The 104,779-nt window shown below is 66.0% G+C and carries 97 protein-coding genes and 1 pseudogene (1 of these 98 running past the window's edge); 40 read left to right on the top strand and 58 right to left on the bottom strand.

Going from position 1 to position 104,779, the window contains the following annotated elements:
• The 3 genes in view from ASD68_RS00290 to ASD68_RS00300 are tightly spaced (each overlapping or abutting the next) and all read left to right on the top strand, a layout consistent with a single transcriptional unit that may run on beyond the window.
• Window positions 1–1,094, top strand: the final stretch of a protein-coding gene (locus tag ASD68_RS00290) for an Hpt domain-containing protein (protein ID WP_056602417.1). The gene continues 4,984 nt to the left of window position 1, outside the view; only the last 1,094 of its 6,078 coding nucleotides appear in the window; its start codon lies beyond the left edge, outside the window; it ends in the stop codon at window positions 1,092–1,094.
• The gene (locus tag ASD68_RS00295; RefSeq protein ID WP_056602420.1) at window positions 1,087–2,772 is read left to right on the top strand and encodes a chemotaxis protein CheB; all 1,686 of its coding nucleotides are present in this window, start codon (window positions 1,087–1,089) and stop codon (window positions 2,770–2,772) included. Before ASD68_RS00290 ends, ASD68_RS00295 begins: the two co-directional genes overlap by 8 nt.
• Window positions 2,769–3,335, top strand: a complete 567-nt coding sequence (locus tag ASD68_RS00300) for a chemotaxis protein CheW (protein WP_056077400.1) — start codon at window positions 2,769–2,771, stop codon at window positions 3,333–3,335. Before ASD68_RS00295 ends, ASD68_RS00300 begins: the two co-directional genes overlap by 4 nt.
• 4 nt (window positions 3,336–3,339) lie before the next feature.
• Here the strand turns inward: ASD68_RS00300 and ASD68_RS00305 are convergent, their stop codons facing one another.
• Both ASD68_RS00305 and ASD68_RS00310 read right to left on the bottom strand, forming a co-directional pair.
• A complete protein-coding gene (locus ASD68_RS00305) occupies window positions 3,340–4,074 on the bottom strand; it encodes a 16S rRNA (uracil(1498)-N(3))-methyltransferase (RefSeq protein ID WP_056602421.1) in 735 nt (244 codons plus the stop codon).
• Window positions 4,075–4,098: 24 nt separating this feature from the next.
• Window positions 4,099–5,463: an adenosylmethionine--8-amino-7-oxononanoate transaminase gene (locus ASD68_RS00310; RefSeq protein ID WP_056602424.1), complete on the bottom strand. Its 1,365-nt coding sequence runs from the start codon at window positions 5,461–5,463 to the stop codon at window positions 4,099–4,101.
• Between the two features lie 63 nt (window positions 5,464–5,526).
• Between ASD68_RS00310 and ASD68_RS00315 the strand changes: the two genes are divergently transcribed.
• The 5 genes and pseudogenes from ASD68_RS00315 to ASD68_RS00335 form a co-directional block, all read left to right on the top strand.
• Window positions 5,527–6,288 (top strand): type II secretion system protein N, encoded by a 762-nt coding sequence (locus ASD68_RS00315; protein ID WP_056602426.1) that lies wholly within the window; start codon window positions 5,527–5,529, stop codon window positions 6,286–6,288.
• 27 nt (window positions 6,289–6,315) lie between these two features.
• Window positions 6,316–7,092, top strand: a complete 777-nt coding sequence (locus ASD68_RS00320) for an inositol monophosphatase family protein (protein WP_056602428.1) — start codon at window positions 6,316–6,318, stop codon at window positions 7,090–7,092.
• A 62-nt stretch (window positions 7,093–7,154) separates the two neighbouring features.
• The gene (gene nudE / locus ASD68_RS00325) at window positions 7,155–7,709 is read left to right on the top strand and encodes an ADP compounds hydrolase NudE (RefSeq protein ID WP_056077415.1); all 555 of its coding nucleotides are present in this window, start codon (window positions 7,155–7,157) and stop codon (window positions 7,707–7,709) included.
• Entirely contained in the window at window positions 7,706–8,518 is an 813-nt protein-coding gene (gene cysQ, locus ASD68_RS00330; RefSeq protein WP_056602429.1) for a 3'(2'),5'-bisphosphate nucleotidase CysQ, read from the top strand. Before nudE ends, cysQ begins: the two co-directional genes overlap by 4 nt.
• A gap of 22 nt (window positions 8,519–8,540) precedes the next feature.
• Window positions 8,541–8,948 (top strand): annotated as a pseudogene (locus ASD68_RS00335) (MazG nucleotide pyrophosphohydrolase domain-containing protein); the annotation flags it as partial.
• Between the two features lie 57 nt (window positions 8,949–9,005).
• Here ASD68_RS00335 and ASD68_RS00340 read toward each other — a convergent pair.
• The 4 genes from ASD68_RS00340 to ASD68_RS00355 form a co-directional block, all read right to left on the bottom strand.
• Window positions 9,006–9,527: a hypothetical protein gene (locus tag ASD68_RS00340; RefSeq protein WP_056602431.1), complete on the bottom strand. Its 522-nt coding sequence runs from the start codon at window positions 9,525–9,527 to the stop codon at window positions 9,006–9,008.
• Window positions 9,528–9,619: 92 nt separating this feature from the next.
• Window positions 9,620–10,753, bottom strand: a complete 1,134-nt coding sequence (locus ASD68_RS00345; protein ID WP_056602433.1) for an SLC13 family permease — start codon at window positions 10,751–10,753, stop codon at window positions 9,620–9,622.
• A gap of 46 nt (window positions 10,754–10,799) precedes the next feature.
• Window positions 10,800–13,283, bottom strand: a complete 2,484-nt coding sequence (locus ASD68_RS00350; RefSeq protein ID WP_056602435.1) for an FtsX-like permease family protein — start codon at window positions 13,281–13,283, stop codon at window positions 10,800–10,802.
• Window positions 13,280–13,975: an ATP-binding cassette domain-containing protein gene (locus ASD68_RS00355; RefSeq protein WP_056602437.1), complete on the bottom strand. Its 696-nt coding sequence runs from the start codon at window positions 13,973–13,975 to the stop codon at window positions 13,280–13,282. The genes ASD68_RS00350 and ASD68_RS00355 overlap by 4 nt, the downstream gene beginning before the upstream one ends.
• Between ASD68_RS00355 and ASD68_RS00360 the strand changes: the two genes are divergently transcribed.
• The 3 genes from ASD68_RS00360 (at window position 13,974) to ASD68_RS00370 (ending at window position 16,473) form a co-directional block, all read left to right on the top strand.
• Window positions 13,974–14,627: an arylesterase gene (locus ASD68_RS00360; RefSeq protein WP_056602439.1), complete on the top strand. Its 654-nt coding sequence runs from the start codon at window positions 13,974–13,976 to the stop codon at window positions 14,625–14,627. The two genes, ASD68_RS00355 and ASD68_RS00360, sit on opposite strands and share 2 nt — an antisense overlap.
• A 99-nt stretch (window positions 14,628–14,726) precedes the next feature.
• The gene (locus ASD68_RS00365; protein WP_007079979.1) at window positions 14,727–15,458 is read left to right on the top strand and encodes a response regulator transcription factor; all 732 of its coding nucleotides are present in this window, start codon (window positions 14,727–14,729) and stop codon (window positions 15,456–15,458) included.
• A gap of 19 nt (window positions 15,459–15,477) precedes the next feature.
• On the top strand, window positions 15,478–16,473 hold the full coding sequence (locus tag ASD68_RS00370) for a HAMP domain-containing sensor histidine kinase (protein WP_056077436.1): 996 nt from the start codon (window positions 15,478–15,480) through the stop codon (window positions 16,471–16,473).
• 24 nt (window positions 16,474–16,497) lie between these two features.
• On the opposite strand, the gene ASD68_RS17445 is transcribed toward ASD68_RS00370, so the two are convergent.
• The 7 genes from ASD68_RS17445 to ASD68_RS00405 all read right to left on the bottom strand — a co-directional run bounded on the left by ASD68_RS17445 (window position 16,498) and on the right by ASD68_RS00405 (window position 25,802).
• On the bottom strand, window positions 16,498–17,856 hold the full coding sequence (locus ASD68_RS17445; protein ID WP_056602441.1) for a 3-oxoacid CoA-transferase: 1,359 nt from the start codon (window positions 17,854–17,856) through the stop codon (window positions 16,498–16,500).
• Between the two features lie 185 nt (window positions 17,857–18,041).
• A complete protein-coding gene (locus ASD68_RS00380) occupies window positions 18,042–18,503 on the bottom strand; it encodes a hypothetical protein (protein WP_056602443.1) in 462 nt (153 codons plus the stop codon).
• Complete coding sequence (locus ASD68_RS00385; RefSeq protein WP_056602445.1) at window positions 18,500–19,666, bottom strand: sialidase family protein; 1,167 nt, start codon at window positions 19,664–19,666, stop codon at window positions 18,500–18,502. The genes ASD68_RS00380 and ASD68_RS00385 overlap by 4 nt, the downstream gene beginning before the upstream one ends.
• 142 nt (window positions 19,667–19,808) lie before the next feature.
• The gene (locus ASD68_RS00390; RefSeq protein WP_056602447.1) at window positions 19,809–22,052 is read right to left on the bottom strand and encodes a TonB-dependent receptor; all 2,244 of its coding nucleotides are present in this window, start codon (window positions 22,050–22,052) and stop codon (window positions 19,809–19,811) included.
• 214 nt (window positions 22,053–22,266) lie between these two features.
• Entirely contained in the window at window positions 22,267–22,851 is a 585-nt protein-coding gene (locus ASD68_RS00395) for a response regulator transcription factor (RefSeq protein WP_056080690.1), read from the bottom strand.
• Between the two features lie 99 nt (window positions 22,852–22,950).
• The gene (locus ASD68_RS00400) at window positions 22,951–24,225 is read right to left on the bottom strand and encodes an ATP-binding protein (RefSeq protein WP_056602449.1); all 1,275 of its coding nucleotides are present in this window, start codon (window positions 24,223–24,225) and stop codon (window positions 22,951–22,953) included.
• 23 nt (window positions 24,226–24,248) lie between these two features.
• Window positions 24,249–25,802 (bottom strand): oligopeptide:H+ symporter, encoded by a 1,554-nt coding sequence (locus ASD68_RS00405; RefSeq protein ID WP_056602451.1) that lies wholly within the window; start codon window positions 25,800–25,802, stop codon window positions 24,249–24,251.
• A gap of 316 nt (window positions 25,803–26,118) precedes the next feature.
• Between ASD68_RS00405 and ASD68_RS00410 the strand changes: the two genes are divergently transcribed.
• From ASD68_RS00410 to ASD68_RS00430, 5 genes are all read left to right on the top strand, one after another.
• Window positions 26,119–26,493 carry a diacylglycerol kinase gene (locus ASD68_RS00410; protein WP_056080693.1) on the top strand — a complete coding sequence of 125 codons (375 nt, stop codon included), beginning with the start codon at window positions 26,119–26,121 and terminating at the stop codon, window positions 26,491–26,493.
• Between the two features lie 58 nt (window positions 26,494–26,551).
• A complete protein-coding gene (locus ASD68_RS00415) occupies window positions 26,552–27,628 on the top strand; it encodes a glycoside hydrolase family 5 protein (protein ID WP_082545900.1) in 1,077 nt (358 codons plus the stop codon).
• 93 nt (window positions 27,629–27,721) lie between these two features.
• Window positions 27,722–28,339: a LemA family protein gene (locus ASD68_RS00420; RefSeq protein WP_056602454.1), complete on the top strand. Its 618-nt coding sequence runs from the start codon at window positions 27,722–27,724 to the stop codon at window positions 28,337–28,339.
• Entirely contained in the window at window positions 28,339–29,217 is an 879-nt protein-coding gene (locus ASD68_RS00425) for a TPM domain-containing protein (RefSeq protein ID WP_056604929.1), read from the top strand. Before ASD68_RS00420 ends, ASD68_RS00425 begins: the two co-directional genes overlap by 1 nt.
• Window positions 29,217–29,720 carry a TPM domain-containing protein gene (locus ASD68_RS00430; protein ID WP_056077461.1) on the top strand — a complete coding sequence of 168 codons (504 nt, stop codon included), beginning with the start codon at window positions 29,217–29,219 and terminating at the stop codon, window positions 29,718–29,720. The genes ASD68_RS00425 and ASD68_RS00430 overlap by 1 nt, the downstream gene beginning before the upstream one ends.
• 61 nt (window positions 29,721–29,781) lie before the next feature.
• On the opposite strand, the gene ASD68_RS00435 is transcribed toward ASD68_RS00430, so the two are convergent.
• Window positions 29,782–31,737: a S9 family peptidase gene (locus ASD68_RS00435; RefSeq protein WP_235578591.1), complete on the bottom strand. Its 1,956-nt coding sequence runs from the start codon at window positions 31,735–31,737 to the stop codon at window positions 29,782–29,784.
• A 215-nt stretch (window positions 31,738–31,952) separates the two neighbouring features.
• Between ASD68_RS00435 and lgt the strand changes: the two genes are divergently transcribed.
• Complete coding sequence (lgt, locus tag ASD68_RS00440) at window positions 31,953–32,834, top strand: prolipoprotein diacylglyceryl transferase (RefSeq protein WP_056080704.1); 882 nt, start codon at window positions 31,953–31,955, stop codon at window positions 32,832–32,834.
• Window positions 32,835–32,946: 112 nt separating this feature from the next.
• Here the strand turns inward: lgt and ASD68_RS00445 are convergent, their stop codons facing one another.
• A complete protein-coding gene (locus ASD68_RS00445; RefSeq protein WP_056077468.1) occupies window positions 32,947–33,963 on the bottom strand; it encodes a TIGR00266 family protein in 1,017 nt (338 codons plus the stop codon).
• Between the two features lie 115 nt (window positions 33,964–34,078).
• On the opposite strand from ASD68_RS00445, the gene ASD68_RS00450 reads away from it, so the two are divergent.
• The 3 genes from ASD68_RS00450 (at window position 34,079) to ASD68_RS00460 (ending at window position 36,434) form a co-directional block, all read left to right on the top strand.
• Complete coding sequence (locus ASD68_RS00450) at window positions 34,079–34,873, top strand: thymidylate synthase (protein WP_056602458.1); 795 nt, start codon at window positions 34,079–34,081, stop codon at window positions 34,871–34,873.
• A gap of 122 nt (window positions 34,874–34,995) precedes the next feature.
• Window positions 34,996–35,481, top strand: a complete 486-nt coding sequence (locus ASD68_RS00455; protein ID WP_056077476.1) for a dihydrofolate reductase — start codon at window positions 34,996–34,998, stop codon at window positions 35,479–35,481.
• 14 nt (window positions 35,482–35,495) lie between these two features.
• Entirely contained in the window at window positions 35,496–36,434 is a 939-nt protein-coding gene (locus ASD68_RS00460) for a Nudix family hydrolase (protein WP_056602460.1), read from the top strand.
• A 63-nt stretch (window positions 36,435–36,497) separates the two neighbouring features.
• Here ASD68_RS00460 and yjgA read toward each other — a convergent pair whose 3' ends face one another.
• Together yjgA and ASD68_RS00470 are read right to left on the bottom strand one after the other, a co-directional pair.
• Window positions 36,498–37,064 carry a ribosome biogenesis factor YjgA gene (gene yjgA / locus ASD68_RS00465; RefSeq protein WP_056602462.1) on the bottom strand — a complete coding sequence of 189 codons (567 nt, stop codon included), beginning with the start codon at window positions 37,062–37,064 and terminating at the stop codon, window positions 36,498–36,500.
• Between the two features lie 19 nt (window positions 37,065–37,083).
• Window positions 37,084–37,302, bottom strand: a complete 219-nt coding sequence (locus ASD68_RS00470) for a DUF1653 domain-containing protein (RefSeq protein ID WP_056080707.1) — start codon at window positions 37,300–37,302, stop codon at window positions 37,084–37,086.
• 116 nt (window positions 37,303–37,418) lie between these two features.
• On the opposite strand from ASD68_RS00470, the gene pmbA reads away from it, so the two are divergent.
• Window positions 37,419–38,798 carry a metalloprotease PmbA gene (gene pmbA, locus ASD68_RS00475; protein ID WP_056604932.1) on the top strand — a complete coding sequence of 460 codons (1,380 nt, stop codon included), beginning with the start codon at window positions 37,419–37,421 and terminating at the stop codon, window positions 38,796–38,798.
• Window positions 38,799–38,978: 180 nt separating this feature from the next.
• A complete protein-coding gene (locus ASD68_RS00480) occupies window positions 38,979–39,332 on the top strand; it encodes a DUF4870 domain-containing protein (RefSeq protein WP_255357409.1) in 354 nt (117 codons plus the stop codon).
• Between the two features lie 102 nt (window positions 39,333–39,434).
• On the opposite strand, the gene ASD68_RS00485 is transcribed toward ASD68_RS00480, so the two are convergent.
• The 5 genes from ASD68_RS00485 to ASD68_RS00505 form a co-directional block, all read right to left on the bottom strand.
• A complete protein-coding gene (locus tag ASD68_RS00485; protein WP_056602464.1) occupies window positions 39,435–40,340 on the bottom strand; it encodes a farnesyl diphosphate synthase in 906 nt (301 codons plus the stop codon).
• Complete coding sequence (locus tag ASD68_RS00490; RefSeq protein ID WP_056077494.1) at window positions 40,300–40,554, bottom strand: exodeoxyribonuclease VII small subunit; 255 nt, start codon at window positions 40,552–40,554, stop codon at window positions 40,300–40,302. Before ASD68_RS00490 ends, ASD68_RS00485 begins: the two co-directional genes overlap by 41 nt.
• Before the next feature lie 73 nt (window positions 40,555–40,627).
• Window positions 40,628–41,929: a tRNA lysidine(34) synthetase TilS gene (gene tilS / locus ASD68_RS00495; protein ID WP_056602466.1), complete on the bottom strand. Its 1,302-nt coding sequence runs from the start codon at window positions 41,927–41,929 to the stop codon at window positions 40,628–40,630.
• A complete protein-coding gene (locus ASD68_RS00500) occupies window positions 41,926–42,666 on the bottom strand; it encodes an NYN domain-containing protein (RefSeq protein WP_056077500.1) in 741 nt (246 codons plus the stop codon). The genes tilS and ASD68_RS00500 overlap by 4 nt, the downstream gene beginning before the upstream one ends.
• A 97-nt stretch (window positions 42,667–42,763) precedes the next feature.
• A complete protein-coding gene (locus ASD68_RS00505) occupies window positions 42,764–43,720 on the bottom strand; it encodes an acetyl-CoA carboxylase carboxyltransferase subunit alpha (protein WP_056077504.1) in 957 nt (318 codons plus the stop codon).
• 163 nt (window positions 43,721–43,883) lie between these two features.
• Here ASD68_RS00505 and ASD68_RS00510 point away from each other — a divergent pair, with 163 nt between their 5' ends.
• The gene (locus ASD68_RS00510) at window positions 43,884–44,249 is read left to right on the top strand and encodes a YajD family HNH nuclease (RefSeq protein WP_056077507.1); all 366 of its coding nucleotides are present in this window, start codon (window positions 43,884–43,886) and stop codon (window positions 44,247–44,249) included.
• A gap of 142 nt (window positions 44,250–44,391) precedes the next feature.
• Here the strand turns inward: ASD68_RS00510 and dnaE are convergent, their stop codons facing one another.
• The 15 genes from dnaE to rpsB form a co-directional block, all read right to left on the bottom strand.
• Entirely contained in the window at window positions 44,392–47,931 is a 3,540-nt protein-coding gene (dnaE, locus tag ASD68_RS00515) for a DNA polymerase III subunit alpha (RefSeq protein ID WP_056602468.1), read from the bottom strand.
• A gap of 106 nt (window positions 47,932–48,037) precedes the next feature.
• Window positions 48,038–48,697 carry a ribonuclease HII gene (gene rnhB / locus ASD68_RS00520; RefSeq protein WP_156458301.1) on the bottom strand — a complete coding sequence of 220 codons (660 nt, stop codon included), beginning with the start codon at window positions 48,695–48,697 and terminating at the stop codon, window positions 48,038–48,040.
• The gene (lpxB, locus tag ASD68_RS00525) at window positions 48,684–49,892 is read right to left on the bottom strand and encodes a lipid-A-disaccharide synthase (protein ID WP_056602470.1); all 1,209 of its coding nucleotides are present in this window, start codon (window positions 49,890–49,892) and stop codon (window positions 48,684–48,686) included. The genes rnhB and lpxB overlap by 14 nt, the downstream gene beginning before the upstream one ends.
• Before the next feature lie 60 nt (window positions 49,893–49,952).
• The gene (lpxA, locus tag ASD68_RS00530; RefSeq protein ID WP_056077516.1) at window positions 49,953–50,741 is read right to left on the bottom strand and encodes an acyl-ACP--UDP-N-acetylglucosamine O-acyltransferase; all 789 of its coding nucleotides are present in this window, start codon (window positions 50,739–50,741) and stop codon (window positions 49,953–49,955) included.
• On the bottom strand, window positions 50,738–51,211 hold the full coding sequence (gene fabZ, locus ASD68_RS00535; protein ID WP_056077519.1) for a 3-hydroxyacyl-ACP dehydratase FabZ: 474 nt from the start codon (window positions 51,209–51,211) through the stop codon (window positions 50,738–50,740). Before fabZ ends, lpxA begins: the two co-directional genes overlap by 4 nt.
• The gene (gene lpxD / locus ASD68_RS00540) at window positions 51,204–52,256 is read right to left on the bottom strand and encodes a UDP-3-O-(3-hydroxymyristoyl)glucosamine N-acyltransferase (protein ID WP_056602472.1); all 1,053 of its coding nucleotides are present in this window, start codon (window positions 52,254–52,256) and stop codon (window positions 51,204–51,206) included. The genes fabZ and lpxD overlap by 8 nt, the downstream gene beginning before the upstream one ends.
• Window positions 52,257–52,335: 79 nt before the next feature.
• Entirely contained in the window at window positions 52,336–54,759 is a 2,424-nt protein-coding gene (bamA, locus tag ASD68_RS00545) for an outer membrane protein assembly factor BamA (RefSeq protein ID WP_056602474.1), read from the bottom strand.
• A gap of 186 nt (window positions 54,760–54,945) precedes the next feature.
• Window positions 54,946–56,292: an RIP metalloprotease RseP gene (gene rseP, locus ASD68_RS00550; RefSeq protein ID WP_056602476.1), complete on the bottom strand. Its 1,347-nt coding sequence runs from the start codon at window positions 56,290–56,292 to the stop codon at window positions 54,946–54,948.
• Window positions 56,293–56,331: 39 nt separating this feature from the next.
• Window positions 56,332–57,507, bottom strand: a complete 1,176-nt coding sequence (locus ASD68_RS00555; protein ID WP_056602478.1) for a 1-deoxy-D-xylulose-5-phosphate reductoisomerase — start codon at window positions 57,505–57,507, stop codon at window positions 56,332–56,334.
• An 18-nt stretch (window positions 57,508–57,525) separates the two neighbouring features.
• Complete coding sequence (locus tag ASD68_RS00560) at window positions 57,526–58,341, bottom strand: phosphatidate cytidylyltransferase (protein ID WP_056602480.1); 816 nt, start codon at window positions 58,339–58,341, stop codon at window positions 57,526–57,528.
• A complete protein-coding gene (uppS, locus tag ASD68_RS00565; protein ID WP_056602481.1) occupies window positions 58,341–59,093 on the bottom strand; it encodes a polyprenyl diphosphate synthase in 753 nt (250 codons plus the stop codon). Before uppS ends, ASD68_RS00560 begins: the two co-directional genes overlap by 1 nt.
• 52 nt (window positions 59,094–59,145) lie before the next feature.
• Window positions 59,146–59,703: a ribosome recycling factor gene (frr, locus tag ASD68_RS00570; protein ID WP_056077540.1), complete on the bottom strand. Its 558-nt coding sequence runs from the start codon at window positions 59,701–59,703 to the stop codon at window positions 59,146–59,148.
• Between the two features lie 76 nt (window positions 59,704–59,779).
• Window positions 59,780–60,502 carry a UMP kinase gene (gene pyrH, locus ASD68_RS00575; protein WP_056602483.1) on the bottom strand — a complete coding sequence of 241 codons (723 nt, stop codon included), beginning with the start codon at window positions 60,500–60,502 and terminating at the stop codon, window positions 59,780–59,782.
• Window positions 60,503–60,727: 225 nt separating this feature from the next.
• On the bottom strand, window positions 60,728–61,609 hold the full coding sequence (gene tsf / locus ASD68_RS00580; protein ID WP_056077543.1) for a translation elongation factor Ts: 882 nt from the start codon (window positions 61,607–61,609) through the stop codon (window positions 60,728–60,730).
• Window positions 61,610–61,709: 100 nt separating this feature from the next.
• Window positions 61,710–62,558, bottom strand: coding sequence for a 30S ribosomal protein S2 (gene rpsB / locus ASD68_RS00585; RefSeq protein ID WP_056077545.1), 849 nt, complete (start codon window positions 62,556–62,558; stop codon window positions 61,710–61,712).
• Window positions 62,559–62,872: 314 nt separating this feature from the next.
• Here rpsB and map point away from each other — a divergent pair, with 314 nt between their 5' ends.
• From map to dapE, 6 genes are all read left to right on the top strand, one after another.
• Complete coding sequence (gene map, locus ASD68_RS00590; protein WP_056080717.1) at window positions 62,873–63,637, top strand: type I methionyl aminopeptidase; 765 nt, start codon at window positions 62,873–62,875, stop codon at window positions 63,635–63,637.
• Window positions 63,638–63,713: 76 nt separating this feature from the next.
• Window positions 63,714–66,362, top strand: coding sequence for a [protein-PII] uridylyltransferase (gene glnD / locus ASD68_RS00595; RefSeq protein ID WP_056602485.1), 2,649 nt, complete (start codon window positions 63,714–63,716; stop codon window positions 66,360–66,362).
• A gap of 85 nt (window positions 66,363–66,447) precedes the next feature.
• The gene (gene dapD, locus ASD68_RS00600) at window positions 66,448–67,275 is read left to right on the top strand and encodes a 2,3,4,5-tetrahydropyridine-2,6-dicarboxylate N-succinyltransferase (RefSeq protein WP_056602487.1); all 828 of its coding nucleotides are present in this window, start codon (window positions 66,448–66,450) and stop codon (window positions 67,273–67,275) included.
• A gap of 73 nt (window positions 67,276–67,348) precedes the next feature.
• Window positions 67,349–67,708, top strand: coding sequence for an arsenate reductase (locus ASD68_RS00605; RefSeq protein ID WP_056602490.1), 360 nt, complete (start codon window positions 67,349–67,351; stop codon window positions 67,706–67,708).
• Window positions 67,709–67,870: 162 nt separating this feature from the next.
• Window positions 67,871–68,935 carry a VIT1/CCC1 transporter family protein gene (locus ASD68_RS00610; RefSeq protein WP_056077556.1) on the top strand — a complete coding sequence of 355 codons (1,065 nt, stop codon included), beginning with the start codon at window positions 67,871–67,873 and terminating at the stop codon, window positions 68,933–68,935.
• A 66-nt stretch (window positions 68,936–69,001) separates the two neighbouring features.
• A complete protein-coding gene (dapE, locus tag ASD68_RS00615) occupies window positions 69,002–70,132 on the top strand; it encodes a succinyl-diaminopimelate desuccinylase (protein WP_056602492.1) in 1,131 nt (376 codons plus the stop codon).
• 20 nt (window positions 70,133–70,152) lie between these two features.
• On the opposite strand, the gene tatA is transcribed toward dapE, so the two are convergent.
• The 11 genes from tatA to ASD68_RS00670 all read right to left on the bottom strand — a co-directional run bounded on the left by tatA (window position 70,153) and on the right by ASD68_RS00670 (window position 83,788).
• Window positions 70,153–70,344 (bottom strand): twin-arginine translocase TatA/TatE family subunit, encoded by a 192-nt coding sequence (tatA, locus tag ASD68_RS00620; RefSeq protein ID WP_056602494.1) that lies wholly within the window; start codon window positions 70,342–70,344, stop codon window positions 70,153–70,155.
• A gap of 15 nt (window positions 70,345–70,359) precedes the next feature.
• Window positions 70,360–71,001: a nitrous oxide reductase accessory protein NosL gene (locus ASD68_RS00625; RefSeq protein ID WP_056602496.1), complete on the bottom strand. Its 642-nt coding sequence runs from the start codon at window positions 70,999–71,001 to the stop codon at window positions 70,360–70,362.
• 12 nt (window positions 71,002–71,013) lie between these two features.
• Window positions 71,014–71,847, bottom strand: coding sequence for an ABC transporter permease subunit (locus tag ASD68_RS00630; RefSeq protein WP_056602498.1), 834 nt, complete (start codon window positions 71,845–71,847; stop codon window positions 71,014–71,016).
• Window positions 71,844–72,773 carry an ABC transporter ATP-binding protein gene (locus ASD68_RS00635; RefSeq protein ID WP_056602501.1) on the bottom strand — a complete coding sequence of 310 codons (930 nt, stop codon included), beginning with the start codon at window positions 72,771–72,773 and terminating at the stop codon, window positions 71,844–71,846. Before ASD68_RS00635 ends, ASD68_RS00630 begins: the two co-directional genes overlap by 4 nt.
• Window positions 72,770–74,032 carry a nitrous oxide reductase family maturation protein NosD gene (locus ASD68_RS00640; RefSeq protein ID WP_056602502.1) on the bottom strand — a complete coding sequence of 421 codons (1,263 nt, stop codon included), beginning with the start codon at window positions 74,030–74,032 and terminating at the stop codon, window positions 72,770–72,772. The genes ASD68_RS00635 and ASD68_RS00640 overlap by 4 nt, the downstream gene beginning before the upstream one ends.
• 53 nt (window positions 74,033–74,085) lie before the next feature.
• On the bottom strand, window positions 74,086–76,029 hold the full coding sequence (gene nosZ, locus ASD68_RS00645) for a TAT-dependent nitrous-oxide reductase (RefSeq protein ID WP_056602504.1): 1,944 nt from the start codon (window positions 76,027–76,029) through the stop codon (window positions 74,086–74,088).
• 34 nt (window positions 76,030–76,063) lie between these two features.
• Window positions 76,064–78,253, bottom strand: coding sequence for a NosR/NirI family protein (locus ASD68_RS00650; RefSeq protein ID WP_056602505.1), 2,190 nt, complete (start codon window positions 78,251–78,253; stop codon window positions 76,064–76,066).
• Complete coding sequence (locus ASD68_RS00655; RefSeq protein WP_056602507.1) at window positions 78,253–79,320, bottom strand: FAD:protein FMN transferase; 1,068 nt, start codon at window positions 79,318–79,320, stop codon at window positions 78,253–78,255. The genes ASD68_RS00650 and ASD68_RS00655 overlap by 1 nt, the downstream gene beginning before the upstream one ends.
• Window positions 79,321–79,366: 46 nt before the next feature.
• Entirely contained in the window at window positions 79,367–80,443 is a 1,077-nt protein-coding gene (locus tag ASD68_RS00660; protein WP_056080719.1) for an NAD(P)/FAD-dependent oxidoreductase, read from the bottom strand.
• A gap of 151 nt (window positions 80,444–80,594) precedes the next feature.
• Window positions 80,595–83,000, bottom strand: a complete 2,406-nt coding sequence (locus tag ASD68_RS00665; RefSeq protein ID WP_056602509.1) for a penicillin acylase family protein — start codon at window positions 82,998–83,000, stop codon at window positions 80,595–80,597.
• A complete protein-coding gene (locus ASD68_RS00670) occupies window positions 83,000–83,788 on the bottom strand; it encodes a phosphodiester glycosidase family protein (RefSeq protein WP_056602511.1) in 789 nt (262 codons plus the stop codon). The genes ASD68_RS00665 and ASD68_RS00670 overlap by 1 nt, the downstream gene beginning before the upstream one ends.
• Before the next feature lie 155 nt (window positions 83,789–83,943).
• On the opposite strand from ASD68_RS00670, the gene ASD68_RS00675 reads away from it, so the two are divergent.
• Window positions 83,944–84,444, top strand: a complete 501-nt coding sequence (locus ASD68_RS00675; protein WP_056077590.1) for an 8-oxo-dGTP diphosphatase — start codon at window positions 83,944–83,946, stop codon at window positions 84,442–84,444.
• Window positions 84,441–84,833 (top strand): NUDIX domain-containing protein, encoded by a 393-nt coding sequence (locus ASD68_RS00680; RefSeq protein ID WP_056077592.1) that lies wholly within the window; start codon window positions 84,441–84,443, stop codon window positions 84,831–84,833. Before ASD68_RS00675 ends, ASD68_RS00680 begins: the two co-directional genes overlap by 4 nt.
• Before the next feature lie 83 nt (window positions 84,834–84,916).
• Here ASD68_RS00680 and ASD68_RS00685 read toward each other — a convergent pair whose 3' ends face one another.
• From ASD68_RS00685 to ASD68_RS00700, 4 genes are all read right to left on the bottom strand, one after another.
• Entirely contained in the window at window positions 84,917–85,693 is a 777-nt protein-coding gene (locus ASD68_RS00685; RefSeq protein ID WP_056077596.1) for a biotin/lipoate A/B protein ligase family protein, read from the bottom strand.
• Window positions 85,690–85,962 carry a biotin--protein ligase gene (locus tag ASD68_RS00690; RefSeq protein ID WP_235578592.1) on the bottom strand — a complete coding sequence of 91 codons (273 nt, stop codon included), beginning with the start codon at window positions 85,960–85,962 and terminating at the stop codon, window positions 85,690–85,692. Before ASD68_RS00690 ends, ASD68_RS00685 begins: the two co-directional genes overlap by 4 nt.
• A 277-nt stretch (window positions 85,963–86,239) precedes the next feature.
• Window positions 86,240–87,127, bottom strand: coding sequence for an NAD(P)/FAD-dependent oxidoreductase (locus ASD68_RS00695; protein WP_056604936.1), 888 nt, complete (start codon window positions 87,125–87,127; stop codon window positions 86,240–86,242).
• 4 nt (window positions 87,128–87,131) lie between these two features.
• Window positions 87,132–87,584, bottom strand: coding sequence for an Rrf2 family transcriptional regulator (locus tag ASD68_RS00700; RefSeq protein ID WP_056077602.1), 453 nt, complete (start codon window positions 87,582–87,584; stop codon window positions 87,132–87,134).
• 50 nt (window positions 87,585–87,634) lie between these two features.
• Between ASD68_RS00700 and ASD68_RS00705 the strand changes: the two genes are divergently transcribed.
• On the top strand, window positions 87,635–88,312 hold the full coding sequence (locus ASD68_RS00705) for a class I SAM-dependent methyltransferase (RefSeq protein WP_056602515.1): 678 nt from the start codon (window positions 87,635–87,637) through the stop codon (window positions 88,310–88,312).
• 18 nt (window positions 88,313–88,330) lie between these two features.
• On the opposite strand, the gene ASD68_RS00710 is transcribed toward ASD68_RS00705, so the two are convergent.
• Together ASD68_RS00710 and ASD68_RS00715 are read right to left on the bottom strand one after the other, a co-directional pair.
• Window positions 88,331–89,494, bottom strand: coding sequence for an epoxide hydrolase family protein (locus tag ASD68_RS00710; protein WP_056604939.1), 1,164 nt, complete (start codon window positions 89,492–89,494; stop codon window positions 88,331–88,333).
• 391 nt (window positions 89,495–89,885) lie between these two features.
• Entirely contained in the window at window positions 89,886–90,626 is a 741-nt protein-coding gene (locus ASD68_RS00715; RefSeq protein ID WP_056602518.1) for an SDR family oxidoreductase, read from the bottom strand.
• A gap of 111 nt (window positions 90,627–90,737) precedes the next feature.
• Between ASD68_RS00715 and ASD68_RS00720 the strand changes: the two genes are divergently transcribed.
• The gene (locus ASD68_RS00720) at window positions 90,738–91,637 is read left to right on the top strand and encodes a LysR family transcriptional regulator (RefSeq protein WP_056602520.1); all 900 of its coding nucleotides are present in this window, start codon (window positions 90,738–90,740) and stop codon (window positions 91,635–91,637) included.
• A gap of 213 nt (window positions 91,638–91,850) precedes the next feature.
• Here the strand turns inward: ASD68_RS00720 and ASD68_RS00725 are convergent, their stop codons facing one another.
• Entirely contained in the window at window positions 91,851–92,585 is a 735-nt protein-coding gene (locus tag ASD68_RS00725; protein WP_056077611.1) for an SDR family oxidoreductase, read from the bottom strand.
• 270 nt (window positions 92,586–92,855) lie between these two features.
• On the opposite strand from ASD68_RS00725, the gene ASD68_RS00730 reads away from it, so the two are divergent.
• The gene (locus ASD68_RS00730) at window positions 92,856–93,833 is read left to right on the top strand and encodes a LysR family transcriptional regulator (RefSeq protein WP_056602522.1); all 978 of its coding nucleotides are present in this window, start codon (window positions 92,856–92,858) and stop codon (window positions 93,831–93,833) included.
• Between the two features lie 244 nt (window positions 93,834–94,077).
• On the opposite strand, the gene ASD68_RS00735 is transcribed toward ASD68_RS00730, so the two are convergent.
• Window positions 94,078–94,794: an NAD(P)-binding domain-containing protein gene (locus tag ASD68_RS00735; RefSeq protein WP_235578593.1), complete on the bottom strand. Its 717-nt coding sequence runs from the start codon at window positions 94,792–94,794 to the stop codon at window positions 94,078–94,080.
• Window positions 94,795–94,812: 18 nt separating this feature from the next.
• On the opposite strand from ASD68_RS00735, the gene ASD68_RS00740 reads away from it, so the two are divergent.
• The 5 genes from ASD68_RS00740 (at window position 94,813) to ASD68_RS00760 (ending at window position 102,675) form a co-directional block, all read left to right on the top strand.
• A complete protein-coding gene (locus tag ASD68_RS00740; RefSeq protein ID WP_056602526.1) occupies window positions 94,813–95,703 on the top strand; it encodes a LysR family transcriptional regulator in 891 nt (296 codons plus the stop codon).
• A 111-nt stretch (window positions 95,704–95,814) separates the two neighbouring features.
• Window positions 95,815–98,346: a DEAD/DEAH box helicase family protein gene (locus ASD68_RS00745; protein ID WP_056602529.1), complete on the top strand. Its 2,532-nt coding sequence runs from the start codon at window positions 95,815–95,817 to the stop codon at window positions 98,344–98,346.
• A gap of 18 nt (window positions 98,347–98,364) precedes the next feature.
• Complete coding sequence (locus tag ASD68_RS00750; RefSeq protein WP_056602531.1) at window positions 98,365–99,195, top strand: KilA-N domain-containing protein; 831 nt, start codon at window positions 98,365–98,367, stop codon at window positions 99,193–99,195.
• 9 nt (window positions 99,196–99,204) lie between these two features.
• Window positions 99,205–101,703 (top strand): N-6 DNA methylase, encoded by a 2,499-nt coding sequence (locus ASD68_RS00755; protein WP_056602532.1) that lies wholly within the window; start codon window positions 99,205–99,207, stop codon window positions 101,701–101,703.
• Between the two features lie 33 nt (window positions 101,704–101,736).
• Complete coding sequence (locus ASD68_RS00760; protein ID WP_056604942.1) at window positions 101,737–102,675, top strand: toll/interleukin-1 receptor domain-containing protein; 939 nt, start codon at window positions 101,737–101,739, stop codon at window positions 102,673–102,675.
• Window positions 102,676–102,924: 249 nt separating this feature from the next.
• Here the strand turns inward: ASD68_RS00760 and ASD68_RS00765 are convergent, their stop codons facing one another.
• Window positions 102,925–103,197 (bottom strand): hypothetical protein, encoded by a 273-nt coding sequence (locus ASD68_RS00765; protein ID WP_056602534.1) that lies wholly within the window; start codon window positions 103,195–103,197, stop codon window positions 102,925–102,927.
• A 191-nt stretch (window positions 103,198–103,388) separates the two neighbouring features.
• On the opposite strand from ASD68_RS00765, the gene ASD68_RS00770 reads away from it, so the two are divergent.
• Complete coding sequence (locus ASD68_RS00770; RefSeq protein ID WP_082545901.1) at window positions 103,389–104,372, top strand: alpha/beta hydrolase; 984 nt, start codon at window positions 103,389–103,391, stop codon at window positions 104,370–104,372.
• A gap of 149 nt (window positions 104,373–104,521) precedes the next feature.
• Here the strand turns inward: ASD68_RS00770 and ASD68_RS17180 are convergent.
• Window positions 104,522–104,779 (bottom strand): helix-turn-helix transcriptional regulator (locus ASD68_RS17180; RefSeq protein ID WP_235578594.1); only part of this gene is annotated, 258 nt, incomplete at its 5' end.

Below are 104,779 nucleotides of genomic sequence, written 5' to 3' on the forward strand. Positions count from 1 at the left end.
GGCTGCTTCGTGCCGACGCCAACCCCAGCGACGATCAACTGCTGGGTCTGATCACCCAGGCCGGCTTCTCCACCGCCGGCAAGATCACCCAGCTGGCCGGCCGCGGCGTCGGCATGGACGTGGTGGCCAACGAGATCAAGCAACTGGGCGGCTCGTTGTCGATCGAATCGACCGCGGGCAAGGGCACCACGTTCGTACTGCGCCTGCCGTTCACCCTGGCGGTGACGCAGGCGATCCTGGTACGCATCGGCGAGGCCACGTTCGCCATCCCGATGACGTCGGTCCAGGGTGTCGCACGGATTGACGCCGATGAGATGACGGCGCTGCTGGAGCAGGGCGAGCCCACGTTCTCCCATGGCAATGAGTCCTACGCCATCCACGATCTGGCCGAACTGCTCGGGCTGCCGCCCGGGTTGCCGCCCGAGGGCGAGCAGCAGCCCCTGCTGCTTACCCGTGCCGGTGACTTGCGTGCGGCCATCCGGATCGACGCGGTGCTGGGCTCCCACGAAATCGTGGTCAAGTCAGTGGGCCCGCAGATCAGTTCTGTGCCCGGGCTGCTCGGCGCCACCATCATGGGCGATGGCTCGGTGCTGATCATTCTGGATCTGGCGCCGCTGGTCCGCCACGGCATCACCCGTCGCGAGCAGCGTCTGGCAGAGGGGCTCAGTGCCCTGCAGGCGCCGGTCATCGAGGAAGTCCGGGTGCGGCCGCTGGTCATGGTGGTGGACGATTCCATCACCATGCGCAAGGTCACCAGCCGCGTGCTCGAACGTCATGAGTACGAGGTCAGCACCGCCAAGGACGGTGTCGATGCGGTCGAGAAACTGCACGAGCGCGTCCCTGATCTGATGCTGCTGGATATCGAGATGCCACGCATGGACGGCTACGAGCTGGCGACCCTGATGAAGGCCGATCCGCGCCTCAGCGGCGTGCCGATCATCATGATCACCTCGCGCAGCGGCGACAAACACCGCCAGCGGGCACTCGACATCGGTGTAGAGCGTTATCTCGGCAAGCCGTACCAGGAGGCCGACCTGCTGACGCAGATCGGCGAGGTGCTGGAGCTGCATGCGTCGGAGCCGGCCCATGACTGAATCCGGCCCGGGGATCGCATTGCTTTTCGGCGATGGCGAACTGGGCGGCCAGTTGCGCCTGGCACTGCAGGAGCATGGCGCGCGGATCGTGCACGAAGGCAGCATGGCCAGCCTCAACCGCGACCTGCTGATGGAAAGCGGGGCCGAGGTCGTGGTGGTGAATCTCGACGACGAGAACGACGACGCGCTTGATCGCCTCTATGACGTGATCGACGGCGATACGCCGCGCGTGGTTTTCAATGACGGCCAGGCCAGCCGCGCGCTTGAAGGGTGGGATCGCGCCCGCTGGGCGCGCCATCTGGCGGCCAAGGTCATGGCCTCCGCCGATGTCGACCCGCCACGGCCGCTCACCGCCGCCAGCCTGGTCGTGCCCGCTGCGACCCCGTCGGTGGCCGAAAGCGCCGAGCTCACGGTCGACACGGTTCCTGCCGCTGAAGACGCCGTCACGACGGCCGTATCCAGCGCGACGGAGACCGACGGTGACCTGGCTTTCGACGAGCCCGCATCGATCGATCAGGGCATCGATGGGCCCGAGAGCGCCGATTCCAACAGCCTCGAAGCCGAGCTCGAGGCCATGCTGGCCTCCGATGCCTTGTCGACGGGCGAGGACGAATTCGGCTCAGGCCTGCGTTATTTCGAAAACGCACCGGCATTGCACGATGGTGAGTTCGGTGATGTGGCTGGCGAAGCGGCCGAGGCCTCCGACGCCGTGAATGAACCCGCCGCCGAGGACAGCGTCGGTACCGAACCGGTTGCCGCAGCGGCCACGAGTTTCGATTTCGATCACCTGCCGACGGACCTGTCCCTGGCTGGTGACGCTGCACCTGTCTCCGAAAAAGCCCCGGCACCCACCGTGGTGAGTGCGCCCGACAGCTGGGCCCTGCTGGATGATGACGCTCCCGTCGCACCCGCGCCGGCGCCCGCCACGGTATCCGCCACGGATTTTGGCGTGGTGAAACAGACTGCAGCCGAATTCCTTTCACCCGAGGTCGAGCACGCGGCACCGGCCACCGAGCCGGTGATGAGCCTGCAGTTGCTGACGATGGAAGAGGCGGTGGCGCCGCAGCCCTACTCGCAGGACAGCGAGATGCACCTGGACGACAACACTCGCCGTCTGCATCGGGTCGTGTTGCTGGGGGCGGCGGCCGACGGGCTGGATTCGGTGTGCGAATTCCTTTCGGCGTTGCCGGCACCCACGCGATCGACGTTTCTGCTCACCCAGCACCTGGGTGCGCAATCGATATCGGGGCTGATGGAAGTGCTGTCGGTCGGCGGTGGGCCATTGCCCGTCCGGCTGGCAACCGACGGTGACCATGCCGTGCCCGGCGAGTTGTTGGTGGTGCCGGCGGCGTCCCAGGTGTCGTTGCGCCGCGACGGCGCGATAACCGTGCAGGCCAACGAGCCCGATGCCGGCAACGAGTCCTCGATCGATGCCAATTTCAGCACGGTCGCCACTATTTTCGGGCGCGACGTGGTGTCGATCGTGTTCGCCGGAAGCTCCACCGACGCGGTTGCCGGCGCCCAGGCCGTACACGATCTGGGTGGCGAGGTCTGGGTCGAAGCCGCGTCCGACGTGCAGTATTCCGATATGGTCGGCAGCATTTTTGCCGAGCGACTGGTCAGTTTTTCCGGTGCCCCGCATGAGTTGGCGGCGCACCTGATCGAGGTGTATCCATGAGTGATCCGCTGCCGCGCGAAATCCGCTGCATCCTGGTGCCGGTTGGCCATATGCGCTTGTTGTTGCCCAACGCCACCGTGGCCGAGGTCATCACCCTGCCCGAGGCGGAGTCGGTAGCCGGTGCGCCGGCGTGGTTGCTCGGGCGCATTGCCTGGCGTGGCTGGCGGGTACCGCTGGTGTCGTTCACCCGGCTTTGTGGCGCGGAAGAGGGCGACGCCGAACTCAGTTCCCGCGTTGCCGTGCTGAAGACTCTGGGTGGCAATGCGCAGATGCCGTTCATGGCGCTGGTCACGCAGGGTTTCCCGCGCCTTACCACGCTCAACGCCGAGCTGATCATCCCGACCCACGACGGCACCCAATTGCCGCCGGGTATCCGTGCCCGGGTGCTGGTGCGTGACGATGTCGCGGTGATCCCGGACATGGAAGGCATCGAGGCGGAACTGCTGGCCTTGCTGCAGCAGGTTGATGCCGTGGGGTCGGACGAGACGACCGAAGACCACGTCGACTTCGAACGCATGGACTCCGCGTCCGCGCCGTCGTCATGGGCTGATTCCGACGATTGAGGCGTCAGGCGTCGCCGTGCAGTGCCTGCAACGCCGCAAGTGCCGCCATTCCCGCCGTTTCCGTGCGCAGGATGCGCGGGCCGAGGCGCAGGCCGGCAAAACCGTGCGCCGTGAGGGCCTGTATATCGCGCTCACCAAGGCCGCCTTCGGGACCGATCACCAGCGAGCCACCAGCCGGCCCGAAACGGAGATCGCGCGCGTTTTGCGTGCCTTCGGGTAACAGCGCCAGGCGCAGCGCGCCGTCGTCGGTCAGCTGATCCAGCCAGGCCTGCAGCGGTTGTGCGCCGAGGACCTCCGGCAGTCGCGCCCGTCCGCTCTGTTCACAGGCGCTGGCAACCACCGAACGCCAATGGGCCAGGCGCTTTTCCGCACGGGCGGCATCGAGTTTCACCTCCGAACGCTCCGTCAGCAGCGGCACGATCCGCGCCACGCCCAGTTCCGTGGCTTTCTGCATGATCAGGTCCATCTTCTCGCCACGCGCCACCGCCTGCGCCAGTGTCAGCCGCAGCGGTGATTCCGTCCCCGCCGGTTGGCCGGCGGCCACGCGCACCACGACCCCGCGCTTTCCGGTGCGCTCGATGGTGGATGGGTAGTCGTTGCCGTCGCCGTTGAACAAAGTCAACGGATCGCCGGCAACCAGACGCAGTACGCGCGCGACGTGTTCACCGGCCTGCGCCGGCAAGGCCAGCTCGGCGCCGGCCATCAGCGGTACATCAACGTGGATACGAATGGTGCGCATGGGAGCGATCCGCGATCGAGAGAGTCAGCCTGCCACGGCACGTTCGATACCGGCGATCGCGGTATCGACCAGCAAATCGATTTCCTGTTCCGTCACGACGTAGGGGGGCATGAAATACACCACGTTGCCCAGCGGCCGCAGCAACACACCCTGCTGCAAACCATGCAGGTAGACGCGCATGCCGCGCCGCTCCTTGCTGTCGAACGGCCGACGGGTGGCTTTGTCGGCCACCAGTTCCACCGCGGCGATCATGCCAGTCTGGCGCACATCAGCCACATGCGGATGGTCGCGCAGCGGGGCCAGTCGTTGTGCCAGATGGGCGGCCAGCACCCGGTTGCGATCAAGGACGGGCTCGTCGCGGAAGATCGCCAGGGTTTCCAGCGCCACGCGACAGGCCAGCGGGTTGCCGGTGTAGCTGTGCGAATGCAAAAACGCCTTGCCGGCGTTGTATTCGGCATAGAACGCGTCGTAGACGTCGTTGGTGGTGAGTGTCACCGAGAGCGGCAGGAAGCCGGCGGTGAGCCCCTTCGACAGGCACATGAAATCCGGGGACACGCCCGCCTGCTCGCAGGCGAACAGGCTGCCGGTGCGGCCAAAGCCCACGGCGATCTCGTCGGCGATGAAGTGCACCGAGAACTCATCGCACAGCGCGCGCAGGCCGACCAGATAATCCGGGTGATACATGCGCATGCTGCCGGCACACTGCACCAGCGGCTCGACGATCACCGCGCAGGTTTCGTGCGCGTGGTTTTCCAGCAGCGTGCGCAACTCGCGCAAGCGGCGGGCGGCCGTCTGCTGCGGGCTTTCGCCTGGTTCGCCTTCATAGGTATCCGGCGAAGGTGTCAGGAATGGTGTCAGCAGCAACGGTGCATAAGTCTTCCGATATAGCGCCACATCGCTTACCGACAACGCACCCAGTGTTTCGCCGTGGTAGCTGCCGCTGAGCGCGATGAAACGCGTTTTCTCGCCGTGGCCCTGGTTGAGCCAATAGTGGAAGCTCATCTTCAGCGCGACTTCCACCGCCGAGGAACCGTTGTCCGCGAAGAACACCTTGTCCAGCCCGGCCGGCGTAATGGCGACCAGCTTCTCGGCCAGCTCAATCGCCGGTTCGTGGGTGAAGCCGGCGAAGATGACGTGCTCCAGCGTGCTTGCCTGATCAGCCAGCGCGGCGGCGATGCGGGGATTGGCGTGGCCAAAGATGTTGGTCCACCACGAGCTGATGCCATCGAGATATCGGCGGCCTTCGGCGTCGATCAGCCAGGCACCTTCGCCGCGCACGATCGGTACCAGCGGTACGCTTTCGTGGTCTTGCATCTGGGTGCAGGGGTGCCACACATGTTTCAGGTCGCGCGTGGCCAGCGCGGCGTTGCCGCTTGCGGGGTGAGTCATCCGGTTATCATCGGCCCTGCGCCGTGATCACTCAAGTGTTGCGGCTTTTCATCTGGAAGCGCCTTGACGTATCTGCGGAAAATCCTGCTTGGCTTCGGCGTCGTGCTGCTGGCCGTGGCGGTGCTGCTGTGGTTTTTCCCGGCGCGCTGGGCGGTGGCGCTGATCGCGCCGCAGTTGCATGGCATGCAATTGCAGCAGGTTACCGGTTCGGTGTGGCAGGGCAACGCAGGGCAGTGGCGCGATCGCGAAGGCCACGATCTGGGGCGTGTGCAATGGCAACTGTCGCGCCGCGCGCTGTGGGGCGATGTGCGTCTGCAGATCGACATCGCCGGGCCGCAGCTGGATTTCAGTGGCAATGTGCGCAGGATTTCATCGGACACCTACGATTGGCGGAACGTACGGGCACGTGTGGCATTGGGCGCGCCTTGGCAAAGCTGGCTGACCAGCATCGGCACACCGCGCGGCGAAGTACAATTGTCAGTCGACCGTGCGCTGCTGCAAAACGGCTGGCCCATGGATTTGCAGGGCACGGCACATTGGCGCAATGCCACGATCCAAGGTGCTAACGACGAGGTGGCGTTGGGCGACTGGCAGCTGCAGGCACAGGCGCGCGACGGGTGGATCAAGGCACAATTCCGCAGCTACGGCGACGGGCCGCTGCGCGGGCACGGCCATCTGCAGGGCAATCTGCTCGGCTGGCGATTGCAGGCGACATTGCAGCCGCATGGTCCTGATCGCGCATTGCGCCAGTTGCTGCATCGATGGGGCACCGTCGGTGCCGACAGTACCGTACATGTCGACCGCCGTGGCGGCCTGGCCATCTGAATAGATTTTCCACGAACAGGAAACAACATGGATTCCGCAACACTCGCTCAGGCGCTTGCCGCCGCCAAGGAAGCTGCTGTCGCCGCCGGTGAGGTCATTCGCCACTACTGGCAACAGGGCGTGGCGGTGGAACTGAAAGAAGATGCCACCCCCGTCACCATCGCCGACCGCGAGGCGGAGCAGGCGATCCGCAAGATCCTGCAGGCGGCGTTGCCGCAGGCGTCCATCTACGGCGAGGAATACGGCCTGGATGGCGAGCGCGGCGGCCTGATGTGGCTGGTCGATCCGCTGGACGGCACCAAGAGCTTCGTGCGGCGCACGCCGTTCTTCTCGACCCAGATCGCGTTGATGGAAGGCAATGAGCTGATCCTCGGCGTGTCCAGCGCACCGATCTATGGTGAGGTGATGTGGGCCAGTGCCGGCGGCGGCGCGTGGATGGATGGCGTGCGGGTGCAGGTGGCGGGCACGTCAGCGATGGCGCAGGCATCAGTCTCCACCGGCAACGTCAAGACGCTGACAAGCGACGCGCGCTGGGATGCGCTGGGCGCGTTGATCCGCGACAGCAACCGCATTCGCGGCTACGGTGATTTCTGCCACTACCACCTGCTGGCGCGCGGCGGGCTGGATCTGGTGATCGAGTCGGACGTGAATATCCTGGATATCGCGGCGCTGGCGGTGATCGTGCGCGAGGCCGGCGGTGTGTTCACCGAACTGGACGGCGCCCCGTTGACGCTCGATACGCGCAGCGTGCTGGCGGGCACGCCGGCCATCCACGCACAGGCGCTGCAGCGGCTGCGCCTCTGAATCGCGTCGGCTGACGTCGCGCGGCGTTCGATTTCTGCGGTGCGGGCTTCTAGAATGGGCGGATGCCGAAACTGCCGATCATCCACGCCACGCGCGATGTCACCCACGGCCGTTTTCAGGTCGAACAAGTCGACCTGGAATTTTCCAACGGCGTGCGGCGCACCTACGAGCGCCTGAAAGGGGGCGGCCTGGGCGCGGTGATCATCGTGCCGATGCTGGACGACGACACCGTGCTGCTGATCCGCGAATACGGCGGCGGCGTGGGCCGTTACGAACTGGGTCTGCCGAAAGGCCGCCTCGACCAGGACGAGACCGCCGAGCAGGGCGCCAACCGCGAGCTGAAGGAAGAGGTCGGTTACGGCGCGCGCAAGCTGAAAATACTGCACAACCTGTCGTTGTCCCCCTCGTACATGACGCACATGGCGCATGTGGTGCTGGCGCAGGATCTTTACCCCGAGCGGCTGCCTGGCGACGAGCCCGAGCCGCCTGAAGTGGTGCCCTGGAAAATGTCTGAATTGCACACCCTGCTCGGTCGCGACGACGTCACCGAGGGGCGTTCGATCGCCGCGCTCTACATGGCGCACGAGTACCTGGCTGGCCGGTTCAAGCGGTCATGATCGCGCTTTCGTTGGCGCAGAAAGTCGGTGCCATCACGCGCGCTGCCGGCGACGCCATCATGGCGATTTACAGCGGCGATTTCGCGGTGCAGACCAAGGCCGATGCGTCGCCGCTCACCGCCGCCGACCTGGCCGCCCAGCAGGTGATTGCCACGGCGCTGGCCGAGCTCGATCCGCCGCTTCCCATCGTGTCCGAAGAAGCCCGTGCGGCGGATTGGTCGCAGCGCCGGCAATGGTCGCGTTACTGGCTGGTCGATCCGCTCGATGGCACGCGCGAGTTCGTCAAGCGCAACGGCGAGTTCACCGTCAACATCGCCCTGATCGACAACCACCAGAGCGTGCTGGGCGCGGTGCTGGCGCCGGTCACCGGTGATCTCTACGTGGCCGCGCGGGGCGCCGGTGCCTGGCTGCAGCAGAAGGCCGACGGACCGTGGCAACCGATCCACGCCCGCTCCTTGGCACAGCCGGCCACCGCTGCCGGCAGCCGTTCGCACGGTGGCCCCGAGCACGCCTTGCTGAGCCAGTTGGTGGGCGACGATTACGAACGCCTGCCGATGGGCTCTTCGCTGAAGTTCTGCCTGATGGCGCGGGGTGCTGCGGACGTCTATCTGCGGCTTGGACTCACCAGCGAGTGGGACACCGCCGCCGCGCAATGCGTACTGGAGGAGGCGGGTGGTGCGGTGCTTGATCTGGCCGGTGCGCCGTTCCGCTACAACCGCGGCGAATCACTGCTGAATCCGGAATTCCTGGCGGTCGGCGATGGTTCGGTCGACTGGTCAGCGCGCCTGCAAGCCGCCACACGGGATTGATGGGGTGACCCGGCGCGCCTCCGATCCGAGTGCGCTGGCCGGCATACCGCACGGCTTGCCCGCGTGGAAACGCGCAGAGCGGCTGCAGCAGCGTGCGGCCGCCACCGGCTTCGAATGGACCAATCCGCAACCGGTGCTGGACAAGCTGCGCGAAGAGATCGAGGAAGTGCGCGCCGAGTTCATCGCTGGCGCCGACCCGGCGCGACTGGAAGACGAGATTGGCGATGTGCTGTTCGTGATGGTGAACCTGGCGCGCCACGCCGGTGTGGATTTTCCGCGCGCGTTGCGCCACGCCAATGCCAAGTTCGAGCGACGCTTCCGGCAGATGGAACAACTCGCGGCCGACGATGGCGTCGAGTTTGCGAAGTGCAGTCTGGCCGAGCAGGAGCGGCTGTGGCAACGCGCGAAATCGGCGGAACGGCAATCATGAAAAACGCGCGAAGGTTGCCCTTCGCGCGTTGCGTTTCACGACAGGTGTCGTCTTGGGTTACTTGGCGGTTGCCGGAGCCGTGACACCCTGGGCGCGACGCGACTGCCACTCGGCGCGCATTTTTTCCTTCGTCGCCTGCATCTTCGCCTCGTTGGCGAGGCTCTCGTCCAGCCCCTTGCGCAAGGTAGTGATCGCCTGATCCGCGTTGGCGGGACGCGCCTGCAAGCGGGCCAGGTGGTGATAGACGTAATTGCGCACGCGCGGGTTCTGCGACCTGGCCAGCACGTCGTTGTACACCGCGGTCAGCTCCTTGCTGCGCCCGGACTCCATGTACAAACGCTCCAATTGGCGCAGGTCGCCGATCACGCCGCCGCGATCCTTGTTGAAGCCATGGCGCTGCATGCCGTGGCGATACTTGCCATGGTCGCGCATGCCCTGGACGCCATGCCCGTGACCGGTGGTGCCCTGCGTCGTCGCAGCGGGAGGCGTCGTGGCGGGGGCATTTTGCGCGATGGCGAACGACGCGGAACCGGCCATCAGCAGGGTCAGCGCGGAAGCGAGCAGTGTCTTGCGATGCATGGTGGATCTCCGTCGGTAGGTGGGGAGAAAAAACGTGCGGTCGCCATGCGCGTTGACAGGTGCATTCAAGCGCCGCTCAGTTTCGCCACCGACTAGCCCAGCCAGTGCCACACCAGATACACCAGTGGCGCTGCCACCAGCAGAAACGGAATCGACACCGCATGCAGCAGTCGCAGACCGCGCGGCTGTCGCGCCAGGCGCAGCGCAATCAGGTTGGCCAGCGAGCCCGTCACCAGGCCGAAGCCGCCCACGTTGACTGCCACCGCCAAGGCCACGGCATCCGGCGCGCGATCGAGCAACAGGACCGTGGCCGGCACGTTGCTGATCGCCTGGGATGCCACGATGGCGCCGAGGTAAACCGTCAATGGCTGGTTGAAATCCATGGTTTGCAGGGCACCGCGCACCCACGGCAACTCGGCGAAATGCCCCAGTCCCAGGAAAATGGCCGCGAACGTCAGCAGCAGCAACCAGTCCATCCGCCGCAGGCTTGCGCGCGCGCCCAGCACAAACAACAGCAGCAGAATGGCGGCGCCCAGCGGCGCGTGGCCGTGCTCCATCAGCACCACCATGCCGACCAGCGCCAGCGCGGAGCACACGCCGAGGCGGACGGAAATCGGGGTGCGGTCGAGTCGGTCGGTGGTCAGCGCCACCCGGCCGCGTGGCAACCAGAACACGGTGAGCAATGCCACCATCGCCAGCATCACGGCGGCGGCCGGCAACATCGCCGCGATGAACTGCGCGAAGCCCAGCGCCGAGTGCTGCCACAGCAGCAGGTTTTGCGGGTTGCCGATCGGGCTCAGCGCGGAGCCCGCATTCACCGCCAGCGCCTCCAGCACCACCATGCGCAGCACGGGCAGGTTCGACATCGTGCCGATCGCCAGCGTCAGCGGCACCACCAGGAACAGGCTCACGTCGTTGGTCAGCACCATCGACAACACGGCGGTAGCGGCCACCAACCCCAGGCCAAGCCCGCGCAGCGAGTGCGCCCGCGCCATCACCGCTGCGGCGGCATGCTGCACCAGACCGCTGTCGCGAACGCCCTGGATCGCCAGCAGCAATCCCGCGAGCCCGGTCAGCGTGGGCCACTGCAGCCAGCGCTGATAGTCGGCGGTAGGCCGAGGGTCGAGCAGTGCCAGGACGCCAGCGAAAACGGCGAACAGCAGCAACAGCCATTCGTCGCGCAACCAGGCGCGCCACGATTGTCGTGGCGAAGCGTCAGGCGTCATGGCGAACGGCGACCGTGGATGGGTGTGTCATTGGCGGGAGGAAACCTCACCCCTCCCGCAACAAGCGCATCGGTGGCGTGCGACTGACCTTGCGCGTGCCAACCAGCCCCAGCGCCATCACGACTACGGCCGCGACGATGGCGGCCAGTGCCAGCGGTGCCAGCGGCGGCGTGAAGTGCTCGATATGAAACACCGCGCGGCCCAGCCACCAACCCGCACCGGCGGCGCCCAGCGCGGCGGTGAGGCCGGCGATCAGCCCGAGCAGCGCGAACTCGCAGGCTGCCGCCACCCGCAACTGCGCGCGGCGGGCACCCAGCGTGCGCAACAGCGCGGCTTCGTGCTGGCGCTCCGCCGCGCTGGCGGCGAGTGCGGCGGCCAGCACCAGGGCGCCGGCCAGCAGGCTGAAACCGAGAATCCAGCGCACCGCATTGCCCACCCGGTCGACGATCTCGCGCACCCGGTCGAGCAACGAATCCACGTCGATCAGGCTGAGGTTGCCGTAGTCGCGCGACAGTTGCGCCAGTCCGTCGGCGTGGCCGGGTGGCAGGTAGAAGCTGGCCAGCCAGGTATGCGGCAGATCGCCGGCGTGGGCCGGATCCAGCATCAGGAAGAAGTTGACCCGGAACGAACTCCAGTCGACCTTGCGGATGCTGGTTATCGTCGCTTCGATGCTGCCCTCGCCGATGTCGAAGCGCAGCGTATCGCCCAGCTTCAGCGCAAACATGTCGCGCCACGTGGTGTCGACCGACACCTCGGCCTGCGCCGGATGCGGCCCCGGCCACTGTCCGGCGATCACCTGGTTGCTGGGCGGCAGGGCATCGGCCCATGACAGCCGCAGCTGGCGATCCGCGCGGTCGTCGGCGCGTTCGTCCTCGAAGTGCATCTGATCGATCGGCCGGCCATTGATCGCGGTGAGCTTGCCCACGGCCAGCGGCATCATGTTGAGTTTCTCGCCGCCGATCTTCTCCAGCGCCTGGGCAAAACCCTCGCGCTGATTGTCTTGCAGGTTCATGGCGAACCAGTTCGGTGTGTCGGCAGGCAGCTCCTGGCGCCAGCCCTGCAACAAAGACGGCGCCACGATCGCCAGCAACAGCAGCGCGCACATGCCGAGGCTGAGCGCGGTGGCCTGGATCAGGCTCAGCGTGCGTCGCCGCGCCAGTGCCGCCAGCCCCAGCCGCAGGCCGGGATGCGCGCCCGGCGCCACGCGCCGCGCCAGCCACAGCATCAACGCCGCCAGCAGCGCGGCAACCACGGCCACGCCGAGCAGGCTGGCGGCGAGGATGCCGGCCAGCGTCAGCGACTGGCTCTGCGCCCAGATCAGGCCCAGCGCTACCACCACGGGTATCAGGTACAGCGCATCGAAGCGTCGCGTTTTCCGCGTGGCGCTCTGGCGAAACACGGCCACCGGCGGCACCTCGGCCAGACGTGCCAGCGGTGGCAGAGCAAAACCGGCCAGCACCGCCAGGCCCATGGCGGCTGCCGCGAACGACGGCGCCAGCGGCAATGAGGTGGGCACCGAACCGAACAGCGTGCTGGCGAACAGCCACGCCAATTGCGACAAACCAAGAGCCAGCACGGCCCCAAGCACGGTGGCCGGAATGGCCAGCGCACCCAGGGTGCCCAGCAGCAAACCCATCACCTGCCGGCGCGGCGTGCCCAGGGCGCGCAGTAGGGCAACTTCGGCGGTCTTGCGCCGCGCATAGCGTTGCGCCGACAGCGCGATGGCGATGCCGGCCAGCAGCGCCGACAGCAAGGCAGTGAGGCGCAGGAAGGCGCCGGCGCGATCGAACGAGGTGCGCATGCGCTCCTGCGTCTGCTCGGGCGTGATCAGTTGGGCGCCTTGCGGCAGCGCGGAGGCCTGCACCTGCCGACGCCACGCGTCCACCGCGCCCGGTTCACCTGCCAGCAGCAGTTGATGGCGGGCGCGGCTGCCGGGATCGAGCAGGCCGGCCTGGCGCGCATCGGCCAGATTCATCAGCGCACGCGGCGCCAGCGCCAGCAGCTGGCCGCCATCGGGTTGGCGCTGGAGTTCCGCGGCGATGGTCAACTCGCGTCCGCCCAGTTGCAGCGGCTGCCCCACTTTCAGGTTGAGCGCCACCAGAGCGCGATGATCGAGATAGACCTGGCCCGGGGCAGGCGCCTGGCCTACATGACTGCGGCCCGCCGCATCGCCGAGTTGCAGCGTGCCGCGGAGCGGGTATCGCGGGCCGGCTGCCAACACGTCGAGCAGTTGGGTCTGCTCACCGGCAAACGCCACGCTGGGGAAACTGGCGCTGTGTGCGACCTGCAGGCCGCGCTGGCGCGCCGCGTCGGCATAGCTGTGGGGCAACGCCTGCGGTGAGGACAGCCCGATGTCGCCACCGATCAGTTCGGCCGCGCCAGCCAGCATGCCGCGCTCGATCCGTGCGGCCAGCGTGGCCACCACGCCCAGCGCCACCACCGCCAGCACCAGCGACGCGGCCAGCGTGCGCAATTCCGGCAAATGCCATTCCCGTCGCAAGCTGCGCAAGGCCAGCCACAGCATCCTCATGAGTGGACGCCTGCGGCCACGACGCGGCCTTCTTCAAGCTCGATCCGGCGGTCACAGCGCGCTGCCAGTTCGGCGTCGTGGGTCACCAGCACGAGGGTGGTGTGGTGATCGCGGTTCAGCGCAAACAGCAGGTCGCAGATGTGGTGGCCGGTGCGCTGGTCGAGGTTGCCGGTGGGCTCGTCGGCAAACAGTACGCGCGGGCCGTGCACGAAGGCGCGGGCGATCGCCACGCGCTGTTGCTCGCCACCGGAAAGCTGTGCCGGGTAGTGCCGCCGCCGCGACGTCAGCCCCACCGCGTCCAGCGCCTGGCGCGCGCGCGATCGGGCATCGCTGGCGCCCTCCAGTTCCAGCGGCAGCATCACGTTTTCCTCGGCGGTGAGCGCCGGCAGCAGGTGGAACGACTGGAACACGAACCCCACCAGTCGTCGGCGCAGATCGGCGCGCGCTTCCTCATCCAGCGATTCCAGCGCATGGCCGTCCAGATGGATGCTGCCGCTGCTGGACGTATCCAGCCCGGCCAGCAGGCCGAGCAGGGTGGTTTTGCCCGAACCCGACGCGCCCACGATGGCGAAGCTTTCGCCGGGAAGGATCTGCAGGTTCACCCCGCGCAGGATGTCCAGTGCGCCCTCGGGGCCAACGACCGACTTGCTAACATCGCAGGCCACGACAAGCGGATGGGAAGAATCACTCATGCATCGAAGCCCTGGTTGGAGGATATGGAGCGTATGGGTGCTGCTTTGTTGCATCGGTGTCGGCAGCGCGCAGGCCGCCACGCCGAAAACGGTATTGGTGCTGGGTGACTCGCTCTCCGCCGCGCACAACATTCCGGTCGAAGCCGGTTGGGTGCACTTGCTGGACACGCGTCTGGGCAAGATGGTGCCGGAATGGCGCGCGGTCAATGCCAGCATCAGCGGCGAAACCTCGCTCAGCGGCCGCAACCGCCTGCCGGCGCTGCTGCAGAAATACCGTCCGCACGTGCTGGTGATCGAGCTGGGCGCCAACGATGGGCTGCGCGGTTTGCCGTTGACTGCACTGCGCGACAACCTCGACGCGATGATCGTCGTGGCGCAAAAAAGCCATGCCCGGGTCTTGCTGGTGGGCATCGAATTGCCGGTGAATTACGGGTCCCGCTACCGTGACGGCTTGCGCGCGGTCTACGCGGATCTGGCAGCGAAACGGAAACTGGCGTTGGTGCCGTTCCTGCTGAAAGGCGTCGCGATGGACCCCGCCTTGATGCAAAACGATGGCCTGCACCCCGTCGCGGCGGCGGAACCGACCGTGCTGGAAACCGTGTGGGAAGGGCTGCGCCCCTTGCTGGAACCACCGCATTCCCCTCGTTCCTGAACGGCGCCCGAGCCGTCCACCGCCATTTCACGCATCCCTCACCCGGCAACCGTTTAGATCTTCACATTTGTGAAACCACTAACGCGCGAGGACGACTATATGACCGTACACGACGAGCAAGCCGGGTTGATCCTGTTGGTCGAAGACAATCGCCAGATCGCCGAGATGGTGGGCGAATTCCTTGAACGCCGTGGTTACTCCGTGGATTACGCGGCCGATGGCGTCAGCGGCCTGCACCTGGCGGTGTCCAACAGCTATGACGTGATCGTGCTCGATCTGATGCTGCCGGGGCTGGATGGGCTGGAGGTCTGTCGCAAGCTGCGCAAGGAGGCACAGAAATCGACGCCGGTGCTGATGCTCACCGCGCGCGACACATTGGACGACAAGCTGGTCGGCCTGGAAGCGGGCGCCGATGATTACCTGGTGAAGCCGTTCGAGGTGCGCGAGCTGGAAGCGCGCCTGCGTGCCCTGATCCGCCGCGATCGTCGCCAGGTATCCACCGAGGTGCTCACCGTGGGCGACATGACCCTGGATACCGCCACGCTGCGTCTGACCCGCGATGGGCAGGAACTGGTGGTGTCGCCGATCGGGCTGAAGCTGCTGGCGATCCTGATGCGCGAATCACCCCGCGTGGTCAGTCGCCGCGATATCGAGCGTGAGATCTGGGGCGACACCTTGCCCGACTCCGACACCTTGCGTTCGCACCTGTACAATTTGCGTCGCGTCATTGACAAGCCCTTCCCACGGCCCCTGTTACATACCATTCATTCGGCCGGCTACCGCCTCGCGGATCTCGATTCGGAGGTGGCGCTGTCCGCCCAGACGGCTTGATACCGACACGGCGAAGTCAATGGACGAAAGGGTGAAAACGACGCCCACCTACCGGGTGGGCGCCTTCCGCCGGCGCATCGCCTGGGTGTTCGGCCTGCAATTCGTGGCCGTCGTGATCATCTGCATCATGGGCATCTACGACGTGGCGCCGACGCTCGCCGTCGTCACCGTCATCGTCATCACCACCGTGCTGGGCTGGTTCGCCACCCGCCGCGAATGGCGGCCGGTACGGGCGCTGGCCCGACTGGTGGCCGGTTGGGACGGGAAGCAGCCGGACCCGAATGCGCTGCAACTGCACAAGCTGTCCACGCATACCGACGCCGACGTGGCGTCGTTGGCGCGCGGGCTGCACGGGTTCGCCACCCGCATCGCCGGCTACAACCAGCGCGAGCGCAACTTCACCCGCGACGCCAGCCACGAATTGCGCAGCCCGCTCACCGTGATCAAGATGTCGGTGGACATGCTTGCCGACGAGGATGGCATGACTGATTTCGGCAAGCGCTCGGTGAGCCGCATTCGCCGCGCCACGCGCGAGATGGAAGTGCTGGTCGAGGCCCTGCTGATCCTGGCGCGCGAGTCCGATACCGTCATCGACAACGAACGCTTCGTGGTCAACGACGTGTTGCAGCAGGAGCTGCAATCGGCCCGCGAACTGCTGATTGGCCGACCGATCGAACTGGAACTGGAAGAACCCGCACGGTTCGCGCTGGAAGGCTCCTCACGAGCGTTCTCGGTCCTGTGCTGGCAGTTGATCCGCAACGCCTGCCAGCAGACCGAACAGGGTCGCGTCATGATCACCGTGACGCCCGGCGTGGTCAGTGTCAGCAACCACGAGTCGGTGCAGCTGGTGGATGACACCCACCCCAAGCGGATGCACGGCGCCGACCGCCATGGCTTCGAGCTGGCCATCGCCCAGCGCATCAGCGACCGCTTCGACTGGCCGCTGGAGCTGCAGACCCATCCGGGTCACGAGAACATCGCCCGCATCCGCTTCCCGCATCCGCTGCCGGGCTAGCCCGACAGCAGACGTCGCGTCCCCTCAGCGCTGGAGCGATGGCGAAACAGTAAACGCGCAGCCCGTCTTCGCCTTCACGTCTTCCAGCGTGACGCCGCCGTTGAGCTCGATCAGCGTCAGCCCGTTGCCCTTGGCCACCTCGAACACGCACAGGTCGGTGATGATCAGATCCACCACCTGCTTGCCGGTGAGTGGCAGGTCGCATTGATCCTTGATCTTGGGGCTGCCGTCCTTCGCGCAGTGCTCCATCAGCACCACCACGCGCTTCACGCCACTGACCAGATCCATCGCGCCGCCGGGGCCCTTCACCATCTTGCCCGGCACCATCCAGTTGGCCAGATCGCCGTGCGCGGAAACTTCCAGCCCGCCCAGGATCGACAGGTCGATATGGCCGCCGCGGATCATCGCGAAGGAATCGGCACTGGAGAAGAAACTGGAGCCAGGCAGGGTGGTGATGGTCTGCTTGCCGGCGTTGATCAGGTCCGGGTCGAGCTGGTCCTCGGTGGGGAACGGGCCGATGCCGAGCAGGCCGTTCTCCGATTGCAGCGTGACGCTGACGCCTTCCGGGATATGGTTGGCCACCATCGTGGGAATGCCGATGCCGAGGTTCACGTAGAAGCCGTCGCGCAGCTCCTGCGCCGCGCGCTTGGCCATCGCCACGCGGGTGGGGTTTTCCTTGCCGGCGACGACGCCCGCAATGGTGCGGAACTCGATCCGCTTCTCGTATTTCTCGCCCTGCACAATGCGGTCGACGTAGATGCCCGGCACGTGGATGTTGTTCGGGTCCAGCTCACCCACCGGCACCAGATGCTCCACCTCGGCCACGCAGGCCTTGCCGCAGGTGGCGATCATCGGGTTGAAGTTGCGCGCGGTCTCGCGGAACACCAGGTTGCCGTGGGCGTCGCCCTTCCACGCCTTCACGATCGACAGGTCAGCATGGATGGCCTCCTCCAGCACGTATTCCTTGCCGCCGAACACCTTCGTCTCCTTGCCCTCCGCCAGCTTGGTGCCGAATGCAGTGCGCGTGTAGAAACCGGGGATGCCGGCGCCGCCGGCGCGCAGTTTCTCGGCCAGCGTGCCCTGCGGGGTGAGGTGCAGCTCCAGCTCGCCGGCCAGCGTCTGCCGCTCGAATTCCTTGTTCTCGCCCACGTAGGAGGCGTATACGCGCTTCACCTGATGGGTCTTCAGCAACGGGCCCATGCCGAAATCATCCACACCGGCATTGTTGCCGACGATGGTCAGGTCCTTGGTGCCGGCCTCCAGCAAGGCGCCGATCAGGTTTTCGGGGATGCCACACAAGCCAAAGCCACCGGCCGCGATCGTCATGCCATCGAACAGCAGGCCGTCGAGGGCTTGCGTGGCGCTGGGATAAACCTTGTCCATTGCACGTATTCCTGCAGGAAGAGTCGTCTCGCAAGAATACGACGGAATGGTTCGGCGAGCTTTGTGGGAGCGGCTTCAGCCGCGATGCTTTTGCTCTGAAGCCATACCAAACCCAAAAGTATCGCGACTGAAGTCGCTCCCACAAACATCGAGAGCATTGCGGCTGAAGCCGTCCGTAGTGCGACTTACCGAATCTTTTGCAACTGCGCAGGCGTCAGCGCGCCACTGATGCCGGTGCGGCTGCCGTCGGCGCGGATCACCAGGACACGAGGAGTCTCCCCACCCCAGTTCGGATCGAGCAGGAAATTGATGCGTTCCGGGCTGGCTTCGGCGTAGGCGCGGGCGGGGTAGGTGGCCATCTTCATCTTGCGCAGGCGTGCTTCGATCACCGGGCGCTGGGCGGTGATGTCGTCGGTGGTGACGGTGATCAGTTCGATCGACTTCGGATGCGCACGCTGCAAGGTGGCCAGCGCTTCCAGGTTGGATTCGCAATAGGCGCAATCCAATGACCAGAGCGCGATGATGCGCTCGCCGTGGGCGGGTGGTTGCAGCAGTGCCGGCACGTCGGTGCCCGCCAGCGGTTGCAACGAGGCAGCGCTGGCGAAGGTGGGGATCACCAGCAGCAAGAGGGCCAGCAGGCGTTTCATGGTGTCGACTCCGTGGCGATCAGGCGGAAGCCATCGGCAGTGTTCCATGCCGCGAATACGTGCCCGTTCTTCTGCAGCAGTTGCGGCGAGCCAACGGCGACAGTGCTTTGGGCGATGTCGCGGGCGGGGCCGAAATGCGTGCCGTTATCGGTGGAATGGCGCAGCATCAGTGAGTAGCCGGCGGCGTTGACCTGGTTCCACACCACCCAGACATCGTGGCCGTGCACCGCCACATCGGCATGGCTGGCGCCGGCGGTGGCGATGACCAATCGATGGTGTGGCGCGTGGCCGGGGTCGAGCTGGCCATACCAGATCGTGGGCTGGGTTTTTGCCTCGTACCACACCGCATGGCGGGTGCCGTCGGCGCCGATGGCCAGGCCCGGGCCGTGGTGCGGGCAGCCGGCGATATGCCAGTCGCTGAAGGTGGCGCGTGTGGCCGTTGCGGCTCGCCCTTGCGTGGTCAGTACGGCGTAGGCGTGGTCGCGGATGTTGTCGCCGTAGATGCTGCGGAAGAAGGCGGCGACGTCGCCTTGCGGCGTTGTTGCCAGGGCGATGCGGCAGCATTCGCAGCTCTGGTCGACCAGCTTGCGTTCGGGAACGAAGGTGACACCGCCGTCGTCGGACCAGCTGTAATACACCGCCGCCCCAAGGTACGGTTTTTTTGCGGCTTCCGCGGCCAGCAGGTCGCGCTTGTCGATCCAGGCGATCACGATACGGCCGTTGCCGTCGACCGCCAGCGCGTCGAAGCGGTGGGTGATTTCGGCGCGGTCGTGGTGCACGGTGATGGGCGTGGAGAAGTGCGCGCCGCCATCCAGCGAGCGGGCAAACCGCACGAAGCCGGTCCATGGCTTGGCGCGCGGCTGCGACCAGCTCACGTAGATTTCGTCATGCGGGCCGAACGCCAGCTTGGGGCGGTTCTCGCCTTCGGCGTAGATGCGTTCGACCTGGGCGTTCACCAGTATCGGTGCGCTCAGGCTATGGCCGTCATCGTCGGAATGGCGCAGTCGCACGTGGCCATCGACTGCATCCACCACCCACAACCGGCCGTGGCTGTCGAAGGCGGCGCTGGCGCCCAGCTCCGGCGCTTTCGCCATCTGGCCCATGTCGTGTGCGAGGGCCAACGGCGAGAGCAGGCACAGCAGGATGGCTAGCAAATGGCGCATCAGATTTCCTCGCGGTGAGCTTTGCTCCCTCCCCTGCAAGCAGGGGAGGGTTGGGGAGGGGTAACGCTCTTGATCGTGAGGCAAAAGCCTTACCCCCTCCCAACCTCCCCCTGCCTTGCAGGGGGAGGAGCAGAAGCGGTGTTCACAACTCCCAGCGCACCTCGCCGAACCAGGTTCGGCCAGCGTAGGGGTGGTAAACCCAGTAATGAGTATCGGTGAGATTGTCCACGCCCAGTGAAGCGGTCCAGTGCGGCGCGAAGGCCCAGCGCAACTTGGCGTCGGCGACAGTGAACGCGCTGACGGCGCCGTAGGTGTCGACGAAATCGCTGTTGTCCAGCGTGCCGTACTGGCGGCCGGAGCGGCGCACACCCAGCGAGGCATCCCAGCCGGGCGCGAAGCGGTAATCGGCGAACAGGTTGGCGCGCAGCCTGGGGATGCGCGGGAAGTGGTTGTCCTCGGCCCGCGGGAACTGGCGGTCGCGCAAGGTCTTGGCATCATTGAGTGCGAGGCTGGCGGAGATGTCGAGTCCGGACGTCCAGACGTCCGTCAGCACCAGCTCGCCTTCGATGCCGCGTGAGCGTACGAGGTCGATGTTCTGCACGCTGGTGACAGTGGGCGTCACGGTGATGTCGGTTTGCGAATACAGCGAATCGGCGATGCGATCCTGGTACAGCGACACGCGCCAGTGGCCCTTGTCCAGTTGGTGGGTGAGGGTGAGGTCGGCGGATTGGTCGCGCTCGGGGCGCAGCGCCGGGTTGTTGTTGACGATGGCATTGGCCGAGATCGAGCCCTGGAACAGCTCCGATACGGTGGGGTAGCGCACCGCCTTGCCGTAGGCCAGCCGCAACTGCCAGTCGCTGGCGAAATCCCAGGCCAGCGAGGCCTTGGGTGAGAAGTCGGTGCGCTGGCGGTTGGCGTAATGCAGGCTGCCGTCGGCATTGCCCAGCACGCCGCCATAGGCGCGCCATTGTTCCAGCCGCCCACCCACGGTGAGTGCCCAGGCTGGCGCAAACGCCCACACATCCTGCAGGTAGGCCGCGCGCGTCTGGGTGCGGCCAGCGAAGTGGCTGACCTGCGGGCCGTCGGCTGCACCCGTCCACCACTGGCTGCTGTTGCGCACGCGTGAATCCAGCAGGTAGCGATCGCCATGCACGCCGGCGTAGAGCATGTGGCTGTCGCCGACCGGTCCGGAGCTGCGCAGGTCGAAGGTGTCCCAGCCCGAGCCGCCCTTGTCCGCCACGGTGCCGGCGGCGCCGCTTGGGTTCAGCGCATTGCGGCTTTGCGAGCGCAGGAAGTCGTAGTGGCTGGCGACGGCCGTCCAGCGCCAGTCGTTGTCGAACTTGCCATTGAGTTCGATGCCGTAGAGCGCGTGGGAGTCGTTGGCGGAGGACGGTGCCAGACCGCTGGATGGCAAGGTCCAGGTTTTCCCGTTGGCGCTGATGACGCCTTCGTCCACAAGTTCGCCGGCCGCATTGCGGATCAGGCTGCGCGTGCGCTCGTCGGCGCGGTTGTGCCACCAGCCGAGGGTGAACAGGGCATCGACGTGCTCGGCAAGTTTCACGCCCAGCTTCAGCTTGGCCTGCGTCTGCACCGTGTGCTCGATGGTGTTGGCGCCATAGACCAGTCGCGGCGAACCGTTGGGATTGCGGTCGTTCGTGGCGCCTGTCACCGGCACTGCGACGGCGGCATCGCCACCGGCGCGGGCGGTGGCGTACTGCATGGGTTGGCCGTGGTTGTCGAGCCGGTTCACCGATACCAGCCAGCTCCAGCGGCCTTGCCGGTTGCCCAGCGTGGCGGAAAGCTGGTGGCCGTTGTAGTGACCGCCGGCGCCGTATGCGTCGCGGTAATCCTGGCTGAAGAATTGCGAACTGGCGCTGGCCATCAGGCGGTTCGGCAGGATGGTGTGGATCAGTACCGTGGTGCCCAGCGAGTTGCCGGGGTACAGCGCGGAGTAAGGGCCGTACAGGATGTCGACCGCGCCGATCTCCTGCGGTGCCACCATGCCCCAGCGCGGCGCGCCATCCCAGCCGTTGGTCATCAGGTTGGAAAGCAGCAGGCCGTCGGCGTAGAGCAGGCTGCGCGCGCTTTGAAGGGTGCCGGTGTTGCGACCGCTGATGACGGCGTTGGGGTCGCCGATATAGCGTTTGCGCACGATCATGTTCGGCGCGTATTTCAGTGCGTCGGCGCTGTCGCTGACGTTCTGCCGCTGCAGTTGGGCCCGGTCGACCCGCACCTGCACGCTTTCGGCGCTCATCACCTGGGTGTCGCTGGCGTGTACCGAGACCGGTGTCAGCGTGGTGGCTGCGGTGACGGTGTCGCTGGCCATCACCGGGCTGGTGGAGATCGCGAGTGCGGCTGCGCACAGACCGAGCGGGATGGCGTTCAAGCGGGACTCTGGATGGGGGTCTAGGGTTTCAGGATAGTCCGATGGCGCGCGCGCAAAAGATGGCGCGTTGTCGCAGTGGGGTGCGGACGTTGATGGGATGCGCGGGCATGACGAAAAGTGCCCGCCGGAGGTTTTTGTAGGAGCGGCTTCAGCCGCGATGCTCTAGCCTTGGAGCTCCAGAGCAGGAGCATCGCGACTGAAGTCGCTCCCACAATCAGTCGTCGCGGTCGGGGCGTTCGCGCACGGGGTGCTTGCTCAGTTTGCGCTGCAAGGTGCGGCGGTGCATGCCGAGCCGGCGGGCGGTTTCGGAGATGTTGCCGTCGCATTCGGTCAGCACGCGCTGGATGTGTTCCCACTCCAGCCGGCGCAGTGCCAGCGGTTGTTCGGGCGTATCGGGCAAATCGCTGTCGTCGCTTTCGTTGTCGCCGTCGAGCAGGGCGCGTACGACCGCGTCGGCGTCCACCGGCTTGGCCAGGTAATCGTGGGCACCACGCTTGATCGCCTCCACCGCGGTGGCGATCGAGGCGTAACCGGTCAGCAGCAATACTCGGATGTCCGGCACCAGCGTGTGCAGTTCGGGGATCAGGCGCAGGCCGTTGTCCTCGCCCAGCTTCAGGTCGAGCACGCAATAGCGTGGATGATGCCGACGCGCCAGCGCGCGGGCCTCGTCGAAGCTGGTGGCGGTGATGACCTCGAAGCCACGCGATCCCAGCGCACGCGCCAGCACGCGGACGAAGGTGGTGTCATCGTCGACCAGCAACAACGGACGGCCGGACAGCGGGCTCGGTGATTCGGTCATCATGTTCTCCATTCAGTTCCGCCATTTTGCCGCAAGTGTGGCGCGGGAAGGGGTTGCCGGTGCCGAATGATGCGCGACGCGATGGCGTGGGTCAGCGGATCACGGCGTTTCAGCGATCACCGCCAGCGGCAGGCGCAGGCACACCTCGGCGCCATTCCCGCTGTTGCGCGCGATGAGTTCGCCGTTGAGCCGCTCGGCGGTGGCTTCGGCCAGCGCCAGGCCGATGCCCAGGCCGGTCTGTTTCTGCGAGATGCCCAGCGCCATCTGCTGGCCGGCTGCCACGAACCCGGGGCCGTGGTCGCGCACGCTCAGTTGCAACCACTGGTTTTCGTGGTGCACGTCCAGCTCCACCTTGTGCGATTCGTGCACCGCGGACGCGTCGGCGGCGTTGTTGAGCAGGTTCAGCAAGGCGTGGCGCAGGCCCGGCGGCGTGCGCAGCACGATGGCGGCGGTGGCGGGGTTCAGTTGTACGGCGAGCTCCGCCTCGGGCCGCAGCAACTGGAAGCGCTCCAGGCAGCCGTGGATGAATTTCGCCACGCTCAGCCGCTCGGGTTCCTGCGACAGCTGCGCCTGGCCGAACGCCACCATCTCGCGCAGGATCGTGCGGCAGCGATCCACCTGGCCTTCCAGCAGCGCCAGGTCGTCGGTGAGCGGGGTGTCGGCGGCGTGTTCGCGGCGCAATTCCGGCAGCAGCGTGCGCATGGTCGACAACGGCGTGTTCAACTCGTGCGCGGCGCCAGCCGCCTGGGTGGCAATGGCCAGGATGCCTTCGTCGCGCAAGGCACGCTCGCGCACCCGCTGCACTTCCTGCTGCTGCAGGCGCAGCACGTTCGCCAGCCGGTTGATGAAGAAGCCCAGCAGCAGCGCGCTGATCACGAAGTTCACGCCCATGCCCGCCACGTGCAGCGAAAACCGGCCGCTGGCGTTTTCGTGCATCGCCGTCGGCAGCGGCACGTGCCAGTACAGCAGCACCAGGTAGGCGATACCGGCGAGCGTGGAGACCATTGCGATCGCCCGCGCGGACAACGCGGCGGCGGACAGCGCGATCGGCACCAGCAACAAGGTGATGAACGGGTTGCTGGCACCGCCGGTGAAATACAGCAGGTAGCCCAGTATCAGTGTGTCGAAGGCGATGTGGCCGATGGTTTCCGCCTGGCGCACCGGCCATGGCTGACGCAACCGCCAAGCGGCGAAAACCGCAAACACCGCCAGCAGCCCGATGCCGATCAGCAACGGCAACAGCGGGATCGGCAACTGCATCCACCACGCGCATACCAGCACCGCCACGCATTGCCCCGCGATGGCGCACAGGCGCAGCCACGCCAGCGTGCGGGTGAGGGCGAACGGTCCGACGCGTTGGGTCAGTCGATGCATGGGTCGGCGCGCTCGCTGATGGGTCAGGGGGAGGGCGGAATCGTTTCGCTGTGAACCGGAGGCAGCGGATCGTTGTTGTTGGCCGCCTCGGAATGGCTGGCGGACAATTTCTTCATCAACGGCAGCATCGCCAAGGCGATCAAGGTGCAGATCACGCCCGCCACGCCGAGCTGGTTGAACAGTTTGGTATAGATCGGCAGCGACACCATCGGATCGACCACATGCTGCGGGATGCTGGCAAAGTTCGCCACCACGCTGCCCAGATATTGTGCGATGCCCGAGGCGACGTAATACGCGCCCATCATGAAACCGCCCATGCGCGCCGGCACATAGCGGGCGATCATCGCCAGGCCCAGGCCGCTGACCAGCAGTTCGCCCAGCGAATACAGCCCGTAGCCACCCACCATGAACCACGACGAGATCTGGCCGTTGACGGCGAACTTCGCGCCCACGCCATACATGAAAAAGCCGGCGGCCACCGCCGCGAAACCCCAGGCGAACTTCACCGCCACGGCGGGATTCTTGCCCACCTTGCCCATCGCGTTGTAGATCAGCACCAGTACCGGGCTCAGCAGCACGATCCAGATCGCGTTGAGCGACTGGAACTGCTCGGGAATCCAGTTGAACAGGTGCAGGCCAAACACGTCGAAAGACAGGTCGACGTTCTTCTGCGCAAACAGGTTCAGCGAGGTGGACATCTGCTGGTAGAAGATGAAGAAGAAGATCGTCTGCACGGTCAACACCAGCGCGGCGACGAGACCGGCACGTTCGTGCTGCTGGCTACTGCGGATCAGGTGGATGAAGATGCCCAGGATCGCCACGCCGGCCGCATACACGCACACGCGCGCCACCGTCTCGCTTTGCAGGATGAAGGCGGCAATGAACACCATCACCGCGCCGGCGGCCAGCACGCCGCCCAGGCGTTTGAAGTTCACCGGCTCGCCATCCGCGGGCGCGCCCACGTGCGCCAGCGTGCGATGCATCAGCGAGTAATTGATCAGCCCCAGCAGCAGGCCGATCGCGCACACGCCGAACGCGGTATGCCAGCCCCAGGCGTCGCCGTATTTGGCGCCCACGTAGTCACGGATCCACGGCGTCAGCAGCATCGAGATGGTCGAGCCGATGTTCACCGCCATGTAGTAGATGGTGAATGCGCTGTCGATCTTGGTGTCGTCGCCCTCGTAGATCTTGCGCACCAGATTGCCGGCGTTGGGCTTGAAGAAGCCGTTGCCCACGATGATCACGCCCAGCGAGCAATACAGCAGATACGGGTGGCTCGAGGGAATCCACAACATCGCGTAGCCAAACGCCAGCACCACCGCGCCCAGCAACATGGTGCGGCGGGTGCCGATCAGCTTGTCGCCGACCCAGCCGCCGATCGCCGGTGTGGCGTAGATCAACGCCGCCGCCGCGCCCCACACCAGGTTCGCCTTGCTGTCGACGAAGCCCAGCCGCTTCACCATGTAGGTGACCATCAGCACCTGCATGCCGTAGAAGCCGAAGCGCTCCCACATCTCGATCAGGAAGACGGTGCTGAACGAGCGGGTTTGTGAAACCGGGGGGTTCTGGGTTGCCATTGACGATTCCGTACACGATTCAAAACAACAGTGCGGCAGGCACAGGTACATGCGCGGCCGTACTGCACCACAACCGGGCGAGGGTACCCCACTTCGGCGCAGGCGCTAGCTGCACTGCGGCGTGACAGCGTGGGCAAATCGTGGACGATCCGGCCTGGTTTTCAATGTTGCACCAGGCCTGCTGTGGCATCATCGACGCTCGGCGCCATCGCCACCTGACCGAGAGTTTCATCCGCCATGCCCCATGGTTTCAGCAGCGAGGCCGCGTTCCGGCCACAGCTTTCCGATGGTCGATCGCGCAGTGGGGACGCCGTACATGGCTGCTGAAGGTTTTCGCGGGCCACGGCAAGTCTGGAACGCCTTCCGCTGGTCGATGAAAGGCCTGAAGGCCGCCTGGCGGCACGAGGCCTCGTTCCGGCTGGAGGCCTGCCTGGCGATCGTGGTGGTGCCGCTGGGCTTGTGGCTGGGGCATGGGCCGCTCGAGAAGCTGGCGCTGGTCGGCCCGCCGCTGCTGGTGCTGTCGGCGGAGTTGCTCAATTCGGCGATCGAGGCGGTGGTGGACAAGGTCTGCCCGGAGATCCATGAACTGGCCGGCAGGGCCAAGGACATGGGCTCGGCGGCCGTGTTCGTGCTGATGATGCTGGTGGTATTGAGCTGGGTACTGGTGCTCGGGCCGCGCTTTTTCGGCTGAGACACAGGCGGTGACACGCGGCGGGACCGCGTTGCACCGTGTTGCAGGGGGACAAATCATGGCTTGCAAAAAACCCTGTCTGCGTGGGGCCTTGGCCGCGTTTGCCGCAAGCCTGTGGCTGCTTTCCGCTGCCGCGCAGGGCGCCGTGGCGCCGTTGTCCACCCACGGCAACAAGGTGCTGATCGGCGGCCAGCCGGGCAGCGTGTCGGGCAACAGCTTTTTCTGGAGCAACACCGGCTGGGGCGGTGAGCGCTTCTACAACGCCCAGGCCGTGGCCTGGCTGAAAAAAGACTGGAACGCCGGCATCGTGCGCGCCGCCATGGGCGTGGATGCGCCTGGCGGCTATCTGGCCGATGCCTCGAACAGGCAGCGCGTGGCGACCGTGGTGGACGCCGCGATCGCCAACGACATGTACGTGATCATCGACTGGCACTCGCACCATGCCGAGCAGTACCGCGCGCAGGCGGTCGCCTTTTTCCAGGACATGGCGCGCACGTACGGCCATCGCGACAACGTGATCTACGAGATCTACAACGAGCCGCTGGACGTTTCGTGGCACGACGCGCTGAAGCCGTACGCCGAAGCCGTGATCGGCGCCATCCGCGCGATCGACCCGGACAACCTGATCGTGGTGGGCACGCCGCACTGGTCGCAGGATGTGGACGTGGCCGCCAGCGATCCGATCACCGGCTACGCCAACATCGCCTACGCCCTGCATTTTTACGCCGGCACACATGGCCAGGCGTTGCGGGACAAGGCACAGGTGGCGCTGGACAAGGGTGTACCGCTGTTCGTGACCGAATGGGGCACGGTCAACGCCAATGGTGATGGCGCGGTGGCCGAGGGCGAGACCGCCGCGTGGATGGCCTTCCTCAGGACCAACCACATCAGCAACGTCAACTGGAGCATCACCGACAAGGCTGAGGGCGCCGCGGCGCTGGTGCCCGGTGCCAGCGCCACCGGCGGCTGGGCCGAGGCGCAGCTCACCGCGTCGGGGGCGCATGTCCGGACGATCGTGCGCAGCTGGCCGGCGCTCGATGCGGGCGGCTGGCCGCGGCGTCGGTTGCGCATGTCCACGATTGCCGACCGGGGCGCTGCCGGCCAAGCTGTGATAGCCGCCGCGCAAGAGCCGTGATGTGACAGCCGGCTTGCCGAGGCCCGGCTGGCGTCGATTTGCGCGGGCCGGGCGGTAATGCTGCAATGGCGCCTCCACCGACCGGAGCCGCCCATGAAACTTCTTCGCCCTCTCGTGTTGCTGCTGCTCGCCTTCAGCCTCACCGGTTGCGGCTACAACGCGATCCAGAAGCAGGATGAGGCGGTCAAGGCCGCCTGGTCCGAGGTGCTCAACCAGTACCAGCGGCGCGCCGATCTGGTGCCCAACCTGGTCAACACGGTCAAGGGTTACGCGCAGCACGAGGAGAAGGTGTTCGTCGAGGTGACCCAGGCGCGGGCCAAGGTCGGCAGCCTGCAGATCAACGCCGATTCGCTGGACGACCCGCAGAAGATCCGGCAGTTCCAGGCGGCACAGGGCGAACTGGGCAGCGCGTTGTCGCGCCTGATGGTGGTCAGCGAGAACTATCCCGAGCTGAAGGCCAACGGCCTGTTCCAGAACCTGCAGGCGCAACTGGAAGGCACCGAGAACCGGGTCACCGTGGCACGCAACCGCTACGTGCAGGCGGTGCAGCAATACAACGGCATGATCCGCACCTTCCCCAACAACCTCACCGCCAAGATGTTCGGCTACAAGGTGAAGCCCAACTTCAGCGTGGACAACGAGAAGGCGATCTCCACCGCGCCCACGGTTGATTTCGGCACTACGGCGCCGGCACCTGCCGCCACCCGTTGATGGGTTTCCTGCGCACGCCGCGCTGGTGCGCCGTGCTGGCGCTGGCGTTGCTGTGGCCGCTTCTGCTGCAGGCAGCCGACAGCGTGCCGCAACTGAAGCGCCACGTTACCGACCTGAGCGGAACACTCACAGCCGCGCAGGTCGACCAGCTCGATCAGCAACTGGTGGCGCTGGAGCGCAGCAAGGGCGCGCAACTGGTCGTGCTGATGGTGCGCAGCACCGGCGAGCAGGACATCGAGAGCTACTCGCTGGCGGTGGCCGAAGCCAACAAGATCGGCCGCAAGGGCACCGATGACGGCGTGCTGCTGCTGGTCGCCAAGGACGACCGCCACGTGCGCATCGAAGTGGGTTACGGCCTGGAAGGCGCCATCCCCGACGCCGCCACGGCGCGGATCATCCGCGAATACATCGCGCCGAAATTCCGTACCGGCGACTATTTCGGCGGCATCGGCGATGCGGTCGGCGCGCTGACCCAGTTGATCGATGGCGAACCCTTGCCTCCGCCGGTGCAGGGCAACGCCGAGCGCGAGCGGCCCGGCCTCGGCCTGCAGGGCGGCCTGATGGTCGGCCTGTTTGCCGCTCTGTTCCTGCGCAACCTGCTGGCGCGTGCGCCGTCGTGGCTGCGCGCGCCGGTGGGCGCGGTGCTGGTCGGCGGGTTGCTGTGGCTGCTGATCTCGATCGGCGCCGGCATCGTCGGCGCGATCGTCGGCGGCCTGCTGATGCTGCTGCCCGGCGGCGCGGCCCGCTCGATCGGCCACGGTGGCTGGGGCGGGTTCGGCGGTGGCGGCGGCTTTGGTGGCGGTGGCTTCGGCGGTGGCGGTGGTTTCAGCGGCGGTGGCGGCAGCTTCGGCGGCGGCGGTTCTTCGGGGAGCTGGTAATGGGGCGCGTGCGGCGGTTATGGGCAAACCTGTGCGGCGGCTGGTTCCAGTTGCGTCGACGCTTCCCGGCTGCGTTGCTGGACGATATGGCCGCAGCGATCACCGAGGGCGAACGTACCCACCTGGGAGAAATCCGTTTCGTGGTGGAGTCGCGACTGGCGCCGCTGGATGTGTTGGCGGGCCTCGACGCTGCGATGCGTGCCCGGCAGCTGTTCGCGCAGTTGCGGGTGTGGGACACCGAGCTCAATACAGGCGTGCTGTTCTACGTGCTGATGGCCGAGCACCGCATCGAGATCGTCGTAGACCGTGGCATCGCCGCGACAATGGCGGCCGACGAGTGGGATGCGATCTGCGCGCGCATTCAGCAGCACTACGCCGGCGGGCGATGGCGCGAGGGCAGCCTCGAAGGCATCGCTCGCGCCAATGTCTTGCTGGCGCAGCATTTTCCCGGCACCGACCGCGCCAATCCCGACGAGTTGCCGGACCGGCCCGTATTGCTCTGAGCCGGACTCCGGCAAGACGCCTCCATGGCGGCATGGCGGGTTTACCTGACTGGCGTATCGGTCATGCGCCCTTGCCGATGTGCTTTTCCAGAAAGGCCTGCAGACGGTTGTAGAACTCGATGTTGTTCTTCTCGTCGTAGAAACCGTGGCCTTCGCCAGGCTTGCTCAGCCATTCGTAGGGTTTGTGCGCGGCATCCAGTGCGGCGCGCATCGCCTTGGCTTGCGCGAACGGTGCGCGCTTGTCGTCCTCGCCGTGGATCAGCAGCACCGGTACGTCGATCTTGTCGGCCAGTTTGTCGGGGGAGTTGGCGGCAAGGTCGGCATCGTCCTTGCCGATCACCGTCTTGAGGTAGCTGCGACCGGACTCGTTGCTCTTGATGTCGCCCTTCTTGTACATCATGGCCAGGTCGTAGATGCCGGCGTAGCCGACGGCGCACTTGAACATGCCTGGCGCGCGGATGGTGGTCATCATCGCCGAGTAACCGCCGAAACTGCCGCCGTAAACGCAAATGCGCTGAGGGTCGGCATATTTCTCGGCAATCGCCCACTTCACGCCATCGATCAGATCCTGCTGGATGCGGGTGCCCCATTTCAGGTAGCCGGCCTCCAGAAAATCCGCGCCACGGCCGCCTGAACTGCGATAGTTCACCTGCAGCACCAGATAACCGCGATTGGCCAGGAACTGTGCGTCGGTGTCGTAGAACCAGTCGTCCTGCACCCCGACCGGGCCACCGTGCGGCAGCAGGACCATCGGCAGGTTGCGCGGATTGACACCGTTGGGAATCGTCAGAATGGCGTCCAGTTCGACGCCATCATCAGTCCTGAAATGCAGTGGCCGTCGCTCGGCCATTTTCGTCGGGTCGATCCACGGCGCCACGGCGAAAAGCTTGGTTACCTTGTAGACGTGCGTGTCGATCAGGAAATAGGTTCCCGGGTCGCGGTCGCTGCTGACCGAAAACAACAGCTTGCCGCCGTCCTCGCTGTAGTTGATGAAATTGACCAGCTTGCCGGGGAACTTCAGGCTGAGAGCCTGGTGCAATTTGCCTTCTGGCGAGGTGGCGTCGATGTAGGTGACCATCGGCAGGCCGGTGGCGGGTGTCGTGGCAAATGGCCGGTAGGGCAAAGCCGTCCACTGGATATTTCCGATGCTGCTGAAAGCGTCGCTGGCGAGCGTCTTGCGGTTGCCGCCGTCCTCGTCCTGTTCCACCAGTGAAAGCGGCCCACCGCCGGCGTTGTATTTGGCGTAGATACGCTTCCCGTCGGGGGTGGGAAATAGCGGGGTAAAGCTGCCCCCGATCGTGGCCGCGCTCAACTGGAGCCAGCCATGGGGTCCCTGGCGATAGACGACATAATTCCAGCTGTCGTCACGGCCGTACGCATAGACGGCCTGCCCAGCGGCGTCCACCATGAAACTCAATCCACCCACGCCGATCTTGCCGATCAGTTTCCGGGTATTTCGGCTTGCGTCGACGTCATACAGGGTGCTGTAGTCATTGTTGTCCCAGTTCTGCGTAGCCATGTAGAAGTGGCCATTGACAGGTGTAGGCAATCCATCGACGAAACCCCAGCCGCGGTCGGTACCGCGCGTCGCCGCCCGCGTGCCGAACTTGCTCTCGAAACCGTACAGGTAGTCCTGATGCTTGCCATCGATATCGGTGGCGAGGATTTCGCCGGTGCTTACCGGCTTGTCGATCGAACCGTATTGCTTGCCTTTTTCCACCACCAACCGGGTATTGCTGACCCACGTGATGCCGGTGGCGAGCTCGTACTTGGGCAGGCGCAGCATGCTTATCGGCCGGGTCATGTCGTCCAGGTCGTAGACCGCCAACATGTGCGAGTCGCCGTCGATTTCGTTCATGTTTACCGCCAGGTGCTTGCCGTCTGGCGAGAGCGTCGGCATGGACAGCAACGCGTGACGCGCGAAGTTCTCGACCGGGATCAGGTCGGTCGCTGCAGCGACGGCAGGCAGCAGCAGGCAAAACGCGGACAGTGCCGTCCGCATGACGCGATGAGACATCGGTTTTCCCCTGGTACGTTCCGTGTGAAGGCTTACGCCGCGACAGGCGCGGCGATCCGGTCGAATGTGCAACTCGCAAACCTGCCATCCGTCCCACCCCCCGGTGGAACCGGTCTGCTTCGGCGGATTCTAGCCACAGGAAAAGGGGTTCGTAAGTGGGTGTCCGCCTATTCGCGGCCCGCTACACTAGGCAATTGTTTGCCAGCCTGGCCGCCATGTCCCAGCCTCACATCGTCGCGTTCGACCCGGTTGCCTTTCAGCTTGGTCCGGTCCAGGTCCACTGGTACGGGCTGATGTATCTGCTCGGGTTCTTCTTCGTGGCGGTGCTGGGCGAGTACCGCCGCCGGCACGGCCGTTTGCCGGTGACCCGCGATGCGCTGGGCGACCTGTTTTTCTACGGCATGATGGGCGTGATCGTGGGCGGGCGCGTGTGGTACATGCTGTTCTATTACGAGGGTGGCATCGGCTGGATCTGGCGCGATCCGTTGGCGCTGTTCAAGGTGTGGGACGGCGGCATGAGTTTCCACGGCGGCCTGCTGGGCGTGCTGGCCGCGGGCTGGTGGTGGTCGCGGCGGCAGAGCCTGCATTTCTTCGACACCATCGATTTCGTGGCGCCGCTGGTGCCGATCGGCCTGGGGCTGGGCCGGCTGGGCAACTTCATCAACGGCGAGCTGTGGGGCAAGCCCACGACGCTGTCGTGGGCCATGATTTTCCCCAATGCGCATGCGGAGGATGTGGCCTATGCAACCAGCCATCCCGCGCTGTGGCCCACCTTGCAGCAATACGGTGGCCTGCCGCGACATCCATCGCAGCTGTACGAGATGCTGCTGGAAGGCGTGGCGATGTTCGTCATCGTGTGGCTGGTGTCGTTGAAGCCGCGGCCGCGTTATCTGGTCTCCGGGCTGTTTGCGCTGCTCTACGGCTGCTTCCGCTTCGCGGTGGAATTCGTGCGCGTGCCCGATCCGCAGCTTGGCTACCTGTTCGGCACGTCGTGGGTGACGATGGGGCAGATGCAGTCGCTGCCGCTGATCGTCATCGGCGTGGTGCTGATCGCGATGTCACGCCGGGCCCCGACGCTGCCGTTGGCGAACGCCTGACAGGCGATTCGCCGCAAAAAAATTGTAGGAGCGACTTCAGTCGCGATGCTCTCGCTTTGAAGCTCCAGTGCAGAAGCATCGCGACTGAAGTCGCTCCCACATTCAGGTGGCGTCAGAAGTTGCGGTCGCCGCCCAGGATGTCGCCCAGACCGCCCAGGATGGAACCTTCGCCACGCCGCTGACCGCCACCCTGCGGCGCCGCCGCCAGCATGCGCCCGGCCATGCGCGAGAACGGCAGCGACTGCAGCCAGACCGTGCCGGGGCCGGTCAGCGTGGCCAGGAACATGCCTTCGCCGCCGAACAGCATGCTCTTGATGCCGCCTACCGGATGGACGTCCATGCTGACGCCGTCATGGAACGCCACCACGCAGCCGGTATCCACATCCAGCCGCTCGCCCGCCGCCAGTTCGCGCTGCATCACGGTGCCGCCGGCGTGCACGAAAACCCAGCCGTCGCCTTCGAGTTTCTGCATGATGAAACCCTCGCCGCCGAACAGGCCGGTGAGGATCTTGCGCTGGAAGAAGATGCCCAGCTGCACGCCGCGGGCGCCGGCCAGGAACGCGTCTTTCTGGCAGATCAGCCGGCCGCCGTGGTCGGATAGTTTCATCGCCATCACGGTGCCGGGGTAGGGCGCGGCGAACGCCACCTTGGCCTTGCCCTGGCCGCGATGGGTGAACACGGTGGTGAACAGGCTTTCGCCGGTGACCACGCGCTTGCCGGCGGAGAGCAGCTTGTCCATCAGGCCGCCGCCGGACTGGCCACTGCTGGCGCCGTCGCCAAACACGGTATCCATCTGCACCGCCGACTCCTTGTACATCAGTGCGCCGGCCTCGGCGATGGCGCTTTCGCCAGGGTCGAGCTCGATCTCCACGAACTGCATGTCGGTACCCACGATGCGGTAGTCGATCTCGTCGGCGCGGCTGCCGCTCATGGATGGCGGCATCGGCGGCGGCACGAGGGTGACTTCATCGGCCAGCGCGGCCACGCTGCGGATCGGCTTCCATTCGGCAAAACCCTCGCTCCAGCAGTAGCCGTCGGGCTGGCGCCGGGCCTGCGCCTTCGCCGCGGTATCGTCGAACGGGCCCAGCCGCTCGGTGTTCTTGCCGTAACTGAAGTACCACTGCGCCATGGCGTCGCTCTCGTCGTTGGAAAAGCCCGAGTCTAAGCCCGGTTCGGACCGTGCGGGAATGGCGCGGGGCGGTCGCGCGGTTCGCGTAAGGGGCGCCGCCACCTATACTTGCCCGATGCGCGCCTATCTCGACCTGCTCCGCCACGTCCTCGACCATGGCACCGAAAAAAGTGATCGCACCGGCACCGGCACGCGCAGCGTGTTCGGCTGGCAGATGCGCTTCAACCTGGCGGAAGGTTTTCCGCTGGTCACTACCAAGAAACTGCACCTGAAATCGATCGTGCACGAGCTGATCTGGTTCCTGCGCGGCGACACCAATATCGGCTACCTGAAAGAACACGGCGTGCGCATCTGGGATGAGTGGGCCGATGCCGAGGGCAATCTGGGGCCGGTCTACGGCCAGCAGTGGCGGGCGTGGCCTACCGCCGACGGCGAGGCGGTGGACCAGATCCGCTGGGTGGTCGACGAGATCCGCCGCAATCCCGATTCTCGCCGCCTGATCGTCAGCGCCTGGAACGTGGGCGAACTGCCGAAAATGGCCTTGATGCCCTGCCACACGCTGTTCCAGTTCTATGTGGCCGACGGCAAGCTCAGCTGCCAGCTGTACCAGCGCTCGGGCGACATCTTCCTGGGCGTGCCGTTCAACATCGCCAGCTACGCCTTGCTCACCCACATGGTGGCGCAGGTGTGCGGCCTGCAGGTGGGCGACTTCATCCATACGCTGGGCGACGCGCACCTGTACAACAACCACCTCGAACAGGCGCGCCTGCAGCTGACGCGCGAGCCGCTGGCGCTGCCGCGGCTGGCGTTGAACCCGGCCGTGCGCGAGCTGGGCAATTTCCGTTACGAGGACATCGTCATTGAGGATTACGTATCGCATCCGGCGATCAAGGCGCCGGTGGCGGTATAGCGATTCGAGCCGGCGCGCGGCGTCACCGGGGTCGTGTTCATCGCTAGAATGGTGATGCCACGCACCGTGCCCGCCGCAGGCTCCTGCCCGATCATCAAACTTTTGCATCCCGGAGTTTCTTCATGGCCATATCGCTGATTGCGGCACTCGACGAGAACTTTGCCATTGGCCGCAACGGCCAGTTGCCCTGGCATCTGCCGGACGACCTGCGCTGGTTCAAGCAGTTGACCGTGGGCAAGCATGTGTTGATGGGTTACAACACCGCCGTATCGATCGGCCGTGCGCTGCCGGACCGTACCAACCTGGTGTTGTCGCGCAAGCACGAGGCACCGTTTCCGGGCCAGATCACCGTGCGCTCGGTGGAAGAGGCGCAGGCGCTTTGCGGCACCGGGTTGATGGTGATCGGCGGCGGCCAGGTCTTTTCCGAGGCGATGCCCAAGGCCCGCCGCATGTACCTCACCTGGGTCGGCGCGGCGATCGATGGTGCCGACACGTTTTTCCCCGGCGTGCATTTCAGCGAGTGGACCGAGGTGTCGCGCGTGCACCACGCGGCGGATGCGGAGCACGCCTACGCCTTCGACATGGTCGAATACCTGCGCAACAGCTGAGCCGGGCCGCCGCCGTGCACGTGGTCGCGGCCGCGCTGATCGATGCCGATGGCCGGCTGCTGCTGGCCCAGCGCCCGCCGGGCAAGCACCTGGCCGGCGCCTGGGAATTCCCCGGTGGCAAGCTGGAAGCGGGCGAGACGCCGCTGGCGGCGCTGGCGCGCGAACTCGACGAGGAACTGGGCGTGGCCGTGGAACAGGCCACGCCGCTCATCCGCATTCCCTGGCGCTACAACCACCACGAGCTGTTGCTCGATGCCTGGTGTGTCACCCGCTGGCGCGGCGAGCCGCGATCACTGGAAGGCCAGGCATTGCGCTGGCAATTGCCGATCGATGTCGACCCGGTGCAACTGGCACCGGCCGATCGCCCGCTGCTGCAGGCGTTGCGGTTGCCCAAGAGCTATCCCATCACGCCGGCCGATGCGCCGCTGGTGCAGCGCGACCATTGGCGCGAACAGCTGGCCGCCGCCATCGTGTACGGCGAACGCCTGCTGCAACTTCGCCTGCCGCTGTGGCCGCGCGATGAGGTGCGGGAATTGGCCGCGGACTTGTTGCCGCTGGCCGAACGGTACGGCGCCCAACTGCTGTTGAACGAGGATATCGACGGCGCGCGTGCGCTGGGTGTCGGTGTGCACCTGAAAAAGGCGCAACTGGTTACCTTGGCGGAGCGCCCATTGCCGTGGCGGCAGCTGATCGCGGCCAGTTGTCATGATGCGGAAGAGTTGGCCCACGCCGTGGCACTGGGGGCGGATTTCGCCACCTTGTCCCCGGTCGCCACGACCGCCAGCCACCCGGGTGCCACACCGTTGGGTTGGCCCGCGTTTCACGCGCTGGCTGAAGCGGCGGCGTTGCCGGTTTATGCGCTGGGTGGCATGGGTCCGTCGATGTCGCGGGAAGCGTGCGCGGCGGGGGCGCAGGGCGTGGCGGGTATCGGCGGCTTCTGGCCTGATTCGTAGGAGCGCACCCTGTGCGCGATGGCTCTTCCCTCGCGCAAAAAGCATCGCGCACAGGGTGCGCTCCTACATGGCCTCGTCGGGCACAGAATCGCCATCACCGTCGGCCGTCAATTCCTTCAGCAACTGGAAAATCTCGCGGTAGGCGCGTGGTGGCTTGTTGGTGTCGCGCTCGCTGCGGGCCTGACGGATCAGCGAACGCAGGTGCTGCCGGTCCAACCCGGGATGCTCCGTGATCAGCGCCGACAGGGCGCCCTCGTCCTCGCCCAGCAACTGCTCGCGCAGCGCTTCCAGCCGGTGCATGGCGGCTTTTTCCTGGCGTTGGCGATCGCGGTTTTCGCCCAGTTCGGCACGCACCGAATCGAATGCCTCATCGCCATGCCGACGCATGATCTTGGCCAGGTAGGCCAGTTGCCGCTTGTGTGCGATGTGGGCGGTGATGCGGCGGGTGGTGGCCACTTCGTCGCGCACGTCGTCGGGCAGTTGCAGCTTGGCCAGGCGGCTGGGCGGCAGCTCCACCAGCTGCCTGGCCAGGGTCAGCGTGGCCAGCGCCTCGCGGCGTTGCTGGGTGCGGCTGGGGCCGTAGTCCTCGTCGGACAGTTCGGTCTGGTTGCGGCTGCGGCTGGGGCTCACGGTGTATTCCTGTGGTGGGTCAGGTGTCGGCTTGTTCGAGGGCGAAGCGTGCCACCGGCGCGCCGTTCACCTCGATGATTTCGCTGAACATCGCGGCCGGTCGTACCCACAGGCCGCGCTCGCCGTAGAGCGCCTGGTAGACGACCAACGGTTCCATCGTCTCGCTGTGGCGGGCGGTGCCCAGCACGCGATACGGCTGGCCCTTGTAGTGGCGGTAGACGCCGGCGACTACAGTCATGGCGGTGTCCTGCTTTCGGCTGGCGCGCTTTTCATTTGGCCGCGTCGACCCCATGTCGGGCTGTCGAGCGGTTGCGAACCGTGCATTCTACCCTCTTCAAATTGCAGGAAACCGATGTGAGCGAAGTTACCAGCCAGGATCGCAGCACCCGCGACAGCAGCCAGCAGGATCTGGACCGCCTGGCCGAACTGGCCGAGGACGTGATCCGCCGCGCCCGTGCCGCCGGCGCCAGCCAGGCCGAGGTGGCCGCCAGCATCGACACCGGCCTGAGCGTCAACGTGCGCCTGGGCGAGGTGGAAACGGTGGAGCACACACGCGACCGCGGCTTCGGGCTCACCGTGTATTTCGGCCAGCGCAAGGGCTCGGCCAGCACCGCCGACCTGCATCCCGATTCGCTGCAGGCCACGCTGGACCAGGCCTGCGCCATCGCCCGCTATACCGAGGAAGATCCCGCCGCCGGCCTGGCCGATCCCGCGCGCATGGCCGATGCCTTTCCCGACCTGGACACGTGGCATCCGTGGGACATCGACACCGCGCAGGCGATCGAGCTGGGCATCGCGATCGAGGAAGCCGGTCGCGCCCACGCCGGCATCACCAATTCCGATGGCGCCGGCGTGCAGGCCGGGCAGGGGCTGTCGGTGTACGCCAACTCGCATGGTTTCGTGGGCCGCGAGCGCGGCACCCGGCATTCGCTGTCGCTGTCGCTGATTGCTGGCGACGACGATGGCATGCAGCGCGATTACTGGTACGACAGCGTGCGCGCGGCCGGCGATTTCATCAGCGCCAGGGCCCTGGGCGACAAGGCCGCCCAACGCACGTTGGCGCGGGTGGGTGCGCGCAGCCTGTCGACGCGGCAGTGCCCGGTGCTGTTCGCGCCGGAGCTGGCGCGCGGGCTGATCGGTCATCTGCTGAGCGCGGTGAGCGGCGGTGCGTTGTATCGCCAGGCCAGCTTCCTGCTCGATCACGTGGGCAAGCCGGTGATGCCGGCCTGGCTCGATATCAACGAGCGGCCGCGGCTGCCGCGTGGCCAGGGTTCGGCCAATTTCGATGCCGAGGGCGTGGCCACGCGCGACAGCGCGCTGGTCGAAGGCGGCGTGCTGGCGCGCTACGTGCTGGGCAGCTATTCGGCGCGCAAGCTGGGACTGGCCTCCACCGGCAATGCCGGTGGCATCCACAACCTGGTGGTGGAGCCGGGCAGTGTCGATCAGTCGCGCCACGATTTCGCGGGCATGCTGCAGCGCCTGGGCACCGGTCTGCTGGTGACCGAGGTGATGGGACAGGGCGTGTCCACGATCACCGGTGATTATTCGCGTGGCGCGGCCGGCTTCTGGGTCGAGAACGGGGTGATCGCCTACCCGGTGGAGGAGATCACCATCGCCGCGAACCTGCGCGACATGTTCGCCGGCATCGTGGCGGTGGGCACGGATGTGGACCCGCGCTCGCACATCCTCACCGGCTCGATCCTGCTGGAGCGGATGACGGTGGCGGGGGAATAGGCCGAATGGTTTGCGTGGCGCGTCGCGACATGTCTGCACAGCCCCTCAAGGCTTGCTAGCATTCAAGGCACCGGCAATTGGCCGGCGCTGTCGACGCCAAGGAGATGCGCAATGAGCGTTCCACCCGAGTCCGTCATACCCCCGCCGCCCGACAACCCGCCGCCGTCCGGTGAGCCACCGCTGGGCGGTGCGCCATCGGCCGAGCAGCGCCAATGGGCGATGTTCGGGCATCTTTCCGCGTTGCTGGGTTTGGTCACTGCGGGCTGGTTGTGTTTCCTTGGCCCGTTGGTGATCTGGCTGGTGAAGAAAGACACCATGCCGTTCGCTGCGGATCAGGCGAAGGAGGCGTTGAATTTCAACATCACCGTGATGATTGCCGCGGCCATATCGTGGATATTGATGTTCGTACTGATAGGTATTTTGCTTTTGGGGGTGCTGGCTGTCGCGTGGCTGGTGTTCACCATCATCGCCGCGATCAAGGCGAACGAAGGCGTGGCCTATCGTTACCCGTTCACGCTGCGCCTGATCAAGTGATCTGCCGGTGTTGATCGACTGGTACTGATCGACTTGCGGTGACCAAAAAAAGGCAGCCATCAGGCTGCCTTTTTTCTTGCCGGAGCGATGGCGTTGCCGTGGTCAGTTGGCGCGCTCGGCGGCGTAACGGGCCAGCTCTTCCAGCAACGCCCCGCGTTCGCCCAGCGGCGCGATGGCATGCAGTGCGACGTCGGTCAGCTCGGCCAGCCGTGCGCGCGAGGCGTCGAGGCCGATGATCGAGGGGAAGGTGGGTTTGCCGGCGGCCGCGTCCTTGCCGGCGGTCTTGCCGATCACGGTGGATTCGCCTTCCACGTCCAGGATGTCGTCGCGCACCTGGAACGCCAGGCCCACGGCGCTGGCGTAATCATCCAGTGCCAGCAGCACGTCGGCATCGCCGCCCGCGGCCAGGGCACCCAGTTGCACGGAGGCGCGGATCAGCGCGCCGGTCTTGCAGGCGTGCATGTGTTCGAGCTGGGCCAGCGTCAGCGGCTGGCCCACGGCGGCGAGATCCAGTGCCTGGCCGCCGGCCATGCCTTCGGCACCGCAGGCGCGGCCCAGGGTGCGCAGCATGGCCATGCCGGTCTCGGGGCTGGTCTGGCGGGTGGTGTCCTCGGCCAGGATTTCGAACGCCAGCGCCTGCAGCGCATCGCCAGCCAGGATGGCCATCGCTTCGCCGAACACGATGTGGCAGGTGGGGCGGCCGCGACGCAGCGCGTCGTCGTCCATCGCGGGCAGGTCGTCGTGCACCAGCGAATAGGCGTGGATCAGTTCGACCGCGCAGGCGGCCGCATCGAGTTGCGGGCCGTCTTCGCCCAGTGCCTGCGCGGCGGCGTACACCAGCAGCGGGCGCAGCCGTTTGCCGCCACCGAGCACGGCGTAGCGCATCGCGCGGTGCAGGTCGGCGGGGGACTGGTCGGCGGGTGGAAGGCGGTGATCCAGCGCCTGTTCGGCGCGCAGGATCAGCGCTTCAAGATTCGGGTTCAAACGGCTGGGCGTTGTCGGGGGCATCGGGATCAAGCAGCAGGCGCACGCGCAACTCGGCCTGCTCCAGCGACTGCTGGCAGTGGCGGTACAGGCCGATGCCGCGCTCGAAGGAGGTGAGTGATTCGTCCAGACTCAGTTCGCCACCTTCCATCCGTGCCACCAGTTGCTCCAGCTCGTCCAGCGAATGCTCGAAGTCGGCGGCGGGCGGTGTTTCGGGTGCGGGAGCAGTCTTGGCCATGGCCCGCAACGCTAACGCAGTGACTGCAGGGAATCAATCGGCGTGAGGTTGTGCCGCGGGCGCGTGTGGGCTTTCAGCGGCCGGGCCGCCACTGCGGCCGACCACCGGCTTGCTGGAAAAGTGCCGCGCCGCGGGCGCTGGCCCAGCGGTCGGCAACGGCCACCAATTCGTTGTCGATATACAGCAGCGGGCAGGCGGGGCGGCGCCAGGGCGGCATCATGTCCTGCTGGAACAGGTCGCGCAGCTCGCGTGTGTGCGCATCGCCCGCCGGTTTGATCCGTTCGCCACCGCGGCGCAGGCGTACGGTGATCGGCGGGACGAGCTGCGCACCTTGTAGCAGGTGCAGCTCACCGCCATCGGGCAGGTGCAGGGGCTCGCCGCGCCACTCGGTTTGCCATTGCGGGTCGACGGCTGTGGCTGGCGGCACGCTCCAGAGACGTCCCCGCCAGATATGCAATTCCGTGCCGGGCCAGCGGATGCAGGGCAGTTTTCCGGGGCGCGATTCGCGCAATTGCCGTTCGATCTGCTGGCGCTGGGCCGTGGTGGGAGCGGTCAGGCCGCGTGCATGCAGCCAGTGATCGAGCAGCGGATCGCGCAGCGCCGGTACGAGCGCCAGCCAGGCCTGGCCGTCGAGACTGTCGGTGGCCGGATCGCGCAGGCATTCCAGTGCCCCCAGCCATTGCGAGCGCAAGGCATCGGCGGCAGCGCGGCTCAGGGCGGCGCTGTGCAGGATCGAATCGGCTGCCTGCGGCCAATGACCTTGCAGTCGCGGCAGGATCTCGTGGCGCAGGTAGTTGCGCGCCAGCTGGATGTCGGCGTTGCTGGGGTCCTCGATGAACGCCAGCCCGTGCGCCTCGACGTAGGCGCGCAATGACGCCCGCGGCACGTCCAGCATCGGCCGCCACAATTGGGCATGGCCCAGCGGCCGCAACGTGCGCATCGCGCCCAGCCCGTCCGGGCCGGCGCCGCGCAGGAGTTTCAGCAATACGGTTTCCACCTGGTCGTCGCGATGGTGGGCCAGCACCAGCCGTTCACCCTCGCGCAGGTGCGCGTCGAACGCCTGGTGACGGGCGCGTCGGGCCGCCGCTTCCAACCCGTCACCACGTCCGTCCTCGACCTGCACGCGCACCACCTCGCAAGGCACGCCCCATGCCTCGCCGAACCGCTGGCAATGCGCGGCCCAGGCCTCGCTGTCGTGCTGCAAACCGTGGTTGACGTGCAAGGCCCGCAGGCCGTTCGCACGCGCCTGTGGCAGTTGTGCCAGCGCGTGCAGCAGGGCGGTGGAATCGGCACCGCCACTGAAGCCCACGCACAGCGGCACCGGTTCGGTCGCCGCCAGGCTGGCGGCGAGATGTTGCTGCAGGGGGTCGCTCATTTCCTGGCGTGCGACCGCACGTAGATGTGCTTGCCGTTGCCGACCTGCCGCTCCTCGGCGTCGAACAGGCCGATGGCGCCGATCAGCCCGCTCAGCTTGGCGTAGCCGTAGTTGCGCGAGTCGAACTCCGGCGATTGCTTGTTGATGTTCTGGCCGACACGCGAGAGTTGCGCCCAGCCCGTGTCGTCGTCGGAGGTGGCTTCGATGGCATTGCGCAGCAGGTTCACCAGGCGCGTATCGCCGCGCAATTCCTTGGACGAGCGCTGCTTCGGCGCTGCCTCGGTTTCGGTGGAAGCGCTGCTGGCCAGCACGTCGGTGTAGATGAACTTGTCGCAGGCGGCCACGAACGGCGTCGGCGTCTTGCGTTCGCCGAAGCCGTAGACGAACAGGCCCGATTCCCTGATGCGCCCGGCCAACCGGGTGAAATCGCTGTCGCTGGAGACGATGCAGAAGCCGTCGAAGCGGTTGGTGTAGAGCAGGTCCATCGCATCGATGATCATCGCCGAGTCGGTGGCGTTCTTGCCGCTGGTGTAGCCGAACTGCTGGATCGGCTGGATCGACTGGGTCAGCAACTGGTCCTTCCAGCCACGCAATTGCGGGCTGGTCCAGTCGCCGTAGGCGCGCTTGACGTGGGCGGTGCCGTATTTGGCCACCTCCGCCAGCAGCCCTTCCGCCAGCGATGGCTGGGCGTTGTCGGCGTCGATCAGTACGGCAAGTTTGGCGGCGTCGTGGGCCATGACGTTCTCCGTCGAAGGATGCGCCGATGGTAACGCCGCGCCGCGCTGCCCGTGGGAGCCGTCTGAGCGCGACCCTTTCCCCGAATCCCGATCTTGGCTATTCCTGATACGCGCCGTAACCGCGCAGGCGCTTGTAGCGCTGTTCCAGCAGGTCGGTCGTCGGCATCGCCTGCAGCTGGTCGAGCTGGTTCAGCAGTACGGCCTTGAGCCGGATCGCCATCGAGCGAGGATTGCGATGGGCGCCGCCCAGCGGTTCGCGTACCACCTTGTCGACCAGGCCCAGTTCCAGCAGGCGCGGGGCGGTCATGCCCAATGCCTCGGCGGCATCCTTGATTTTATCGGGGCTCTTCCAAAGAATCGAAGCGCAACCCTCCGGGGTGATCACCGAATAGGTCGAGTACTGCAACATCAGCGTGCGGTCGCCGACGCCGATGGCCAGCGCGCCGCCGGAACCGCCTTCGCCAATCACCGTGCAGATGATCGGCACCTTCAGCTCGGCCATTTCCAGCAGATTGCGGGCAATCGCCTCGCTTTGCCCGCGCTCCTCGGCACCGATGCCGGGATAGGCGCCCATGGTGTCGATGAAGGTAAACAGCGGAAGCTGGAAGCGCTCGGCCATCTTCATCAGGCGTAGCGCCTTGCGATAGCCCTCTGGCCTCGGCATGCCGAAGTTGCGCTTGATCTTGCCCTTGGTGTCGCGGGCTTTCTGGTGGCCGATGATCATTACCGGCCGGCCGTCGATGCGGCCCAGGCCGCCCACGATGGCGCCGTCGTCGGCATACATGCGGTCGCCGGCCAGCTCGTGGAATTCCTCGCAGATCACGCCGATGTAGTCGAGCGTGTACGGCCGCGCCGGGTGGCGCGACAGCTGGGTGGTCTGCCAGGAGTTGAGGTTGCGGAAAATCTCCGCCGTCTTGATCTTCAGCTTCTCGCGCAGACGGCCGACTTCCTCGTCGATATTGAACGCCTGGCCATCGCTGGCGTGGCGCAGCTCCTCAATTTTCGCGTCCAGTTCGGCGATGGGTTGTTCGAAGTCGAGGAAGTTGGGATTCATCCGTTTTCATTCATGAACGATAGCCTCGCAGTATACCGCCATGGCCGCTTTTCACGGGAACGCGACCGTATGGCGGCGTTCATCGTCCAACCCCCGGCAACATGCTGGCACGGCCCGGTTTTGCGCTATCGTCGGAGCCCCCGATTTTCGCCCCGGAATCCTTATGGCCATCGACAACGCCAAGCTCGACCGCATCGTGGCCGAGGCCCGCCGCAACGCCGAACAGCGCGAACTGGGCTATCGCGAGCGGGCGCTGAAAATGTACCCCTGGGTGTGCGGCCGCTGCGCCCGCGAATTCACCCGCGCCAACCTGCAGGAACTGACCGTCCACCACCGCAACCACGACCACGATTTCAACCCGCCCGATGGCAGCAACTGGGAGTTGCTGTGTGTGTACTGCCACGACAACGAGCATTCGAGGCACATCGACCACGTGCGCGGCGGGGTGATGGCGGTCGATGAGGCGCCTGCGGCCACGGGGAATCCGTTTGCCGATCTGAAGGCGATGATGGAGCGCGGCAAGAAGTGATGTATCGGTTCCTCCCCTGCGAAGCAGGGGAGGTCAGGAGGGGTGCTCGGCTTTCAGATCAAGAGCGAACCCCTCCTCATCCCCTGCAAGCAGGGGAGGGAGTGAAGCGTCGCTGCAAAACACGGGATCGGGTGCTTGCCGCTCAGTCCTGCTGCTTGACGATGCGCAGGCGGGCGGCTTCGATGCCGGGCATGGCGCGTACGGCGCGCAGCAGGTCGGGGACGGCGTCCACGCGCCACTCGTCGCCGAGTTCCAGATCGGCCTGGGCAGCGCCGTTGCGGTAGTTGTGCAGGATCACGGTGGCACGGCCGCCGCGGTAGCCGGTGAGCACGCGCTGCAACTGGGCGGGGAAATCGGGGCTGATGCCGTCGAGCTTCAGGCGCAGCAGGCGGGCGTGTTTGTGGCAGGCCTCGGCCAGCGAGAGTGCGCTGCGGGCGCGCAACTGGAAGCCGCCGCCGGAGAAATCGTCGATGCGCAAACCACCTTCCACGATCAGGATCTGGTCGCGGGTGAGCAGCGGTGCGATCTGCTGGTACAGCTCGCCGAAGAAACTCACCTCGATGCTGCCGCTGCCGTCCTCGATGCGCACGAACGCATCGCTGTCGCCGCGCTTGCGCACGGCGGCGACCATGCCGGCGATCGTCCATGGGGTGTCCGGGCCACGGCGGAAACGGTTGCCGTCGCCATCGTCGTTGCGGCGCGGCTTGGGCGGCTGGTAGCGGTCCACGATCTCGCCCAGCGGGCAGGTGGAGAGCTGCGCCAGTTCACCCTTCCAGGGGTCGGTGGGATGGCCCGAGAGATAGTGCCCCAGGGTGTCGCGCTCGCCCTGCAGCTTCTGCTCCAGTGGCCACTCGGCCACGACGGGCAGCTCGACCTTGAGCACGGGCGTGGCGTTGCCCATCGCCGCGCCGAACATGTCGTTCTGGCCCGACTGCTTGTCGCGCAGGTGCTGCTCGGCCGCCTTCATCGCGTTGGGCAACTGGGCGATCAGGCTGGCGCGGGTAGGCGCCAGGGCATCCAGCGATCCGCAGAGGATCAGCGCTTCCAGCACGCGCCGGTTCAGCCGCGTGGGGTCGACGCGGCGGCAGAAGTCGGCCAGGTCGGTGTAAGCGCCATTGGCGCGTTCGGCCACGATCGCCTCGCAGGCGCCCTGGCCCACGCCCTTGATGGCGCCCAGGCCGTACTGGATCGTCTTTGGCTCGACCGCGACGAACATGTACTCGGACGCGTTGACGTCCGGCGGTTGCACGGCGATGCCGATGGCGCGCGACTCGTCCAGGAAGGTCACCACCTTGTCGGTGTTGTCCATGTCCGAGGAGATCGTGGCGGCCATGAATTCGGCCGGGTAATGCGCCTTCAGCCAGGCGGTCTGGTAGGACACCAGTGCGTAGGCGGCGGCGTGGGATTTGTTGAAGCCGTAGCCCGCGAATTTCTCCATCAGGTCGAAGATGGCGTCGGCCTTTTCGCCGCTGAGCCCGTCCTTGGCCGCACCTTCGCGGAAGATCGCGCGGTGCTTGACCATCTCCTCGACTTTCTTCTTGCCCATCGCGCGGCGCAGCAGGTCGGCGCCGCCGAGCGTGTAGCCGCCCACGATCTGCGCCATCTGCATCACCTGCTCCTGGTAGACCATGATGCCGTAGGTCTCTTTCAGGATCGGCTCGACGCGCGGGTCGGGGTATTCCACGTCCTCGCGGCCGTGCTTGCGCGCCACGAAGCTGGGGATCAGGTCCATCGGGCCGGGGCGGTACAGCGCCACCAGCGCGATGATGTCCTCGAAGCGGTCGGGTTTCGCGTCCTTCAACATGCGCTGCATGCCGGAGGATTCGAGCTGGAACACGGCGACGGTCTGTGCCTTTTTCAGCAGCTCGTACGGTGCCGGGTCGTCCAGCGGCAGCGCGGCGATATCGAGCGGCTCTTCGCCGGTCTTGGCGCGACGCGCGTTGATCGCCTTCACCGCCCAGTCGATGATGGTCAGCGTGCGCAGGCCCAGGAAGTCGAACTTCACCAGGCCCACGGCTTCGACGTCGTCCTTGTCGAATTGCGTCACCACGCCGCCGCCGCCCGGCTCGCAATACAGCGGGGCGAAATCGGTCAGCGGGGTCGGCGCGATCACCACGCCGCCGGCGTGCTTGCCGGCGTTGCGGGTGAGGTTTTCCAGCTTCAGCGCCAGGTCGATCAGGGCGCGTGCGTCTTCGTCCTGTTCGTAGATGTCGCAGAACTCGCGCACCACGCGCTCGGGTTCCTTCTTCGCCTTCTCCGAGCGGTTCAGCGCGTCGGACAGGGTGAGGTCGAGCGGGCGCGGCGGGATCAGCTTGGCCAGCTTGTCGACCTGGCCGTAGCCCATGCTGAGCACGCGGCCGGAATCGCGCAGCACCGCCTTGGCCGCCATCGAGCCGTAGGTGATGATCTGGCTGACGCGGTCGCGGCCGTATTTGCGCGACACGTAGTCGATCACCTCGTCGCGGCGATCCATGCAGAAGTCGATGTCGAAGTCGGGCATCGACACGCGTTCGGGGTTCAGGAAGCGCTCGAACAGCAGGTCGAATTGCAGCGGGTCCAGGTCGGTGATCTTCAGCGCCCACGCCACCAGCGAGCCGGCACCGGAACCGCGGCCCGGGCCGACGGGAATGCCGTTGTCCTTGCCCCAGCGGATGAAGTCCGAAACGATCAGGAAGTAGCCGGGGAAGCCCATCTTCACGATCACGTCCAGCTCGCGCTCAAGCCGCTGGTCGTAATCCTCGCGCGTGTGATTGTTGGCCAGCGGCGCCAGCGCCAGGCGCTGCTGCAGGCCTTCGCGCGAGAGTTCGCGGATGTAGCTGTCCAGGTCGTGGTCGCCCGGCACCGGGAAATCGGGCAGGTAGTAGGTGCCGAATTTCAGTTCCAGGTTGCAGCGTTTCGCCAGCTCGACGGTGTTTTCCAGCGCCTCGGGCAGGTCGGCGAACAACGCGGCCATTTCTTCCGGGGTTTTCAGGTATTGCTGGTCGCTGTAGTCGTGCGGGCGTTTGGGGTCGGCCAGCACGCGGCCCTGGTTGATGCACACGCGCGCCTCGTGCGCCTCGAAGTCGTCCTGCTTCAGGAAGCGCACGTCGTTGCTGGCCAGCACCGGCAGGTTGAGTCCGGCGCCCAGCGCCAGCGCCTGCGTGTTCCAGTTTTCCTCGCCCTCGCGACCGCAGCGGGTCAGTTCCAGGTACAGCCGGTCGGGAAACAGTTGCGCCATCGTGCGCAATTTCTCCAGGGCTACGGACGTGCCCTGGTTCTGCGCGATGCGGCCGATTTCGCTGTCGCGGCCGAGCAGGGCGATCAGGCCGGAGGTGGTTTCCGCGGTAAGCCAGGCGGCGTCGACCAGGGCGCGGCCGCCGTGCTGGCCATCGCGCCAGGCCCGCGAGACCAGCCGCGACAGGTTCAGATAACCGGCGTGGTGCTGGCATAGCAGCGTGAGGCGCCAGGGGCGGGGATCGTCCGGCGAGCTGATCCACAGGTCGCAGCCGCCGATCGGCTTGATGCCGGCCGCGTTGCACGCCTTGTAGAACTTCACCAGCGCGAACATGTTGCTGTCGTCGGTCAGCGCCACCGCGGGTATGCCATCGCGCACGCAGGCGCCGACCAGCGCCTTGATGCGGATGGTCGAATCGACCAGCGAGTATTCGCTGTGCAGGTGCAGGTGGGTGTAGCGGACGGTCATGCAGTCTTACGCGCTGAATCCATGCAGGCTACCGGGCGCCCTGCGCATCGGCAAGATTGACATGTGCGCGGTTTGCGCCAAACGGCGCCCGTACTGGCGCCAGCCCTCAGAGCAGTGGCTGTTGCAGCAATCGACCCACCGGGGCAAAGCTGCGCCGGTGCTGGCGGCACGGGCCCAGTTGTTGCAGCGAGGCCAGGTGCAACGGGGTGCCGTAGCCCTTGTGTGTGGCGAAGCCGTAGCCCGGATAGTCGTCTTCCATCGCCACCATCAGGCGGTCGCGGCTGACCTTGGCCAGGATCGATGCGGCGCTGATCGCCGGCACGCGCGCGTCGCCACCGATGATGGCGCGGCCGGGGCAGGGCAGATCCTTGGGCAGTTGGTTGCCGTCGATGAATGCTTCCTGCGCAACCACGCTCAGCCCGGCCACGGCGCGGCTCATGCCGGCCATGGTGGCGTGGAAGATGTTGAGGCGGTCGATCTCTTCCACCTCGATCATCACCACGCACCAGGCCAGCGCGCGTTCGATGATCTGCGGATACAGGGCCTCGCGCTTCACTTCGGTGAGTTTCTTTGAATCGTCCAGCGCCTTGATGGGTCGCGACGGATCGAGGATGACCGCCGCCACCGCCAGCGGACCGGCCAGCGGTCCGCGCCCGGCCTCGTCGACACCGGCCACCAGCAGGCCCGGGGTAGTTGCGATATAGCCCTTGCGGCGCGAGAACGGGGTGGCGGCACGCGTGCGCGCGGGGCGTTCAAGCACGGGCATGCGCGTGCTCCAGCAGCTCGGCCACGGCCGTGGCAGCGCGGTCGGCGGCGTGGTGGGCGTCGTCGCCGCGCAAGGCCTGGTGCAGGTGCTCGAAGGCGGCCACCACGGCGCCGCGGCGTTCACTGTCGCGGAACAGCGCCAGGGTGGCGTCGGCGAGTTTCTCCGCGGTGCAGTCGTCCTGCATCAATTCAGGCACGGGCAGGCCGGGCAAGCCTTCGGCGCGCGCCAGGATATTGGGCAGGGTGAAGATGTCCGTCTTCAACATGTTCAGCGCGCGGGCGATGCGGTAACTCATCGGCGCCACGCGATAACCCACCACCATCGGCCGCTTGGCCAGCATCGCCTCCAGCGTGGCGGTGCCGGAGGCGAGCAGGACCATGTCGGCGGCCATCATCGCCTCGTGGGCGTGGCCATCGAGCAGCAGCGGTGCGGTTTCATCGCGCGTGCCGTTGGCCAGCATGGTCTTCAGCATGGCGTGCACCTGCGGGTTGGCGGCGGGTATCACCACACGCAATCCCGGGATCGCGGCCGCCACGCGGTGCGCGGCGTCGATGAAAAGCTGGCCCAGTCGCGACAGCTCGGAAGGGCGGCTGCCGGGCAGCAACGCCAGCACGGGCGCTTCCTGCGGCAATTGCAGTGCCTCGCGTGCAGCCACCCGATCGGCCACCAGTGGAAAACGGTCGGCCAGCGGATGGCCCACGAAGCGGGCGTCGACACCGTGCTTGGCGTAGATCGCCGGCTCCATCGGAAACAGGCACAGCACGCGGTCGGCACTGCGGCCGATCCGGGCGGCGCGCTTTTCCCGCCACGCCCATACCGACGGGCTGACGTAATGCACCGTGCGCAATCCGGCTTCTTTCAGGCGGCGCTCGACGGCGAGGTTGAAGTCCGGGGCGTCGATGCCGATCACCACATCGGGCCGCGTCTTCAACAAGCGGGCAACCAGCGTGCGGCGCAGGCGAAGCAGCCGCGGCAGATGCTTCAGCACCTCCACGAAACCCATCACCGACAACTCGCGGATGTCGTGCCAGGACTCGAAACCCTGCGCCTGCATGCGCGCGCCGCCGATGCCCACGAAGCGTGCTTGCGGGTAGCGTCGGCGCAGGGCCTCGATCAGGTCGGCGCCGAGCTGGTCGCCGGAGTCTTCGCCGGCGATGATGGCGATGGTTGGGGCAGAGGCGTCGATGTTTTGCATTTTCGCCCCTCCAAATCAGAGCAAGAGCGCGTGTTTGATTTCGCGATAAGCGCGATGCGCTTATCGCGCCAGCGCCCGCTCGCTGCGGTCGATGAAGTCGAGCATGGCGCGCACGTCGTCGCTTTCGCGGGCCTGCGTGGCCAGTTGCTCGCGCGCTTCGGGCAGCGACAGGCCGGCCATGTACAGCGTGCGGTAGGCGCGCTTGATCGCGGCGATCCGTGGCGCGTCGAAGCCGCGGCGTTTCAGGCCCTCGCTGTTGATGCCACGCGGGCGGCCCTGCTGCTCGTTGGCCATGGTGACGAACGGCGGCACGTCATGGCCGACCAGGCAGCCCATGCCGATGAACGCGTGGGCGCCCACCTTGCAGAACTGGTGCACGCCCGAATAGCCGGAAAGAATCGTCCAGTCGCCGATTTCCACGTGCCCGGCCAGTGCCGAGTAGTTGGAAAACACCACGTTGTTGCCGATCTGGCAATCGTGCGCGATATGCACGTAGGCCAGCACCCAGTTGTCGTTGCCGAGGCGGGTGAAGCCGCCGCCGTCGCCGGTGCCGCGGTTGATGGTGACGAACTCGCGGATAAGGTTGCGGTCGCCGATCACCAGCTCGGTATGCTCGCCGCCGAATTTCTTGTCCTGCGGGTCGCCGCCCAGCGAGGCGAACTGGGCGATGCGATTGTCGCGGCCGATGCGGGTGGGGCCCTCGATCACCACATGCGGCCCGATCACGGTGCCTTCGCCGACGTGCACGTCCGCGCCGATCACGCTGTACGCGCCGATGCCGACATTGGCGCCGATGACGGCAGCCGGATCGACCTGGGCGGTGGGATGGATCGAGGCGGGCTGGGTCATTTCTCCGCCCTCGCCGCACACATCAGTTCGCAGCAGGCTACCTCCTTGCCATCCACCACCGAGCGCGCAAGGAACAGGCCCATGCCGCGCATCACGCGCTTTTGCGTCACTTCGAAACGCAACTGGTCGCCGGGCACCACCGGTGCGGTGAAGCGCGCGTTGTCGACCTTCACCAGGTAGAACAGCGGCGCCTCGATCAGGCCCTTGGAGCGGTTGCTGAGCTGGGTCAGCAGGCCGGCGGCCTGCGCCATCGCCTCGATGATGAGCACGCCGGGCATCACCGGGTGGTTCGGGAAATGGCCGTTGAAGAAGGGCTCGTTGATGGTGACGTTCTTCAACGCCACGATGCTGGTTTCCGGCACGATCTCGATGACCCGGTCGACCAGCAGGAACGGATAGCGGTGTGGCAACAGCTTCTGGATCTGTTCCACAGTCACCGGCAAGGTGATCGCCGGGGTGTTCTCACTCATGATTCTTGTCCTTTTCCAGCGCCGCCAGGCGGCGCGCGTACGCGTCCAGGTGTTTGAAGCGCGCGGCATTCTTCCGCCATGGGCGGCTTTCCTGCAACGGTACCCCAGATGAATATTCGCCCGGCTCGTGGATCGAATGGGTGACCAGGCTCTTGGCGGTAATGGTAACCCGATCAGCCAGTTCCAGATGGCCGAGCACGCCGGCGTTGCCGCCGATCATGCAATAGCGGCCGATTTTCGCGCTGCCGGCCACCGCCGCGCAGCCGGCCATCGCGGTGTGCGCGCCCACGTGCACGTTGTGCGCGATCTGGATCTGGTTATCCAGCCGCACGTCCTCTTCCAGCACGGTATCTTCCAGCGCGCCGCGGTCGATGGTGGTGTTGGCGCCGATCTCGCAGTCGTCGCCGATGCGCACGCCACCCAGTTGCGGCATTTTTACCCAATGGGCCGGACCAGGGCCGCCACGGTCGAACGCCAGGCCGAAACCGTCCGAGCCGATCACCGCGCCCGGATGGATCAGCACGCGCTGGCCCAGCGTTACGCGAACCACCAGCGTCACCCGCGCCACCAGGCGTGAATGCGCGCCCACGGTGCAGCCGTCGCCGATGATGCAATGCGGTCCCAGCACCGCGCCGTCACCGATCATGGCGTCGTCGCCGATCACGCAGCACGGTCCGATGCTGGCGCTCTGGCTGACCCGTGCCGTTGGCGCGACCACCGCGCTGGGATGGATGCCCACCGGCGCCGACGGCAAACGTTCGAACAGCGCCGCGATTTTCGCGTAGGCCAGGTACGGGTCGGCCGCGACCAGCGCGGCGCCCGGGCACTCGGCCAGGTTTTCCGCGCGGACGACCACGATGCCGGCGCCGCTGGCAGCCAGCTTGGCGGTGTACTTGCTGTTGGCGAGGAAGCTGAGCTGGCTCGGTCCCGCCGCCGCCAGGGTGCCGACGCCGTCGACACGCACGCTCGCGTCGCCATGCGGTACGAGGCCGAAGCGCTCGGCCAGTTCGGCCAGGGTGTAGCTGGGGGTCGTGCTCACGGTCATCTCCGAAGGCGCGAGGGACGCGAAACGGAAAAGCGCGGCATCGCCGCGCTCCTTTCCAGCGTTTGCGGGAGGTCCGGTATCAGAACTGGCTCCCGAAGGTGAACTGGACCCGCTCCTCGTAGTGGTGGTCCTCTTTCTGCGAGCGGATTGGTACGGCCAGGCTGATGATCAGCGGGCCGATCGGCGCCTGCCACTGCAGCGACAAACCGGTCGATGCGCGCAACTGCTTGGCGTCGAAGCTCTGGTAGTCCTTGTACGCATTGCCCACGTCCATGAACCAGGACACGCGGGCCGTGTTGATGTCCTTGAGGAACGGCAGCGGGATGAACACCTGCGCCGTGCCGAGCACCTTGAACGCGCCGCCGATCGGTTGTGCGTAGGAGTAGTAGCCGCCGGTGCAGGTGCCGTCGGGGTTCTGTGTGGCGCGGGGGCCCACGCAGGAGCGTGGACCCAGTGTGTTGTCCTGGAATCCACGCACGTCGCGCACGCCGCCGGAGTAGAAGTTCTGCCAGAACGGGAAGTCATTGCGCACGTCGGTCAGGACGTGGGTGGGATCTTCCTTCGCGCTGGCAGCTTTCAGTGCTTCGAACTGCGCGTCGCTGATGCCGTTCCTGCCGTAGCTCTGGCCGTAACCGACCTGGCCATCCAGGTACAGCACGAAGCCCAGGCCGACCGGCCAGTAGTGGTTGGCCTGCGCAAAGAACTTCCAGTACTTCGCGGTCGAACCGGGCAGGGCGACATCCACCGACGCCGCCAGCAGGCCACCACGGGTGGGTGCCCAGTAACCGTTGCGGGTGTCGTGGTTCCAGCCGACCGTGCCGGTCCAGGCGTGCTCGGTGCGATTTCCGAGCTGGTCCTGGTATGCCACGAACTGCGGCGGGCTGTAGAAGCTGGTGACGATGCGGTTGCTGCTGATGCCAAGACCCAGGCGCAAGCTGTCGGTTTCGCCGAGCGGCACGCCCAGGTAGGAGGAGAACGCCTTGGTGCTCGTCTCGTAGTTGGCCAGTTCGGTATTGCCGTAATCGGTCTTGGAATAGGTGGCGTTGTAGCCGATGCCAATACCGTTGTCGGTGAGGTACGGGTTGTAGTAGTTGAGGTTGAAGCGGGTGTAGTAGCTGCTGCGCTCACCGCTGATCGCAAAGCTGTCGCCGCTGCCGAACAGGTTGTTCTGCGACACCGAGGCCGACAGGATCATGCCCGAATACTGCGAATAGCCCACGCCGAACTGCATGCTGCCGGCCGACTGCTCCTCGACCTTGACCGTCACGTCGACCTTGTCCTGGGTGCCGGGGACCAGCTTCTTGTCGATGTCCACCTTCTTGAAATAGCCCAGCCGCTGCAGACGGATCTTGGAGCGGTCGACGGCGGCCTGCGAATAGAACGTCCCTTCAAGCTGGCGCATCTCGCGGCGCAGCACGCCGTCTTCGGTGCGGGTATTGCCCTGGAAGACCACGCGGCGCACGTACACGCGCTGGCCCGGTTCGACGTACAGCGTGAGGTCGACCGTGCGCTTTTCCTTGTCCAGCTTGGGAATCGAGGTGACCTTGGCGAACGCGTAGCCGAGGTTGGCCAGCAGTGCCTTGATGCCGTCGGTGCTGGCTTCCACCAAGGCCCGGTTGAAGGTGTCGCCCGGTTCCACGATGACCAGGTGGCGCAGCGTGGATTCCGGCAGGATCAGGTCGCCCAGCAGCTTCACGGCGGTGACCTTGTAAATCTCACCTTCCTTCACGTCGGCGGCCACGTACATCGTGCGTTTGTCCGGCGCGATCGTCACCTGGGTGGAGTCGATGCCGAAGTCGGCGTAGCCGCGGTTCATGTAGTAGGACTGCAGCTTTTCCATGTCGCCGGAAAGTTTTTCGCGCGAGTACTGGTCATTCTTCGAATACCAGGACGTCCAGTTGGTGGTGCCCGATTCGAAGTCGCTGCGGATTTCCTTGTCGGTAAAGGCGTGGTTGCCGAGGATGTTGATTTCCTTGATCTTCGACACCTTGCCTTCGCGAATCTCGATTTCCACCGCCACCCGGTTGCGATCCAGGTGGGTGACATGCGGCTCCACCGACACGTTGTACTTGCCGCGGTTGTAGTACTGGTGGATCAGTTCCTGCCGGACCCGGTCCAGCGCCAGGCGATCGAAGGTCTCGCCTTCGGCCAGGCCGATTTCCTTCAGGCCTTTCTTCAGGTCTTCGGACTTGATGTCCTTGTTGCCGCGCAAGGTGAGCTTGCTGATCGACGGCCGTTCGACCACCTTGATCACCAAAATGTTGCCTTCGCGGCTGAGCTCCACGTCGGTGAAGAACTTGGTGTCGTACAACGCGCGGATGGCCCGCTGGGCCTGCGCATTGGTCATCTGGTCGCCCTTGTCCACCGGCAGGTAGTTGTAGACCGTGCCGGCCGCGATGCGGCTGAGCCCGTCGATGCGGATGTCCGACACCACGAAGGGGGCGAACGCAAACGCGTTGGCGGAGAGGGAGGCAAGCAGGAGCAGGGCGGCGACACGCTTCATCGTCGATTCCGATGGGTTATTTGGATGAGGCAGCCTGTGCGGCCACCTCGATCAACAGTGAAGCTAAGGACGAATCCCGCTTCGAGAAAGTACTGACACGTGGCCGTGGTGCATCGCGAGGTCCGCCGTCGCGATGCCACGCACAGTGGCGTGCCGCGGTCATGAGCTTGTCGTGAAGCGCTGGCGTCACGACAGCAGCATGCGGTGAATATCGTTGTAGAACGCCAGCCCCATCAGGGTGAACAGCAGCGCCAGGCCGATGTACTGACCGACGATCATGACCTGTTCGCTGACCGGACTGCCTTTGACCAACTCGACAAGGTAATACAGCAGGTGGCCGCCGTCCAAGACCGGGATCGGCAGCAGGTTGAGAATGGCCAGGCTCAGCGACACCAATGCCAGGAATTGCAGGAACCACGGCAGGCCCATGCTGGCTGATGCATTGGCCACCTCGGCGATGCCGATCACGCCGGAAAGGTTCTTCGTCGACGCCTCGCCGGTGAGCATCTTGCCCAGCATGCTGAACGTCTGCGTGGTGTTGCGCCAGGTGGTTTCCAGCGAAGCACCCAACGCGCGCAGCGGGCCGTAATGCAGGGTGGCCAGTTCGGTTACCGGCGAGCCCACGCCCATCACCCAGCGCGCCGGCTGGCCCTGCAGCGATTCGAAGCGGGTGGTGACATCCATCTTCAGCGGTTGGCCGTTCCGGTTGACCACCAGCGCAAGCGTGGGCGATGTTGCCGCCTCCTTCTGCACCAGCTCACCGAACGCCAAAAAATCCGTTGCCGCCTTGCCGTTGACGCTGACGATGCGGTCACCCCCCTGCATGCCTGCCAGCGCGGCCGGCTGGCCCGCCATCACGGTGGCGGCGATGGCCGGCGGCGGCGCCAGTTTCAAGCCCAGCGTGTCGAGGTAATGGCCCACGTCCTGCCCGGCGGGCAATTGATTGAGCGGCAACACCAGCTGGCGTTGCGCACCATCGGCGTCGCGTACGGTCAGCGGCAGCGGTTGGCGGCCCAGCAGGGCGTTGGCCACCGCCGCCATGGAATCGCTCCAGGTCGACACCGGCTCGCCATCGACCGCCAGGATGCGATCGCCCGGCTGCACGCCAGCCACGGCGGCCATGCTGTTTGGCGTGGCGGTCACCACGGGCGCCACGTCGGGCTTGCCCAGCATGAACATCGCCCAGAACGCCACGATCGTGAAAATCAGGTTGAACCCGGGGCCGGCCGCCACGATGGCGATGCGTTTCCACACCGACTTGCCGGTGAATTCCTGCGCGCGCAGTGCGGGGTCGACCTCGCCCTCGCGGGCATCGAGCATCTTGACGTAGCCGCCCAGCGGGATCGCCGCGATCTGGTATTCGGTGCCGTCGCGGCCGACCCGTTTCCAGATCGCGCGGCCAAAGCCCACCGAAAAACGCAGCACCTTGACGCCACAGCGGCGCGCGACCCAGTAATGGCCAAATTCGTGAAAGGTCACCAGCACGCCAAGCGTGACCAGCAACCAGAATACCGAGCCGAAGAAGGAAGTCATCAAGTGCCGAAGTTGAGGAAAATCGCGGGCTACAGAATATCAGCAAGCATGCTGCAGAACGCGACGGGCCGCGGCGCGGGCGATCCGGTCGCGTTCACATAGCGCCCCCACATCGACCACGGCTTGCCCCGGCAGTTCCGTCAATACGCTCTCGACGACGTCGGCGATCGACAGGAAGGGCAGCGCGCCGGCGAGAAACGCCTCCACGGCGACCTCGTTGGCGGCGTTGAGTATCGCCGGGCTGTCGCCACCGGCACGCAAGGCCTGATAGGCCAGCGCCAGGCAGCGGAAGGTCGACAGGTCCGGTGCTTCGAACGCCAGCGGCGCGCAGGCGGCCAGGTCCAGCGACGGCACGCCCGATTCCACCCGCTCGGGCCAGGCCAGCGCGTGGGCGATGGCGGTGCGCATGTCCGGGTTGCCGAGCTGGGCCAGCACCGAGCCGTCGACGTATTCCACCATCGAGTGCACCAGGCTCTGCGGATGCACCAGCACGTCGATGGCATCGGCGGGCGCGCCAAACAGGTGGTGCGCCTCGATCACTTCCAGCCCCTTGTTCATCAGGGTGGCCGAGTCGACGGAAATCTTGCGGCCCATCACCCAGTTCGGATGTTTGCAGGCCTGGTCGGGGGTGATGCCGGCCAGTTCGGCGCGCGTGCGACCGCGGAACGGGCCGCCGGAGGCGGTGAGAATCAGCCGTCGCACGCCGCTGCGGGTCAGCTCGGGGCGCCCGCCGGGCAGGCACTGGAATACCGCGTTGTGCTCGGAATCGACCGGTACCAGTGCGCCGCCGCCCACGCGCACCGCTTCCAGCAGCAGCGCGCCAGCCATCACGATCGATTCCTTGTTGGCCAGCAGCAGGTGCTTGCCCGCCTGCGCCGCGGCCAGCGTGGAGTCGAGCCCGGCGGCCCCCACGATGGCGGCCACCACGGTGTCGCACAGGGTGCCGGCGGCCGCGTCGGTGATCGCCTGATGGCCGCTGGCAACGTCGCAGCGCACGCCGGCCGCGGCCAGGCGTCGGGACAGTTCCGCTTCCAGCGCGGGGTCGGCGATCACCGCCAGGTCGGGCTGGTGGCGCACACACAAGTCGGCCAGCACGGCGACTTGCCGGTTGGCGGTCAGTACGGTGGCGCGGAAGCGTTGCGGGTGGCGCGCGATGACATCCAGCGTATTGCCGCCGATGGAACCGGTGGCGCCGAGTACGGCGACCTTCTTCATGCCTGAGGACCCATCACTTCAGAGGCCCAGCAGCCACAGGCCGGCGGCAAACACCGGCAAGGCGGCGAAGACGCTGTCCAGGCGGTCCAGCAGGCCGCCGTGGCCGGGGAAGATGGTGCCCGAATCCTTCACCTTGGCGTGCCGCTTCATCAGGCTTTCGATCAGGTCGCCCACGATGGATGCGGCGACGGTCAGGCACGCCAGTACGGCCAGGCCAACCAGCGAAGCGCCGCGCACATCCAGCAACCAGCCACCGATCACCGCGACCACGGTGCCGGCCACCAGTGCGCCGTAGGCACCCGCCCAGGTCTTGCCCGGGCTGACCTGCGGCGCCAGTTTGCGCTTGCCGAAGGTGCGGCCGCTGAAATACGCGCCAATGTCCGCGCTCCACACGATCAACAGGGCCAACAGCGTCCACCAGTGGCCGTGCGGTTCGCGATCGTGGATCGCCACCAGCGCGATCCAGGCGGGAAAGATGATCAGCGCGCCGGCCATCAGCTTCAGCGCGCGGTTTTCGCTGGTGGGCGCGGCGGCAAACGCGAAATGGCGCAGCCACAGGCAGGCCACCGCCCACCACGCCACGCCCAGCAGCACCAGCGGTATCTCCACGGCGGCATGGCCCCACCACAGCAAGCCGAACACGGCGACCGCCGCCAGCAGCAGCACGATGGACGCCGCGCGGCTCTTCAGACCGGACAGTTGCGCCCACTCCCACCACGCGGCGAGGAAGGCCACGGCGCAAAGCAGCGCGAAGATCGCCGTGGGCGGCCACAGGACGATCGCGATCGCCAACGGGGCGAGAATCAGGGCAGTGAGGACGCGCTGGAGCAGCATCAGGATACCTGGGCAGTGGTGGCGGCGACCTGCTCGCCGGTGCGGCCGTAGCGGCGTTCGCGGCGAGCGTAATCTTCGATGGCCCCGCGCAGGCAAGCCTGGTCGAAATCGGGCCACAGGGTATCGGTGAAATAGAACTCGGCGTAAGCCGCCTGCCACAGCAGGAAGTTGCTGATGCGGGTTTCGCCACCGGTGCGGATGAACAGGTCCAATGGCGGCGCGTCGGCGAGGCTCATCCATTTGCCCAGGCGCGCTTCATCGATCTGGTCCGCTTGCAGCTCGCCACGCGCCACGGCGGCGGCGGCCTGGCGGCTGGCCTGGACGATGTCCCAGCGGCCGCCGTAGTTCACGGCCACGTTCAATTGCAGTTTGTCGTTATCGGCGGTGCGGGTCATCGCCGATTGCATGCGCCGGCGCAGCGGTTCGTCGAACGCGGTGAGGTCGCCGACGAAGCGCAGCCGCACGCCGTAGCCGTGCAATTCATCCACTTCCTTGTCCAACGCACGCACGAACAGGTTCATCAATGCGCCGACTTCATCCTGCGGCCGCTGCCAGTTCTCGCTGGAAAACGCGAACAGGGTCAGTGCCTGCACGCCTTCGCGCAGGCAGGATTCCACCGCCTCGCGCACCGCCTTGCGGCCGGCGTTGTGGCCGAAACTGCGCGGCTGGTGACGGGCCTTGGCCCAGCGGCCGTTGCCGTCCATCACGATCGCGATGTGGCGCGGCACCGCCGCCGCCGGCACGCTGGTCATGCGGCCGGCCGCGCGTGCCGGGTTACAGCGGCGGCAGCCGACGGGCTCATCATCAAATCGCCATCAGCTCGTCTTCCTTGGCTTTCACCACGGCGTCGACGTCCTTGACGGCCTTGTCGGTGAGCTTCTGGATTTCGTCGTCCACGCGGCGATCGTCGTCTTCCGTGATCAGCTTTTCCTTGAGCAGGTCCTTGACCTGCTGCAAGGCGTCGCGGCGCACGTTGCGGATGGCGATCTTCGCGTTTTCGCCTTCATGGCCGACCATCTTGGCCAGCTCGCGGCGGCGCTCCTCGGTGAGCGCGGGCAGGTTGAGGCGGATCACGGTGCCGGCGGTGGTCGGCGTGATGCCCAGGTCGGAGGCCATCAAGGCCTTCTCGACCGGCGCCACCATCTGCTTTTCCCATGGCGTGATCACGATCGTGCGTGCGTCGGCCAGGCTGACCGACGCGACCTGGGTCAGCGGCATGTCGGAGCCGTAGTACGGCACCTTGATGCCGTCAACCAGCGCGGTGCTGGCGCGACCGGTGCGCAGGCGCAGCAGATCGTGCTTGAGGGAGTCGATGCTTTTGCCCATGCGGGTCTGGGCATCGTTCTTGATGTCATTGAGCATGTGGCGTTTCCCGAAGAGCTCTGGCAAGCAGACGATTATAGCAGCCGGGTCAAGCCGGCCGGCAGCGTTGCTGGCCTCAATCGCCGCAAACCAGGGTACCGATCGCTTCGCCGCGCATGATCCGCATCAGGTTGCCCGGCACGGTCATGTCGTAGATGCGCAGCGGCATCTGCTGGTCGCGGCACAGCGCGATGGCGGCCGTGTCCATCACTTCGAGCTTGTGCTCGATCACCTTGTCGTAGCCCAGTTGCTCGTAGCGCACGGCATCGCTGTGCTTGGCCGGGTCGGCGGTGTAGACGCCGTCGACCTTGGTGGCCTTGAGCAGCAGGTCGGCGCCGATTTCCACCGCGCGCAGTGCGGCGGCCGAATCGGTGGTGAAAAACGGGTTGCCGGTGCCTGCGGCGAACAGCACGATGCGGCCTTTCTCGATGTGGCGGATGGCGCGGCGGCGGATGTAATCCTCGGCCACGTCGTGGATCTGGATGGCGCTGGTGACGCGGGCGAAACCGCCGCGTTTCTCGATCGCATCCTGCATCGCCAGTGCGTTCATCACCGTGGCCAGCATGCCCATGTGGTCACCGGTGACGCGGTCCATGCCCGCTGCGGCAAGGCCCGCGCCGCGGAAGATGTTGCCGCCGCCGATCACCACGCCGATCTGGATGCCGGCGCGCTGCACCTCGATGATCTCGTCGGCCAGGCGGCCGATCACCTTCGGGTCGATGCCGTAATCGGCGTCGCCCATCAGTGCCTCACCGGAGAGTTTGAGCAGGATGCGGTGGTACTTGTGCGGGTTGCTCATGAGGACTCCGGATTGTGTGGGGTAAACCGGCATATTGTAGCGGAGCAGCGGAACGATGAGTGACTGTAGTGGGAGCGGGTGGCGCGCGATCGGGCATGAATGGTGAGCCGTCAGGCGCGCCATCTTTCTCCCTCCTCCCCTGCGCGGCAGGGGAGGGGAAGGCCGCCCACGAAAAAGGCCGCGGTTTCCCGCGGCCTTTTCGCTTTCAGCAGTTTGTGTCGGCGATTACGCCAGGCCGGCCTGCTTCATCACTTCGGCGGCAAAGTCCTCGGTGGCCTTCTCGATGCCTTCGCCCACAGCCAGGCGGGCAACGGAGATCACGTCGGCGCCATCCTTCTTCAGCGCGTCGGCGACGGTCACATTGGTGTCCAGCACGTACGGCTGGCCCAGCAGGGTGACCTCGGAGATGATCTTGTTGACCTTGCCGGCCACGATCTTTTCCAGGATTTCGGCCGGCTTGGCCTTGTCCTTGTCCGACATCTGGCTCAGCGCGATGTCCTTTTCCTTGGCCAGGAAGTCGGCCGGCACGTCATCCGCGCGCACGTACGGCGGGTTCATTGCCGCCACATGCATGGCGATGCCCTTGGCCAGTTCCTCGGAACCGCCCTTGAGCGCCACCAGCACGCCGATGCGGCCGCCGTGGATGTAGGCGCCGATCACGCCGTCGCTCTCGACGCGCGCCAGGCGACGCACGTCGATCTTCTCGCCGATGGTGGCGATCAGTGCCTTGCCCGCTTCCTCGACATTGGCGGCGCCGGGGTAGGCGGCAGCCTTCAGCGCGTCGATGTCGGCGGCGCCGGAGTTCAAGGCCACGTCAGCCACGGTGTCGCTGAACTTCAGGAAGCTGGCGTCCTTGGCGACGAAGTCGGTTTCGCAGTTCACTTCGACCAGCACGGCCTTGCCGGTGGCCTGGGCAGCCACGATGCGGCCTTCGGCGGCGATGCGGCTGGCCTTCTTGTCGGCCTTGGCCAGGCCGGACTTGCGCAGCCATTCCATCGCGGTCTCGATGTCGCCGTTGTTCTCGACCAGGGCCTTCTTGCATTCCATCATGCCGGCGCCGGACCGCTCGCGCAGCTCCTTGACCAGTTGTGCGGAAATATTGCTCATGGGTTGTCCTCTAATGCTTGAAAGCGCCGGGGCACGCATGCCCCGGCGCGGTTATCGCGTGCGGCGGATGCAACGGCGGCACAAGCCGCCGTCGTCGCGCTTACCTGGCGGCAGGGGCGCCATCGCGCGAGCCACGGCCGCCGTCACGGCGCGGCGCGGACTTGCGCGGGGCGGCGTCGCGGCGCGGGCGATCGACCTTGGCCACCGGGTTGCCTTCCTCGTCCAGTTCGACGAAGTCGTTGCCGTCGCCCTGGGCGGCGGCCGGCGCGGCGGCCTTGCCTTCCAGGATCGAGTCGGCAGCGGCGCGGGCGTACAGCTGGATCGCGCGGATAGCGTCGTCATTGCCCGGGATGGCGTAGTCGACCAGGTCCGGGTTGTAGTTGGTGTCGACCACGGCGATCACCGGGATGCCGAGCTTCTTGGCTTCCTGCACGGCGATGTCTTCGTGGCCGATGTCGATCACGAACAGCGCGTCGGGCAGGCGGTTCATGTCCTTGATGCCGCCCAGCGAGGCCTGCAGCTTGTCGCGCTCGCGGCGACGGGCCAGCACTTCGTGCTTGACCAACTTGTCGAACGAACCGTCGGTCTCGGCCGCTTCCAGCTCCTTCAGGCGCGAAACGGACTGCTTCACGGTGCGGAAGTTGGTCAGCATGCCGCCGAGCCAGCGCGAGGTGACGAACGGCATGCCGGCGCGGGCAGCCTCTTCGGCCAACGGCTCACGGGCAGAACGCTTGGTGCCCACGAAAAGGATGGTGCCGCGCTTCTGCGCCAGGCCCGACAGGAAGTTCATCGCGTCGGTGAACAGCGGCAGGGTCTTTTCGAGGTTGATGATGTGGATCTTGCCGCGGGCGCCGAAGATGTACGGGGCCATCTTGGGGTTCCAGTAACGGGTCTGGTGACCGAAATGGACGCCCGCTTCGAGCATCTGGCGCATGGTGACTTGTGCCATGGGTATTACTCCGATTGTCGGCTCCCTTGAAGGGAACCTGGGGTTGGGACCTCCACGCATCCCCGACTTCGACCGCGACTGCCCGGTTTGTGATGGGCGAGGCGCAGCACCCCGAAGACGGTGCCGATGCGTGTGTGGCGTTGGTTTGGGTGTTGTACCGCTGAGGGTTACAATCCCGGTTCGCTTTGCGCTGGGTAGCTGTCAAAACTGCTACGTCAGATCAGCAAAACTCCGAAATTGTAGCCGGTGCGCCGGCATAGCGGCAAGTCACCGGGTTCCCGAAGGCTTTGTCGCCACCGATTGAAGTGGAAACCATGGCCATCACCCTTAAATCCCCCGAAGACCTCGAAGGCATGCGTGTCGCCGGCAAGCTGGCCGCCGAGGTGCTGGCCATGCTGGTCGAACACGTCAAGCCGGGCGTCAGTACCGAGGAGCTGGACCGGCTCGCCTACGAGCACATCGTCAACGTGCAGAAGGCGATTCCTGCCAACGTGGGCTACCACGGCTTTCCCAAGACGCTGTGCACCTCGGTCAACCACGTGATCTGCCATGGCATTCCGAACGAGGGCAAGATCCTCAAGGACGGCGACATCATCAATCTCGACGTCACCGTGATCAAGGATGGCTGGCACGGCGACACCAGCCGCATGTACATCGCCGGCACGCCGTCGGTGCTGGCCAAGCGGCTGGTCGACACGGCATTCGAGTCGATGATGTGCGGCATCCGCGTGGTGCGCCCGGGCGCCACCCTGGGCGACGTGGGGCACGCCATCCAGCAGCATGCCGAGGGCGCCGGCTTCAGCGTGGTCAAGGAGTATTGCGGCCACGGCATCGGCAAGATCTACCACGACGAACCGCAGGTGCTGCATTACGGCAAGGCGGGCACGGGCGTGGAGCTGAAGAAGGGCATGACCTTCACCATCGAGCCGATGATCAACGCCGGCAAGGCGCAGACCCGCCAGCTGCCGGACGGCTGGACCGTGGTGACCAAGGACCATTCCCTGTCGGCGCAGTGGGAACACACCATCGCGGTGACCGACGACGGCTTCGAGATCCTCACGCCCTGGCCCGATCAATGATCGCGACGTGCGGGAGTCGACCCACGACCTCCCGCACGTAATAAAGTGGCGTGACGTTTCCGGAACCATCCCGCTCATGCCGCCAGCTCCCCCTTCCGTCGCCCTGCCTCCGTTGCCGCGCCTGCCCGTGGCGGTGCCGCGCTCGGGCGTTTCCAGCGATGCGCGCCGCGCCCTGCGGCAATTGCTGGGCGATGTGGATCGCGGCCTCACGGTGGCTTTCCGCGACGGTGCCGACGCCAGCGTGCTGGCGCGCCGGCGCAGCGAATCGGTGGATCGCATGGTGGCCCACGTATGGACGGCCTGCCTGGGCGAGGTCGACAACGCGGCGCTGTTTGCCGTGGGTGGCTACGGCCGCGGCTTGCTGTTTCCGTATTCGGATGTGGACCTGCTGGCGCTGGTCGACGCACCCTCACCGGCGCGGTTGCGCGCGCTGGAGCAGTTCTTCGCCACTCTGTGGGATATCGGCCTGAAAGTGGGCCATGCCGTGCGCGAGCTGTCGCAATGCCGCGAGCTGGCGTCGAGCGATGCCACGGTGTTCACCAGCCTGCTGGATGCGCGCAGGCTGGTGGGTGACCCCGCCTTCGACGCCACATTGCGCACCATCATCGACGACCCGCAGCTGTGGCCCCCGGCGGATTACCTGGCCGCGCGCCTGGCCGAGCGTGACGCCCGCCACGCGCGCTACGACGACACCGCCTACAACCTGGAGCCCAACATCAAGGACGGCCCCGGCGGCCTGCGCACGCTCGACTCGCTGCGCTGGCTGGGTCGCCGGCTGGTGCATGCGGGCGGGTTCGAGGACATGCAGGTCGAGGGCCTGCTCGACCCCGCGGAACGCACCAGCCTGTGCGAGGCGGAGACCACGCTGCGTCGCTACCGCTACGCGTTGCACCTGGAGGCGGGGCGGCCCGAGGAACGGCTGCTGTTCGACTACCAGCGCGCGCTGGCGGCGCGGCTGGGGTTCGAGGACGAGCACGAGAAGAACCTGGGCGTGGAGCAATTCATGCAGGGCTATTACCGCGCGGCCAGCCAGGTGGAACGGCTGGGCGTGCAGGTGGCCGAGCGTTTCGTGGAAATGCTTGAGCCGGCCGGTGACGAAGAGCCCGTCGGTGCGGACTTCGTGCGTTATGGCCGGCGGCTGGCGGCGCGCGATCCCGAACTCTTCATGCGTCGGCCGGCGGCGCTGATCGAGATTTTCATCGCGCGGCTGGATCTGCCCGGCGTGGTCGGTTTCAGTGCCGACAGCATGCGCCGCATCCACCGCGCCACCGCCGTGCACGAGGCGATGCTGGCCACCGACCCCGACGCGCTGGCCGCGTTCCTGCGTTTGCTGCGCCGGGGCGCGCCGGCGGTGGATGCGCTGTGGCGGATGAACCGGCACGGCCTGCTGGCGGCGATCCTGCCCGCGTTCGGCAAGGTCTTCGGCCGCATGCAGTACGACCTGTTCCACGTCTACACCGTCGACGAACACACGCTGCGCGTGCTGCGCAACATGGCGCGCTTCGCCGACCCCGCCGCGAAGCGCGATTTCGCGTTGGGCTGCGAGATCTGGGCCGACATGCCCAAGCCGGAGATCATGCTGCTGTCCGCGCTGTTGCACGACATCGCGAAGGGTCGCGGCGGTGATCATTCGGTGTTGGGCGAGGAGGACGCGCGCGCGTTCTGCACCCGACTGGGGCTTTCGCGCGGCGACGTCGAACGCGTGGCCTGGCTGGTGCGCTGGCATCTGCTGATGAGCACCACCGCCCAGCGGCAGGACATCACCGACCCCGACGTGGTGCAGCGTTTTGCCGAAAAGGTGGAGAACCGCGAACGGCTGGGCCAGCTCTACCTGCTCACCGTGGCCGACGTGATCGGCACCAGCCCGCGGCTGTGGAACGCCTGGAAGGATCGCCTGCTGGCCGACCTCTACCACGCCACGCGCTACGCCATGAGCCGCGACGTGGACCTGCCGCGCGATGCCGGCGAACGGGTGCAGGAATGTGCGGAGTATGCGCTGGCGCTGCTGATGGACCAAGGCGTGGCCGAGGCCGACGTGGAGCGCATCTGGGCGGATTTCCCGCAGCTCAGCTTCCTGCGCCACCGGCCGGAGCAGATCGCGTGGCAGACGGCGGCCATCCTGCGTGCCGGCGGCGGGGTGCCGCTGGTGGCCGTGCACCCGATGTCGGTGCGCGGCAGTACCGAGCTGTTCGTCTACACGCCCGACCGCGACGGCCTGTTCGCCTCCGTCACCGCGATGCTCGACCGGCTGCGTTTCTCGGTGATGGAAGCACGCATCCTCAGCTCGCCCAAGGGCATGGCGATGGATACCTTCCTGTTGCTGGAGGCGGACAGCCAGCAGCCGGCCAACGCCGTGCGTGCCGAGGAACTGCAGCAGCGCCTGCAACGCGCGCTGACCCTGTCGACCGGCGTGCAGCCCAGCAAGCGCAGCATGTCGCGCCATCAGCGGCACTTCCAGACCGCGCCCAAGATCAGCTTCGACGATGCGGGCGACCGCACCCAGCTGGCGCTGGTCGGCACCGACCGTCCCGGCCTGCTGGCGGCGGTGGCGCAGGTGATCCTGGATGCCGGCGCACGCGTGCACGACGCGCGCATCGCCACCTTCGGCGAGCGGGTCGAGGATTTCTTCCTGCTCAGCGACCGCCACAACGCGCCACTCGACCAGGCGCTGCGCGATCGCCTGCTGCATGCCTTGCTGGAACGCATCGGGCCGTCCAAAGACTGAGTTCCTGTAACCTTGGCAGTCCGATTGCGCGGCCGTGGACAGGCCGCGCATTTAGCCATCCAGATACGCGAGCGAACTTCAGCCCATGCAAGCCATCGAAACCCTGATCAACGACGCGTTCGAGCGTCGCAATGAACTGACCGCCACCGAGATCGAAAACCAGCTGCGTCCCGCCGTCGAACAGGTCATCGACCTGCTCGAGTCGGGCGAGCGCCGCGTCGCCGAACCGGATGGCCAGGGCGGCTGGACGGTGAACCAGTGGCTCAAGAAAGCCGTGCTGCTGTATTTCCGTATCAATGGCAACCACGTCGTCGACGGTGGCGCGGCGCAGGCTTTCGACAAGGTGCCGCTGCGTTTCGCCCACGGCAACGACGGCGAGCTGCAGAACCTGGGCGCCCGCGTGGTGCCCGGCGCGCTGGTGCGCCGCGGCGCGCACATCGCCAAAGACGCCGTGCTGATGCCCAGCTACGTCAACATCGGCGCCCATGTGGGTGCGGGCACGATGGTGGATACCTGGGCCACGGTGGGTTCCTGCGCGCAGATCGGCGCGGGCGTGCACCTGTCCGGCGGCGTCGGCATCGGCGGTGTGCTGGAACCGCTGCAGGCCGGCCCCACCATCATCGAGGACAACTGCTTCATCGGCGCGCGCTCGGAAGTGGTCGAGGGTGTGGTGGTGGAGAAGGGCAGCGTGATCGGCATGGGCGTGTTCCTGGGCCAGTCCACCCGCATCTACAACCGCGCCACCGGCGAAACCAGCTACGGCCGCGTACCCGCCGGCAGCGTGGTGGTGGCCGGCAGCCTGCCCGCGAAGGACGGCAGTCACAGCCTCTACGCCGCCATCATCGTGAAACAGGTGGACGAGAAAACCCGCAGCAAGACCGGCATCAACGAACTGCTGCGCGCTGCGGAGTAGAGCCCACCCTGTGGGCGACAGGACTGGCGGTGAAATCAATCGCGCACAGGGTGCGCTCCTACAGGAAACCGGCGTGACCGAACCGACGCTTTACGGCCTTCCCAACTGCGATACCTGCAAGAAGGCCCGCAACTGGCTGAGCCGTTTCGAGGTGGCCCACGACTTCATCGACTACCGCGCCAATCCGGTGCCGGCAGCCACGTTGAAAGACTGGGCCGCGCAGCTTGGCGGCTGGGAAAAGCTGGTCAACAAATCGTCCACCACCTGGCGCAACCTGCTGCCGCAGCGCAAGAACCCCGGCAGCGATCCGGAGTGGACCCTGCTGCTGAAGGAATACCCCGCGTTGATCCGTCGCCCCGTGGTCGTGCAACCCGACGGCGCGGTGAGCGTGGGCTTCAGCGACAACGGCTTCAAGAAGCTGTTCGCCCGCTGAGAGGTTGTGATTTTTTCAACCTCGAAGCCCGGTCACGATGGCCGGGCGCGGATCGATCACGCAAGTGATTGGTCCGCGTGAGCGCTTCCGGGCCTGTGCCGGAAGCGCGATAGAGAAAAACCACAGGAAGTGGTTTTCCTCACAAACTCTGAGTCCACGGATATGAGCACCCACCGGGTCCGGCGCTATCGCAACAACCTGCGCATCGAGCGCGACAACGCCGCGCTGTATGGACGGCTGGCCGAGCTGGCCACCGACGCCAGGCTGGCGCGGGCCTATCGACGCATTGCCGAGGGTGAAACCGTCAACGCCGGCTTCTGGGAAGCGCGTCTGCGCGAGCTTGGTGAAACGGTGCCCCCGGCACATGTCGGCTTGCGCGTTCGCGCCCTGAGCGCGTTTGCGCGTCGCTTCGGCACCGAGTTCGTGATGCCTACCGTGGTGCGGCTGGAACATGCCGACCACGAATCCACGCCGGTGGACCGCAACCGCCATCGCGATCATTTCATTCCCCGGGACGAACACGGCGTGCACGGTCGGCGCGACCGTCCGCAAAGTGGCAACACGTTGCGCGCGGCGGTGCTGGGCGCCAACGACGGGCTGGTTTCCAACGTCAGCCTGGTGATGGGCATGGCCGGTGCGGCGTCGGGTGATCGCGCCGTGCTGCTGGCGGGTCTTGCCGGTCTGGTTGCTGGTGCCTGTTCGATGGCGCTCGGCGAGTGGCTTTCAGTCAACAGCTCGCGCGAGTTCTACCAGGCGCAGATCACCGAACGCGCCGAGCGGCTGGCGGTGTCGCCGGAAGACGGTTTGCGCCACATCACCGGCATCTATCAGGAGAAGGGGCTCGACCCCGCCGCCGCCGCGCATCTGGCCGGCCACGTCACCGAAACCCCGCGCGCGGCGCTGGACATGCTGGTGCGCGAGGATCTGGGTGTCGACCCCAGCGAACTGGGCGGCTCGGCCTGGGGCGCGGCCATTTCATCGTTCTGCCTGTTCGCCTGCGGTGCGCTGTTTCCGGTGGCGCCGTACTTTTTCCTGGGCGGCCGGGCTGCGCTGCTTGCCAGCGCCTGCTCCACGGCCGCCGGGCTTGCCCTGATCGGTATTGGCACCTCGCTGTTCACCGGGCGCAGCATGCTGTTCTCGATCGCACGCCAGTTCGCGATCACCGCCGCCGCCGCCGCGGTCACCTATGCGGTGGGACACGTACTGGGCGTGGTGGTGGCCGGCTGAGGCAACGCCGCGTCGCACGCTTGATATGCTGCGACTTTCCTTTTTCCGCCGCCTTTGCGAGAGCGCATGTCCGTCGTCTTCGATCTCACCTGCGATTTGATCCGCCGCCGCTCGGTCACGCCCGACGACGCCGGTTGCCTGCCGCTTATTGCCGAGCGCCTCGAGCGCGTGGGCTTTCGCATCGAACACCTGCGTTACGGCGACGTCGACAACCTGTGGGCCACCCACGGCAATGCCGGCCCCACGCTGGCCTTCCTGGGTCACACCGACGTGGTGCCCAGTGGTCCGGAAGCTTCCTGGCAAAGTCCGCCATTCGAACCCTCCGTTCGGGATGGCCGTCTATACGGCCGTGGTGCCGCCGACATGAAGGGTTCGGTGGCGGCGATGGTGGTGGCGCTGGAGCAGTTCGTGGCGGCCCATCCACAACATCGCGGCCGGGTGGGCTTGTTGCTGACCAGCGACGAGGAAGGCGTGGCGATCGACGGTGTGCGCAAGGTGGTCGAGCATTTCCGTGCCGTGGGCGAAAAGATCGACTGGTGCGTGGTGGGTGAGCCATCCGCGAAGGAAAAGCTGGGTGACCTGATCAGGGTCGGCCGCCGCGGCTCGCTGTCGGCCACGCTCACCGTGCGCGGCGTGCAGGGCCACGTGGCCTATCCGGAAAAGGCGCTGAACCCGATCCACGCGCTGGCGCCGGCCCTGGCCGAGTTGACCGCCGAGCGCTGGGACGAGGGCAACGAGGATTTCCCGCCCACCTCGATGCAGGTGTCCAACATCAACGCCGGCACCGGCGCCAACAATGTCATCCCCGGCACGCTCACGGCGCTGTTCAATTTCCGCTACAGCACGGCCAGTCGCGCCGATGACCTGCGCGCGCGCAGCGAGGCGATCCTGCGGCGGCACGGCGTGGATTTCCATATCGACTGGCATCTCTCCGGTGAGCCCTTCCTCACACCTGTTGGTGGACTGTTGCGTGAAACCGTGGCGGCGGTGTGCCGTGATCTTTGCGGCATCGAGCCGGAACAGAGCACCGGCGGCGGGACCTCCGACGGCCGCTTCATCGCACCGCTGGGTGCCGAAGTCGTCGAACTGGGCCCGGTCAACGCCACCATCCACAAGGTGGACGAGTGCGTGGATGTGGCGGAACTCGACCAATTGCCGGCGTTGTATCGCACGGTGTGCGAGCGGTTGCTGGGGTAATCACCGAAGGCGCGTCGTCGTCAGCGCGGATCTTTCGGTGACGCCGGTTGTTCGGCGGCATCGCCCGATGTGTCGCTCTTGAGTCCCCTGCGGAAACCGGCGATGGCGCCGCCGAGGTCGCGGCCGGCGTTGCGCAGCCTGCCGGTGCCGAACAACAGCAGTACCAGTACCAGCAGCACGATCCAGTGCGAAAAACTGTTCAGTCCGAGCATGTTCGGGGCTCCCCTTTAGGGATGGTCGTGTGATTGAGTCGGCGGAAACGCGGGTTGCTTGTGGACCAGCAGGCCCAGCGATCGCGTGGACGGCGCGAGGCATTGCAGGGTGCCGAGACTCGCGGCGACCTGGATTGGGCAGCGGTAGTCCAGCCTGGCCACCAGCGCAGGCGTGATCTCGCTGAAACCGAGCACGGCGCCGCCGTGTTCGGCCTTGAACACTTCCGCCGCCGCGCGGCTGGCGAACGGTGCCAGGGTGGGGCCCATCGAGCCGGGCAGCGGTTGCCAGGCCACGTAGGAGGCGGTGCGCGCGTCGATGAAACTGGCGGCGGCGTGAGCGGGTTGTTGCCAGTCGATGCGCGCGCTGTCCTGCACGAACAGTTCCTGCAGTGAAGCCTGATTCTCCGGTTGCAACACGTAGGCGAAAAAGTCGCGGGTGGAATCGAACACCAGCGGTTTGGCGCGACCGCTGACCCAGGCTTCGGCGCGCGGGCCGGGCGAGCCGTCCAGGTACATGCCGCATACCGCGCAGGCATCGTCCGGGTGGGTGTCGACGGCATGATGTGCAGGTGTGGGGCTGCCGCCGCACCCGGCGAGCAGGGCCAGCGCCAGCACGAAGGCGGCGCGGTGCAGTGTGGTGATCGGCGGGCAGGGCATGCGCGGATTCCTTCAGATTTCCTTGCGCCGGAACGCGAGCATCGCCCACGCGAACGGCGCCACCGCCCAGCCCAGCAACAGTGCGTAGAGCAGGGCGGGCGAGTAGCTGTGGTGGGCGGTCATGCCGGTCAGCAGGTCGTTGCCGGCACCGTCGCCCAGTGCGGTGAGGTTGACCAACCGAAACACGTCCACCGGATTGAACAGCAGCAGGTACGGATACACCGCGCGCTCGAGCGGGTTGCCACCGCTGACCACCAGCAACGCCAGCAGCGCGAGGTCGAACAGCACCACGCTGACCAGCCAGCCGACAAGCGCCAGGCCGGCGGCGCGGGATTTGTCGGCCGTCTGCACGCTGATCAGGCAGGCCAGCCCGACGAAACTGGCGCCGAGCAGCGAGGCGCTGAGGATGAAGCGGCCGATCTGCAGCCACGCCTGCATCGTCTGCTCCGGCGGCTGCATCCATTGCATGATCGCCACCGCCAGCCCGAAGCCGGCCAGCGTGGCGGCGGCCAACGCGCCGCAGTGGCCGAGAAACTTGCCGGCCACCAGTTGCCCGCGCGAGAGTGGATAGCTGAGCATCAGCAGCAAGGTGCCGTCGTCGCGCTCGCCGACGATGCTGCCGTAGGCGATCAGTAGGCCGATCAGCGGGATCACGAACGCGCCCAGCGTGGTCAGGCTGGCCAGCGTGGCGTCGAACGAGGTGAAGCCCACGCGTCCGGCTGCCGCGCTGCCGAACCAGGCGATGCCTAATGCCAGCAGGGCGAACAGGATCGTCAGCGCGATCGTCCAGCGGTTGCGGAAGTCGTCGCGGAATTCCTTGGCGGCGACGGTGAGGATCGGGTTCATGCGGCCACCTCCGCGGTGGATGGCGGACCGGCGCCGAGCCAGTCGTAGAGTTGCGCCAGGGTGGGCTCGCGCACATCGAGGTCGACGATCGCGGGGTCGGCCAGTAGCTCGCGCAGCACGCGCAGCTTGCCGGCGCGCGGCACCTGCAGTTCCAGCCGGCCGTCGGGGCGTGCCTGCGCCGACAGTCCGTTCGTTTCGAGGCGTGCGATCAGTTCAGGCATCGTCTGCTCGCGTGGTCGCAACAGCACTTGCGCCGGCAGCGCGGCCTGCTCGCCCAGCGCGTGCAAACTGCCGGCAGCCAGCAGCTTGCCCTGGCGCAGGATCAGCGCGCCGTCGATGTGCGGTTCAAGTTCGGCCAGCAGGTGCGAGGAGACCAGCACGCAACGGCCGTCCGCACGCAGCTCGCCGACGATGCGGTACAGCTCACGCGTCGCCTGCGGGTCGAGGCCGGTGGTCGGCTCGTCCAGCAGCACCAGTTCGGGTGAACCGAGCAGCGCCTGCGCCAGGCCCAGGCGCTGGCGCATGCCCTTCGAGTACGTGCCGACGCGTCGGTCGGCGGCGTGCGCCAGGCCGACGCGTTCGAGCAACGTGGCGACCTGCGTGCGTGGTGCCTGCTTCAAGCGCGCCAGGTAGTCGAGCAGTTCACGACCGCTGAGGTTGCCGTAGAAGGTGGCGCTCTCGGGCAGGTAGCCGATGCGCCGACGCAAGGCGTGCGCGCGCCATGGTGACTGGCCGAGCACTTCAAGCTGGCCGCCGCTGGGCGCGATCAGTCCGAGGATCAGCTTGATCAGCGTGGACTTGCCCGCGCCGTTGTGGCCGAGCAGGCCGATCACCTGGCCGCACGGCACGGCGGCGCTGACGCCATCCAGTGCAGCGAGTTCGCCGTAGCGCTTGGCCAGCGCGTGGCATTCGATCGGGTGGTTCATGGGGTGGCCGGGGTAGCTTTCATCAGCGGGTGGCTGTCCTGCACCGAGGGCGGCGTGAACACCGGGAAAGCGCGCTGCACATAGCGCAGCAGCAGCACCGAAGGGCTGGACATCAGGTTGCGCGCGGAAGGGTATTTCCACAGCAGCACGTCGACGCCGTCGTTGGGGCGGAACGGGATGTCGCCGATGCCGTCGGCGTCCAGGTCCCAGCCCAGGTAATCGCTCCAGAAATTGCCGCGGCCGCGCTCGGACCATTCCTGCGCCAGGTTCTGGACGTACTTCACCTGGATGCGGTTGTCCTCGAAGTGGTTGCCCCACAGGCGGTTGTTTTCCGAGCCGGCGGTCACGTGGATGCCGATCTGCGAATCGGCGACGAGGTTGTCGTGAAAGCTGTTGAACTGCGACAGGTAGACGAACAGCCCCTTGCCCTCGGTGCCCTCGATGGTGCCGCCGGCGTCGTCGCTCTGCCCCTTGACGCGATACACGCGATTTCCGGCAATCTCGCTGTGCGCGATGTAGTTGAGCAGGAAGCCGTAGGAGGCATCGTCCGCGGAGCTGTTGCCGATCACCTTGAGGTGGTGCGAGGACATGAGCGCATAGCCGGCCAGGTTGCCCCGGCTGACGTTGCCCTGCAGCAGGTTGTCCTGCGAATACATGTAGTGGACGCCGTAGCGCACGTCGTGCACCACGTTGCGCGTGATGGTGTTGTGCGAGCTGACGTAGACGTAGATGCCGTCGCGCGAGCCGGCGATGTCGTTGCCATCGATGGTGCAGCCGGTGTCGTTCCACAGATGGATGCCGTCGCCGCGGTCGGCCACGCGCAGCGCGCGCATGCCGCGGATCACGTTGCGTTCCACCCGCACGTTGGCGGCGCCGTCGAGGTAGACGCCGAACAGGCTGTCCTCGATGCGGTTGCCGTCGATGACCACGTCGCGCGCCGTACGTTCGATGAAGATGCCCGCGTTCATTGCGGTGAGGTCGCTGCCGCTGTGGCGCAAGATGAGGCCGCGCACGGTGACGTTGGCGGCGCTGATGCGCACGATGTCGCCGTAGCCACCGCCGTCCAGGATGGCGCCGGGTTCGCCGATCAGGGTGAGGGGTTTGTCCAGCTTCAGGTGTACCGCATGCACGCCGGCGGGCACGCTGAGCGTGGCGCCGGGTGGCGCGGCGGCCACCAGCTGTTCCAGCGATTCGCGCGCGTGTGCTGGCAGCGCCAGCAGCAACAGCAGTGCAATCGCGAGGTAGCGTAACGTCGTCATGAACCGGAAGATCCGGCCGCGCCGCCGCGGGGTGCGCGACGGCACGGCACGGCTCAGGCCTCCACCAGCATCCGCCCGCTCATCTCCATGTGCATCGCATGGCAGAAGAACGTGCAGTAGTACCAGAACACCCCTGCCTTGTCGGCGGTGAAGGTGGCCGAGGCGGTGGCGCCGGGGCTGATCTCCATGTTGATGCCGTAGTTGACGATGCAGAAGCCGTGGCTCACGTCCTCCACCGCGTCGATGTTGGTCACCACCACGGTCACCTCGTCGCCTTTCTTCACCTTGAAGCTGCCCAGGCTGAAGATCGGCGCGGCCGAGGTCATGTAGACAAACACCTTGCGGCCCTCGCGGATGACCTTGCTGTCGGACAGCACGTTGACGCCGTGCTTCTTCGCCATCGCCACCGTCTCGGCGAAGAACGGGTCGTCGCGGTCCCAGCTCTTCTTGACCTTGTCGATCAGCAGGCGTCGGTGCAGCAGGATCACGTCGTGCGGCTCGGCGTAGACCGGGCCGTCGGCGACCAGCTTCATGGTCTCGCCGGAGATGTCGAACAGCTGGTCGTTGTCCGGATGCATCGGGCCGGTGGGCAGGAAGCGGTCCTTGGAGAACTTGTTCAGCGACACCAGCCACTTGCCGTCGGCATCGCGCGACTCGCCCATCGAAGTGTGGCAGTGGCCGGGCTGATAGGCCACGTCGACCTTCTGGCGCAGGTAGTTGACCTTCTTGCCGCCGTGGGCGGCGATCGCGTCGGCGATGTTCCACTTGGCGATCTGGCTGTCGATGAACAGCGTGGTATAGGCGTTGCCGCGGCCGTCGTAGGCGGTGTGCAGCGGCCCCAGGCCCAGCTCGGGCTCGGCCACCACCGTATCGCGCGGGTCCTTCAGTTTGCCCGCGAAGCAGTCGTCGATGCGGCTCCACTCGATCACGCTGACGGTGGGCGAGAGCTTGCCGTTGGCCACCACGTACTTGCCGTCGGGGCTGGCGTTGATGCCGTGCGGGTTCTTCGGGATCGGGATGTAGAGGGTGAACGACGAACCATGGCGGCCATCCAGCACCGGCACCTTCGAGTCGCCGATGGTCTTGAACTTGCCGTTCTTCACCGCCTCCTCGATGCGCGCGATGTTGAACACCACCGCCCAGTCGCGCTCGGCCTGCATGGTGCCGGGCAGGTCCAGGCCACCTTCGCTGTTGTAGCAGGTGGAGATCGCGTACTTGCCGGCGTAGTCGGCCTCGGTGTTGTCCAGGTTGCCATCCACCAGCACCTGCCAGGCCACGTCCATGGTGTCGCCGTCGATGGCGCTGAACATGGTCTGGTATTTCTTCGGGTCCTCCAGGTCGTGGCCGTCGTTGGGCGCCGGGACCATGAACTCGCCGTTGGCGAACACGTAGCCGGTGCGCGGCGCGCGCTGCACGCGCAGGCCGTGGATCGACTGCACGTTCGGCACGTCGATGATGCGGTCGGTGCGCATCACGTCGCAGCGGATGCGCGCCACGCGGGTATGCGCCTTGTCGTTGATGAAGATGTAGCGGCCGTCGTAGTGGCCGTCGGTCTGGCTCATGTGCGGGTGGTGGCAGTCGCCGCCGGGCGGGAAGTTGGCGCCCAGCACGCGCTTGCTCTCGTTGGTGATGCCCCAGCCGATGGTGAAGTCGGGGTTGAACACCGGGATGCGCATCAGCTCGCGCATCGACGGCAGTCCCATCACGCGCACCTCGCCGGACTGGCCGCCGCTCCAGAAGCCGTAGTATTCGTCGAGCTGGCCGGGCGGCACGTGGTCGGAGGCGGCCTCGTGCTTGCCGTGCTCGCGCTGGCGTTCGCCATCGTGCCCGGCGGCACCTTCCGCGCCGCCGAGGTCACTCTTGCGGCCGCAGCCGGCCAGCGCCAGTCCCGCCGCACCGGCGAGGCCGGCCAGTGCGCTGTTCTTCATGAAGTGGCGACGGGCGGGGTCGGCGCCCTCCGCGTTCGCGTCGGGTTTGTTCTTCGATTCGTCGTGCATGGCTTCTCATCCGCAGAGGGCAGGTGACGTGGGATCAGTCGGCGATGGGCGCCGGCTCTCGGGTTTCCGGCGCGTTTGCCGGGTTAATCAGCACGATCGGCGTGGGCAGCGGTCGCGCAGCGCGTTCGCGCTTCTTGCGTTGCTGCACCACCGGCGGGCATTTGTGGTCGTTGATGCGGGTGACCTGGCAGTCCAGGCAGTAATGGCATTCGTTGAAGTTGATGCGGCCGTCGGGGCCGATCGCCTTGACCTCGCATTCGTTGGCGCAGACCTGGCAGGGGCTGCCGCACTCCGGTCGCCGGCGCAGCCACTCGAACAGCCGCCAGCGCCCGGATACCGCCAACCCGGCGCCCAGCGGGCACACGTAACGGCAATAGAACTTGTGGTTGAAGGCGGAGACGCCGACCAGCAGCACCGCGTAGAACACATAGCTCCACGAGCGCGCGAAGTGCAGGGTGATCGCGGTCTTGAACGGCTCGACCTCGGCGTAATGTTCGGCCGTGTTGAGCGACTGCAGCGACATGCCGAACAGCACCAGCAGGATCACGTACTTCAGCGCCCACAGCCGCTCGTGCACCACGCGGGGAAACTCGAACTGCGGCACACGCAGCCGCTTGGCGAGCTTGCCCACCAGCTCCTGCAGCGCGCCGAACGGGCACAGCCAGCCGCAGTACACGCCGCGCCCGAGCAGCAGCAAGGTAGCGGCCACGAACACCCACAAGATGAAGATCATCGGGTCCATCAGGAAGGTTTCCCAATGGAAGCCATGCAGCAGCGACTGCACAAAGGTGAAGATGTTCACCACCGACAACTGCGCCAGCTCGTACCAGCCAATGAACACCAAGGTGTAGATCAGGAAGCCCGTGCGCACGCGTTCGAGCCACACCGGGTACTTCACGATCCAGTCCTGGAACAGCAGGATCAACGTGAGCACGGTCAGCCCGGCCAGCAACACGGCGATGTCGATGCGCCGGCCGTACCAGATCTTCTGCCACAGCGCGGCGTTGGCCGGCAGCGCGCTGGACTGCGACTCGGCGCTGCTCTGCGGCCTTGTGGTGTAGCCGGCCGGCATGCGGTAGTCGCGGGTGAAGGTGTGGTAGATGCTTTGCAGCGGGCCGACCTGGCGATTCACCATCAGCTGCAGCGTCCACGGCCGGGTCGCGTCGAAACCGCTGCCGCCGTTGCGCACGATGAAGATCGCCTGCTCGGCGAACTCGGGCTTGCCGCGCAGCGGGGTGTCGTTCAACGGCACCAGGTCGGTGTCCTTGAACAGCACCAGCTTGCCGTCCTGCAGCACGTGCACGCGGTCGAAGATGCCGCCGCGCACGTAGCCCACGCCCTTGAACGAATAGATGCCGTTGGCCATCACCGCGATCGCCGAATCGCCGGGCTTGAGCTGCTTCATCAGGTCGGCGTGGGTGTCCGCGCCGAGCAGGTTGCGGCCCACCGTGGGCGGGGTGACGTCGGCGAAGTACAGGTCGATGAAGACATCGTCCTCGTGGCCGGGCGCCGGCGCGGTGGCGTCGTCGACCATGCCGCTCTCCGGCTGGCCCTTGAACGCGTCGGTGATCGCCTGGCGCTTGAGCTGCAGGTGGCCGATCGCGCCGTTGCCGGTCAGCGTGTCCCAGTCGGCCGGCTGGTAGTAGTCGGTGCGCACGGCGGCGGCGTTGGCGTCGGTATCGGTCGCGTCGGCGATCAGCTTGCGCGAGGCGGCCACCTTCAGCGCCGAGTTCATGATGGTCTCGTTGACCACCATCGAAGTCACCGTGGCGCTGCTGATCGCGTCGATGCGCACGCTGCCGCTGGCACCGCCGCCGACCACGATCTGGTCGTCCACGCGATGGCCGATGTAGCGCGCCACGAAGTCGTACAGCTTCTGCACCGGGATGCCGACCAGCAGGATCGGCTCGTGCTGCTCCAGCACGCGCGCGTCGCGGATGCTGCCGTCGGTGCCGATCGACACCAGCAGGTTGATCGGCGCGCCCGAGTACGCGGGCACCGGCGCCACCATCACGGTCTCGAACACGTAGCCGATGATCTCGTCACCCTGGTAAACGGCGGCCGCCGGCGGTGTGCCTTCGATGTCGCCGTAGCGGGTAGCCTGCGGAAACACCTCGTGCAACTGCGGATGCTTCGCATCGATGCCGGCCAGCGTCGCGGGTGCCAGCAACAGCAGGCACAGCGCCAGCAGCACGCGGGTGATGAGCGGACGCGGCACGCGCATCACACGCGCTCTGCCGTGCCGGCGATCAGCGGCAGTTCGCGCGAGCGCCAGCGTTGCTCGCCCGTGCGCGAGAACGCCAGCCACTGCTGATCCTGCGCGTCCATCAGCGCGGACAAGCGCGGCAGCTCCAGCGAGAACGCCGCCGTGCTCATGCCGTCGGCCAGTACCGAACGCGGCGCCATCACGGTCACGCTGGAATAGCTTTGCGGCGACCAGCCGGTGCGCGGGTTGACGATATGGAACAGGCGCCGGTCGGCGGAGAAGAACACGCGGTAGTTGCCCGAGGTCGACAGCGCCGCGTTGCGCAATTGCAGCACCGCCGCCACGCGGCCGACGTCGCGTGGATCGACGATGCCGACGTTCCAGTGCCGTGCGGGATCGTTGCCGCTGATCGCGTGGATGTCACCACCGGCGTCGATCAGGGCGTACTCGATGCCGGCGCCGCGCAGCGCGGCGATGCCCTGGTCGACCACGTGGCCCTTGGCGATGCCGTCCAGTGTGACGGCCATGCCCGGGCGCAGCAGCTGCGCGCCGCGCGCATCGAGTACGAGGCCGCGGTAACCGACCAGCGCATCGCGGTCTTCGGCCACGCGCTGCTCGTGCGCGTCGGTGTGGCTCGCACCGCGCAGCGTCTCGAAGTAGCGCAGCACCGGCAGCACGGTCGGGTCGAACGCGCCATCGGTCAGTCGCGACAGCGCCAGTGCCTGGCGCAGCACCGCATCCAGTTGCGCGGGCACCTGCGCCAGCTGGCCGTCGCGGTTCAGCTGCGCCAGCGGACCGGCCGGGTCGAAGCGGGTCAGCTGCGCGGCGGTTGCGGCCATGCGCGCGAACGCCGCTTCGATCGCCGCGCCGGCCGCCTGCACGTCGTCGGCCAGGCAGGTCACCGCCACGGACGTCTGCATCAGCGTGCGTTCGCGGCGCACCTGCCACAGGTTCTGCTTGCGCTTGAGCACCGCCCAGCCGCCGCCAGCCAGCAGGCCGCCGGCGATGGCGAGCTGGCCGGCCTGCTTCAGCCAGCGCCGGCGGTCGGGCGAGCGCAGGTCGTCGGGGGCGGAGGGGCGGTACATGGGATGTCTCCCGGGGTGAGTGGTTGAGCGCGTGCGATGGGCGAGGTCAGGCCGTGGCAGCCACGCGTGGCTGCGGCTCGGCGACGACGGCATCGCGCTCGGCGTCGCGCACGCCCAGGCGCCGCTGCAGGGCGGGGCTGGTGGTCGTGTATTGCAGGTTCACCTTGTCGCCGGGATGCAGGTACGCGTGCACGGCGAACGCGCACAGCGCACTTTCGTGGAAGCCCGACAGGATCAGCTTCTTCTTGCCCGGGTAGGTGTTGATGTCGCCCACCGCGAAGATGCCGGCCACGGAGGTCTGGAAGGTCGCCGGGTCCACCACCAGTTGCTGGCGTTCCAGTGCCAGCCCCCACTCGGCGATCGGCCCCAGTGCCGGGTGCATGCCCCAGAACACCAGCAGGTGCGAAGCCTCGATGCGCTGGACCATGCCGCTGCGCGTGCGCACGCGTACCTGCGCCAGCGCGTCGCCGATCGTCTCCATGCCGATGATGTCCCCCTCGCAGAACTGCATGCAGCCTTCGTCGCACAGTGCCTGCATGCGCGCCACGCTGGCCGGCGCCGCGCGGAACGTCGAAGAGCGGTGCACCAGCACCACGCTGCGTGCGCGCTCGACCAGGGTCAGTGCCCAGTCCAGCGCGGCGTCGCCGCCGCCGGCGATCACGATGTCCTGGTCGTCGAACAGCGCAGGCCGGGTCACCTTGTAGTGCAACGTGTGGCCCACCAGCGGCGCGGCTTCCGGCAGGTTCAGTGTGCGCGGAGCGAACGCGCCCAGGCCACCGGCGATGATTACCGCGCCCGCGTCGAACACGAGCCCGCCGCTGGTCTGCAGCCGGAAGCGACCGTCCTGCATGCGCTCCAACGCGGTGACGGTGTGGCCCAGGTGGAACTGCGGCGCGAACGGCCGGATCTGCTGCTGCAACCGCTCGACCAACTCGCGCCCGCTGCATGCCGGCACGGCCGGGATGTCGTAGATCGGCTTGTCCGGATACAGCTCGATGCACTGGCCGCCGGCATGCGGCATGGAATCGACCACATGCGTATTCAGCCCGAGCAAACCCAGTTCGAAAACCTGGAACAGGCCGACCGGGCCCGCGCCGATGATGATGGTGTCGCAGCTGATCATGGAACGCATCCTGTGGACGGTGCGGATCATGCGCGCGCGCCAGAGGACAGCTTTTGACTTCAGTCAGATTCGCCCGGGTGATCCGTGCGGTCGAATGACGCAGGAATGGGCCGCCGTGCCGCGGAACTCCGTCGGCGCGGCGTTCAGCGCATCAGTGGGCGAGCGGCTGCAGGGTCAGCGTGTGTTGCGTGGTGCCAGGCAGCAGCGGCGTCGGCCTGCCGTTGGCCCAGTCCGCATGGCCGGCGCCGTAGAACGGCGACAACGGATGGTCGCTCTGGCCGCCGGGCATTTGCAGGATGCCGTGGGCTTCGTGGCCGGGTGCCACGTCCAGCCGTTCGGAGGCGCCGGACGACGGTGCGGCCACGCGCGGCATGTTGCTGTCGCCGGCTTGCGGTTGCGACGGCATGTCGAGGTAACGGCCCAGCCATGCCGGCAGCGCGGCCGACAGCGGGTGGTTGATCCCGCTGCGGTTGTGTTCGCCCCAGGTGCGGGCGGCGAGGCCGCCGGGCTGCTCGCCCAGTTCGGTCGCCACGCGTTTGGCGCTGGCCACCAGCAGGGCGTGCCAGTCGGGGTAGGCCGGATCCAGCAGATACGGCGGTTGCACATGCACCAGCGCCCACACCGCGGCTTCCGCACTGTTTTCGCCGGGCCACGTGAAGTCGCCGTGTTGCTGCGCCACGCGACGGACGAACGGTGCCAGCACGGCCGTGGTCACCTCGTTGCGGAACGCACGCACCAGCCGGTAGTCCACGCTGCCGACGGAGGCATGACCATGCCAGTGCGCGGTGAGTTTGCGCAGCTGCTGCAGGTCGGGATCGTTGCTGCCGGCGAGCGCGTTCTGCAGCAGCCCCTGCCAGCGGCTGAGGAAGATCGCGCGGTCATCGAGCTGGATGTCGAGCAGGCTGCCGGGCGTGAAACCGGTGCGCGCGTGCAGGTCGTCGCGGATCTGCTGCGCACGGGCGCCGAGGTCGTGGCCGCCGTTGCCGAGCAGGGTCAGCGCATCGCCGTCGATGGTGCGGTTGTTGGCGGTCCACAGCCGGCCGCCGGCCGGGTCTTCGATACGCGGGTACTGCGCGGGTTTGGCCCAGCCCTGCCGGCCGCTGCCCGGCTGCGCGCCGTCGAACGGCATGCCGGGGTCGCCGTTGCCGCGCAGGGGCACGCCGATGCCGGCGATCGTCCAGCCGATATGCCCGGCGCTGTCGGCCACCAGCATGTTCTGCACCGGCATGCCGAACTGCGGTGCCAGCGCCAGCGCCGCGTGCGTGCTCGGTGCGCGCTCCATCTGCATCAGTGCCAGGTTGTAGTTGCGCGGCGCGGCGCCGCTCCATTGCAACGCCAGCGGCGTGCCGTCGGCATCGCGGCCCATGATCGGGCCCCAGCGTGTGTCCTCGACGGTGAGCAGCGTGTCGGGTTGGCCTTTCACCTGGATGTGTTCGACGTGGCGCTCGATCGTGGCCCAGCCGCCGGGCACCTTGTAGCGGGTGGCGTCGTGCGGATCGCGCTGCACGCGCACCCAGTCCAGCCAGTCGCCATAGCTGTTGGTGAAACCCCAGGCGACCTGGCCGTTCGAGCCGACCACGATGGCCGGCGTGCCGGGCAGGCTCACGCCGTTGACGTCGCGCTGGCCGCCCGGCGCGGTGGGGTCGGGATAACGCAGGCGGGTGCGAAACCAGATGTTGGGCACGCGCAGGCCCAGGTGCATGTCGTTGGCGAGCAGCGCCGCACCGTTGTTGGTGAGCGCACCGGCGACGGCAAAACTGTTGCTGCCGGGGCGCGGCGCATCGAGTGCGGGCGCCAATGCGGCCGTCAGGTCAGTCGGCTTGGCGGGCGCCAGCTGGCGCAGGTCGAATACGCCCGCACCGGGAACCACCGGCGAACGCGACAGCCGCCCGCGCAGCGGCGCCTCCCAATCCGGATCGGGCGACAGCAGAAAATCCACCAGGGCGTCGGGCAGCACCGCACGCATCTGCGCGATGTGCAGCTCGCGCGCGTTGAGGCCGTCGCCGTTGAGGTCGAGATACATGGCGGCAACCAGCAACAGGCTGTCCGGCGACTGCCATGGTTGCGGCTTCGTGCCCAGCAGCAGGTATTCCCATGGCTTCACGCGCAGATCGGCCAGGCCCGCGTTGACGCCGTCGCGGTAGTGGTCGAGTTGCTGCTTCTGCTCTTGCGGCAATTGCGCGTAAGCCGCATCGGCCACCGCGCGCAGGCGATGGCGCCGGTGGTTGAGATCAGTCGGCAATGCGGCCGGCCCGACCAGCGCCGACAATTCGCCGACAGGCATGCGGCGCATCAGGTCCATCTCGAAGAAGCGCTCCTGCGCATGCACGTAGCCCAGTGCGTAGTCGAGATCGGCGCGGCGCTTGCCGGTGAGCGTCACCGTGCCCAGCGCGTCGCGCTGCACGCTTACCGCTGACTGCAAACCGCCCAGATGCAACGTGCCGTCGAGCCGCGCGCGGCTGCCGGCAAGCGCCCACCACAGCGCGATGCCGGCTATCAGCAACAGCGCCGGAACCGCCAGCGCGAGCCCGCGCCAGACATTGGGTCGCCGCGCCATCACGGCGTGGCGAACACGGCAAAGATGCCTGCGTATGGCTTGACCATGAAGGCCGGTGCGCCGGCGTAACCCTCGTCGTCGACATACATCTGCGAGATGCTGCCGTCGAGGTAGAGCGCGTCGCGGCAGCCGAGCTTGTCGCGAAACAGACGTCCAAACGTGTGGAAGTTGACCGGCGCCTCGCTGACGGCGAACACCACCTCGTACGGGCCGCGGGCGCAGACGCCGCTGCGCCACTTCAGGCTGGCCGAGTCGCCCACGAATTGCGGGTTGAGCTTGCCGTCGATCAACAGCATCGGGCCGGACTGGCTAGCCCACTGCACGGGTTTGCCATCCGCCTTGAAATCGGTGCTGGTGCGCACGGCGGCGTGGCCATCCGGATACACGGCGAACACGCCGTTGGGCAGCAGCGAGAAATTGCCCGACGCCGGGTTGCCATGGGCCAGGTTCAGCGGCACCAGCGCCTTGCCGTTCTCCACGTACAGGCCCAGTGGCGCGAACTGCTTGTCGTAGATGCCCGCGTTGGCGGCAAACAACAGGCGCTGGCCGCGTGTCTCGCCCCAACGGCGCAGTGTCTCGATGCTGCCGAACGGTTGGCCGCTGGCCGGTTCGCGCCAGTGCAGGGTCAGCGCATGGCGGTGCAGGTCCAGCCGCACCACGCGATAGTTCTGGCCCTCGAACGCCAGCTCGTCACTGGCCACCGCCCGCGCCCGCGCGGTGCAGCCGGCCAGCACGGTCAGGAGGAGAAGCAGGATGAACACGACGGGCGCGCGGTGCGGGCCGGACATGCGTGAATGGGGTAGCAAACGGAAAGACGACATCCCCCGATGGTCGCCGCCCCGGCTGTCTCCATGCAAGCCCGTCCTTGCACCGTCCGAAGCCGCGGCGGGCAGGCGAGCCATGCAGCGGCTAGACTTGTGGGCTTTCCGCCAGCGATTCACGCATGTCCGCCTTGCCTCCGTACGCACCCATTGTCGCCACGCTCGGTTACGTGTTGTCGCCGGACCAGCGCGAGGTGTTGATGATCCATCGCAATACGCGCCCGGACGACCACCACCTGGGCAAGTACAACGGCCTGGGCGGCAAGATGGAGCCGGGCGAGGACATCGCGACCTGCATGCGGCGCGAGATCATGGAGGAGGCGGGCATCAGCTGCGAATCGATGCAGTTGCGCGGCACGCTGAACTGGCCCGGCTTCGGCAAGCACGGCGAGGACTGGCTGGGTTTCATCTTCGTGATCGACCGCTACAGCGGCACGCCGCTCACCGCCAATCACGAAGGCACGCTGCGCTGGGTGGCCCGCGACAAGCTGATGGAACTGCCGATGTGGGAAGGCGACCGCCACTTCCTGCCGCTGGTGTTCGACGGCGACCCGCGACCGTTCCACGGCGTGATGCCATACAAGGACGGGCGCATGCAGTCGTGGTCGTACAGCCGGTTGTGAGCGACAGGCGCATCCACATCGTCGCGGCGGTGATCGGCGATCACGCCGGCCGCAGCCTGCTGGTGCGCAAGCACGGTGCACAGGTGTTCCAGCAGCCGGGCGGCAAGCGCGAACCCGGTGATGCCGACGACCTCGCCACGCTGGCGCGCGAGCTGCGCGAAGAGCTGGGTTGCGAACTCGTCGCCGGCTCGGCTTCGCTGCTGTGCCGTTGCAGCGCGCCAGCGGCGAACGAGCCGGGCTACGTGGTCGAGGCGGTGGTCTACGTGGTGCAAGTCACCGGCACGATCACCGCGCAGGCCGAGATTGCCGAACTGCACTGGATCGACCCCGCCGCACCGGACGTGCCGGTGGCGCAACTGAGCCGGGAAAACATCCTGCCGTTGCTGTGATCGTCGTCGCGCCGGGGTGAAAACCACGATGGCCACGTCGGACTTCTGCGGATCGCGATGCGCACCGGCGTGCTGCGGCGCTGTCAGGGGACGTCGGCAAGCCAGGTCGCGTTGCCGAAGCGGGTTTGTGCGAGCGTTTCGGCCTGGGTCAGTTCGTCAGCGCGCAGCGTATCGTCGGTGAGGCCGTGCAGGCGGCGGAAGGTGGCGATCATCCGTTCGATCACCATCTCGCGTGGCAGGCCGGTCTGGCTGCGCAGCGGGTCGACGCGCTTGGCGGCGCTGGTGGTGCCCTTGTCGGACAGTTTCTCGCGGCCGATGCGCAATACATCCAGCATCTTCGCTGCGTCGATGTCGTAGGCCATGGTCACGTGGTGCAGCACCGCACCGCCGCGGTGGGCCTGCGCCGCGCCGGCGATCTTGCCGCCTTCGGAAGTGATGTCGTTCAGCGGCTGGTACCAGGCCTTGATGCCCAGTTCGCCCAGCGCCTCGATCACCCACGCATCCATGAACGCGTACGCCTGCTGGAACGACATGTCCTTGATCAGCGAGAGCGGCGCATAGATCGAATAGGTGATGGTGTTGCCCGGCTCGATGAACATCGCGCCGCCGCCCGAGATACGCCGCACCACCTCGATGCCGTGGCGTTGCGCGGCCTCGGCGTCGACCTCGTTGCGCAGTGACTGGAAGCGGCCGATCACCACTGCGGGTGATGCCCACTCCCAGATGCGCACGGTGGGTTTGCGGCGACCGGCGCCGACCTCGTGGGTAAGTACGTCGTCCAGCGCCATGTGCAGGCTTGGCGATTGCGGCGCGGTGTGGATCAGCTGCCAGTCGTGGTCGTGCCATTCGGTGCGCATCATGCGAGGTGCTCCCCTTGCAGCGCGCGGCGCACAGCCACGGCGATGGCCTCGGGCGAAATGCCGTACATCATGACGTCGGGCGTGAGCGCGTTGCGGATGCTGTGGGCGAGGCCGGCTTCGTCCATGTCGGCGGGCCGGCCTTCGAGCGCTGCGTCGATGGTGCGCAGTGCGCTGTCAGGCTCAAGGAAAAAGTCACCGCTCAGTTGCACCTGGGCCAGTCGCCCATCGCGGACATCGAGATCGACCACCACCAGCTTGCCGCCGGGCATCTTGTATTCGCCATGCATCGACGGCTTTCCTCGCGAAAGAACAGACCGGGATTATCGCGCGTGCGAATGGGTGGCGGAATCGATGCATCGCCATCGTGTGGTCATGGGACGTTGATCTTCCCCTTTTGAGGGGGCGACATCCCGATCGAGTCGGCCGCCGTCGCGAAATTTTTTCGCGCAATGAACCTGATGGACGGATGAGCGGTCAGGCAGGCCCTCGACCAGCCGGGAATCAGTACTCATGCCCGCAAGCCTGGTGGTCCCGGGCGCCCACCATCTACGACGTCGGCCACACCAGTGATCGGTGAAGCTGCGCGCCGGCCCACGCACCATCACCCACCGCGAGCGATACCGAGTGCGGCATCCTTGCGGCGTCGCCGCAGGCGAATACGCCGGGGACGGTGGTTTCCCTGGCTTCGCCGGTACCTATCTGCGTGCCCATCACGGTCTCGACAATTTCGCAGCCGAGCTGCGCGGCGATCGGCGTGGAAGGTTCGTTATGCGGCGCGGTGAACAGGCCGGCGAAGCTCATTCGCCTTCCGTCGGTGAGCACCACATCGGCGCTCCCGTCGATCTGGCGAATGCGAGTGGTTTCGATCGTCACGCCGCGATGAATCAACTCGTCCTCGGCGGCCTGGTCGAGTTCGAACGTGCCGTTGAGGAAGAACGTGGTGTCTCCCCACTCCGGCAGCAACTGCGCCTGATGGATCGACATCGGTCCGGTGGCGATGACGCCAACGCGGCCCTGGTGCAGTTCATAGCCGTGGCAGTACGGGCAGTGGAAGATGCTCTTGCCCCAGCGTTCGGCCACGCCAGGGATCGCGGGCAGCCGGTCCGACACGCCGATCGCCAGCAGCAGGCGCTTGGCGGTATAGATCGTGTCGCCGCAGGTCACCTGGAAGTCGTCCATCGTGCCGCTGGCCCGCCCGACATCGCCGTCCTGCCAGGTCAGCGTGGGATACGCCTCGAGTTGCGCACGGGCGATGCGGGCCAGCTCGGCAGGATCGACGCCGTCGCTGCCCAGGAACCCGTGTGAGTGGCTGGCGCTGCGGTTGCGCCGTTTGCCACCGTCGATGATGAGCACGCTGCGGCGTGCCCGCAGCAATTGCAGGGCAGCGGCCATGCCCGAATAGCTGCCACCGACGATGATCACGTCGTATTTCATCGCGTCATGCTTCATGCCGGTGCCTCGATCGATGGGCGCCATGACGGCGCGTGAAATCCGCGGCCAGTGCGGCCAGGGTGACCGATTCGAAGCGCTGCAGCAGCAGCGCTTCGGCGTCGGCAAACGCCGTGTCGAGCGCGGCATTGATCACCTGCTCGACGAGGCATGACGGATGCTCGCTCCGGTTGCCCACGGCGAACAGCGCGGGTTCGCCCAGCGCTTCGTGCAGCTGGCGCAATGTGACCTTGGTGAGGTCTGCCGAGATGCGCCAGCCGCCGGCGTGGCCCCGATCCGCGGTGACCAGGCCGGCCTCCCGCAGCAGGCCCATGGTGCGGCGAACCACCACCGGATGCGTGCCCAGGCACTGCGCCAGCGCATCGGATGTCATCGGCGTATCGCGCTCGGCCATGTGCAGCAAGGCGTGGAGTACGGCGGAAAGTCGGCTGTCTCGTTTCATGTAACAAACGATGTTACGTTAGTGCTTGAGTGTCAAGCAGCGAGGGCAACATGTCTTCTTTCAATGATCCACAAGCGGTGGCGCGGTACACGGATGGGCCACTGCGGCAGGTGCCCGGGCTGCATGCGCTGCACCAGATGGCCGGCCTGCTCCTGCACGAGCGCGTGCCGCCCGACGGGCGTGTGCTGGTACTCGGCGCCGGCGGAGGCATGGAACTCAAGGCCTTTGCCGAGACCTGTCCGCAGTGGCGTCTGCTAGGTGTGGATCCGTCCGCGCCGATGCTGGAATTGGCCGTCCAGACGCTGGGGCCGCTGGCGCCGGGAGTGGAGTTGCTGGAGGGATACATTGATGCGGCCCCGGCCATCAAATTCGATGGCGCGGCTTGCCTGCTGACCATGCACTTCCTGTCCATCGAGCAGCGCCTGCACACGCTGCGCCAGCTGCGGTGCCGATTGAAACCCGGCGCGCCGTTGGTCATGGCACACCACAGCGTTCCCGATGCGTCCGATGAAAAGAGGCGCTGGTTGCAGCGGCACGTAGCCTTCATGACCTCAAACGGCATGCCGGTGGCAAACCCGATCGCCACGGTCGAAGCGATGACCAGCCGTCTCCCGACGCTTTCTCCCGAAGCCGAGGTCGACCTGCTGGAGCAGGCGGGCTTCGAGCGACCGGAGCTGTTCTACGCGGCTTTCACGTTCAAGGGTTGGGTGGCGTATGCGGGGTTGTAGGTTCGCCGACCTGCGTTTTCAGGGGCGCAGGCTCCGCAGGCTGGTGCGAATTTCGCTGACCAGGATCCCGGGCTGTTCGAAGGCGGCGTAGTGTCCGCCCTTGTCGGCTTCGCCGTAGTGGATCAGGTTGGCGTAGGTGTCTTCGATCCAGCTTCGGGGCAGGCGCGGGATGTCGCGGGGAAACACGGTCACCGCGACCGGCAGCGTCAGTTTGGGCCCGGCCATGCTGCCCGCCTTGTTTTCCCAGTAGATGCGCGCGGACGATGCGGCGGTGTTGGTGAACCAGTAGAGCGATATCGCGTCCAGGATCTCATCGGTGCCGAGGGCGTCCTCGGCGAGTCCGTGGTTGTCCGTCTTGGCTTGGAACTTGTCGTAGATCCAGGCCGCCTGGCCCGCCGGCGAGTCCGCCAGGGCGAAGCCGATGGTCGCCGGCTTCGTGGCCTGAAGGTGATTGGCGCCACCCATGTCGCCGTTGTACAGGGCGAGGGAATCCACGGCGTATTGCTCTTCGGGCGACAGCGTGTCGGGTATCTGCGCGGGAAACGCGTATTGGCTGTTCAAGTGAATGCCGAGCAGTCCCTCGGGCTGCATGACCCCGAGCACGGAGGTGACGACGGCACCCCAATCACCGCCCTGGGCGGCCCACTTCGCATAGCCAAGTCGCTTCATGAGCTCCACCCACGCGGCGGCGATACGCGAGACCGACCAGCCCGTTTCGGCAGGCTTCTGGGAAAACCCGAATCCGGGCAGCGACGGGATCACGACATCAAATGCATCGTCGGCGTTTCCGCCGAACGCCACCGGATCAGTCAGCGGGCCAATCACTTTCAGGAACTCGACGATCGAACCGGGCCATCCATGCGTCAGGATGAGCGGCATCGCGTTCGGATGCTTTGATCTGACATGGATGAAGTGGATATCCAGCCCGTCGATCGTGGTCAGAAATTGCGGGAAACGATTGAGCTCGGACTCGAATCGGCGCCAGTCGTACTTGCGCGCCCAGTAGTCGATGAGTGATTTCGCATGGTCCAGGCGAACACCTTGCGACCAGTCGGCGACGGTTTCCTGAGCCGGCCAGCGCGTTCTGGCCAGCCGCTGCTTCAGGTCCTCGATCTCGGCATCCGGGATCGAGACGGTGAAGGGGCGGACGAGCGGTGAGGGTGTGGGCGCCGATTCGGCCATTGCCTCGTTCTCCTGAACGTTTGCTTCGCCGTGCACACGACGATGCGCACGGACACTCGTGTGCAAACTACTCCATTCCTGCAGGAAGGCCGTACTACCGGTACCTCAGGGGGCACGCAGGCGTGGGTCAGATCGATGAGGATCTGTTCCCTTCCAGGCGGGCAACGCCTTGGCGACATCCTGGTGCGATTCGAAACGGACGGCTAAAAGACGCTGCCCGCCTTGAAGGCTTCCGCCTGTTTTCTTTGGGAGCTGTCCCGGTCCGATCGCGGCTGCAGCAGCGGACCCTGAGCTTTCCGGGTCGCGCGTGGTTGCAACGGATATTCCTGGACATGACAGTATTCCCTTCAATTGATCGCGATCCTGGGCGCGTGATTGAGGGGGTTAAGGATCAGACGATGCCGCCATTGGCGCGCAGCACCTGGCCGTTGATCCATGCGCCATCGGGCCCGACCAGAAAGGCGACGGCCGCCGCAATGTCCTCCGGCGTGCCGAGCCGTTCAAGCGGATTCATCTTCGACGTGCGCTCGATCAATTCCGGCGACTTGCCGTCGAGGAAGAGCGCTGTCGCGGTCGGTCCGGGCGCAATGGCATTGACGGTGATATGGCGGCCGCGCAGTTCCTTGGCGAGGATGCCGGTCAACCCTTCGATGGCCGCTTTTGTGGCGACATAGACGCCATAAGTCTCCAGCTTGAGCCCGACGACGCTGGTCGAGAAATTGACGATCCGGCCACCATCGCGCAGACGCCGTGCGGCCTCGCGCAGGGTGTAGATGCTGCCCTTGAGATTGATGGCAATCTGGTTGTCGATGAGTGCGTCATCGCCATCGGCAATCGTCGCCAGCCGCATGATGCCGGCGTTGTTGATCAGAACGTCGATACCGCCGAAAGCGGCTTCCGTGCTGTCGAACAGACGCGCCACCGCGGCCGCATCGCTGACATCGGCTTGCGCGGTGAGCGCCTTGCCGCCGGCAGCCTCGATCTTGCCTGCCAGCTGCTCGGCCTCGCCGGCATTGCTGGCGTAGTTCACCACGACCGTGAAGCCGTCTTTGGCGAGGCGTTGGGCAATCGCTGCACCGATGCCGCGCGAGGCGCCGGTGACGATGGCGACCTTGTGGGTGTTCGTTGTCATTCGAGTTCTCCTTTGGGATGCGTTGCTGACAAAGGAGAGTCTGTTCTTTTCGATGCTTCGGATAATCAACTATGATCTGGCATCACTATTCGAAAATAGCGAACAAGTGACATGGATCGCTTCGATGCCATGCGCATCTTCACTCGTGTTGCCGAGCGGCGCAGCTTCACCTTGGCGGCCGACGACCTGGGCTTGCCGCGTTCGACCGCCACCGATGCCGTCAAGCAACTGGAGCAGCGGTTGGGAGTGCGCCTGCTCGAAAGAACGACGCGCGTTGTACGGCCCACGGTGGACGGCGAAGCCTATTACCAGCGGTGCGTTCGCCTGATCGCCGATCTTGAGGATACGGAGGCCGGGTTCAGCGGTGCCAAGCCTTCGGGTCTGCTGCGCGTCGATGTGCATGGTGCGCAGGCACGTTATTTCCTGCTGCCCGGGCTGCCGGACTTTCTTGCGCGCTATCCCGACATCCGCTTGCACATAAGCGAACTTCACCAGTCGCTCGACATGGTGCGAGAAGGCTTCGACTGCATCGTGCGGGCCGGCACGCTGACAGATTCTTCGCTCTATTACCGCAAGCTGGCCGAGTTGAAGCGCGGCACCTTCGCCAGCCCGGGCTATCTCGCTCGCTTCGGCACGCCGCGCACGCTCTCTGATCTCGCCAACGGCCATACGATGATGGGTCTGCTGGCCCCTGACTCACCGTCCATCAGGCCGCTCGCCTTTACCGTCGCGGGCAACGTTCAGGAATTGATGCTGCCCACCGTGGTTACGGTCACCGGACCGGACACGAACATTGGGTCGGCCTGTGCCGGTCTCGGCATCATCCAGGTGCCGCGCTACGGTGTGGTTTCCCAGCTTGCCAACGGTACGCTTGTCGAATTGCTGGCGGATTACCCGCCGCCGCGCCTGCCGGTGCATGCGCTCTATTCCCATACACGTCAGCTTTCGCCGCGCCTGCGCGTCTTCATCGACTGGCTGGCGCAGCAATATCGAACACGCGACGCCCCTTGAGAGGGGCAATGGGCTGCCGCCTGGCGGTGTTGATCCAGGCAGGTCGCCGTGGTCGCCATCGACGTCGCCACACGGTTGTAGGAGGCGCCGCACACGTCGGCAATCCCGCTGTTTTGTCGCCCGCTATGTGGGGGGAGGCGAAAGCGTATTTCCCTCCGATCGGCATGATCCCTGAAGAAAACGCGCGGCGGGTGCCCGGCCGCGCGCAGCAAGTCAGAGTTGCGCCAGACCACCGTCGACGGCGACCTCGCTGGCGGTCATGAAGCTGCTGTCCGACGACGCGAGGAAGGCGGCGACCGCACCGATCTCCGAGGGATCGGCCATGCGTTGCAGCGGCGTCATCGCGGCGAAGACCTTCTGGCCTTCCACGCCCAGCGCTTCCTTCGCCAGCTCGGTCGCCGTCGCCCCGGGCGACAGCACGTTGACCCGGATGCCGGTGCCTTTCAGGTCTTCCGCCCAGGTCTTGGCGAGGTTGCGCACGGCTGCCTTGCTCGCGCTGTAGGCGGTCATGCCCGGGGCGCCGGTGGTGCCGGCGCTTGATCCGGTCAGGATGATCGAACCGCCCTGACCCATCAGCGGCAGCGCTTTCTGCACCGTGAAGATCGTGCCCTTCACATTGGTGTCGAAGGTTTCGTCAATGTGCTCGGCGGTGATCTTGCCGAGTGCAAGCTGGCTGCCCGCGCCGGCGTTGGCGAAGACGATGTCGAGGGTTCCGCGCTCGGCCTTCACCGCCGCATAAAGCCGGTCGAGGTCGGCCAGATCGGAGACCGATCCCTTCACCCCACGGGCATTGGGGCCGAGATCGGCGACAGCTGTGTCGAGCGCGTCCTGCCGGCGGCCGAAGATGAAGACGAACGCGCCTTCCTCGATGAAGCGCTTTGCCGCCGCGAGGCCGATACCCGTAGCGCCGCCGGTGATCACAGCGGTTTTTCCAGTTAGCTTGGTCATGTCTTGGGTCCTTGGTGTGTGTATGTGTTTGGGGGCGCATCGCCGGCACATTCAGTCCCGTGTTCGGAATGTCCCGGGATTCGACTTAATCGGGGGCTCCAAGTCGCTGCGGAACCATGTCGCGATGCGGTGGAAAAGTTGACGGACATCGCGGTACATGGGGCAGCTTCGTGATGCCTGGTTCCCAATCTAATCGGACCACCGGCGTTTGATTAGTCGCCAATTGGGACTAAGATTGTCCCGCCAACGGGACAATCGCCGGGAGGCACCATGAACCGCGATCTCAATGACACCTTGGTGTTCGTCAAGGTGGTCGAGCTGGGCAGCTTCACCGCCGCCGCCCGGGCGCTGCACCTGCCCAAGACCGCGGTCAGCCGCAAAGTGCAGGAGCTGGAAGCGCGACTGGGCGCCCAGCTACTGCATCGCACCACCCGCAAGCTCGGACTGACCGAGGCGGGCAGCATTTATTTCGCGCATTGCCAACGCATTGCGCGCGACCTCGACGAGGCGGAAAGTGCGGTAAGCGAGTTGCAGAGCGGACCGCGAGGCTGGTTGCGCGTTACCGCAACGCACACGGTGGGCAACTTCTGGGTCGCGCCTTTGCTAAGCGAATTCCACGCACGCCATCCGGAAGTGCACGTGGAACTGCTGCTGAGCAACGACAATCTCGACATCGTCGCCGACGAGATCGACGTGGCGATGCGCGTGGGCACGCTGGCGGATTCAAACCTGGCGGCGCGCAGGCTTAGCGTGTTCCACCCTGCAGTCTACGCGGCGCCGCGCTACATCGAGCGTTTCGGCGAGCCGCTGCATCCTGACGATTTGATCCACCATCGCGCATTGGCGCAGACCAACCACCGCCACGCCAACGCCTTCACCTGGACGCTGGGCGATGGCAACGGCAAGCCGCGCGACTTCCCGGTCAACCCGGTGATGGTCTCGAACGACCCAAGCGCGCTGCGCGCGGTGTTGCTGGGCGGCGATGGCATCATGCTGACCAGCGACGTGATGGTGCGGGCCCACGTCGAGCAGGGCCTGGTGCAGCGGGTACTGGCCGACTGGCGCGGTCCGGACGTCGACCTCCATGCGCTCTTTCCGCGCGGACAGGTGCAATCGCCGAAAGTACGCGCCTTCGTCGACTTCCTGGTCGAACGGCTGAGAGTCAACGAGAATTACATGCGCGCGCTCAGCGACGACACCCCGCGCCCCGAACAGTTGGCGGCCGAATCGGCGGCGGCGAAAGCCTGACGGAGCCAGGTTCGCTTCCCCGCAAGCAGCAAGTGAACGTGGTCCCGTTCTTGCCGAAAGTTGGCGTCTGTCACTTGGCTCCGGCATCTTCCCATGGCCTGCAACTGTTCACCTGCTGCGCCCGTGAGCCTGGTCCAGATCGGCGTGACGGTAGGCCCGGGACTGATCGTTTTATCCGGATACCGCGACTGGCAAGTTCGCCCGAATGTCTTCCCCATTTTGAGGTTGAAGAATTCACAGCCTCTCATTGCTCCTTCTTGAACAGGTCCTGGAAAATCAGCGGACCCCAGACGCGTCCGCGTGCCTGCACCAGGTTGCCGCCCTCGTTGAACTTGCCGAGGTAGACGGGAGCGAAGCCGAGTTGCTTGGCCACATCCGCGACCTGCGCCGCGGCCGCTTCGTCGTCGCTCGACAGGAACACGACGCGGTGGCCGCCCTCGACCTTCGGGTCGGTGGCCAGGGTGCGCGACAGCAGGTGATTGAAGCCCTTCACGAATTTGGCGCCGGGGAACGACTTGGCGGCGAAGGCGGAGGAGGGGAGGTTGTCGAGCGTTTCGACGGGGTCATTCGTATTCATCGCATCGATGATCGTCTTGCCCTTCCAATCCGGAAGCAGCTTGCCGATGTCCCGGTGTCCCTCAAACAGCACCGCGAGAATGATGACGTCCGCCTTGGCGGCTTCCTGCAGCGTCTTGGGGATGACCTTGGGCCCGATCGCCTGCGCCTGCGGCAACAGCGCTTCGGGCGGCCGCCGGCTGGCGACCGTGACTTCGATATTGTTGCGCGCGAACGCGCGGGCGAGGGCCTGGCCGATGGAGCCGAAACCGATGATGGCGTAAGTCATGGGATTGTCCTTTTCACTAGGGGTTTGAAGTGGTTCCGGCCCCTGCGGGCCGGTTGCCCAACCAATCTGGGTCGCTTGACGCATCAACACAATTGACGAAACATCGTTCAATACCATCTAGTTTTTGGATAGCTGATGCTCGACAACGTCACCATCAATCAGTTGCGCGCGTTCGTGGCGGTGTGCGACCAGGGCAGCTTCTCGGGTGCGGCGCGCAAGCTCGCGCGGGCGCAGTCGGCCATCAGCCACGCGATCAAGGCGCTGGAAAGCGCATTCGACGTCGAGTTGTTCGAGCGCAACACGCGCAAGGCGCAACTTACCGCGGCGGGGCGCAGCCTCCTGCCCGATGCACGCGCGGTGATCTCGCGCACGGAGGAAATGAAGAACCGTGCCGGTTCCATCGCCAGGGCCGGCGTGCCGCAGGTGTCGGTGGCGGTCGACGCCTACTTCCCGCGCGCCCACCTGATCGACTGCCTGCGCACGCTGCAGCAGGAGTTCCCCACCGCCGCGATCAACCTGCGCATCACCACCATGCAGGGCGGCGAAAAGCTGGTGCTGGAAAGAGTCTGCGCCCTGGCTGTCACCATCAACGACGTGCCGGAAGTGAACCCGCAAGCCATCGAACGCCACTGGCTGCGCGAAGAGGAGATGGTGACGGTATGCGCGCCGACCTATCCGCTGGCCTCAACCCCCCAACCTGTCCCCGTGGACGAGTTCGGCCGCTACACCCAGATCATCGTCACCGACAACCAGCCCGGCGCGGACCAGACCCAGGAGGGTGTTGCCGGCAAGCGCCAGTGGCTGGTCAACGATCTCGGGGCGAAACGGGACTTGCTGAAAGCCGGGCTGGGTTGGGGGCATCTGCCACGGCATCTTGTGGCCGAGGATCTGGCCGGTGGGCAGCTCATCGAACTCGAGCGGCGCGCGTGGCATCTCCGGTCGCTGACGTTCGTGGTTTCACAGCGGCGGGGGCACGATCTGTCGGCGTGCGAGGCGCGGTTGGTGGGGCTGCTGGGCGAAGCGTAACTTCGTGCGAAGCGCAGTGTCCGCGGGACAACGTCCGCCGTCTGCAGGGGCCAATAGTTCCATGGCCGAGGTGTTATAACGCTCGGTGAGCAACGCACAAGGGGAATCCGGGTGTCCGACAAGGAAGCCACGGCGCGGGTAAAAATCAACAAGCTGCTGGAGCGAGCCGGTTGGCGATTCTTCGCCGACCCACACGGCCCGGCAAACATCCGGCTGGAATCCAACGTCACCCTCACCCAGACGGAGCTCGATGCCTTCGGCATCAATTTCGAGAAAACCGGCAAGGGCTTCGTCGATTTTCTGCTGCTCGATGCCAGGGGTTTCCCGCTACTGGTGCTTGAGGCGAAATCGGAAGGCAAGAATCCATTGGTCGGCAAGGAACAGGCGCGTCGCTACGCGCGGGGCAAGAACTGCCGCTTTGTCATTCTCTCCAATGGCAATCTGCACTACTTCTGGGATCTCGAACGTGGCAACCCCTACGTCATCACCTCGTTTCCCACGCCGGAGTCCGTAGTCGGCTACCAGAAGGTCAGGCCCGACCCGCAACGGCTGATCGACGAGCCCGTCGGCGACGATTACATCGCACTGACCCAGCGTCCGAACTATCGCGCCGAGGCTGGCTGGCGCAACGAGGCGGAGCGTCCCGCTTACATCAAGGCGAACAAGCTGCACTTCCTGCGCCCGTATCAGCTGCGCGCGGTGCACGCCCTGCAACAGGCCGTCAAGGATGGCCACGACCGCTTCCTGTTCGAGATGGCTACGGGTACCGGCAAGACACTCACCGCCGCGGCGGTCATCAAGCTGTTCCTGCGTTCGGGCAACGCACGCCGCGTATTGTTTCTGGTCGATCGGCTGGAGCTGGAAGAGCAGGCACGCAAGGCCTTCGTCGCGCGACTGTCTGCCGATTACCAGGCGGTGATCTACAAGGAGAAACGCGACGACTGGCGACGCGCGGAAATCGTCGTCACCACGGTGCAGTCGCTGCTGTTCAACAACAAGTACCAGCGGTTGTTCTCGCCCACCGATTTCGATCTGGTCATCTCCGACGAGGCGCATCGCTCCATCGGCGGCAATGCGCGTGCGGTGTTCGATTACTTTATCGGCTACAAACTGGGCCTGACCGCCACGCCGCGCGACTACCTCAAGCGCTTCGATGAAGCCAAACCCACCACTCGCGATCCACGCGAGGCCGAGCGCCGACTGCTGCTCGACACCTACCGTACCTTCGGCTGCGAAAACGGCCAGCCCACGTTTCGCTATTCATTGATCGACGGCGTGAAAGACGGTTACCTGGTCAACCCCACCGTGGTCGACGCAAGAACCGGCGTCACCACCCAGCTGCTCTCGGACAAGGGCTTTGTCATCGAACAGGTCGACGAGAACGGCGAAAACCAGAAACAGACCTACAAGCAACGCCAGTTCGAGAAAACCTTCTTTTCCAAGGCCACCAACGAGCTGTTCTGCAGAACTTTCCTTGAACACGCCCTGCGCGATCCGGTCAGCGGTGAAATTGGCAAGTCCATCATCTTCGCGGTCAGCCAGAACCATGCCGCCAAACTCACGCAAATCCTCAACGAGATGGCCGACCGCATGTACCCCGGCAAGTACCACTCGGACTTTGCCGTGCAGGTGACTTCGCTGATTCCGGACGCCCAGCAGTTCACCATCAATTTCACCAACAACAACCTGCTCGGCTCGGCCAACTTCCTGCCCGGTTACAAAACCAGCAAGGCCCGCGTATGCGTCACGGTGGGCATGATGACCACTGGTTACGATTGCCCCGACCTGCTCAACCTTGGCCTGTTCCGCCCGATCTTCTCGCCCACCGACTTCATCCAGATCAAGGGGCGCGGCACGCGCAAGCACGACTTCCTCGAAGAGCTGTCCGACAACGCGCTCAAGGCGTCTATCGTCAGCGCGCAAAAGACCGCCTACAAGCTGTTCGATTTCTTCGCCAACTGCGAATACTTCGAGGAAAAATTCAATTACGACCAGGTCTTGAAGCTGCCGCAGCCGCGCGAAGGCGACACCGACGGCAATGGCGGTGGCACCAGCCCGGATGGCTATGCACACCTCGGCCAGGACACGCTCGATGGCATCAAGGAGGAAACCGTCAGCCCCGAGGGCATGAAGGTCGATCGCATGTTCTTCGCCCGCTTCGAGGAAACCGTGCGCGACGACGCCACCATTTCCGCCGCCATCGAGGCCGGCCAGTGGGATCGAGTGATCGACTACGTCAACCGCGAAGTGTTCGACAAGCCGGAGGAGTACTACACGCTGGACAAGCTGCGCCAGGCCGCCGCGGTAGATCGCCGGCTGACACTGCGCGAGATCCTGGAGAAGATCTTCGGCCTGATCCCGCGCTTCAAGTCCAAAGACGAACTGCTGGAAGAGGAGTTCGCCAAATTCATCGCCGACCGCAAGCCCGAGGAAGTACGTGCCGTGCCGGCGATCAGGAACTTCTTCAAGGCCTACGCCACCAGCAACGAGTTGCGCCACATCATCGACAGCCGCGACTTCGCCTACCTCAACACGCACCCCGCGTTCACCGCCAGCGACTTCCGCGCGGTGCCGGAGAAGTACCGCGCGCTGATCCCCGAATACGTCAAGGATTACGTATCACTGAACCAGTTCACCCTCTAACCCGCTCAAGGACGAACGATGAAAGCCAAGACCACCACCCTCGACGTGAAGGGTTCCGCCATCACGGTGCGCCAGCGTGATGGCGAGGATTACATCAGCCTTACCGACATCGCCCGCTACAAGAACGCCGACCGCACCGACGATCTGGTGCGCAACTGGCTCAGAAACCGCAACACGCTCGAATTCCTGGGCCTGTGGGAGCAGCTCAACAACGACGCTTTCAATCCCGTGGAATTCGACGGGATTAAAACGCAGGCCGGCCTGAACAGCTTCACGCTGACCGCGAAGCAATGGATCGAGCGGACCGGTGCCATCGGTATCACCTCCAGCGCCGGCCGCTACGGTGGCACCTACGCGCACAAGGACATCGCATTCGAATTCGCGACCTGGGTGTCGGTCGAGTTCAAGCTGTTCCTGATCAAGGAATTCCAGCGCCTCAAGCAGGACGAGAACCAGCGCCTGTCGCAGGCGTGGGACCTCAACCGCACCTTGTCCAAGCTCAACTACCGCATCCACACCGACGCCATCCGCGACCACCTGATCCCCGCCACGGTCACCGCCGCGCAAGCCGCCGAGACCTACGCCAGCGAGGCCGATCTGCTGAATGTTGCCCTGTTCGGTCAGACCGCCCGACAATGGCGCGCTGCCAACCCAGCCCAGGCCGGCAACATGCGCGACGAGGCCAGCGTCGAACAGTTGCTGGTGCTGGCCAACATCGAAGGCATGAATGCCGAATTCATCCACATGGGCCTGGCCCAAGGTGAGCGGCTCAAGCGACTCAACGCCATCGCCATCCGCCAGATGCAAACCCTGACGGCGCGACCGGCTGCACCACGATTGAAGGAATAGCGCCGCACCATGCTCGACACCGAAACCAAGCGCCGCATCGACAACGCCCGCGACATCCTCGTCGGCAAGGTGCCCGACCCGAAAAGCCAGGTCGAACAGATCACCATCGCGCTGATCTACAAGTTCATGGACGACATGGACGCCGACAGCGAGGAGCTCGGCGGCAAGCGCAAGTTCTTTGCCGGCGACTACGCGCATTACGGCTGGGCGCGGCTGATGCACGCCGGCCTCGGCGGCCACGAGATGCTGAACCTGTACGCCGAGGCGATCACCACGATGCCGGAAAACCCCGGCATCCCGCCGCTGTTCCGCGACATCTTCAAGAACGCCTACCTGCCTTATCGCGATCCGGAAACGCTGAAGTCCTTCCTCAAGATCATCGACGAGTTCAGCTACGACCACAGCGAGCGGCTGGGCGACGCATTCGAATACCTGTTGTCGGTGCTGGGTTCACAAGGCGACGCAGGCCAGTTCCGCACGCCGCGCCACATCATCGACTTCATGGTCGAGCTGGTCGACCCGAAGAAAACCGACACCGTGCTGGACCCCGCCTGCGGCACCGCCGGCTTCCTGATCTCGTCGTGGAAGCACATCCTCAAGGCCAATACCGACGCCGAGGGCCAGAACACGCTCAACCACGACGACCGTGAGCGGCTGGCCAGGAATTTCATCGGCTACGACATCTCGCCCGACATGGTGCGGTTGTCGCTGGTCAACCTGTACCTGCACGGCTTCGCCGACCCGCACATCTTCGAGTACGACTCGCTGACCAGCCAGGACCGCTGGAACGAAACCGCCGACGTGATCCTGGCCAACCCGCCGTTCATGTCGCCCAAGGGCGGCATCAAGCCGCACAACCGTTTCTCGGTGCAGTCCAAGCGCAGCGAAGTACTGTTTGTCGACTACATGGCCGAACACCTCAGCGCCAATGGCCGCGCCGGCATCATCGTGCCCGAAGGGGTGATCTTCCAGAGCCAGACCGCGTACAAGAAGCTGCGCAAGCTGCTGGTCGACGAATCGCTGGTCGCCGTCGTCTCGCTGCCCGCCGGCCTGTTCCAGCCGTACTCCGGCGTCAAGACCTCGATCCTGATACTCGACAAGTCGCTGGCCAAACGCAGCGCCAGCATCGGTTTCTTCAAGATCAGCAACGACGGTTTCGGGCTGGGCGCGCAACGCAGGGCCATCGACAAGAACGACCTGCCGCAGGCACAGGCGGAGATTGGCGAGTATCTGCGGCGGTTGCGAGCCGGGGAGTCGGTGGAGGATTTCGAGCCGGCGCTGGGGTTGATCGTGGCGAAGGAGAAGGTTGCGGCGGGTGGTGACTACAACTTGAGTGGCGAGCGGTATCGGAATTCCAGCCCTAAATCGCACCTATTCACGTTGATCAAGATCGGTGACGTGTGCGCAACGTCCTCAGGCGGCACCCCGCTAAGTGGAAAGGCTGCCTACTATGAAGGAGGGACAATTCCGTGGCTACGCAGCGGGGAGGTTGCGCAAGGGCCCGTGTTCCGTTCAGAGCTATTCATTACGGAGGAAGCGCTAAAGAATTCGTCGGCCAAACTGTTCCCTGTAGATACGGTACTTGTGGCGATGTATGGCGCAACTGCAGGTGAGGTCGGAATTCTGCGTTTTGCTTGCACAACTAACCAGGCAATCTGTGGAATATTACCGGGAGAACGACTTGTCCCAGAGTTTCTGTACCTTCTTCTCAAGGCCAATAAGCCCGCGTTGATTCGGCTAGCTGGTGGTGGAGCGCAGCCGAATATTTCTCAAAAGATTATCCGTGAATTCCAAGTCCCCTTGCCGCCGCTGGATGTGCAGCAGGAAATCGTGGCGGAGATCGAGGGCTACCAGAAAGTCATCGACGGCGCTCGCGCGGTACTCGACAACTATCGCCCACACATTCCCATCCATTCCGATTGGCCGACGGCCGACTTGAAGGATGTCTGTGAGGTGATCAGCGACGGTGACCATCAGCCGCCGCCGAAATCTCGGGACGGCGTTCCGTTTGTGACGATCTCAAATATCGACGACCGGAACCAGATCGATTTCTCGAAGACCTTTTTCGTGTCTCGGGAATACTACGAAGGCCTGAAATCCACGCGGCGACCGCAACGCGGCGACATCCTCTACACCGTTACCGGCTCCTACGGAATTCCTGTCCTTGTCGAGTCCGACCGCGAGTTTTGTTTTCAGCGCCATATCGGCCTGATCCGTCCCGACGCCGCCATTGTTTCAACCCGGTATCTCTATACCCTCCTGTTGTCACCGTTCATGAAGGTGCAGGCAGATGAAGCCGCGACGGGAGTTGCGCAAAAGACCGTCGCCTTGAATTCGCTTCGTGGTTTCAAAGTCCCCTTGCCCTCCCGTACCACCCAAGAAGCAGTTGCCGCCGAGATCGAAGCCGAGCAAGCCCTCGTCAACGCCAACCGCGAACTGATTGCACGCTTCGAGAAAAAGATCGCCGCCACCCTCGCGCGCATCTGGGGTGACCATGACGCGGCATAACCGGCGATGCCGCAGATCAGGAAGCAAGCCACGATGAGCCGTGTATTTTTCTCCTATTCGCACAAGGACGAAGCCCTGCGCGACCAGCTTGAGGTGCATCTGTCCGCGCTGAAGCGCGACGGCACCATCACCACCTGGCATGACCGGCGCATTACCGCCGGCGACCCGCTGGGCCAGAGCATCGACGAGCAACTGGAACACGCCGACCTGATCCTGTTGCTGGTCAGCCCGGATTTTCTCGCTTCCGACTATTGCCACGACGTGGAAATGCAGCGCGCGCTGGTGCGGCATGCCGAAGGCAGCGCGCGGGTCATCCCCGTGATCCTGCGTCCGTGCGACTGGCAGCATTCTCCGTTTGCACACCTGCTCGCCGCACCCACCGATGGCAAGCCGATCACCCGCTGGCCGGATATGGACGAGGCATTTCTGGACGTGGTGCAGCAGATCCGTGCTGCACTGCCCGCAACGCATCTACCCGTTCAACGCCCCGCACCTACCACCGCGTCATCCATCCCAGCCACGGCCGCAGGACCGCGATCCAGCAACCTGCGCCTGCGCAAGCAGTTCAGTGATGCCGACCGCGATCAATTCGTCGACGACGCCTTCGAATTCATGGCCCGCTACTTCGAGAATTCCCTGAACGAACTGGCGGCCCGCAACAACACTATCCAGGGACGATACAAGCGTCTCGATGCGCAGCGCTTCAGCGCAATCATCTACGAAGCCGGGCAGACGCGCGCCGAGTGCACCATCCGGCTTGGTGGGTTCTTCGGCAAGGGCATCACCTACTCGGATGGGGCCAACGCGGCCGGCAACAGCTACAACGGCATGCTTACTCTCGAGAACGACGACCAGCACCTGTATTTGAGCGCCAGCATGTCGATGATGAACGGGGGCCGGGATCAGCGATTGGGCTTCGAAGGCGCCGCCGAACACTACTGGTCAATGCTTGTGGCGCCACTTCAGCGCTAGCTATTACGGTCAGCGGATTTGGTGGGAAAACAATGGAGGCCCCTGTCTTCCATGACCTCGTTGGCCGATGGTAGGTAGGCACCGCATCATTACGTCGCCCGCTTCCGCGCCTCCGCTTCCGCGCCTCCGCTTCCACCTGCGTATCAGGCTCCCCAAAGCGCCTTCCACTTCCGCGGTGATTGTCCGGATGCGCCTTGCGCACGACAGCGCGGCTTCGCTGCCCGTAGCCCACGCAGGACGCGATCACCTTCAAGGGGCGTCCACGGTGTAGGGCCTTTTTGCAGCCGCATGCGCGCCTTGCCGGGAGCGTCCCGGCGGCACACCGGCGTTTCGCGGAACGTGGTGGAAGACGCTGCGCGACATGCCGGCGGCGTGCGCCAGTCCGGACAGCAGGCTGCCGTGCACGTCGCCGCTTTCCATCAGCGGCCGCAGGATCTGGACCGTCACCAGTTCGAACGGGCGCTCGATCAGTGCGATGCACCCGCAGGGCTGCTCGAAGGCTTCCTCGAATAGCAGCGCCAACTCCGGCGCGGCGCTGGCGATGTTTTCCGGTCATCGGAATATGCGCCACCAGCGGCGCAAGTCGGTTGGCGACGCCGTACTCCTGATCAAATTTACAGGATTCCATATCACCGAAAGTCCTGATGGGGCGCGCAAGATATCTCCACCGAGCAACACCGCCCGGCATTCTCCGCTCAACAGGAGCTACCGCCATGTCCATCCAGAAAGTCCCCAATGCCGCCACCGCCACCGCCACCGCCACCGCCACGGGTGGGCGCGACGATCGTGCCACCTCGTCTGACAACGAGCTCGACGTGCGGCGGTCCACCCCGTCCGAACCGGGCACCACCGGTGCCACCGTGGACGGCAACTACATCGTCACCGCTGATGGCGTGCGCCTGTACTACAAGGATTGGGGCCCCAAGGATGGCCCGGTGGTCACACTCAGTCACGGATGGCCGTTGAGCTCGGACAGCTGGGAATCGCAGATGCTGTTCCTGGCCGACAAGGGCTACAGGGTGATCGCCCACGACCGCCGCGGCCATGGCCGTTCCAGCCAGCCATGGGACGGCAACGACATGGACCATTACGCCGATGATCTCGCGGCCGTGATCGACGCCCTCGACCTCAAGGACATCACCGCGGTCGGCTTCTCCACCGGCGGCGGTGAGGTGGCCCGCTACATCGGCCGCTACGGTACCGGTCGCATCCGCAAGGCCGTACTGGTCAGCGCCGTGACGCCGATGATGCTGCGGACCGAAAGCAATCCGGCAGGCCTGCCGGTTGAGCCCTTCGATGCGCTGCGCAACGGCTCGCTGGCCAACCGGTCGCAGTTGTACCTGGATATCGCGTCCGGCCCGTTCTACGGCTTCAACCGTCCGGGTGCCAAGGCCTCGCAGGGCTTGATCGACAGCTGGTGGGCGCAGGGCATGCAGGCCGGCCACAAGAACACCTATGACTCCATCGCGGCGTTCTCGGCCACCGATTTCCGCGAGGACCTGAAAAAGTTCGACGTACCGACACTGGTGGTCCACGGCGACGACGACCAGATCGTGCCGTTCGATATCTCCGGAAAAGCTGCCGCCGCGCAGATCAAGGAGGCCAGGCTGATCGTCTATCAGGGTGCGCCGCATGGCCTGACCGACACGCACAAGGACCGCTTCAACCAGGACCTGCTGACCTTTCTCGAGGAATGAGCGAACCGCTTCGGCACGCCGACCGTGGACTTTCCACGGTCGGCTTTTTCGTTTCAGAAGCAAGGGAAAACCAGCAGCCCGGTTCGGGGCGGGCCAAAACGGAGTCGGGTTACTTCCAGTTTGTCCGAGCAGGTTCGCCGCTTGCGTACCTACGCCTTCGCCGCCTCACTCTCCCCAAGCGCCTTCCATTCCCGCGGTGATTGCCCGGAGTGCGCCTTGAACGCACGGGAGAGGGCGGCCTCGCTGCCGTAGCCCACGTCGGAAGCGATCACCTTCAGGGGACGTCCGCGGCGCAGCGCCTTTTGTGCCAGCCGCACGCGCCAGCCTTGCAGGTAGCGCCCCGGCGTCGTGCCGACGGTCTCGCGGAACGTGGTGGCGAACACGCTGCGCGACATGCCGGCGACGTG

This window comes from Rhodanobacter sp. Root627 (assembly GCF_001427835.1).
Lineage (GTDB): Bacteria > Pseudomonadota > Gammaproteobacteria > Xanthomonadales > Rhodanobacteraceae > Rhodanobacter > Rhodanobacter ginsenosidimutans.

Coding starts and splice junctions, on each gene's coding strand:
- ASD68_RS00770 (WP_082545901.1), top strand. CDS start 103,389: ATGTCCATCCAGAAAGTCCCCAATGCCGCCACCGCCACCGCCACCGCC.
- ASD68_RS00345 (WP_056602433.1), bottom strand. CDS start 10,753: ATGACGCCTGACGCTTCGCCACGACAATCGTGGCGCGCCTGGTTGCGC.
- ASD68_RS00630 (WP_056602498.1), bottom strand. CDS start 71,847: ATGAACCCGATCCTCACCGTCGCCGCCAAGGAATTCCGCGACGACTTC.
- ASD68_RS00500 (WP_056077500.1), bottom strand. CDS start 42,666: ATGGCCCACGACGCCGCCAAACTTGCCGTACTGATCGACGCCGACAAC.
- ASD68_RS00675 (WP_056077590.1), top strand. CDS start 83,944: ATGTCCGCCTTGCCTCCGTACGCACCCATTGTCGCCACGCTCGGTTAC.
- ASD68_RS00690 (WP_235578592.1), bottom strand. CDS start 85,962: ATGCCCGGCGGCAAGCTGGTGGTGGTCGATCTCGATGTCCGCGATGGG.
- ASD68_RS00755 (WP_056602532.1), top strand. CDS start 99,205: ATGCTCGACACCGAAACCAAGCGCCGCATCGACAACGCCCGCGACATC.
- pyrH (WP_056602483.1), bottom strand. CDS start 60,502: ATGAGCAACCCGCACAAGTACCACCGCATCCTGCTCAAACTCTCCGGT.
- fabZ (WP_056077519.1), bottom strand. CDS start 51,211: ATGAGTGAGAACACCCCGGCGATCACCTTGCCGGTGACTGTGGAACAG.
- lpxB (WP_056602470.1), bottom strand. CDS start 49,892: ATGCAAAACATCGACGCCTCTGCCCCAACCATCGCCATCATCGCCGGC.
- ASD68_RS17445 (WP_056602441.1), bottom strand. CDS start 17,856: ATGGACAAGGTTTATCCCAGCGCCACGCAAGCCCTCGACGGCCTGCTG.
- ASD68_RS00665 (WP_056602509.1), bottom strand. CDS start 83,000: ATGGCGCGGCGACCCAATGTCTGGCGCGGGCTCGCGCTGGCGGTTCCG.
- ASD68_RS00295 (WP_056602420.1), top strand. CDS start 1,087: ATGACTGAATCCGGCCCGGGGATCGCATTGCTTTTCGGCGATGGCGAA.
- frr (WP_056077540.1), bottom strand. CDS start 59,703: ATGCTCAATGACATCAAGAACGATGCCCAGACCCGCATGGGCAAAAGC.
- ASD68_RS00720 (WP_056602520.1), top strand. CDS start 90,738: ATGGATCGCTTCGATGCCATGCGCATCTTCACTCGTGTTGCCGAGCGG.
- ASD68_RS00760 (WP_056604942.1), top strand. CDS start 101,737: ATGAGCCGTGTATTTTTCTCCTATTCGCACAAGGACGAAGCCCTGCGC.
- ASD68_RS00470 (WP_056080707.1), bottom strand. CDS start 37,302: ATGACTGTAGTCGCCGGCGTCTACCGCCACTACAAGGGCCAGCCGTAT.
- ASD68_RS00560 (WP_056602480.1), bottom strand. CDS start 58,341: ATGCTGCTCCAGCGCGTCCTCACTGCCCTGATTCTCGCCCCGTTGGCG.
- lpxD (WP_056602472.1), bottom strand. CDS start 52,256: ATGACCGTGAGCACGACCCCCAGCTACACCCTGGCCGAACTGGCCGAG.
- ASD68_RS00455 (WP_056077476.1), top strand. CDS start 34,996: ATGGCCATATCGCTGATTGCGGCACTCGACGAGAACTTTGCCATTGGC.
- ASD68_RS00425 (WP_056604929.1), top strand. CDS start 28,339: ATGGGTTTCCTGCGCACGCCGCGCTGGTGCGCCGTGCTGGCGCTGGCG.
- tilS (WP_056602466.1), bottom strand. CDS start 41,929: ATGAGCGACCCCCTGCAGCAACATCTCGCCGCCAGCCTGGCGGCGACC.
- rnhB (WP_156458301.1), bottom strand. CDS start 48,697: ATGCCCGTGCTTGAACGCCCCGCGCGCACGCGTGCCGCCACCCCGTTC.
- map (WP_056080717.1), top strand. CDS start 62,873: ATGGCCATCACCCTTAAATCCCCCGAAGACCTCGAAGGCATGCGTGTC.
- bamA (WP_056602474.1), bottom strand. CDS start 54,759: ATGAAGCGTGTCGCCGCCCTGCTCCTGCTTGCCTCCCTCTCCGCCAAC.
- tatA (WP_056602494.1), bottom strand. CDS start 70,344: ATGCTCGGACTGAACAGTTTTTCGCACTGGATCGTGCTGCTGGTACTG.
- ASD68_RS00485 (WP_056602464.1), bottom strand. CDS start 40,340: ATGCCCCCGACAACGCCCAGCCGTTTGAACCCGAATCTTGAAGCGCTG.
- ASD68_RS00320 (WP_056602428.1), top strand. CDS start 6,316: ATGGATTCCGCAACACTCGCTCAGGCGCTTGCCGCCGCCAAGGAAGCT.
- ASD68_RS00400 (WP_056602449.1), bottom strand. CDS start 24,225: ATGCATCGACTGACCCAACGCGTCGGACCGTTCGCCCTCACCCGCACG.
- ASD68_RS00505 (WP_056077504.1), bottom strand. CDS start 43,720: ATGAATCCCAACTTCCTCGACTTCGAACAACCCATCGCCGAACTGGAC.
- ASD68_RS00415 (WP_082545900.1), top strand. CDS start 26,552: ATGGCTTGCAAAAAACCCTGTCTGCGTGGGGCCTTGGCCGCGTTTGCC.
- ASD68_RS00735 (WP_235578593.1), bottom strand. CDS start 94,794: ATGGTATTGAACGATGTTTCGTCAATTGTGTTGATGCGTCAAGCGACC.
- ASD68_RS00655 (WP_056602507.1), bottom strand. CDS start 79,320: ATGTACCGCCCCTCCGCCCCCGACGACCTGCGCTCGCCCGACCGCCGG.
- ASD68_RS00635 (WP_056602501.1), bottom strand. CDS start 72,773: ATGAACCACCCGATCGAATGCCACGCGCTGGCCAAGCGCTACGGCGAA.
- ASD68_RS00310 (WP_056602424.1), bottom strand. CDS start 5,463: ATGACTCACCCCGCAAGCGGCAACGCCGCGCTGGCCACGCGCGACCTG.
- ASD68_RS00710 (WP_056604939.1), bottom strand. CDS start 89,494: ATGGCCGAATCGGCGCCCACACCCTCACCGCTCGTCCGCCCCTTCACC.
- ASD68_RS00385 (WP_056602445.1), bottom strand. CDS start 19,666: ATGCGCCATTTGCTAGCCATCCTGCTGTGCCTGCTCTCGCCGTTGGCC.
- ASD68_RS00380 (WP_056602443.1), bottom strand. CDS start 18,503: ATGAAACGCCTGCTGGCCCTCTTGCTGCTGGTGATCCCCACCTTCGCC.
- ASD68_RS00365 (WP_007079979.1), top strand. CDS start 14,727: ATGACCGTACACGACGAGCAAGCCGGGTTGATCCTGTTGGTCGAAGAC.
- lgt (WP_056080704.1), top strand. CDS start 31,953: ATGTCCCAGCCTCACATCGTCGCGTTCGACCCGGTTGCCTTTCAGCTT.
- ASD68_RS00625 (WP_056602496.1), bottom strand. CDS start 71,001: ATGCCCTGCCCGCCGATCACCACACTGCACCGCGCCGCCTTCGTGCTG.
- ASD68_RS00750 (WP_056602531.1), top strand. CDS start 98,365: ATGAAAGCCAAGACCACCACCCTCGACGTGAAGGGTTCCGCCATCACG.
- ASD68_RS00640 (WP_056602502.1), bottom strand. CDS start 74,032: ATGACGACGTTACGCTACCTCGCGATTGCACTGCTGTTGCTGCTGGCG.
- ASD68_RS00695 (WP_056604936.1), bottom strand. CDS start 87,127: ATGAAATACGACGTGATCATCGTCGGTGGCAGCTATTCGGGCATGGCC.
- ASD68_RS00355 (WP_056602437.1), bottom strand. CDS start 13,975: ATGAGTGATTCTTCCCATCCGCTTGTCGTGGCCTGCGATGTTAGCAAG.
- ASD68_RS00705 (WP_056602515.1), top strand. CDS start 87,635: ATGTCTTCTTTCAATGATCCACAAGCGGTGGCGCGGTACACGGATGGG.
- ASD68_RS00445 (WP_056077468.1), bottom strand. CDS start 33,963: ATGGCGCAGTGGTACTTCAGTTACGGCAAGAACACCGAGCGGCTGGGC.
- ASD68_RS00350 (WP_056602435.1), bottom strand. CDS start 13,283: ATGAGGATGCTGTGGCTGGCCTTGCGCAGCTTGCGACGGGAATGGCAT.
- ASD68_RS00360 (WP_056602439.1), top strand. CDS start 13,974: ATGCATCGAAGCCCTGGTTGGAGGATATGGAGCGTATGGGTGCTGCTT.
- lpxA (WP_056077516.1), bottom strand. CDS start 50,741: ATGACCCAGCCCGCCTCGATCCATCCCACCGCCCAGGTCGATCCGGCT.
- ASD68_RS00410 (WP_056080693.1), top strand. CDS start 26,119: ATGGCTGCTGAAGGTTTTCGCGGGCCACGGCAAGTCTGGAACGCCTTC.
- ASD68_RS00370 (WP_056077436.1), top strand. CDS start 15,478: ATGGACGAAAGGGTGAAAACGACGCCCACCTACCGGGTGGGCGCCTTC.
- ASD68_RS00450 (WP_056602458.1), top strand. CDS start 34,079: ATGCGCGCCTATCTCGACCTGCTCCGCCACGTCCTCGACCATGGCACC.
- ASD68_RS00340 (WP_056602431.1), bottom strand. CDS start 9,527: ATGCATCGCAAGACACTGCTCGCTTCCGCGCTGACCCTGCTGATGGCC.
- dapD (WP_056602487.1), top strand. CDS start 66,448: ATGCAAGCCATCGAAACCCTGATCAACGACGCGTTCGAGCGTCGCAAT.
- ASD68_RS00650 (WP_056602505.1), bottom strand. CDS start 78,253: ATGCGCGTGCCGCGTCCGCTCATCACCCGCGTGCTGCTGGCGCTGTGC.
- ASD68_RS00700 (WP_056077602.1), bottom strand. CDS start 87,584: ATGAAACGAGACAGCCGACTTTCCGCCGTACTCCACGCCTTGCTGCAC.
- ASD68_RS00685 (WP_056077596.1), bottom strand. CDS start 85,693: ATGATGCGCACCGAATGGCACGACCACGACTGGCAGCTGATCCACACC.
- ASD68_RS00670 (WP_056602511.1), bottom strand. CDS start 83,788: ATGTCCGGCCCGCACCGCGCGCCCGTCGTGTTCATCCTGCTTCTCCTC.
- cysQ (WP_056602429.1), top strand. CDS start 7,706: ATGATCGCGCTTTCGTTGGCGCAGAAAGTCGGTGCCATCACGCGCGCT.
- ASD68_RS00660 (WP_056080719.1), bottom strand. CDS start 80,443: ATGATCAGCTGCGACACCATCATCATCGGCGCGGGCCCGGTCGGCCTG.
- ASD68_RS00555 (WP_056602478.1), bottom strand. CDS start 57,507: ATGAAGAAGGTCGCCGTACTCGGCGCCACCGGTTCCATCGGCGGCAAT.
- ASD68_RS00430 (WP_056077461.1), top strand. CDS start 29,217: ATGGGGCGCGTGCGGCGGTTATGGGCAAACCTGTGCGGCGGCTGGTTC.
- rseP (WP_056602476.1), bottom strand. CDS start 56,292: ATGACTTCCTTCTTCGGCTCGGTATTCTGGTTGCTGGTCACGCTTGGC.
- ASD68_RS00405 (WP_056602451.1), bottom strand. CDS start 25,802: ATGGCAACCCAGAACCCCCCGGTTTCACAAACCCGCTCGTTCAGCACC.
- ASD68_RS00435 (WP_235578591.1), bottom strand. CDS start 31,737: ATGTCTCATCGCGTCATGCGGACGGCACTGTCCGCGTTTTGCCTGCTG.
- ASD68_RS00740 (WP_056602526.1), top strand. CDS start 94,813: ATGCTCGACAACGTCACCATCAATCAGTTGCGCGCGTTCGTGGCGGTG.
- ASD68_RS00610 (WP_056077556.1), top strand. CDS start 67,871: ATGAGCACCCACCGGGTCCGGCGCTATCGCAACAACCTGCGCATCGAG.
- ASD68_RS00490 (WP_056077494.1), bottom strand. CDS start 40,554: ATGGCCAAGACTGCTCCCGCACCCGAAACACCGCCCGCCGCCGACTTC.
- dnaE (WP_056602468.1), bottom strand. CDS start 47,931: ATGACCGTCCGCTACACCCACCTGCACCTGCACAGCGAATACTCGCTG.
- glnD (WP_056602485.1), top strand. CDS start 63,714: ATGCCGCCAGCTCCCCCTTCCGTCGCCCTGCCTCCGTTGCCGCGCCTG.
- ASD68_RS00300 (WP_056077400.1), top strand. CDS start 2,769: ATGAGTGATCCGCTGCCGCGCGAAATCCGCTGCATCCTGGTGCCGGTT.
- ASD68_RS00725 (WP_056077611.1), bottom strand. CDS start 92,585: ATGACCAAGCTAACTGGAAAAACCGCTGTGATCACCGGCGGCGCTACG.
- rpsB (WP_056077545.1), bottom strand. CDS start 62,558: ATGGCACAAGTCACCATGCGCCAGATGCTCGAAGCGGGCGTCCATTTC.
- ASD68_RS00420 (WP_056602454.1), top strand. CDS start 27,722: ATGAAACTTCTTCGCCCTCTCGTGTTGCTGCTGCTCGCCTTCAGCCTC.
- ASD68_RS00305 (WP_056602421.1), bottom strand. CDS start 4,074: ATGCGCACCATTCGTATCCACGTTGATGTACCGCTGATGGCCGGCGCC.
- tsf (WP_056077543.1), bottom strand. CDS start 61,609: ATGAGCAATATTTCCGCACAACTGGTCAAGGAGCTGCGCGAGCGGTCC.
- nosZ (WP_056602504.1), bottom strand. CDS start 76,029: ATGCACGACGAATCGAAGAACAAACCCGACGCGAACGCGGAGGGCGCC.
- ASD68_RS00395 (WP_056080690.1), bottom strand. CDS start 22,851: ATGACCGAATCACCGAGCCCGCTGTCCGGCCGTCCGTTGTTGCTGGTC.
- uppS (WP_056602481.1), bottom strand. CDS start 59,093: ATGACCAGCGTGCCGGCGGCGGCGGTGCCGCGCCACATCGCGATCGTG.
- ASD68_RS00730 (WP_056602522.1), top strand. CDS start 92,856: ATGAACCGCGATCTCAATGACACCTTGGTGTTCGTCAAGGTGGTCGAG.
- dapE (WP_056602492.1), top strand. CDS start 69,002: ATGTCCGTCGTCTTCGATCTCACCTGCGATTTGATCCGCCGCCGCTCG.
- ASD68_RS00715 (WP_056602518.1), bottom strand. CDS start 90,626: ATGACAACGAACACCCACAAGGTCGCCATCGTCACCGGCGCCTCGCGC.
- nudE (WP_056077415.1), top strand. CDS start 7,155: ATGCCGAAACTGCCGATCATCCACGCCACGCGCGATGTCACCCACGGC.
- ASD68_RS00510 (WP_056077507.1), top strand. CDS start 43,884: ATGGCCATCGACAACGCCAAGCTCGACCGCATCGTGGCCGAGGCCCGC.